Annotated in this window: 99 protein-coding genes and 1 tRNA gene; 49 read left to right on the forward strand and 51 right to left on the reverse strand. The window is 60.0% G+C overall.

The window, feature by feature from the left end:
- The first annotated feature begins 281 nt into the window (after positions 1-281).
- From AO065_RS00720 to gcvH, 4 genes are all read left to right on the forward strand, one after another.
- Positions 282-1,283, forward strand: coding sequence for an extracellular solute-binding protein (locus tag AO065_RS00720; RefSeq protein WP_004880608.1), 1,002 nt, complete (start codon positions 282-284; stop codon positions 1,281-1,283).
- Positions 1,284-1,437: 154 nt separating this feature from the next.
- A complete protein-coding gene (locus AO065_RS00725; protein WP_004880606.1) occupies positions 1,438-3,054 on the forward strand; it encodes an ABC transporter permease in 1,617 nt (538 codons plus the stop codon).
- Between the two features lie 154 nt (positions 3,055-3,208).
- Positions 3,209-4,291, forward strand: coding sequence for a glycine cleavage system aminomethyltransferase GcvT (gene gcvT / locus AO065_RS00730; RefSeq protein WP_004880604.1), 1,083 nt, complete (start codon positions 3,209-3,211; stop codon positions 4,289-4,291).
- A 47-nt stretch (positions 4,292-4,338) separates the two neighbouring features.
- On the forward strand, positions 4,339-4,725 hold the full coding sequence (gene gcvH / locus AO065_RS00735) for a glycine cleavage system protein GcvH (RefSeq protein ID WP_004880602.1): 387 nt from the start codon (positions 4,339-4,341) through the stop codon (positions 4,723-4,725).
- Between the two features lie 51 nt (positions 4,726-4,776).
- Here gcvH and AO065_RS00740 read toward each other — a convergent pair whose 3' ends face one another.
- The 3 genes from AO065_RS00740 to AO065_RS00750 form a co-directional block, all read right to left on the reverse strand.
- Entirely contained in the window at positions 4,777-5,097 is a 321-nt protein-coding gene (locus AO065_RS00740; protein WP_004880598.1) for a DUF2388 domain-containing protein, read from the reverse strand.
- Positions 5,098-5,239: 142 nt separating this feature from the next.
- Positions 5,240-7,024: a type IV pilus assembly ATPase TfpB gene (tfpB, locus tag AO065_RS00745; protein ID WP_004880596.1), complete on the reverse strand. Its 1,785-nt coding sequence runs from the start codon at positions 7,022-7,024 to the stop codon at positions 5,240-5,242.
- Positions 7,025-7,134: 110 nt separating this feature from the next.
- The gene (locus tag AO065_RS00750; protein ID WP_004880594.1) at positions 7,135-7,482 is read right to left on the reverse strand and encodes a hypothetical protein; all 348 of its coding nucleotides are present in this window, start codon (positions 7,480-7,482) and stop codon (positions 7,135-7,137) included.
- A 127-nt stretch (positions 7,483-7,609) separates the two neighbouring features.
- On the opposite strand from AO065_RS00750, the gene AO065_RS00755 reads away from it, so the two are divergent.
- Entirely contained in the window at positions 7,610-8,077 is a 468-nt protein-coding gene (locus AO065_RS00755) for an Lrp/AsnC family transcriptional regulator (RefSeq protein WP_004880592.1), read from the forward strand.
- Positions 8,078-8,325: 248 nt separating this feature from the next.
- Here AO065_RS00755 and AO065_RS00760 read toward each other — a convergent pair whose 3' ends face one another.
- Positions 8,326-9,693 (reverse strand): CYTH domain-containing protein, encoded by a 1,368-nt coding sequence (locus tag AO065_RS00760; RefSeq protein ID WP_004880590.1) that lies wholly within the window; start codon positions 9,691-9,693, stop codon positions 8,326-8,328.
- Positions 9,694-9,855: 162 nt separating this feature from the next.
- Between AO065_RS00760 and argE (AO065_RS00765) the strand changes: the two genes are divergently transcribed.
- Positions 9,856-11,004, forward strand: coding sequence for an acetylornithine deacetylase (gene argE, locus AO065_RS00765; RefSeq protein WP_004880588.1), 1,149 nt, complete (start codon positions 9,856-9,858; stop codon positions 11,002-11,004).
- A 121-nt stretch (positions 11,005-11,125) separates the two neighbouring features.
- A complete protein-coding gene (gene argA, locus AO065_RS00770; protein WP_004880587.1) occupies positions 11,126-12,424 on the forward strand; it encodes an amino-acid N-acetyltransferase in 1,299 nt (432 codons plus the stop codon).
- Between the two features lie 346 nt (positions 12,425-12,770).
- Here the strand turns inward: argA and gshA are convergent, their stop codons facing one another.
- The 3 genes from gshA to AO065_RS00785 all read right to left on the reverse strand — a co-directional run bounded on the left by gshA (position 12,771) and on the right by AO065_RS00785 (position 17,310).
- Entirely contained in the window at positions 12,771-14,360 is a 1,590-nt protein-coding gene (gene gshA, locus AO065_RS00775) for a glutamate--cysteine ligase (RefSeq protein ID WP_004880579.1), read from the reverse strand.
- Between the two features lie 245 nt (positions 14,361-14,605).
- A complete protein-coding gene (locus AO065_RS00780; protein WP_004880578.1) occupies positions 14,606-14,989 on the reverse strand; it encodes a PaaI family thioesterase in 384 nt (127 codons plus the stop codon).
- Positions 14,989-17,310 carry a Tex family protein gene (locus AO065_RS00785; RefSeq protein WP_004880575.1) on the reverse strand — a complete coding sequence of 774 codons (2,322 nt, stop codon included), beginning with the start codon at positions 17,308-17,310 and terminating at the stop codon, positions 14,989-14,991. The genes AO065_RS00780 and AO065_RS00785 overlap by 1 nt, the downstream gene beginning before the upstream one ends.
- A gap of 299 nt (positions 17,311-17,609) precedes the next feature.
- On the opposite strand from AO065_RS00785, the gene ompR reads away from it, so the two are divergent.
- Both ompR and AO065_RS00795 read left to right on the forward strand, forming a co-directional pair.
- On the forward strand, positions 17,610-18,350 hold the full coding sequence (ompR, locus tag AO065_RS00790; RefSeq protein ID WP_004880573.1) for an osmolarity response regulator transcription factor OmpR: 741 nt from the start codon (positions 17,610-17,612) through the stop codon (positions 18,348-18,350).
- 163 nt (positions 18,351-18,513) lie between these two features.
- Positions 18,514-19,824 carry an ATP-binding protein gene (locus AO065_RS00795; protein WP_004880571.1) on the forward strand — a complete coding sequence of 437 codons (1,311 nt, stop codon included), beginning with the start codon at positions 18,514-18,516 and terminating at the stop codon, positions 19,822-19,824.
- 58 nt (positions 19,825-19,882) lie between these two features.
- Here the strand turns inward: AO065_RS00795 and rimK are convergent, their stop codons facing one another.
- The 3 genes from rimK to rimA are packed head-to-tail and all read right to left on the reverse strand — an operon-like array spanning position 19,883 to position 22,060.
- Positions 19,883-20,788 carry a 30S ribosomal protein S6--L-glutamate ligase gene (gene rimK / locus AO065_RS00800; RefSeq protein WP_003318100.1) on the reverse strand — a complete coding sequence of 302 codons (906 nt, stop codon included), beginning with the start codon at positions 20,786-20,788 and terminating at the stop codon, positions 19,883-19,885.
- The gene (rimB, locus tag AO065_RS00805; RefSeq protein ID WP_004880568.1) at positions 20,785-21,261 is read right to left on the reverse strand and encodes a retropepsin-like aspartic endopeptidase RimB; all 477 of its coding nucleotides are present in this window, start codon (positions 21,259-21,261) and stop codon (positions 20,785-20,787) included. The genes rimK and rimB overlap by 4 nt, the downstream gene beginning before the upstream one ends.
- A gap of 16 nt (positions 21,262-21,277) precedes the next feature.
- Entirely contained in the window at positions 21,278-22,060 is a 783-nt protein-coding gene (gene rimA, locus AO065_RS00810) for a S6 modification regulatory phosphodiesterase RimA (RefSeq protein WP_004880566.1), read from the reverse strand.
- Positions 22,061-22,239: 179 nt separating this feature from the next.
- On the opposite strand from rimA, the gene AO065_RS00815 reads away from it, so the two are divergent.
- From AO065_RS00815 to AO065_RS00830, 4 genes are all read left to right on the forward strand, one after another.
- A complete protein-coding gene (locus tag AO065_RS00815) occupies positions 22,240-22,647 on the forward strand; it encodes an RNA-binding S4 domain-containing protein (RefSeq protein ID WP_004880564.1) in 408 nt (135 codons plus the stop codon).
- Positions 22,648-22,820: 173 nt separating this feature from the next.
- Positions 22,821-23,723: an Hsp33 family molecular chaperone HslO gene (hslO, locus tag AO065_RS00820; RefSeq protein ID WP_004880562.1), complete on the forward strand. Its 903-nt coding sequence runs from the start codon at positions 22,821-22,823 to the stop codon at positions 23,721-23,723.
- 179 nt (positions 23,724-23,902) lie between these two features.
- Positions 23,903-25,444, forward strand: a complete 1,542-nt coding sequence (locus AO065_RS00825; protein WP_004880560.1) for a phosphoenolpyruvate carboxykinase — start codon at positions 23,903-23,905, stop codon at positions 25,442-25,444.
- A gap of 129 nt (positions 25,445-25,573) precedes the next feature.
- Positions 25,574-26,074 carry a GNAT family N-acetyltransferase gene (locus AO065_RS00830; RefSeq protein WP_004880558.1) on the forward strand — a complete coding sequence of 167 codons (501 nt, stop codon included), beginning with the start codon at positions 25,574-25,576 and terminating at the stop codon, positions 26,072-26,074.
- On the opposite strand, the gene AO065_RS00835 is transcribed toward AO065_RS00830, so the two are convergent.
- From AO065_RS00835 to AO065_RS00855, 4 genes are all read right to left on the reverse strand, one after another.
- Positions 26,050-26,775, reverse strand: a complete 726-nt coding sequence (locus tag AO065_RS00835; protein ID WP_004880557.1) for a hypothetical protein — start codon at positions 26,773-26,775, stop codon at positions 26,050-26,052. The two genes, AO065_RS00830 and AO065_RS00835, sit on opposite strands and share 25 nt — an antisense overlap.
- Positions 26,776-26,899: 124 nt before the next feature.
- Positions 26,900-27,349: a hypothetical protein gene (locus tag AO065_RS00840; protein ID WP_004880555.1), complete on the reverse strand. Its 450-nt coding sequence runs from the start codon at positions 27,347-27,349 to the stop codon at positions 26,900-26,902.
- 365 nt (positions 27,350-27,714) lie between these two features.
- Entirely contained in the window at positions 27,715-28,428 is a 714-nt protein-coding gene (locus AO065_RS00845; RefSeq protein ID WP_004880554.1) for a cupin domain-containing protein, read from the reverse strand.
- A 252-nt stretch (positions 28,429-28,680) separates the two neighbouring features.
- Positions 28,681-29,538: a GNAT family N-acetyltransferase gene (locus AO065_RS00855; RefSeq protein WP_004880549.1), complete on the reverse strand. Its 858-nt coding sequence runs from the start codon at positions 29,536-29,538 to the stop codon at positions 28,681-28,683.
- Positions 29,539-30,096: 558 nt separating this feature from the next.
- Here AO065_RS00855 and AO065_RS00860 point away from each other — a divergent pair.
- The 11 genes from AO065_RS00860 (at position 30,097) to AO065_RS00910 (ending at position 43,105) form a co-directional block, all read left to right on the forward strand.
- Complete coding sequence (locus AO065_RS00860) at positions 30,097-30,765, forward strand: haloacid dehalogenase type II (RefSeq protein WP_004880547.1); 669 nt, start codon at positions 30,097-30,099, stop codon at positions 30,763-30,765.
- A gap of 63 nt (positions 30,766-30,828) precedes the next feature.
- The gene (locus AO065_RS00865) at positions 30,829-32,103 is read left to right on the forward strand and encodes an NAD(P)/FAD-dependent oxidoreductase (RefSeq protein WP_004880545.1); all 1,275 of its coding nucleotides are present in this window, start codon (positions 30,829-30,831) and stop codon (positions 32,101-32,103) included.
- Positions 32,104-32,197: 94 nt separating this feature from the next.
- Entirely contained in the window at positions 32,198-33,835 is a 1,638-nt protein-coding gene (locus AO065_RS00870; protein WP_004880543.1) for an ABC transporter substrate-binding protein, read from the forward strand.
- Between the two features lie 31 nt (positions 33,836-33,866).
- Positions 33,867-34,823, forward strand: a complete 957-nt coding sequence (locus tag AO065_RS00875; RefSeq protein WP_004880541.1) for an ABC transporter permease — start codon at positions 33,867-33,869, stop codon at positions 34,821-34,823.
- Complete coding sequence (locus tag AO065_RS00880; protein WP_004880539.1) at positions 34,820-35,683, forward strand: ABC transporter permease; 864 nt, start codon at positions 34,820-34,822, stop codon at positions 35,681-35,683. The genes AO065_RS00875 and AO065_RS00880 overlap by 4 nt, the downstream gene beginning before the upstream one ends.
- Before the next feature lies 1 nt (position 35,684).
- Entirely contained in the window at positions 35,685-37,526 is a 1,842-nt protein-coding gene (locus tag AO065_RS00885; protein ID WP_004880537.1) for an ABC transporter ATP-binding protein, read from the forward strand.
- Entirely contained in the window at positions 37,523-37,834 is a 312-nt protein-coding gene (locus AO065_RS00890) for a (2Fe-2S)-binding protein (protein ID WP_004880535.1), read from the forward strand. Before AO065_RS00885 ends, AO065_RS00890 begins: the two co-directional genes overlap by 4 nt.
- The gene (locus AO065_RS00895; RefSeq protein WP_004880533.1) at positions 37,813-39,222 is read left to right on the forward strand and encodes an FAD/NAD(P)-dependent oxidoreductase; all 1,410 of its coding nucleotides are present in this window, start codon (positions 37,813-37,815) and stop codon (positions 39,220-39,222) included. The genes AO065_RS00890 and AO065_RS00895 overlap by 22 nt, the downstream gene beginning before the upstream one ends.
- Entirely contained in the window at positions 39,219-40,373 is a 1,155-nt protein-coding gene (locus AO065_RS00900; RefSeq protein ID WP_004880531.1) for an NAD(P)/FAD-dependent oxidoreductase, read from the forward strand. The genes AO065_RS00895 and AO065_RS00900 overlap by 4 nt, the downstream gene beginning before the upstream one ends.
- The gene (argE, locus tag AO065_RS00905; protein ID WP_004880529.1) at positions 40,370-41,527 is read left to right on the forward strand and encodes an acetylornithine deacetylase; all 1,158 of its coding nucleotides are present in this window, start codon (positions 40,370-40,372) and stop codon (positions 41,525-41,527) included. The genes AO065_RS00900 and argE (AO065_RS00905) overlap by 4 nt, the downstream gene beginning before the upstream one ends.
- A gap of 120 nt (positions 41,528-41,647) precedes the next feature.
- Entirely contained in the window at positions 41,648-43,105 is a 1,458-nt protein-coding gene (locus tag AO065_RS00910; RefSeq protein ID WP_004880527.1) for an NAD-dependent succinate-semialdehyde dehydrogenase, read from the forward strand.
- Between the two features lie 85 nt (positions 43,106-43,190).
- On the opposite strand, the gene AO065_RS00915 is transcribed toward AO065_RS00910, so the two are convergent.
- Positions 43,191-44,567 (reverse strand): glutamine synthetase family protein, encoded by a 1,377-nt coding sequence (locus AO065_RS00915; protein ID WP_029243588.1) that lies wholly within the window; start codon positions 44,565-44,567, stop codon positions 43,191-43,193.
- A 593-nt stretch (positions 44,568-45,160) separates the two neighbouring features.
- Here AO065_RS00915 and AO065_RS00925 point away from each other — a divergent pair.
- The 7 genes from AO065_RS00925 to AO065_RS00955 all read left to right on the forward strand — a co-directional run bounded on the left by AO065_RS00925 (position 45,161) and on the right by AO065_RS00955 (position 53,579).
- A complete protein-coding gene (locus AO065_RS00925) occupies positions 45,161-46,519 on the forward strand; it encodes a glutamine synthetase family protein (RefSeq protein ID WP_004880514.1) in 1,359 nt (452 codons plus the stop codon).
- A gap of 69 nt (positions 46,520-46,588) precedes the next feature.
- Positions 46,589-47,956 (forward strand): aspartate aminotransferase family protein, encoded by a 1,368-nt coding sequence (locus AO065_RS00930; RefSeq protein WP_004880511.1) that lies wholly within the window; start codon positions 46,589-46,591, stop codon positions 47,954-47,956.
- 265 nt (positions 47,957-48,221) lie between these two features.
- Positions 48,222-49,319, forward strand: coding sequence for a polyamine ABC transporter substrate-binding protein (locus AO065_RS00935; protein WP_004880509.1), 1,098 nt, complete (start codon positions 48,222-48,224; stop codon positions 49,317-49,319).
- Positions 49,320-49,490: 171 nt separating this feature from the next.
- A complete protein-coding gene (locus AO065_RS00940; protein ID WP_004880507.1) occupies positions 49,491-50,585 on the forward strand; it encodes a polyamine ABC transporter substrate-binding protein in 1,095 nt (364 codons plus the stop codon).
- 56 nt (positions 50,586-50,641) lie between these two features.
- Positions 50,642-51,784 (forward strand): polyamine ABC transporter ATP-binding protein, encoded by a 1,143-nt coding sequence (potA, locus tag AO065_RS00945; RefSeq protein ID WP_004880506.1) that lies wholly within the window; start codon positions 50,642-50,644, stop codon positions 51,782-51,784.
- A gap of 35 nt (positions 51,785-51,819) precedes the next feature.
- Positions 51,820-52,701: an ABC transporter permease subunit gene (locus tag AO065_RS00950; protein ID WP_162234369.1), complete on the forward strand. Its 882-nt coding sequence runs from the start codon at positions 51,820-51,822 to the stop codon at positions 52,699-52,701.
- Positions 52,698-53,579, forward strand: a complete 882-nt coding sequence (locus tag AO065_RS00955) for an ABC transporter permease subunit (protein WP_004880501.1) — start codon at positions 52,698-52,700, stop codon at positions 53,577-53,579. Before AO065_RS00950 ends, AO065_RS00955 begins: the two co-directional genes overlap by 4 nt.
- A 316-nt stretch (positions 53,580-53,895) precedes the next feature.
- Here the strand turns inward: AO065_RS00955 and AO065_RS00960 are convergent, their stop codons facing one another.
- The gene (locus AO065_RS00960; protein ID WP_004880490.1) at positions 53,896-56,283 is read right to left on the reverse strand and encodes a penicillin acylase family protein; all 2,388 of its coding nucleotides are present in this window, start codon (positions 56,281-56,283) and stop codon (positions 53,896-53,898) included.
- A 204-nt stretch (positions 56,284-56,487) separates the two neighbouring features.
- Here AO065_RS00960 and bipL point away from each other — a divergent pair, with 204 nt between their 5' ends.
- Positions 56,488-57,429 (forward strand): phospholipase BipL, encoded by a 942-nt coding sequence (gene bipL / locus AO065_RS00965; RefSeq protein ID WP_004880489.1) that lies wholly within the window; start codon positions 56,488-56,490, stop codon positions 57,427-57,429.
- On the opposite strand, the gene AO065_RS00970 is transcribed toward bipL, so the two are convergent.
- Both AO065_RS00970 and AO065_RS00975 read right to left on the reverse strand, forming a co-directional pair.
- On the reverse strand, positions 57,426-57,617 hold the full coding sequence (locus tag AO065_RS00970) for a hypothetical protein (protein WP_004880487.1): 192 nt from the start codon (positions 57,615-57,617) through the stop codon (positions 57,426-57,428). The two genes, bipL and AO065_RS00970, sit on opposite strands and share 4 nt — an antisense overlap.
- Positions 57,618-57,645: 28 nt before the next feature.
- A complete protein-coding gene (locus AO065_RS00975; RefSeq protein WP_004880485.1) occupies positions 57,646-58,404 on the reverse strand; it encodes a DUF2059 domain-containing protein in 759 nt (252 codons plus the stop codon).
- A 141-nt stretch (positions 58,405-58,545) separates the two neighbouring features.
- Here AO065_RS00975 and AO065_RS00980 point away from each other — a divergent pair, with 141 nt between their 5' ends.
- Together AO065_RS00980 and AO065_RS00985 are read left to right on the forward strand one after the other, a co-directional pair.
- Positions 58,546-59,181: a 2OG-Fe(II) oxygenase gene (locus tag AO065_RS00980; RefSeq protein ID WP_032650564.1), complete on the forward strand. Its 636-nt coding sequence runs from the start codon at positions 58,546-58,548 to the stop codon at positions 59,179-59,181.
- A 125-nt stretch (positions 59,182-59,306) separates the two neighbouring features.
- Positions 59,307-59,744, forward strand: coding sequence for a DUF4399 domain-containing protein (locus AO065_RS00985; protein ID WP_004880482.1), 438 nt, complete (start codon positions 59,307-59,309; stop codon positions 59,742-59,744).
- Positions 59,745-59,952: 208 nt separating this feature from the next.
- On the opposite strand, the gene AO065_RS00990 is transcribed toward AO065_RS00985, so the two are convergent.
- From AO065_RS00990 to AO065_RS01025, 8 genes are all read right to left on the reverse strand, one after another.
- Positions 59,953-61,536: an ABC transporter ATP-binding protein gene (locus AO065_RS00990; protein ID WP_004880481.1), complete on the reverse strand. Its 1,584-nt coding sequence runs from the start codon at positions 61,534-61,536 to the stop codon at positions 59,953-59,955.
- A gap of 1 nt (position 61,537) precedes the next feature.
- Entirely contained in the window at positions 61,538-62,560 is a 1,023-nt protein-coding gene (locus AO065_RS00995) for an ABC transporter permease (RefSeq protein ID WP_004880478.1), read from the reverse strand.
- Positions 62,560-63,627 (reverse strand): microcin C ABC transporter permease YejB, encoded by a 1,068-nt coding sequence (locus AO065_RS01000; protein WP_004880477.1) that lies wholly within the window; start codon positions 63,625-63,627, stop codon positions 62,560-62,562. The genes AO065_RS00995 and AO065_RS01000 overlap by 1 nt, the downstream gene beginning before the upstream one ends.
- 1 nt (position 63,628) lies before the next feature.
- Positions 63,629-65,515 carry an extracellular solute-binding protein gene (locus tag AO065_RS01005; protein ID WP_004880476.1) on the reverse strand — a complete coding sequence of 629 codons (1,887 nt, stop codon included), beginning with the start codon at positions 65,513-65,515 and terminating at the stop codon, positions 63,629-63,631.
- Between the two features lie 146 nt (positions 65,516-65,661).
- Positions 65,662-68,379 (reverse strand): TonB-dependent receptor, encoded by a 2,718-nt coding sequence (locus tag AO065_RS01010; protein ID WP_004880473.1) that lies wholly within the window; start codon positions 68,377-68,379, stop codon positions 65,662-65,664.
- Between the two features lie 192 nt (positions 68,380-68,571).
- Positions 68,572-68,973: an ExbD/TolR family protein gene (locus AO065_RS01015; RefSeq protein ID WP_004880470.1), complete on the reverse strand. Its 402-nt coding sequence runs from the start codon at positions 68,971-68,973 to the stop codon at positions 68,572-68,574.
- Entirely contained in the window at positions 68,973-69,680 is a 708-nt protein-coding gene (locus tag AO065_RS01020; RefSeq protein ID WP_004880467.1) for a MotA/TolQ/ExbB proton channel family protein, read from the reverse strand. Before AO065_RS01020 ends, AO065_RS01015 begins: the two co-directional genes overlap by 1 nt.
- Positions 69,681-69,730: 50 nt before the next feature.
- Positions 69,731-70,561, reverse strand: a complete 831-nt coding sequence (locus AO065_RS01025) for an energy transducer TonB (protein WP_080597885.1) — start codon at positions 70,559-70,561, stop codon at positions 69,731-69,733.
- Positions 70,562-71,725: 1,164 nt separating this feature from the next.
- On the opposite strand from AO065_RS01025, the gene AO065_RS01030 reads away from it, so the two are divergent.
- Entirely contained in the window at positions 71,726-71,980 is a 255-nt protein-coding gene (locus AO065_RS01030) for a hypothetical protein (RefSeq protein ID WP_004880465.1), read from the forward strand.
- Positions 71,981-72,045: 65 nt separating this feature from the next.
- On the opposite strand, the gene AO065_RS01035 is transcribed toward AO065_RS01030, so the two are convergent.
- The gene (locus AO065_RS01035) at positions 72,046-73,200 is read right to left on the reverse strand and encodes a cysteine desulfurase family protein (protein WP_004880462.1); all 1,155 of its coding nucleotides are present in this window, start codon (positions 73,198-73,200) and stop codon (positions 72,046-72,048) included.
- 333 nt (positions 73,201-73,533) lie between these two features.
- On the opposite strand from AO065_RS01035, the gene AO065_RS01040 reads away from it, so the two are divergent.
- From AO065_RS01040 to AO065_RS01055, 4 genes are all read left to right on the forward strand, one after another.
- On the forward strand, positions 73,534-74,004 hold the full coding sequence (locus tag AO065_RS01040; protein ID WP_004880460.1) for an Lrp/AsnC family transcriptional regulator: 471 nt from the start codon (positions 73,534-73,536) through the stop codon (positions 74,002-74,004).
- A gap of 269 nt (positions 74,005-74,273) precedes the next feature.
- The gene (locus AO065_RS01045) at positions 74,274-74,948 is read left to right on the forward strand and encodes an HAD family hydrolase (RefSeq protein WP_004880459.1); all 675 of its coding nucleotides are present in this window, start codon (positions 74,274-74,276) and stop codon (positions 74,946-74,948) included.
- Positions 74,949-75,112: 164 nt separating this feature from the next.
- The gene (locus AO065_RS01050) at positions 75,113-75,406 is read left to right on the forward strand and encodes a hypothetical protein (RefSeq protein WP_004880456.1); all 294 of its coding nucleotides are present in this window, start codon (positions 75,113-75,115) and stop codon (positions 75,404-75,406) included.
- A gap of 473 nt (positions 75,407-75,879) precedes the next feature.
- Positions 75,880-76,647 carry a C1 family peptidase gene (locus AO065_RS01055; protein WP_004880445.1) on the forward strand — a complete coding sequence of 256 codons (768 nt, stop codon included), beginning with the start codon at positions 75,880-75,882 and terminating at the stop codon, positions 76,645-76,647.
- A 49-nt stretch (positions 76,648-76,696) separates the two neighbouring features.
- Here the strand turns inward: AO065_RS01055 and AO065_RS27625 are convergent, their stop codons facing one another.
- From AO065_RS27625 to AO065_RS01070, 3 genes are all read right to left on the reverse strand, one after another.
- On the reverse strand, positions 76,697-77,140 hold the full coding sequence (locus AO065_RS27625) for a DUF805 domain-containing protein (RefSeq protein WP_004880441.1): 444 nt from the start codon (positions 77,138-77,140) through the stop codon (positions 76,697-76,699).
- Between the two features lie 626 nt (positions 77,141-77,766).
- Positions 77,767-78,189 (reverse strand): hypothetical protein, encoded by a 423-nt coding sequence (locus AO065_RS27350; protein ID WP_004880439.1) that lies wholly within the window; start codon positions 78,187-78,189, stop codon positions 77,767-77,769.
- 406 nt (positions 78,190-78,595) lie between these two features.
- Positions 78,596-78,907 carry a cupin domain-containing protein gene (locus tag AO065_RS01070; protein WP_004880438.1) on the reverse strand — a complete coding sequence of 104 codons (312 nt, stop codon included), beginning with the start codon at positions 78,905-78,907 and terminating at the stop codon, positions 78,596-78,598.
- A gap of 141 nt (positions 78,908-79,048) precedes the next feature.
- Here AO065_RS01070 and AO065_RS01075 point away from each other — a divergent pair, with 141 nt between their 5' ends.
- Complete coding sequence (locus AO065_RS01075; protein ID WP_004880437.1) at positions 79,049-79,819, forward strand: SDR family NAD(P)-dependent oxidoreductase; 771 nt, start codon at positions 79,049-79,051, stop codon at positions 79,817-79,819.
- Between the two features lie 295 nt (positions 79,820-80,114).
- Positions 80,115-80,867, forward strand: coding sequence for a methyltransferase domain-containing protein (locus AO065_RS01080; protein WP_004880436.1), 753 nt, complete (start codon positions 80,115-80,117; stop codon positions 80,865-80,867).
- Positions 80,868-81,170: 303 nt separating this feature from the next.
- On the opposite strand, the gene AO065_RS01085 is transcribed toward AO065_RS01080, so the two are convergent.
- From AO065_RS01085 to AO065_RS01100, 4 genes are all read right to left on the reverse strand, one after another.
- Positions 81,171-82,274: a tetratricopeptide repeat protein gene (locus tag AO065_RS01085; RefSeq protein ID WP_004880435.1), complete on the reverse strand. Its 1,104-nt coding sequence runs from the start codon at positions 82,272-82,274 to the stop codon at positions 81,171-81,173.
- A gap of 294 nt (positions 82,275-82,568) precedes the next feature.
- Positions 82,569-83,174, reverse strand: a complete 606-nt coding sequence (locus tag AO065_RS01090) for a hypothetical protein (RefSeq protein WP_004880434.1) — start codon at positions 83,172-83,174, stop codon at positions 82,569-82,571.
- A gap of 200 nt (positions 83,175-83,374) precedes the next feature.
- The gene (locus tag AO065_RS01095; protein ID WP_004880432.1) at positions 83,375-83,557 is read right to left on the reverse strand and encodes a DUF6630 family protein; all 183 of its coding nucleotides are present in this window, start codon (positions 83,555-83,557) and stop codon (positions 83,375-83,377) included.
- A 65-nt stretch (positions 83,558-83,622) separates the two neighbouring features.
- Positions 83,623-84,561: a LysR family transcriptional regulator gene (locus AO065_RS01100; RefSeq protein ID WP_004880430.1), complete on the reverse strand. Its 939-nt coding sequence runs from the start codon at positions 84,559-84,561 to the stop codon at positions 83,623-83,625.
- A 73-nt stretch (positions 84,562-84,634) separates the two neighbouring features.
- Between AO065_RS01100 and AO065_RS01105 the strand changes: the two genes are divergently transcribed.
- Positions 84,635-85,375, forward strand: coding sequence for an SDR family NAD(P)-dependent oxidoreductase (locus tag AO065_RS01105; RefSeq protein WP_004880429.1), 741 nt, complete (start codon positions 84,635-84,637; stop codon positions 85,373-85,375).
- Between the two features lie 513 nt (positions 85,376-85,888).
- Positions 85,889-86,974, forward strand: a complete 1,086-nt coding sequence (locus AO065_RS01110; protein WP_004880427.1) for a type I restriction endonuclease — start codon at positions 85,889-85,891, stop codon at positions 86,972-86,974.
- A 400-nt stretch (positions 86,975-87,374) separates the two neighbouring features.
- Here AO065_RS01110 and AO065_RS01115 read toward each other — a convergent pair.
- A tRNA-Arg gene (locus AO065_RS01115) sits at positions 87,375-87,451 on the reverse strand.
- 343 nt (positions 87,452-87,794) lie between these two features.
- On the opposite strand from AO065_RS01115, the gene gabD reads away from it, so the two are divergent.
- From gabD to AO065_RS01135, 4 genes are all read left to right on the forward strand, one after another.
- Positions 87,795-89,237 (forward strand): NADP-dependent succinate-semialdehyde dehydrogenase, encoded by a 1,443-nt coding sequence (gabD, locus tag AO065_RS01120; protein ID WP_004880425.1) that lies wholly within the window; start codon positions 87,795-87,797, stop codon positions 89,235-89,237.
- Positions 89,238-89,426: 189 nt separating this feature from the next.
- Complete coding sequence (gene gabT / locus AO065_RS01125; protein WP_004880423.1) at positions 89,427-90,707, forward strand: 4-aminobutyrate--2-oxoglutarate transaminase; 1,281 nt, start codon at positions 89,427-89,429, stop codon at positions 90,705-90,707.
- A gap of 160 nt (positions 90,708-90,867) precedes the next feature.
- On the forward strand, positions 90,868-92,256 hold the full coding sequence (locus tag AO065_RS01130) for an HDOD domain-containing protein (RefSeq protein ID WP_032650531.1): 1,389 nt from the start codon (positions 90,868-90,870) through the stop codon (positions 92,254-92,256).
- Positions 92,257-92,691: 435 nt separating this feature from the next.
- A complete protein-coding gene (locus tag AO065_RS01135; protein WP_004880417.1) occupies positions 92,692-93,249 on the forward strand; it encodes an HD domain-containing protein in 558 nt (185 codons plus the stop codon).
- A gap of 28 nt (positions 93,250-93,277) precedes the next feature.
- Here AO065_RS01135 and cadR read toward each other — a convergent pair whose 3' ends face one another.
- Entirely contained in the window at positions 93,278-93,724 is a 447-nt protein-coding gene (gene cadR / locus AO065_RS01140; RefSeq protein WP_004880416.1) for a Cd(II)/Pb(II)-responsive transcriptional regulator, read from the reverse strand.
- An 84-nt stretch (positions 93,725-93,808) separates the two neighbouring features.
- Between cadR and AO065_RS01145 the strand changes: the two genes are divergently transcribed.
- Positions 93,809-96,046: a heavy metal translocating P-type ATPase gene (locus tag AO065_RS01145; protein ID WP_004880413.1), complete on the forward strand. Its 2,238-nt coding sequence runs from the start codon at positions 93,809-93,811 to the stop codon at positions 96,044-96,046.
- A 56-nt stretch (positions 96,047-96,102) separates the two neighbouring features.
- Here AO065_RS01145 and hutG read toward each other — a convergent pair whose 3' ends face one another.
- From hutG to hutC, 15 genes are all read right to left on the reverse strand, one after another.
- The gene (gene hutG / locus AO065_RS01150) at positions 96,103-96,906 is read right to left on the reverse strand and encodes an N-formylglutamate deformylase (RefSeq protein WP_004880411.1); all 804 of its coding nucleotides are present in this window, start codon (positions 96,904-96,906) and stop codon (positions 96,103-96,105) included.
- 11 nt (positions 96,907-96,917) lie between these two features.
- Positions 96,918-98,123 carry an imidazolonepropionase gene (gene hutI / locus AO065_RS01155; protein WP_004880410.1) on the reverse strand — a complete coding sequence of 402 codons (1,206 nt, stop codon included), beginning with the start codon at positions 98,121-98,123 and terminating at the stop codon, positions 96,918-96,920.
- A gap of 16 nt (positions 98,124-98,139) precedes the next feature.
- Positions 98,140-99,516 (reverse strand): amino acid permease, encoded by a 1,377-nt coding sequence (locus AO065_RS01160; protein WP_004880408.1) that lies wholly within the window; start codon positions 99,514-99,516, stop codon positions 98,140-98,142.
- 103 nt (positions 99,517-99,619) lie between these two features.
- Positions 99,620-101,167 (reverse strand): histidine ammonia-lyase, encoded by a 1,548-nt coding sequence (gene hutH / locus AO065_RS01165; RefSeq protein WP_004880407.1) that lies wholly within the window; start codon positions 101,165-101,167, stop codon positions 99,620-99,622.
- 94 nt (positions 101,168-101,261) lie between these two features.
- On the reverse strand, positions 101,262-102,803 hold the full coding sequence (locus tag AO065_RS01170) for an HAL/PAL/TAL family ammonia-lyase (protein WP_004880404.1): 1,542 nt from the start codon (positions 102,801-102,803) through the stop codon (positions 101,262-101,264).
- Positions 102,804-102,815: 12 nt separating this feature from the next.
- On the reverse strand, positions 102,816-103,646 hold the full coding sequence (locus AO065_RS01175) for a quaternary amine ABC transporter ATP-binding protein (protein ID WP_004880403.1): 831 nt from the start codon (positions 103,644-103,646) through the stop codon (positions 102,816-102,818).
- Positions 103,643-104,494: an ABC transporter permease gene (locus AO065_RS01180; RefSeq protein ID WP_004880400.1), complete on the reverse strand. Its 852-nt coding sequence runs from the start codon at positions 104,492-104,494 to the stop codon at positions 103,643-103,645. The genes AO065_RS01175 and AO065_RS01180 overlap by 4 nt, the downstream gene beginning before the upstream one ends.
- A gap of 78 nt (positions 104,495-104,572) precedes the next feature.
- On the reverse strand, positions 104,573-105,541 hold the full coding sequence (locus AO065_RS01185) for an ABC transporter substrate-binding protein (RefSeq protein ID WP_004880399.1): 969 nt from the start codon (positions 105,539-105,541) through the stop codon (positions 104,573-104,575).
- Positions 105,542-105,653: 112 nt separating this feature from the next.
- Positions 105,654-107,384, reverse strand: coding sequence for a urocanate hydratase (gene hutU / locus AO065_RS01190; protein WP_004880396.1), 1,731 nt, complete (start codon positions 107,382-107,384; stop codon positions 105,654-105,656).
- A 331-nt stretch (positions 107,385-107,715) separates the two neighbouring features.
- Positions 107,716-108,420, reverse strand: coding sequence for an anti-sigma factor (locus AO065_RS01195; protein ID WP_004880395.1), 705 nt, complete (start codon positions 108,418-108,420; stop codon positions 107,716-107,718).
- The gene (locus tag AO065_RS01200; RefSeq protein ID WP_004880394.1) at positions 108,417-108,983 is read right to left on the reverse strand and encodes a sigma-70 family RNA polymerase sigma factor; all 567 of its coding nucleotides are present in this window, start codon (positions 108,981-108,983) and stop codon (positions 108,417-108,419) included. The genes AO065_RS01195 and AO065_RS01200 overlap by 4 nt, the downstream gene beginning before the upstream one ends.
- Before the next feature lie 99 nt (positions 108,984-109,082).
- Positions 109,083-109,616, reverse strand: coding sequence for a DUF3455 domain-containing protein (locus tag AO065_RS01205; protein ID WP_004880392.1), 534 nt, complete (start codon positions 109,614-109,616; stop codon positions 109,083-109,085).
- Positions 109,617-109,722: 106 nt separating this feature from the next.
- Complete coding sequence (gene nhaA, locus AO065_RS01210; RefSeq protein WP_004880391.1) at positions 109,723-110,898, reverse strand: Na+/H+ antiporter NhaA; 1,176 nt, start codon at positions 110,896-110,898, stop codon at positions 109,723-109,725.
- Positions 110,899-110,925: 27 nt separating this feature from the next.
- Complete coding sequence (locus AO065_RS01215) at positions 110,926-111,543, reverse strand: HutD/Ves family protein (RefSeq protein ID WP_004880390.1); 618 nt, start codon at positions 111,541-111,543, stop codon at positions 110,926-110,928.
- Positions 111,540-112,250: a histidine utilization repressor gene (hutC, locus tag AO065_RS01220; RefSeq protein ID WP_170969020.1), complete on the reverse strand. Its 711-nt coding sequence runs from the start codon at positions 112,248-112,250 to the stop codon at positions 111,540-111,542. Before hutC ends, AO065_RS01215 begins: the two co-directional genes overlap by 4 nt.
- Positions 112,251-112,429: 179 nt before the next feature.
- Here hutC and AO065_RS01225 point away from each other — a divergent pair, with 179 nt between their 5' ends.
- The gene (locus AO065_RS01225) at positions 112,430-113,794 is read left to right on the forward strand and encodes a formimidoylglutamate deiminase (RefSeq protein ID WP_004880387.1); all 1,365 of its coding nucleotides are present in this window, start codon (positions 112,430-112,432) and stop codon (positions 113,792-113,794) included.
- The last annotated feature ends 144 nt before the right edge of the window (positions 113,795-113,938 follow it).

A 113,938-nucleotide genomic window follows, 5' to 3' on the forward strand; every position in this document is an offset into this window, starting at 1 on the left:
TCAACTTTACGATGAACCAGTTTGATGCGCGACAGCGCTACGTCGAAGACGTGGTGGCGCCTCCCACAGGGTATGCATTCAGTCAGACACTTTCGTCTTGGCCCCCCGTTTTGCGCGTCTTCCGGACTTGTGTATAAGTACGAGCACTGAACATGGGCACGATCAGTCTTCCAAACGCGTTCTGGCTGCAACATCCAGTAACGCCTCCAGCGCCTCTTCGATTGAGATAGCAAATGGGATTCACTACCATTTCGCCTCATTTGCGAACGCGAGATACCTTCATGCAGGCAAGCAAGCGTCTTCTGGCTGCTCTGACACTGACTCTGCTGGGCGGCACCGCTCAGGCAGCCGACGAAGTGGTGGTGTATTCCTCCCGCATCGACGAGCTGATCAAGCCGGTGTTCGATGCCTACACCGCCAAGACCGGCGTGAAGATCAAATTCATCACCGACAAGGAAGCGCCGCTCATGCAGCGCATCAAGGCCGAGGGTGAGAACGCGACCGCCGACCTGCTGCTGACCGTCGACGCAGGCAACCTCTGGCAGGCCGAGCAGATGGGTATCCTCCAGCCGTTCACCTCGCCGGTCATCGAAGCCAACATTCCACCGCAATATCGTTCGTCCACCCATGGATGGACGGGCTTGAGTCTGCGGGCGCGGACCATTGCCTACTCGACGGACCGTGTGAAGCCCGCTGAACTGACGACCTACGAAGCGCTTGCCGACAAGAACTGGGAAGGCCGCCTGTGCCTGCGCACGGCCAAGAAGGTCTACAACCAGTCGCTGACCGCCACGCTGATCGAGACCCACGGTGCCGAAGCGTCCGAGAAAATTCTCAAGGGCTGGGTCAACAACCTTTCCACCGATGTGTTCTCCGACGACATCGCCGTGCTGGAGGCAATCAACGCCGGGCAGTGCGACGTGGGTATCGTCAACACCTACTACTACGGCCGTCTGCATAAGCAGAACCCGGATCTGGCAGTGAAGCTGTTCTGGCCGAACCAGGCCGACCGTGGCGTGCACGTCAACCTGTCGGGTATTGGTCTGACCAAATACGCGCCACACCCGGACGCCGCCAAGGCGCTGGTTGAATGGATGACCGGCCCTGAGGCGCAGAAGATCTTCTCCAGCGTGAACCAGGAATTCCCGGCCAACCCTAAGGTGGCGCCTTCCGATGAAGTGGCGAGCTGGGGCGAGTTCAAGGCCGATACCATTCCTGTCGAGGTGGCGGGCAAGCGTCAGGCAGAAGCCATTCGCATGATGGATCGCGCGGGCTGGAATTGATTTAATACGCGACCTCTGCTCGTTCCCACGCTCCGCGTGGTAACGCCGCTCAGGACGCTCTGCGTCCGCTCTCGAATGTGACGCGGAGCGTCACGGGCTGCATGCCCACGCGGAGCGTAGGCACGATCATTCCTTTACCGACTTCGAGAACCTCTTGGCCCATCCTGCCCAACGCCGCTGGTATCCACTGGTCTTTGCCATCGCCGCGCTGGTGCTGTTGCCGCTGAGCGTACTGCTGCTTTCCTGGCAAAGCATCGATCAGCAGATCTGGTCGCACCTGCTCGACACCCAGATGACGCGTCTGCTGGGCAACACCTTGATTCTGGTCGTTGGCGTCGGCGTGGGTGTGACACTGCTGGGTGTGAGCCTGGCGTGGCTGACCAGTCTGTGCGAGTTTCCGGGACGGCGCTGGCTCGACTGGGCGTTGATGCTGCCTTTTGCGATTCCGGCCTATGTGCTCGCCTTCGTCTTCGTCGGTCTGCTGGATTTTTCCGGCCCGGTGCAAACGCTGATGCGCGAATGGTTTGGCAGCGGCCTGCGGTTGCCCCGGGTGCGCTCCACGGGCGGGGTGATCATCGTTCTGGTGCTGGTGTTCTATCCCTACGTCTACCTGCTGGCACGCACGGCGTTTCTGGCTCAGGGCAAGGGCCTGATGGAGGCGGCACGTGTGCTCGGGCAATCGCCGTTGCAGGCCTTCTGGCGCGTGGCTTTGCCGATGGCACGCCCGGCCATTGGTGCGGGTGTGGCGCTCGCGTTGATGGAAACACTGGCGGATTTCGGAGCCGTGTCGGTGTTCAACTTCGACACCTTCACCACCGCCATCTACAAGACCTGGTACGGGTTCTTCAGCCTCTCCAGCGCGGCGCAACTGGCCAGCCTGCTGTTGTTGGCGGTGCTGATCCTGCTGTATGGCGAACGTCGTGCGAGAGGCGCGAGCCGTGCGACCAACGAGCGCCCGCGAGGTAAGGCGCTTTATCACCTGCGCGGGCTCAAGGCACTGGCTGCGACGTTCTGGTGTGGGCTGGTGTTTCTCTGCGCGTTTGTCGTGCCCGTGCTGCAACTGGTGGTCTGGGTCTGGCAGCGGGGCCGCTTCGATCTGGACGAGCGGTACACCGGTCTGATCCTGCACACCCTGTATCTTGGCGGCATGGCGGCGTTGATTACGGTCAGCGCCGCGCTGGTGCTGGCTTTCGCACGGCGCATGGCGCCCACACCTGCGATCCGTTCGGGCGTGAGCCTGGCCAATCTGGGCTATGCGTTGCCGGGATCGGTGCTGGCGGTGTCGATCATGCTGGCGTTCAGTTACCTGGACCGCGAACTGGTCATCCCCTTGTCGGGCTGGCTCGGTGGAGCGGGCAAGCCACTGCTGCTGGGCAGTCTGTCTGCGTTGCTGCTGGCGTATCTGGTGCGTTTCATCGCCGTGGCCTTCGGTCCGCTGGAAAACAGTCTCTCGCGTATCCGTCCGTCGCTGCCTGAAGCAGCACGCAGTCTGGGCGTCAGCGGACCGAAGTTGTTTCTCAACGTGTATTTGCCGTTGCTGGTTCCAGGCGCTCTGAGTGCCGCGCTGCTGGTGTTCGTTGACGTGCTCAAGGAAATGCCTGCAACCCTCCTGATGCGCCCATTTGGCTGGGATACGCTGGCCGTGCGTATTTTCGAGATGACCAGTGAAGGCGAGTGGGCGCGCGCTGCATTGCCCGCCCTGACGCTGGTGCTGGTCGGCCTGTTGCCCGTCATCGGGCTGATTCGCCGCTCTGCCCGTCAGATTAGCTAGGTGCGGGGCCATCACCTTGCGGCTACAATGCGCCGCAATTGGTGCGGTCTGTCAGACAATTCGACACGCTTTATTGGTTGCAAACCCCGACTCAGCGGGGGGCTTGCCGTGATGTGTCTGCCCGCACCTTCGCCACGCCCGGAAGGAGAAACCCATGGGACAGCGTACCCCACTCTTTGACCTGCACCTCGCGCTCGGCGCGAAGATGGTCGATTTTGGTGGCTGGGACATGCCGTTGCATTACGGATCGCAGGTCGAGGAACACCATCAGGTGCGTCGCGACTGTGGGGTCTTCGATGTCTCGCATATGAATGTGATCGATGTGCGCGGCAGTCAGGCCAAGGCCTGGCTGCGTTACCTGCTGGCCAATGACGTCGACAGGCTCAAGACGCCGGGTCGGGCCCTTTACAGCGCCATGCTCGACAATCATGGCGGCATCATCGATGACATGATTGTCTACCTCACGACCAGCGGTTATCGGCTGGTCGTCAATGCGGCGACCGGCGCCAAGGACTTCGCCTGGATGCAGTCCCGGCTGGAAGGGTTCGACGTGCAACTGGTCGAGCGCAGCGAGATGGCCATGCTGGCCATTCAGGGTCCGCAGGCCAGAAGCAGAATCGCCGAGTTGGTCACCAGCGCCCGTGCCGATCTGATTCGTCAGCTCAAACCTTTCGAAGGCCATGACAACGCCGATTGGTTCATCGCCCGCACCGGCTACACCGGCGAAGACGGGCTGGAAATCATGTTGCCCGCCGAACAGGCCCCGGGCTTCTTCAATGATCTGGTCGGTGCCGGTATTTCCCCGATTGGCCTGGGCGCGCGCGACACCCTTCGCCTCGAAGCTGGCATGAACCTGTACGGTCAGGATATCGACGAAAACGCTTCGCCGCTGGTGTCGAACATGGCGTGGAGCATTGCGTGGGAGCCTGCCGAGCGTGAGTTCATCGGACGTCGGGCGCTTGAGGCCGAGCGAGCCGCAGGGATCGCCTCCAAGCTGGTGGGACTGGTGCTTGAAGAGCGCGGTGTGTTGCGCGCCAGACAGGTGGTACGCATCGCAGAAATTGGCGAAGGTGAGATAACCAGTGGTAGTTTCTCTCCTACGCTAAGCAAGTCGATTGCTCTGGCACGCGTTCCGATGGCCACCGCTGACCGCGCCGAGGTCGAAATCCGCGGCAAATGGTACCCGGTGAGGGTCGTGCAGCCAGCGTTTGTGCGTCATGGCAAAGCCCTGATCTAACCTAATCTGGCGGGTTTTCCGCTGACCCCGATGTTGAGGATGACTAAATGAGCAATATTCCCGCCGAACTGCGTTTCGCCGAAAGCCATGAATGGGCGCGTCTGGAAGCTGATGGCACCGTAACAGTCGGTATCTCGGATCACGCACAGGACGCGTTGGGCGATGTCGTTTTCGTCGAGCTGCCGGAAATCGGCAAAACCTTCGCAGCGGGTGATGCTGCAAGCGTTGTCGAGTCGGTCAAGGCCGCTTCGGACATTTACGCGCCGGTTGCAGGCGAAGTGATAGCTGTGAATGAAGACCTGCAAGGTACGCCAGAAGGGCTCAACAACGACCCTTATGCTTCCTGGATATTCAAACTCAAGCCGGTCGACGCGACAGGTGATCTGGCAAAACTGCTGGATGCTGCGGGTTACAAAAGCGCCATCGGCGAGTAAACGCCGGACAAAAAAATGCCGCTCAATCGAGCGGCATTTTTTTGAGGACAATTACTGGTTTTCGGCAACCAGATTCTTGTCCAGGATCGCGTTGGCCAGTTCCATGTCGGTAGCCTTCAGGCCTGGGTTGTCCTGACGAACCTGCTGGATGGCAGCTTCCAGGAACGGGCCACGGATACCGCCGTCGCTGGCAACGAAGCTGCCTGCGTCGTCCTGAGCGGCAACGATCAGCTTGTGATCCTTGAAGGTCAGGTAAGTCGAGCCGGTGGTGGCACCCGAGGAAATCACGTTACGCCAAAAGGTGTCAGCCATCGCTGAACCCATCGGGATGGAAAGCAAGGCAACGGTGGCGACAGCAAACTTGAGACGCATGATGAGGTACTCCAACTGTGGTTGTTCTGACGGGTTGGATAGCCAAAGTCACGTACTAGTTCAATCAATGTGTACCAGCTTGTTCACTTTAGCTGCCGCGTGGCCCTGTCAGTTCAGCCTCAGGCATTGCGGCTTCACGCTTTCAGCGCTGTTCGCTTTGTGGCGTTACGCGCAGCACCTCTTCAATAGTAGTCAAACCGGCAGACACTTTCTGGGCACCGGACAGACGCAGACTGCGTGTGCCTTCCTTGAAGGCCTGTCTGCGCATGGCAGTCAGGTCCAGATCCGCGCTGATCAGTGACTTCACCGCATCCGACATCACCATGATCTCGTACACCCCCGCACGCCCCCTGTAGCCTGTTTCCCGGCATTCCACGCAACCTACGGCCTGATGCGCGCCGGATGGCACAGGCGCCTGCCAGGGGCGTGTCAGGGTCTGCCAGTCGGTTTCGTTCAGGTTGATCGGCGCCTTGCAGTGCGGGCAGAGCGTGCGCACCAGACGCTGGGCCATGACACCCAGTATCGTGGCCTTGAGCAGATAGTGCGGCACGCCGAGCTCCAGCATCCGGCTGATGGCGCTGGGCGCGTCATTGGTGTGCAGGGTCGACAGCACCAGGTGACCGGTCAGCGCCGCCTGAATCGCCATTTCAGCCGTTTCCAGGTCGCGAATCTCGCCGATCATGATGATATCCGGGTCCTGTCGCATCAGCGCGCGCACGCCGCTGGCGAAATTCAGGTCAATGTTGTGCTGGACTTGCATCTGATTGAACGCCGGCTCCACCATCTCGATCGGGTCTTCGATGGTGCAGAGGTTGACCTCCGAGGTCGCCAGCTTCTTGAGCGTGGTGTACAGCGTCGTGGTCTTGCCGGAGCCGGTAGGACCGGTGACCAGAATGATGCCGTTCGGCTGGCGGGTCATTTCCTGCCAGCGCCGCAGGTCATCGCTCGAGAAACCCAACTGGTCGAAGTCCTTGAGCAGCACCTCGGGGTCGAAGATCCGCATCACCATCTTTTCGCCGAACGCCGTGGGCAGCGTCGACAGGCGCAACTCCACCTCGCCACCCTCCGGGGTCGTAGTCTTCACCCGGCCGTCCTGCGGCTTGCGTTTTTCGGCAACGTTCATCCGTCCCAGGCTCTTCAGGCGGCTGACAATCGCCATGACCACTTGCGGCGGAAACTGGTAGACGTTGTGCAGCACCCCGTCGATGCGAAAGCGTACCGTGCCCTGTTCGCGCCGGGGTTCGATGTGGATATCGCTGGCGCGCTGCTGGAATGCGTACTGGAACAGCCAGTCGACGATGTTGACGATGTGCGCGTCGTTGGCATCGGGTTCCTGATCGCTGGCGCCGAGCTTGAGCAACTGTTCGAAGTTGCCCATGTTGCTGACTTTCTGTTCGGTGGCGCTGGCGCCGCTGACCGATTTTGCCAGCCTGAAGAACTCCACCCCGACGCGCTGGATGTCTATCGGGTTGGCGACCACGCGTTTGATCTGCAGCTTCAGCACGTGCTCCAGATCGGCTTCCCAGGCGCGCACATAAGGCTGCGAACTGGCGATGGTGACCGATTCGCGATCAACGGCCACGGCCAGGATCTTGTGGCGCTGGGCGAAGGCGTAAGACATTAGCGGCGTAACGGCCGCCACGTTGATTTTCAGCGGGTCGATGCGCATGTAGGGCTGGCCACAGGCATTCGCCAGCCAGGCGGTCAGCGTTTCGAGGTCGAGCTTCTTGCCGGGACGTTTCAGGTCATCGAACTGCTGGCTGGCAAGAAAGGCGAGCGGGTGCAGTTGAATGTTGGCGGCGCTGCGCCGCTGGGTGACCGCTGTTTCAGCGTCGTCCTGACTGAGCAAGCCTTGGGCGACCAGATCACGGAGTACATCGTTCAGATCGAGCCAGCGATCCTGTGAAGACGGGGCCAGGGATGCCATGCACGCTCCTTGAGGCAGTTCATCATCGGAAGATGAACAAGACTAGCTGCCAAGCGTGCCAGTGTTGGGCCTTCTATGCGACCGGGAATTTCCAAAAGGCCTTTCTGGATTCAGCCGGCAGCCAGCGCGACGAAGGTTTCTGCGGGCTGCAGCGATTCGCTGTGCGTCAGCTCGACCGAGCACACATCGATCAGATTGCGCATTTTTTCACCAATGACGCCCGCCCGGTGCCAGCTCAATCCGTCGACCTGCACGTCGATGGCCAGCAGTCCGTTCTCTCGCGTTACCTCGATGTGGCAGGGCGTCAGGTACTGCATCGCGAACAGGTTCAGCACCTGGCACAACAGCGCAGGTTCTGCCTCGGCGAGGATCTGATAGCGCACACAGCAGGTGTGGCTGGCGGACGACCAACTGTCGGGGCGATGTGCAGGGGTGAGAACGGTTTCGAGCGTGGGCATGCCGGTTTCTCCTGTGCGATTAAGAGAAATTCTTGCACGCGTAAAAAGAAATATCTGGTCCATGATGGAATGAATTACGCTTGTTTCGACTTGTTAATGCGTGATTGATGCTTCTGGAGAATTGTTTATGTCTGTCGATCTGGATGCCTATGATCGCAGGATTCTTGCCCTGCTCCAGGAGGATGCATCGCTGTCCAGCGCGCAGATCGCCGAGCAGGTCGGATTGTCGCAGTCGCCTTGCTGGCGACGCATTCAGCGGCTCAAGGATGAAGGTGTGATCCGGCGACAGGTCGCTTTGCTGGATCGCAAGAAGATCGGTCTGAATACGCAGATATTCGCCGAGGTGAAACTCAATGCGCACGGGCGCTCCAACTTCACCGAATTCACCGACTCGATTCGCGGGTTTCCTGAGGTGCTGGAGTGCTATGTGCTAATGGGGTCAGTGGATTTTCTGCTGCGCATCGTGACGCCCGACATTGAGGCGTACGAGCGGTTTTTCTTCGAGAAACTGTCGCTGGTGCCGGGGATTCAAGAGGTGAATTCGACCGTGGCATTGTCGGAAATCAAGTCTACGACGAGCTTGCCGTTGCGGTGAGAAACGACATACGTGAAACGCCTCGGATCGGACGCGGAGCGTCCTGAGAGGCATGCCCACGCGGAGCGATGGGCACGATCAGTGTTGAGGCAGACTTGTCTATAACGATGAGCGCAGAGCGTGCGGAACGATCCGTGTGGTGGAGATTTATGATCGTTACCACGCTCCAGCGTGGTAACGCCTCTCAGGACGCTCCGCGTCCGGCCGTGAGGTGACGCTTTGCGTCACAGTCCGCAGCGTGCGCGCTGTTACAAACGCAACAAGGTCTTCCAGGCGCGGCCCTGGAACACGGTCAGTGCCTGATGCACGCGAGCGTCCAGCACTTCGTCGCTGATGTCCTGATGAGCCAGTTCTTCCAGTTTCCTCAGCTCGCCATACAGACGATCAAGGTCCGGCAGGTCCAGCGCACCGCGCGCCCAGTGCAGCCAGGACTGGATGCGTTCGATGCGTGGCAGCTGTTCGGCCAGATCTTCCGGCTGCTGCTGATAACGACCCAATTGCAGCGAGGTGGCTTCGTCGGCCAGCAAGCGTGGCAGCCAGCTGGCCAGCAGCGCGGCGCCCTGACGGTTGCCACGGTTGTTGCGCTCCGTGGTCCAGCTGCGTTCCAGCAACCAGCGCGAGGTGTTCAGCGAGAACTCGCCCCAACGGGTGTCCTGCAACTCTTCAAGGAACTGCTCGTGAGCGGCAGCGCGCACGTCACCGTCTTCCTGACCGGCCAGTACCAGTGGACGCCAGTCTTCCAGCAAAGCGTCCAGCGCCGCACGCAGTTGAGCGGTCGAGGCGCGTGGTGCGGCTTGGCCAAGGCTGCTGGTCAGTGCACGCAGTTCGGCGAGCAGTTCGACCCAGTCCTGCAGCAAACGCCAGTGGCCGTTGAAGCGGTACTGCTCGGCCAGACGCTGGCTGCTGCCCAGCAGATGCCAGGCCAGTGCCGAGTAAGCGTCGTCCAGCGGCGTTTCTGCCGTCAGTTCAGGTGCCGCGAGGCTCAGCGAGTAGCTGCTGGCGTCGAGCAGGCGGTAGCCGCGCTCGGCCTTGCTGATGTCGCAGGGCATCAAGGGCAGGGTTGCGGCCAGTTCGGCGGCCAGTTCCAGCAGCGCGGCAGGCTCGCCTTCGCGCAGCTCGAGTTCCAGCTCGCAGATTTCTTCCTTTTGCTTGCCTGCCACCACTTGACCGAGGTCCAGTGCGGCTTCGATCACGACCTTGGCCTTGCCACGGCCCCAGGCAATCTCGGCCTTCTCGCGCACGAAATCGGTGGTGAACAGCGGCTTGATGGTTTTCTTGTCCAGCTCGGCCAGTTGCTCGGGCCAGCAATCGCCTTCCAGCTTCTTGAGGTCCAGCTTGGCCTTGGGCAGGTCCCAGTTGTACTCATTGCGCTCGGACAGACCGGCCACGCTCTGACCACGGGTCTTCATGGTCTGAATGATCTGATCACCGTCGCGGCGGATGCGCAGGGCAACCTTGGCGTGGGCCAGCTCACGTTCGGGCGTATCGAAGTACTGGTTCGACAGCTCGAGGCGCTCCCAGCCACTTTTGTTGCGCTTCTTGAGCAACGGGTGTTCACGCAGTGCAGCGAGGGTCTCGCGGCTGACGCGGAGTTTGATTTCTGTTTCTTTTTGCATGGCCGGGGGAATCCAAACGCTTGAGCTGATATCGGGAGCGCAGCCCGTGACTGAATGGCTGCTGAGGGCGGCAGTGTACAGGACATGGCCCTTAACGGTTTATTCCTGGGTCGTTATGACCCTATGATGGGGCGTGTTTCGACCCGATTACAGGAAGCGCTCATGCCCTTGCCGTCCATGAAAGACCAGTTTGCAGCCCTGATCGCTGCGCCGTCGGTAAGCTGCACCCAGCCTTCCCTGGACCAGTCCAATCGTCCTGTCATCGACCTGCTGGCCGGATGGCTCGGCGATCTGGGGTTCGCCTGCGATATTCAACAAGTGTCGCCCGGCAAGTTCAATCTGCTGGCGACCTTCGGCACAGGCCCCGGCGGTCTGGTACTGGCCGGGCACAGCGACACCGTGCCGTTCGACGAGGCCTTGTGGAAAACCGATCCCTTGAAGCTCACCGAAGTGGACGGGCGCTGGGTCGGTCTGGGCAGTTGCGACATGAAAGGGTTTTTCGCGCTGGTGATCGAAGCCGTGCGCGGCCTGCTGGATCAGCCGTTCAAGCAACCGCTGCTGATCCTCGCCACCTGCGACGAAGAAAGCTCGATGGCCGGCGCGCGGGCGCTGGCTGACGCAGGTCGCCCGCTGGGTCGTGCCGCAGTGATCGGCGAGCCGACCGGGCTCAAGCCGATTCGCATGCACAAAGGCGTGATGATGGAGCGCATCGATATTCTCGGGCGCAGCGGCCACTCGTCCGACCCGAGTCTGGGCCATAGCGCGCTGGAGGCCATGCATGACGCCATCAGCGAGCTTAAGGGGTTGCGCAAGCAATGGCAGCTCGAATACCGCAACCCCCAGTTCACCGTGCCGCAGCCGACGCTGAACCTGGGCTGCATCCATGGCGGCGACAACCCTAACCGGATCTGCGGCCAGTGCTCGCTGGAATTCGACCTGCGTCCGCTGCCGGGCATGGACCCGGATGTGCTGCGCGCGGCGATCCGGCAGAAGCTGCAACCGCTCGCCGAAATGCATCAGGTGAAGATCGATTACGCCCCGCTGTTCCCGGAGTGCGCCCCGTTTGAACAGGTGGCCGATGCCGAACTGGTGCGTGTAGCTGAACGACTGACCGGTCATACGGCGGCTGCGGTAGCATTTGGCACCGAAGCGCCTTATCTTCAGCGCCTTGGCTGCGAGACACTGGTGCTGGGGCCGGGCGACATTGCCTGTGCGCATCAGCCGGGGGAATACCTCGAAATGTCACGCCTGACGCCTACAGTGCATCTGTTACGCCAGTTGATCGAACATTATTGCCTGACCCCGCAGTGAGGCGGGTCGGATAACCTTGAAAAGGAGAGTGCGCGTGTTGCCAAGCCTGTTCCGACGATAACCGCCCAGCGTTGTGCGTGTTTCTGCCCTTCGTCCATTTTTTCTACAGGCTCTTGCTGTCATGCCCGAATACGTTAACTGGCTTCGCCATGCGTCTCCCTATATCAATGCCCACCGCGACTGCACCTTCGTCGTCATGCTGCCCGGTGACGGCGTCGCGCATCCGAACTTCGGCAACATCGTCCACGACCTAGTGCTGCTGCACAGCCTGGGTGTGCGGCTGGTGCTGGTTCACGGCTCGCGTCCGCAGATCGAAAGCCGTCTGGCGCAGCGCGGCATCACCCCGCGCTTTCATCGCGACATGCGTATTACCGATACCGAAACCCTTGAATGCGTGATCGATGCTGTCGGCCAGCTGCGCATTGCCATTGAGGCGCGCCTGTCGATGGACATGGCCGCCTCGCCGATGCAGGGCTCACGTCTGCGCGTGACCAGCGGCAACGTGGTGACAGCGCGTCCGATCGGCGTGCTGGAAGGTGTCGATTACCAGCACACCGGCGAAGTGCGCCGGGTCGACCGCAAGGGCATCAATCGCTTGCTGGACGAACGCCATATCGTCTTGCTGTCGCCGCTGGGCTATTCGCCAACCGGTGAGATTTTCAACCTGGCCTGTGAAGACGTGGCGACTCGCGCGGCCATCGATCTGGCGGCCGACAAGCTGCTGCTGTTCGGTGCTGAAACAGGCTTGCTGGACGAGCAGGGCCGTCTGGTGCGCGAATTGCGTCCGCAGCAGGTGCCTGCGCATTTGCAGCGTCTGGGCAGCAACTATCAGGCGGAACTGCTCGATGCAGCGGCCGAGGCCTGTCGTGGCGGCGTGGGTCGCAGCCATATTGTCAGCTACGCCGAAAACGGCTCGCTGCTGACCGAACTGTTCACCCGGGACGGTGGCGGTACGCTGGTGGCCCAGGAGCAGTTCGAACTGGTGCGCGAGGCGGCGATCGAAGACGTGGGCGGCTTGATGGACCTGATCACGCCGCTGGAAGAGCAGGGCATTCTGGTGCGTCGTTCACGCGAAGTGCTGGAGCGCGAGATCACCCAGTTCAGCGTGGTCGAGCGCGAAGGGCTGATCATCGCCTGTGCGGCGCTGTATCCGATTGCCGACTCTCAGGCGGGCGAACTGGCGTGTCTGGCGGTCAACCCCGAGTACCGTCATGGCGGCCGTGGTGACGAGCTGCTCGAACGCATCGAAAACCGCGCCCGCGCACTGGGGCTCACGACGTTGTTCGTCCTTACGACCCGTACCGCGCACTGGTTCCGCGAGCGTGGTTTCGAGCCAAGCAGCGTCGACCGCCTGCCTAGCGCGCGTGCGTCGTTATATAACTACCAGCGTAATTCGAAGATATTCGAGAAGGCGATTTGAGTCGCTGGCAAGCGTAATGATCGCTGAAGTGCTGACCGGACGCGGAGCACTCATTGTTATAAACACTGATCGTGCCCATCGCTCCGCGTGGGCATGCCTCCCGTGACGCTCCGCGTCACAAATGGCGCAGATTGCGGATCAAGTGAGCCCAGCGCATGACGTGAATAGCGCTGGAGCTCGGCCACGCATCTGCGCCGTATTCGAGAGCGGACGCGGAGCGTCCTGGGCGGCGTTACCACGCAGAGCGTGGGAACGATCATCACAAGTCCGATCCCATCAAGTTTGCTGCGCGATAGCGCCAGGTTGAAGACTGGGTGGCGCCCCCACCGAGGCTGTATTCCAGCCCTCAGTTACTGATCGCCAGAATACTCGCCTGATACGATCCGACGAAGGTGTCGAAATCCACCACTTCTTCGGTCGCTTCCAGTTCGGCCTGTTCGGCTATCGAGGTTTTCGCCAGTTCTTCGAAGTGCGCCTGCTCTTCGGCTGTCAGCGGGTGATTGCGGAAGTATTCGGCATGAAGCTGGCTCTGGCGCAACGAGAACCCGGTGAAGCCTTCGTTGTGCGCCCTCATACTTTCCAGCACCTGCGCCGACGGCGTCAGTGATGCATCAGCTACTTTCGCATGCTGCACCGCCATCGATTTCAGATGCTCGTCAGTGCCCTGAGCCTCGTCGAGCAACTGCGCAATCGGCGTGATCTTCTGCAGCAGTTCGTTGGCCCAGTCTTTCAGTTTGATCGGGTCGTTGTTGCGTAGCAGTTCCAGATCAGGGCGACGTCCTTCCTTGACCACGGTCAGGAAGTTGGAGCCTGCGTTCGAGCACTCGTGGTTGGCCAGTTGCGGGCTTTCCTCAAGGGCGCAATACAGCACGAAGGCGTCGATGAAGCGCGACTGCTCCAGGCTGATGCCGGTCGGCAGGAACGGGTTGATGTCCAGACAGCGGACTTCGACGTACTGCACGCCACGCGACATCAGCGCCTGAATCGGACGCTCGCCCGTGTAGGTCACACGCTTGGGACGGATGTTGGAGTAGTACTCGTTCTCGATCTGCAGCACGTTGGTGTTGAGCTGCACCCATTCGCCGTTGGCGTCGTGAGTGCCGGTTTCGACATAAGGCGCATAGGGCGTGGCAACGGCCTTGCGCAGGCTGTCGGTGTAGCTGACCAGATCGTTGTAGCACGGCGTCAGATCGGCCTGAGCGTTGCTCTGGTAGCCCAGATCGCTCATGCGCAGGCTGGTCGCGTACGGCAGATACAGCGTGTCGCCGTCGAACTGTTCGAGCATGTGCGGTTGCCCGCGCAGGAAGCCTGCATCCAGCGCCGGCGAGGCACCGAACAGGTACATCAGCAGCCAGCTGTAGCGGCGGAAGTTACGAATCAGCGCAATGTAGGAGTGCGACTGGTAGTCACGCGCGTCACCGGCAAAATCTTCGGTCTGCTTCAACAACGCCCAGGCGTCTTCAGGCAGCGAGAAATTGTAATGAATGCCGGCGATGCACTGCATGGTCTTGCCATAACGCAGGGCCAGGCCCTTGCGGTACACATATTTGAGCTTGCCGATGTTCGAGGTGCCGTAATAGGCAATCGGTATATGTTCTTCGTCCGGCAGCGGGCAGGGCATGGACGGGCTCCACAGCAGCTCGCGGTCCAGCTTGCTGTAGGCGAAGCGATGGATCCTGTCGAGGCTGTCGAGTGTCTGCACCGGGTCTTTGAGCGCCGGTGTGATGAACTCCAGCAGCGACTCTGAATAGTCGGTGGTGATCAGTCCATTGGTCAAAGCCGCGCCCAGAGCGGTCGGATGAGGCGTCTGCGCCAGGTGTGCCTGTTCGGTCACACGCAGGCATTCGCGCTCGATACCGTGCAGGCACTGCTCCAGCAGAGAGAGGTTGTTGCGCTCGCCGAGCAAAGCCAGACGACGGTTTAAAAGTTCGCTCAAGGTGGAATCCTTCACGCATCGGTCGCCCCGATATGGGGGTGGACATGACGGTCTACAAGGGTGAAGAAAGGAACTGGCGTTTTCGCCTGGTTGGGGTCTTTTGACACCTGTTCGCAATCACGGCTCTTCGTCGTACCACCAAATGGACTCGGCGCCACGCTAATGGTGCCGAAATTAACCCAAATCGGTCGCCTACAGCTAGATTCCGTTCTCAGCGATCACGTTCGTCCCGTGTTCATTGAAGTCTAGATGACGGCGAACGTGCCTTGAGCCTTGGCCACCAGCTTGTCGCCCTGAACCACTTCTGCCTCCACAACCAGCGTGCGACGTCCGGCATGCAACACCTTGGCGATGCACAGCACCTCGCCTTCGGACACACCGCGCACGTAGTTGATCTTGCATTCTATGGTCACGCTGCGCTGATCGAAGCCGTGGGAGCTGGAACAGGCCAGCCCCATGCTGATGTCGACCAGGCTGAAGATTGCCCCGCCGTGCATCACATTGCCGCGATTGCGCAGGTGCGCCTCCAGCGGCAGTGCAACTTCGGCGACACCTTCATCCAGGCGCCGCAGCTCACAGCCCAGCATCTTGAAAAAGGCGCTGTGGGTCAGGTCTTCAGGAATATCCATCAGCGCTTCTTCAACTGCTTGGCGTTGGCGAACAGCGAGGCCATGGCGTTGTTGACGGGCGCAGCGGTGGTGGTTTCCTTGCGTGGCGCGCTGTTCTGCTGGCGCGGCGACGAGCCTGGACGTGCGCCACGGGCACCGTCGATTTTCTCGCCCGGCGTGTCGCTCATGCGCATAGACAGGCCGACGCGTTTGCGCGGGATGTCGACTTCCATGACCTTCACTTTCACCACGTCGCCGGCCTTGACCGCTTCACGCGGGTCCTTGATGAACTTCTCCGACAGCGCAGAGATGTGCACCAGACCGTCCTGATGCACGCCGATATCGACGAAGGCACCGAAGTTGGTGACGTTGGTGACCACGCCTTCGAGGATCATGCCCAGTTGCAGGTCCTTGAGGTCTTCGACGCCGTCTTGGAACTCGGCAGTCTTGAACTCTGGACGTGGGTCGCGACCCGGCTTTTCAAGTTCCTGCAGAATGTCGGTCACGGTCGGCAGACCGAAGGTTTCGTCGGTGAATTTTTTCGGGTCCAGACGCTTCAGGAAGCTGGCATCGCCGATCAGCGAACGGATATCACGGTCGGTTTCCGCCGCGATGCGCTGCACCAGCGGGTAGGCTTCCGGGTGAACGGCCGAGGAATCCAGCGGGTTGTCGCCGCTCATGACGCGCAGGAAGCCTGCGGCCTGTTCGAACGTCTTCTCGCCGAGACGGGCCACTTTCTTGAGCGCCGCGCGGGTTTTGAATGCGCCGTTTTCGTCGCGGTGAGCAACGATGTTCTGCGCCAGCGTCGTGTTCAGGCCGGAAATGCGCGCCAGCAGGGCGACGGAGGCGGTATTCACGTCCACGCCCACGGCGTTCACGCAGTCTTCCACCACCGCATCCAGGCCGCGTGCCAGTTTCAGCTGAGAAACGTCATGCTGGTACTGGCCGACGCCGATGGATTTCGGATCGATTTTCACCAGCTCAGCCAGCGGATCCTGCAGGCGACGGGCAATGGACACTGCGCCACGAATCGACACGTCCAGGTCCGGGAATTCCTTGGCCGCCAGCTCCGATGCCGAATAAACGGATGCACCGGCTTCGGAAACCATGACCTTGGTCATTTTCAGACCTGGGTATTTTTTGATCAGGTCGGCTGCCAGCTTGTCGGTTTCGCGGCTGGCAGTGCCGTTGCCGATGGCGATCAGATCGACCGAATGCTTGGCACACAGGGCTGCCAGCACGGCGATGGTCTGGTCCCACTGGTTCTTGGGCACATGCGGATAAACAGTGGCGTAGTCGAGCAGCTTGCCGGTGGCGTCTACCACCGCAACCTTGCAACCGGTCCGCAGGCCGGGATCGAGGCCCACCGTGGCGCGCTGACCGGCCGGTGCGGCCAGCAGCAGGTCGTGCAGGTTATGCGCGAACACGTTGATCGCTTCGGTCTCGGCGCCGTCGCGCAACTCGCCCAACAGGTCGGTTTCCAGGTGGCTGTAGAGCTTGACCTTCCAGGTCCAGCGCACCACCTCGGCCAGCCACTTGTCCGCAGGGCGGCTCTGGTTCTGGATGCCGAAACGTTCGCCAATCATCAGTTCGCACGGATGCATGGTGCCCGGCAGCTCTTCGCCGACTTTCAGTGCGGAACTGAGAAAGCCTTCGTTGCGGCCACGGAAAATCGCCAGGGCGCGGTGCGACGGCATGCTTTCGAGTGGCTCGTCGTGTTCGAAGTAGTCGCGGAACTTGGCGCCTTCCTCTTCCTTGCCCGGTACAACACGCGCGCTGATCACGGCTTCCTGTTTCAGGAAACCGCGCAGTTTATCGAGCAGGGACGCGTCTTCAGCGAAGCGCTCCATCAGGATGTATTTGGCACCTTCCAGCGCGGCCTTTACGTCGGCTACGCCTTTTTCGGCGTCGACGAAGCGGGCGGCTTCGGTCTCGGGTGTCAGGCTCGGGTCGTTGAACAGGCCGTCGGCCAGCTCGCCCAGACCGGCTTCGAGGGCGATCTGGCCCTTGGTGCGGCGTTTCTGCTTGTACGGCAGGTACAAGTCTTCAAGACGGGTCTTGGTGTCGGCCAGCTTGATGTCGCGGGCCAGTTCCGGGGTCAGTTTGCCCTGCTCTTCGATGCTTGCAAGGATGCTGACACGCCGGTCGTCCAGCTCGCGCAAATAGCGCAGGCGCTCTTCAAGATGACGCAGTTGCGTGTCATCGAGGCTGCCGGTCACTTCCTTGCGGTAGCGGGAAATGAAGGGCACTGTCGAGCCTTCATCCAGTAGTGCTACGGCCGCTGCGACCTGTTGCGGGCGTACGCCGAGTTCTTCGGCGATGCGGCTGTTGATGCTGTCCATAAGACCACCTGGAATTGTGAGCAAAAAACTGGGCTTTTACGGTTTGCCTTGCCAGCGTCTGGCGCGTCGAGGTTTATTTATACGACTGGCGAACGGCCGTAAGTCCGATGTTGCCTGACTTTGAGGGCGGCGCATTATACCCGGCGAAGCCGGATTAGGGGATCGGCCGACGAGCGCGACCTTTTTGCCTCCGGTTAAGAACGCTTCAGTGTGGCCCCCAGTAAAATCTGCTAACAATGCACACGGTGCGCATCACCGCAGCTACGCCATAATGCGCCCCGAGATCAAAGGAGCATCCGATGAGCAGCACCGCACAAAATGCTGAAGGCGAAAAAATCCTGATCGTCGATGACGATCCCGGGCTGAGCAGCCTCCTGGAACGTTTCTTCACCAGCAAGGGCTATCGTGCCCGCGCTGTGGCGAACGTGGAGCAAATGGACCGACTGTTGTCCCGCGAGGTCTTCAACCTCGTGGTTCTGGACTTGATGCTGCCTGGGGAAGATGGCCTTTCCGCTTGCCGTCGTTTGCGTGCAGCGAACAATCAGGTGCCGATCATCATGCTCACCGCCAAGGGCGATGAGTTGAGCCGTATCAAGGGCCTCGAACTGGGCGCCGACGATTATCTGGCCAAGCCGTTCAACCCGGACGAGCTGATGGCCCGTGTCAAGGCTGTCCTGCGCCGTCAGGCTGCACCGGTGCCAGGCGCCCCCGGCAGTGAAGACGAGTCGGTCAGCTTCGGTGACTATGTACTGTCGCTGGCGACCCGCGAGCTCAAGCGCGGTGATGAAGTGCACATGCTGACGACCGGCGAGTTCGCGGTCCTCAAGGCGCTGGTCATGCACGCTCGCGAGCCATTGACCCGTGACAAGCTGATGAATCTGGCCCGTGGCCGGGAATGGGATGCACTGGAACGCTCCATCGACGTACAGATTTCCCGTCTGCGTCGCCTGATCGAACCGGATCCTTCCAAACCCCGTTATATCCAGACGGTCTGGGGCGTAGGCTATGTATTCGTTCCAGATGGTGCCGGAAATCGCTGACAGCTCGTTTGTCAGAACAGAACACCGAAGATCCTGCCAGCCACGTCGATAATCCTGCACGGATTATCGGCCTGCTGGTTTTTTGCGTTCGTACCTCGGGTCTGTCCCGCGTCCGGCAAACTTGCGAGCCCAGGCTCGCCCTGCAAAGTGTGTAGCTGCAGTTATGAAGACTCCACTCTGGTTCCCGCAAAGCTTTTTCTCCCGCACCCTGTGGCTGGTGCTCATCGTCGTGCTGTTTTCCAAGGCGCTGACGCTGGTCTATCTGCTGATGAACGAGGACGTGCTGGTCGACAGGCAGTACAGCCACGGTGTCGCCCTGACCCTGCGTGCCTACTGGGCGGCCGATGAAAACGACCGGGAAGCGATTGCCGAAGCGGCCGGTCTGATTCGTGTGGTGGGCGGCGGAGTGCCGGAAGGCGAGCAGCACTGGCCGTACAGCGAGATCTACCAGCGGCAGATGCAGGCTGAGCTGGGTGCCGACACTGAAGTGCGCTTGCGTGTGCACGCGCCGCCCGCGCTGTGGGTGCGAGCGCCGAGCCTGGGTGACGGCTGGCTGAAGGTGCCGCTGTATCCGCATCCGTTGCGTGGCCAGAAGATCTGGAGCGTGCTGGGCTGGTTCCTCGCCATTGGTCTGCTGTCGACGGCGTCGGCGTGGATCTTCGTGCGTCAGCTCAATCAGCCGCTCAAACGTCTGGTCTTTGCGGCTCGACAACTGGGGCAGGGGCGCAGCGTGCGGCTGCCGATCAGTGATACGCCGAGTGAAATGGCCGAGGTATATCGAGCCTTCAACCAGATGGCCGAGGATGTCGAGCAGGCGGGGCAGGAGCGCGAACTGATGCTGGCCGGTGTGTCCCACGACCTGCGTACACCGCTGACCCGGCTGCGGCTGTCGCTGGAATTGATGAGCGACAACGAATTCACCGATGGCATGGTGCGCGACATCGAGGACATGGACGCGATTCTCGACCAGTTCCTGGCCTTCATTCGCGACGGTCGTGACGAGCAAATCGAGGAAGTCGACCTGGGTGATCTGGTGCGTGAGGTAGTTGAGCCGTTCAATAGCGCCGAAGACACCATCCGCCTGTGTCTGGAACCGATTCCGCCATTCCCGCTGCGTCGCGTCTCCATGAAGCGTCTGCTCACTAATTTGATCGGCAATGCCAGGCACCATGCGGGCAACGGCGTCGAAGTGGCCGCCTATGTCTCGGGCGACCGGAATGCGCCATACGTGGTGCTGAGCGTGCTTGACCGTGGCGCCGGTATCGATCCGTCTGAACTGGACACCATCTTCAATCCCTTCATCCGCGGCGACCGGGCGCGCAGCGGCAAAGGTACGGGGCTTGGGCTGGCCATCGTCAAGCGCATCGCGGCCATGCATGGCGGCAATGTGGAATTGAGAAATCGTTCGGGAGGCGGCCTGGAAGCACGGGTGCGTCTGCCGCTGGGACTGATGCTGCCGAGGGATGCGGTTTAAAGCGTCATGTTGATCGTGCCAACGCGAAGCATTGGCACGATCCTATCCTGTTGAAGACTTAGCCTTTCCCTTTGGTCCGCGTCATGTGCGGGCCGCTGTTCTTTTCCAGGTACTCGATGATCATCCCGGCGACGTCCTTGCTGGTGGTCACCTCGATCCCTTCAAGACCCGGTGACGAGTTCACTTCCATCACCAGCGGGCCGTGATTGGAACGCAGGATATCCACACCCGCCACGCTCAGGCCCATGACCTTGGCCGCACGTAGGGCCGTCATGCGTTCTTCCGGCGTGATCTTGATCAGGCTGGCGCTGCCGCCACGGTGCAGGTTGGAGCGGAACTCACCCGGCTTGGCCTGGCGCTTCATCGAGGCAATGACCTTGTCGCCGACCACGAAGCAGCGAATATCGGCACCACCTGCCTCCTTGATGTATTCCTGAACCATGATGTCCTGCTTGAGGCCCATGAATGCCTCGATCACCGACTCGGCAGCGGTCGCCGTTTCACACAGCACCACGCCGATGCCCTGAGTGCCTTCCAGCACCTTGATCACCAGCGGAGCGCCATTGACCATCTGGATCAGGTCGGGAATATCGTCAGGGGAGTGAGCGAAACCGGTGACCGGCAGGCCGATCCCGCGACGCGAGAGCAGTTGCAGCGAGCGCAGCTTGTCGCGTGAGCGGGCAATGGCCACGGATTCATTGAGCGGAAACACACCCATCATTTCAAACTGGCGCAACACCGCGCAGCCATAAAACGTCACGGACGCACCGATGCGCGGGATCACCGCATCGAAGCCTTCCAGTGGTTTGCCGCGGTAATGGATCTGCGGCTTATGACTGGCGATGTTCATATAGGCGCGCAGGGTATCGATCACCACCATCTCGTGGCCACGCTCAATACCAGCTTCGACCAGACGACGGGTGGAATACAGACGCGGGTTACGCGAAAGCACAGCGATCTTCATGCAGCACCTGAGGAAGTAGAGGCCGGGAACACCGGCTTGTCTTGTACATAAGTAATGCCCGGATTGACGACCAGTTGGCCGTCGATCAAGGCGTTGGAGCCCAGCAGCAGCCGATAACGCATCGACTTGCGGCATGCCAGGGTGAATTCCACTGGCCAGATGCGATCACCGAGGGCCAGCGTGGTGCGAATGACGTAACGCACCTGTGCCTGACCGTTGGAGCTTTTGATGGTTTTCATGGCAACCAGCAGTGCCTCGCAGCGGCGATGCCGCAACTGAACCACGGTGCCCAGATGCGCGTTGAAACGAACCCACTTCTGGCCATCGCGTTCGAAGGGTTCTATTTCAGTCGCATGCAGGCTCGATGTGCTGGCCCCTGTATCGATCTTTGCCCGAAGGCCCGCCACCCCCAAATCGGGAAGCGCCACCCACTCGCGCAGGCCGATGACTGTCAGATGGTCGAATGTTTTCAATGCGATTCCGTAGGTATCAAGACTTCTGCCAGGCGTCGGGGCTGATCCGCGCCAGGGCTTTGAACGCAGGTTTGGCGAACCAGTAACCCTGCATCAGGAAAATGCCGCAATCCGCGAGGAAATCCCGCTCCTCCACACTCTCTATTCCCTCGGCGATCACTTTAATCCCCAACTCCGAACACATTGTGACAACCCCACGAACAATAGCCTGACGCGCGCGATCGCGGTGGATATCGCGGATCAGATTCATGTCGAGTTTTATCAGGTCGGGTTGAAAATCGGCGAGCAGCGACAGGCCGGAATGGCCAGCGCCGAAATCGTCGATGGCGGTCATGAAACCGAACTCACGGTACTCGCGCAGAATATTGCTCAAGTGACCCTGATCATCCACGTGCTCGGTTTCGATTGTCTCGAAAATCAGGCGGTCGATGGGGAAATTGTGTGCCTTGGCGGCTTCCAGCGTGCTGCGGATGCACAGCTCGGGACGATACACGGCATTGGGCAGAAAGTTGATCGAAAGTCGTTCGGTCATTCCCAGTCGTGCAGCACCTGCAATGGCTGTGGTGCGGCATGCCTGGTCGAAGCGATAGCGGTTCTGATCCGTGACCTGGCTGAGCACCGAATGCGCACCTTCGCCATTGGGGCCACGCACCAGCGCCTCATGAGCAAAGGTGGAATGGTCGCGCAGATCTACAATGGGCTGATAGGCATAGTCGAACGAAAAATTCAGTTCCGGACTGTTTGTACAGCCTTCGCACCCCTTCCTGGGGGCAGTCAATGAAGCTGGAAAGTCGGTCACGTCGCACTCCCTACGGGGTAAAGGCTGTGAAATTGAAGCAGTCTGTTTTTGACAGGCAAGGATCGGTTACTTCATGTTCGTGTCGATATGAGGTCTTGCACACGCAAACGCCCTTGGGGCCGTCGCTGATTGCAAAACGCCTGTAAACGTTCTGACTGTTATAAGGATGAGGAATTCATATGGCACAAAAGCCAGAAGAAGACGACAAGGTTCGTTTGGACAAATGGCTGTGGGCAGCGCGTTTCTTCAAGACCCGCGCCCTGGCCAAGGCCGCCATCGAAAGTGGCAAGGTGCACTGTCGCGGCGAACGCTGCAAGCCCGGCAAGGAGCCCCGCGTGGGCGACGAGTTTCAGATCCGCATGGGTTTCGATGAGCGGACGGTCGTGGTCGAAGCACTGTCCGTCGTACGTCGTGGCGCTCCCGAAGCCCAGACACTCTACCGTGAAACACCGGAAAGCATCACCCGGCGCGAGCATGCGGCCGCGCAACGCAAGGCGGGCAACCTGGGCGTCACGACTGAGGGGCGACCGACCAAGAAACAGCGCCGTCAGATTTTCGATTTTCGTGGCGTCCAGCGCGACGTTTGAGTCCTGCTACTGAGCGGCCAATCGGTCGCCCTGAAATGCCGTTCGGCTTGGAAGACGGCCCTATAGCTCCTAAAATACCTGTCATACGGCACGATGCGGTGTGTCTTTGGACACACTGCGGCGCTTTCACGTCGACTGCCACCACCGATATTCACGTCAGATACCTTCTTTTTATGAACGATACCCCGGACATCGATTTCACCCAGCGCTTCATTTTCGAGGAAAGCGACGTTCGTGGAGAACTGGTCGCCCTCGAACGCAGCTACGCCGAAGTGCTCGCCAAACACCCGTACCCCGAACCGGTCGCAGAATTGCTTGGCGAGCTGATGGCCGCTGCTGCCTTGCTGGTGGGCACGCTCAAGTTCGACGGTCTGCTGATTCTGCAGGCGCGCTCCAGTGGCGCTGTACCTCTGTTGATGGTCGAGTGCTCGAGCGAGCGCGAACTGCGTGGCATCGCCCGCTACGACGAAGCATTGATCACGCCGGGCGCCGGGCTGCAGGACCTGATGCCTGATGGTTCGCTGACGCTGACCATCGACCCTCGCAAGGGCAAGCGTTATCAGGGCATCGTTGCGCTGGACGGCGTGGACCTCTCCGAGAGCCTCTCCAGCTATTTCGTGATGTCCGAGCAGTTGGGCACGCGTTTCTGGCTCAAGGCCGACGGCCATCGCGCTCGCGGCCTGTTGTTGCAACAGTTGCCGGTGGCACAGATCCCCGATCCTGAAGAGCGGGACGCCAGCTGGGAGCACGTCATTACGCTGGCCAGCACCCTGACCGCCGAGGAAATGCTGAGCCTGGACAACGCGACCATCCTGCATCGCCTCTACCACGAAGACCCGCTGCGCCTGTTCGACATCCAGCCTATCTGCTTCCGCTGCAGCTGTTCGCGCGAGCGTTCTGCCAACGCGCTGGTCAGCCTGGGGCTCGAGGACGCACAGCAGCTGGTTCAGGAGCACAACGGCACCATCGAGATCGACTGCCAGTTCTGCAACGAGCGCTATCTGTTCGATGCCACTGACGTCGCCCAGCTGTTCGCTGGCGGCGGTGTCGATTCGCCATCTGACACGCGTCATTAACCAGACCGCAAACAGCCCCCAGAATACGACGTGGGCCCTGTAATCCAGTTCTGACAGGAGGGTTCTACCATTCCTGAGCTTTTCTGGCATAATCCGGCCCACTTTTACGCTGTAGTAGTGGTAGTTTTTTTACTACAAAACCGTTTGGAGCACTCGGCCACTGGCCGACGGGGAACCTCATGACGCAAACCAACACCGCTGTGTACACCGATCTGAGCACCGACGAACTGGTCAAGGAAGCCCTTGCCCGCAACGAAGGCGAACTTTCCGACACTGGCGCACTGGTTGTGCAGACAGGCCATCGTACCGGCCGCTCGCCGGTTGATCGTTTTATCGTCGAAGAGCCGAGCACACAGGATGCAATCGCCTGGGGCCCGATCAACCGCAAGTTCCCGGCCGAGAAATTCGACGCCCTGTGGAATCGCGTAGGTGCTTATCTGGCTGAACGCGAGCGCTTCGTTTCCCACGTTCATGTAGGTTCAGATCCTGCGCACTACCTGCCTGTCAAGATGACCACCGAGACGGCCTGGCACAACCTGTTCGGCCGTTGCCTGTTCATCAATCCTGAACAGTACAACCCGGCCGGCAAGGACGAGTGGGAAATCCAGAACGCGCCATGGTTCGTCTGCGACCCTGAGCGCGACGGCACCAACTCCGACGGTACTGTCATCATCAACTTCGCAGCCCGCAAGGTGCTGATCGCGGGCATGCGTTATGCCGGCGAAATGAAGAAAGCCATGTTCTCCGTGCAGAACTTCCTGCTGCCGGCGTCCGATGTACTGCCGATGCACTGCGCAGCGAACATGGGTGAAGACGGCGACGTGACCCTGTTCTTCGGTCTGTCCGGTACCGGCAAGACCACCCTCTCGGCTGACGAAAGCCGTTACCTGATCGGTGACGACGAACACGGCTGGGGCGAAGGCGTGGTGTTCAACATCGAAGGCGGTTGCTATGCCAAGTGCATCGACCTGTCCGAGAAAAACGAGCCTGTCATCTGGAAAGCCATTCAGCACGGCGCTGTTCTTGAAAACGTCATCCTCGACGCCAACAAGAAAGCCGACTATGCCGACAGCAGCCTGACCCAGAACAGCCGTGCGGCCTACCCGCGCGAACTGATCGAAAAGCGCGCACCGAAAAACCTCGGTGGCGAGCCAAACGCCGTGATCTTCCTGACCTGCGACCTGACCGGCGTACTGCCGCCTGTGTCGATCCTCAGCGAAGAGCAGGCTGCCTACCACTTCCTGTCGGGCTACACCGCACTGGTCGGTTCGACTGAAATGGGTTCGGGTTCGGGCATCAAGTCCACCTTCTCCACCTGCTTCGGCGCACCGTTCTTCCCGCGTCCGGCCGGCGAATACGCAGAGCTGCTGATCAAGCGTATCCGCGGCTTCGGCTCCAAGGTCTATCTGGTCAACACCGGCTGGACCGGCGGTGGCTACGGCGTTGGCAAACGCTTCAACATCCCGACCACCCGTGGCGTGATTGCAGCGATCCAGAGCGGCGCGCTGATCGGCGCTGAAACCGAGCACTTGGACACCATCAACCTCGACGTACCGAAGTCGGTTCCGGGCGTGGACACCAACCTGCTCAACCCACGCAACACCTGGGCTGACAAGGCTGCCTACGACGAAGCCGCCAAGGCACTTGCTGGCCTGTTCGTGGAGAACTTCAAGAAGTTCGACGTGAGCGACGCCATCAAGGCTGCCGGTCCGAAGTTGTAATTAAACATTCTCGACGCCGCGCTTCAGCGCGGCGTTCGGAAATGCTCAAGCAAACGCCTCGACTTGTCGGGGCGTTTGCTTGTCCGGGATACTGCTCTGGTGTTGCACATCATGACAAGGAGCTGCGTTTTGACCCCGACCGATATCCTGATTCAACGTTTCGAGCCGCATCACCAGCAGGGCGTGTTCGATGTGATCCTGCCCATCCAGCGCGAAGAGTTCGGCATCGCCATCACCGCCGAAGAGCAGCCTGACCTCAAGGCCATTCCTGATTTCTATCAAAGCGGCACTGGAGACTTCTGGGTCGCCACGCACGATGAGCAGGTCATCGGCACCATCGGGCTCAAGGACATCGGTGCGAGGCAGGCGGCGTTACGCAAGATGTTCGTCGCCGCACCGTTTCGCGGACGGGAATTCTCGGTGGCTGCCAAACTGTTGGACCGACTGATCGAAGACGCCAGGCTTAAAAGCGTCAGCGAAATATTCCTCGGCACCACCGACAAATTCCTCGCTGCACACCGCTTCTATGAGAGACACGGGTTCAGCGAGGTCGCGAAGGCAGACCTGCCTGAAAGCTTTCCGCTCATGGCAGTGGACAGCAAATTTTACGTCCTGGCGTTGGGAAGCTGATCGTCTGAAGGCTCGTTCTTCAGGCTGTTGAGCATGTCCAGTGCCGAACTGTCGCCCGAGATCAGGTTATCCACATAGTTGGCCGGATATTGCGCCTTTTCTATGGGCGGCAGGGCGTTGTAATGCTCAAGCAGCATGAACAGCGTCTGGGTGCTCTTGCCGGTTTCGTTGTATTCGTCGACGTAGCGTTGGTTGATGGCTCGCTTCCAGATTTGATCTTGCGAATACTCTTCATCGAACGCGGCGCTTCTTTCGTTGATCGTGAAGCTGCCGCTTTCGTCGTACATGATCAACCTCAGTTGATCCGGGGGCAGGCCCGCGAACGGATTTTTTCCTGATCCACGCTCGAACAGCATGGCTTGTCGGGCTCTTTCGAGCAGCGCAGGGTCGTCTGTATCAGGTACTTCAGCGTCGTGCAGTTCACGATTGGCGTAAAAACCACTGCCTGCGATCTTGTCAATAATGTTTTTAGCCAGCGTACCTAAGTCTTTAAAGCTGAGAGTCTGATCGCGTGACTGTGCGCGTACTGCGCTTTCACTTAGTTGTCTGGATAGCGCGGAGAGCGTGCTTTGGTCTGAGCCGATTGTCAGTTTGTCGGGCTCTTTCAGGCCTGTTTTCCCAGACGTCGTGTTTGCGATGTTGGAAGGCGATTTGATCGTATTGTGTGCAGCGATAGCTGGGATGGACAGGGTTTCTATCATGCTCGCGTCCTCGCGTTAATAGCCAATCCATGGCGTTGTGTGCGTCACCTGTATCGGCCTGCGCTGAGCGGTCTTTAGTTTTCGTAAAGGTGTGCGCGCCGAAATCGGCGCGCGCACCTCGGTTTTACTTCATCGTAAACTCTGCTGTCCAAGCATGACTGGCGAGGCTGGTGACACGAGATGTGGCAGTGCAAACCGCACCGCCTGCAGGCGTTGCAGTCCGGTTCCACTTGGGCACTCTGGCGCCACCTGCTCCCGGAGCTTTTATGAATGTGGTTGAGAACACGCAGGACTTAGAGCCCATAACGTACCTGACGCTGGCATAGTTTGTGTCTGGCGAAAGGGTGCTCTGCACGTTATAGGCATCGGATTGCCCTGGCTTGACCACAGCCTTGATAGGGCTTTTTGCATTGATCTTGGTAGAGTTTTCATTGCGTGTCACAACGGTGTACTCGGCTTGCTCCGTCCCCAGATTCTTGAACGTCACCGTAACCGGCGGCCCGGCCTGTGCTGTAACGGTTGCGCCCAGTGTAGTCAGAGCAAGAAAGCTGAGTGCGATGTAGTTGCGTTTCATGGGTATGTCCTTAAGTTAAACGATTAACGTCATGTTATTTTCGGTTTTTCAACGGCAGACAATCGGCGGCAACAGTTGCCCGAGGCCGAGTGGGATCGTCCGGTTGATAACGGATGTTGAGCGTTGGGGTTCAGGCGAGGTGTAAAGTCGCTGTTGTCCACTGCCAGAACTTTTAATCAGTTCTGGAGAGGGAAAGCAACAGGTTGTGATGGGTGTCTAAAATAAGTAGCGAAGTAGCATTTTTATTCTTGTGCTGCGTATATTTTGGCTATTAACTGCGCTGGCGAAAGTTGCTCTAGTAAAATTTTTCGAGTGCTTAAACGTTATAGCCGCGCCCTTCATAGTCGAAAGGCGCGGCCCGGCAATCACGTCACCGCGTAGAACTTGCGTACATACCCTGTGCTGGTCCACTTGCACGGCGCGCCTTGGGCGACGAAGACGGTATCGCCGGTTTTCACTACAACCGCTTCCCCGCCCTCGATGCCCAGCGTCACGCTGCCTTCGATGAGGTTCATCAGTTCGTGGATTCTGTGCGGACGCGAGATGCGCTCGTAAGGGGTGGAATCCCAGACGCCGATGCGCAGGGTGCTGGCGGTGTCTTCGAAGAGGTTGTTGCTGCGGCACTGCGGCAGCGCGCTGATCATGATGGCGGGATCCGGCGGAGACGATGGTGTGAGCATCGCGAGACGATCCAGGTGCGTGACGCCGGGCTTGTCCGGCCCGGTGGCCTGTGTGGATGCGCAGAATGCCCAGAGGCTATCGGGTTGTGCTTCGATGCGCACTTGCGTGCCACGACCGATGACGGCGCTTTCGCCGGTACTGATCGTGATGCTGTCGGCGCCTGAGTTCAGGGTGACGACACCACGATGCACGACCAGCATTTCGGTGTAGGGATAAGCGTCGACCGACACTGAGGTGCTGGAGTGAACGACACCGGCGGCGATGCCTGCCTCATCGACGAAGGCCGTGCGGCGTTCGTTGGCGAAGGGATCGCTGGCGTCGAGAGGCCCCGGTGTGAATTCGGTATCGACAGGGCTGTGATCGGCGCGGGCCAGCAGCAGTACGGTGGGTTCAGGCATGGTTCTGGTCTCGAGAATGTTGTGTGGACTGTTCGCTGGGAGGTGGGATGCATCACCACGTCTTCGATATAGCGCTGTCGCGCAGCAAACACCGGACTGTGGGAGGCGGCTTGCCGGCGATGAAGTCTGACGCGATTTTCCTGATATACCGCGTCATCGTTCATCGCGGGCAAGCCCCCTCCCACAAAAAAATCGCTTTCCTTCAGTGGGTTATGCCTTGCTTGATAACCTTTGGCGTCAACGCCACTGCGCTCAACCAATCGCCTGGGTAATCAACGTAAACTGGCGCACGCCCTGGCTGGGCTGCGGCACCGCGCCCATGCTCATGCAGGTCACGGCATCGACGCGTTTGAGGCCTGCTTCTTCAAGCCAGTCCGCCAGCCCGCCATCAGAGGGAATGTCGATGCGCACGAAGGCGTACGGCACCTTGGCCAGCAACTGTTCGATCATGTGTTTGGCCTGATCCACGTCCTCGGCAACCACAGGACCGATGCACAGGCCACGACCGAACGGACGCATCAGGGCGAAGGCTTTCAGCTGGCTGTCGCGCTCGATGCACACTGCGTGTTCGAGGTTATCAAGTACGTCGTTCATAACCGTCGAGCGATCCATGCCCGTGCCCGCATTGGCCAGCTCAATAACGCGCGCATGATCGGTCTCGCTCAGGGCGCGGCAGTGTTCCCCAGCCTTGAGAGCGGTTGCCGGGGGCAGCTGTGCCTGGCCCTGACGCTGCTGAACTTCACCGAAGCTGACGAAGCCCATCTTCGCGTAGAGCGGCGCACCGTCGAGCGTGGCGTTGAGTACGGCTATGCGGGGCGCGACGCTGCCGACGGCCATTTCCATCAGCTTGCGACCGATGCCCTTGCCTTGATAATCGTCGCTGACAATCACCAGGCCAATGGTAGAGAACTCACCCTGATGGCAGGCGAAGGCGCTGCCGATCAGTCGGCCGTTGTGCAGCGCAACAAAGCCCTCTGCCACGCGTTGCAGCATGGCCCAGTCTTCCAGGCGATGAGGCCATTTCAGGGCGATGGACAGTTCATGGGCGTTGACCACATCGGCGGCAGTCATCGGGCGGTATTCAAGTTCGAGGCGTTGCTGGGCGAGCATGATGTGTCTCCCATCCAGAAGGATGCACAGGCGATAAAAAGGATGCGGCAGGATTGCTGTATCCCACCTGCGCGACGGGGTGACAAGAGGGGCTTGAACATTCGGTAGATTTCACGATTGGCCGCTCGCCTGACCACAGTTACTGCTTAAAACGGCCAAGACTCCGGCAGCAAATGCTTGAGGTTTTCCAGCGCATTCCTGCCTTATATAGCTGCGGGAATCGACTCGTTCCGGACGCAGTACATTGTGCTGAGCAACAAGGGATGCAAAGGCGCAGTATCTGCGGTGCAAAGCCGCGTGTTTGAGCCCGGCCGCCCTGAAAAGGGTCAAAAAAGCACCAAAAACCGGGGTTTGCCCAAGGCTGGAGCGCCCCGCAAAGTCTGCTGAGCGCGCACCTCAAAACGGTGCTTTATATCAAGCAGCCAGCACTTTTAACGCCATCTGCTGATTTCACGGTGTTGTAATGAGGGTGTGCTGCAACGTGCAACGCGGTCCTTGCATCAGGGCCGGAACTGCTCGTCATGCCATGACCCCAACGAACTTTCAGGACCGCACACAATGAGCTTTCTTCGACCAAAATTCATTACGTTCGACTGCTACGGCACGTTGACCAACTTTCACATGGGCACCATGACGCGCGAACTCTTCGCCGACCGTGTTCCGGCCGAGCAGATGGATCAGTTCGTGAAGGATTTCTCGGCGTATCGCCTGGATCAGGTCATGGGTGACTGGATGCCTTACGACGAGATCCTGAAAGTCTCCCTGTCACGTGTCTGCAAGCGCTGGAATGTCGAGTACCGTGGCGAAGGTCAGCTGTATTACGACGCTGTTCCTACTTGGGGTCCGCACGCCGATGTGCCGGCCGGTCTGGCGAAGATCGCCGACAAGATTCCGCTGGTGATCTTCTCCAACGCCAGCGACAGCCAGATCATGTCCAACGTCGAAAAGCTCGGTGCGCCTTTCTACAAGGTGTTCACGGCCGATCAGGCCAAGGTCTACAAGCCGCGTCTGGCGGCATTCGAATACATGCTCGACAACCTCGGCTGCGGCCCGGAAGACGTGCTGCACGTTTCTTCCAGCTTCCGCTACGACCTGTTCTCGGCCAACGACATGAAGATCAAGAACAAGGCCTTTGTGGCTCGCGGTCACGAACAGCCTGCTCACAGCTCCTTCGAGTATCACCAGATTCCGGACATCGGCGGTCTGGCGGGTCTGGTCGGTCTGTAAGCAGGACGACCCGCGACACGGCATTTTTCAAGGTGCTCTTCCATGAGTGACAAGGGGAACAAGATGCGCAGTGAGTCCTACTGGCTCGATACGGCTCCAGATTTCACCGGCGCGCAAGCTGGCGCGGTGGAGGGGCAGGCTGACGTGGTGGTGGTCGGTGGCGGGTTCACCGGGCTCTCGGCAGCGCGTGCATTGGCCTTGAAAGGTGCCAGCGTCGTGGTGGTGGATGCGGGCCGGGTGATCGGCGAAGCGTCCGGCCGCAACGGCGGGCAGTGCAACACGGGCGTGGCGCAGGATTACGCCTCGTTGAGCGCGACACTGGGCGCAGCTCAGGCCCGTGAGTTCTACAAGGCGTATGAAAGCGCAGTGCAAAGTGTTGTCGGCGTGATCGAGCAGGAAAACATTGCCTGCGACATCAAGCGCAACGGCAAATTGAAGCTGGCCGCCAAGCCGGGCCATTACGAAGGGCTGGCGCGCACCTGCGAGCTGATCCGTCGTGAGGTCGATGCCGACGTCGAGCTGCTGTCGGCGCAGGACATTCGTACCGAAATCGGTTCGGACGAGTTTCACGGTGGGCTTCTGCAGCGTAATGGCGTGCAGATTCACGTGGGACGCTTTGGCCTGGGTCTGGCCGATGCGGCAGTGCGTCACGGTGCGCGGATTTATCAGGACACAACGGTCAAGGACTGGAAAGCCAACCGCAACGGCTTTGTGGTCAGCACCTCGAAAGGCTCGATTCAGGCGAAGCAGGTGTTTCTGGCAACAGGCGCCTGTCAGCACGGCGGACTGGGCTGGTATCGCCGCCGCATCGTGCCGGTCGGCAGCTTTGTGATTGCCACCGAAGTGCTGCCGCAAGCCTTGATCGATCAGTTGTTTCCCCACCAGCGTGCGTACGTGACCAGTCGTTTGATCGGCAACTATTTCCGCCTCACCCCGGATAACCGTTTGCTGTTCGGCGGACGGGCCCGCTTCGCCATGTCCAACAGCAGTTCCGACGCCAAGAGCGGCAAGTTGCTGCAGGCGGCCATGATCCAGATGTTTCCGCAGCTGGCGCAGGTGAAGGTCGATTACTGCTGGGGCGGACTGGTGGACATGACGTCCGATCGTTTGCCGCGTGCAGGCGAGCACGACGGCGTTTTCTACTCGATGGGCTACAGCGGGCACGGCGTGCAGATGTCAGTGCATATGGGCCAGGTCATGGCCGATGTCATGGAAGGCAAGGCGCAGGCCAATCCCTGGAAAGACCTGAACTGGCCGGCCATTCCCGGGCACTTTGGCAAACCGTGGTTTCTGCCCTTGGTCGGCGCGTACTACCGCTATCAGGACAGTCGTCACTGAGTGTTTTGTTTCACCGTCGTCGTGTGTGTTTGAAGGACGCTCCGGTCAACCGTGAGCAACTCGGAATTTCCCTTTTTCGACAGGTAGAACTGATATGGCTGACAAGAAAAACGATTCCCCGCTGATCACAGGTGAAGACAGCCTGCGTGTTTTCGAGGGTCTCAATCGCGGCCTTTCGCGTCGTGATGCACTGCGTATGCTGGGCGTTGCCGGTGTGGTTGCGGCAGGTTCCACCAGCCTGTTCGGCGCCGCCGGCAAGGTCTTCGCCGATGACGACGCGGCGCCTGTCAAAGGCAAACCGGGCGGTCGTATTCGTGTGGCGGGCATGTCCAGCTCCACGGCTGACACGCTCGATCCTGCGAAGGGCGCACTGTCCACCGACTACGTGCGTCACTACATGTTCTACAACGGCCTGACCCGATTCGACAGCCACCTGGTTCCGCACATGGAGCTGGCCGAGAAGATCGACAACAAGGACGCGACCGTCTGGACCATCACCCTGCGCAAGGACGTGACGTTCCACGATGGCAAGTCGCTGACCGCAGGCGACGTGGTGTTCTCGCTGTCACGCCACAAAGACCCGGCCACCGGTTCCAAAGTGATGCCGCTGATGGCGCAGTTTTCCGAGATCAAGGCCACCGGCCCGCTCGAAGTGCAGATCACCCTCAGTTCGCCGAACGCCGAGCTGCCATCGATCCTCGCCGTTTCCCACCTGCTGATCGTGCCTGAAGGCACCACCGATTTCAGCAAGGGCATCGGCACCGGTCCGTTCAAGGTCAAGGAGTTCAACCCTGGCGTGCGTTCGGTCAGCGTACGTAACCCCAACTACTGGAAGCCGGGCCTGCCCTACCTGGACGAGATCGAATTCATCGCCATTGCCGACGAGCCATCAAGGGTCAACGCGCTGCTCTCGGGCGATGTGCACATGATCAACGAGGTCAACCCGCGCTCCACCAGCCGCATCGCCGCCAGCGCCAAACACCGCGTGGTCGATGCGCCGTCCGGCAACTACACCGACCTGATCATTCGTCAGGATCAGATGCCCGGCAAGAGCCCCGAATTCACCGAAGCCATGAAGTACCTGCTGGACCGTGAACAGGTCAAGTCAGCGGTGTTCCGAGGTTATGCCCGCGTCGGCAACGACCATCCGATTGCACCCGGCTCGCGCTACTTCAACGCCGACCTGCCGCAACGCGCCTACGATCCCGAGAAGGCGAAGTTCCTGCTCAAAAAAGCCGGCATGGAAAAGATCACCATGGCCGTTGCTGCCTCACCTGCGGCCACCGGTTCCGTCGACATCGCCGTGCTGTTGCAGCAATCGGCGAAACAGGCCGGCCTGACGCTCAACGTCAACCGCCTGCCAAGCGACGGCTACTGGTCCAATCACTGGATGAAGCACCCGCTGAGCTTCGGCAACATCAACCCGCGCCCGAACGCCGACGTGATCTTCTCGCAGTTCTTCCAGTCCTCGGCACCCTGGAACGAATCGGGCTGGAAGAACGATCAGTTCGACCAGTTGCTGATGTTGGCCCGTGGTGAAACCGACGACGACAAGCGCGCCAAAATGTATGGCGACATGCAGACCCTGGTCAGTCAGAACTGCGGCATCGGCATCCCGGTGTTCATCAGCAACATCGACGGCGTGGACAAGCGTATCCAGGGCTATTCCAGCAATCCGCTGGGCGGTTTCATGGGCTACATGTTCAGTGAGCAGGTCTGGCTGGACGCGTGAAAGCGGCTGTGAATCGAGCGGGAGGATGCAGATGAATAGCAACACACTCGGGTTGATCCTGCAGCGCTTCGGCGCTGCGATCGTCACGCTGCTGATCGTGTCCATGGTGGTCTTCGCCATTACGGCGGTGCTGCCAGGGGACGCGGCGCAACAGGCTCTGGGGCAGTTCGCGACACCTGAACAGGTCGCGGCATTGCGTACAAAACTGGGGCTCGATCAACCGGGTGTGGTGCGTTACCTGCAATGGTTGATGAACCTGCTGGGCGGCAACTTCGGTGAGTCGGTATCCAACGCGATGCCGGTTTCCGATCTGATTGCCGGACGTTTCCCCAACACCCTGATGCTCGCCGCAACCACTGCACTGGTGTCGGTGCCGGTCGCCCTGATGCTGGGCATCGGCGCGGCCATGGGCCGAGGCGGACGAATCGACAGCGCCCTGAATTTCGTCACCCTGTCGCTGGTGGCCGTGCCGGAGTTTCTGGTCGCCACGCTGGCAGTGCTGATCTTCGCCGTGAAACTGGGCTGGCTGTCGGCGCTGTCCTATGGCGGTGACGCCAGTACGCCACTGCAATTTATCCGTACCTACGCGTTGCCGGTCATGACACTGTGCTGCGTGATCGTCGCCCAGATGGCGCGCATGACTCGCGCCGCTGTCATCGATCAGCTCGACAGCCCTTACGTCGAAATGGCCCGGCTCAAAGGCGTGAGCCCAGTGCGTATCGTGCTGCGACACGCCTTGCCCAACGCCATCGGGCCTATCGTCAACGCCGTGGCGTTGAGCCTTTCCTATCTGCTGGGCGGTGTGGTCATCGTCGAGACGATCTTCAACTACCCGGGCATTGCCAGCCTGATGGTCGATGCCGTGACCAACCGCGACATGGCGTTGGTTCAGGGCTGCACCATGCTGTTCTGCGCGGCTTACCTTGGGTTGGTGCTGCTGGCCGACCTGTGTGCAATTCTTTCCAACCCGAGGCTGAGAAACCAATGAATCCGATCATTGAGACATCTACGCCCGCCGTTCAAGTGCGTGCGCCTCGCAAGATCGCCTGGCTGGGTCTGGTGGGCGCTTCGGTCTGCTTCTTCTGGCTCATGATTGCGTTGTTCGGCCCTTGGCTTGCGCCGCATCCGGTGGGTGAGGTGGTGTCCGACAACGTCTTCGAAAACATCAGCGCGGCGTTCCCGTTCGGCACCGATTACCTGGGCCGCGACATGCTCAGCCGCGTGCTGATCGGCGCGCGCTTCACGGTCGGTCTGGCGCTGATCTCCGCCGTACTGGCCAGCGGTATCGGCACCATGTGTGCGCTGCTGTCGGTGGTTGCGCCCAAGTGGCTGGACGAGATCATCAGCCGCCTGATGGACGCGTTCATTTCGATTCCGAGCAAGATGCTTGCGCTGATCATGGTCTCTGCGTTTGGCTCGTCCGAAGTCCTGCTGGTCTGTACGGCCGTGCTGAGTTACACGCCGGGCGCGTTTCGCATCGCCCGTAGTATGGCGGTGAACATCGAAGCGCTTGAGTACGTACAGGTGGCGCGCACTCGTGGTGAGGGCCGTCTGTACATCGCCTGCCGCGAAATTCTGCCGAACATGCTCAACCCGGTGTTGACGGATCTGGGCCTGCGTTTCGGCTTCATTGTGCTGTTGCTCAGCGGCATGAGCTTTCTCGGTCTGGGCGTGCAACCGCCTGACGCCGACCTCGGCTCGCTGGTGCGCGAAAACATCGGCGGGCTCAATCAGGGCGCGCCGGCCATCGTGATCCCTGCGCTGGCCATCGGCTCGCTGACCATCGGCGTAAATCTGTTTATCGACCGCTTGTCATCACGGCGCAGCCGACGCTCGGGAGGGCACTGAGATGAGTCAATTGATTCGGGTGCAAGACTTGCGTGTGGTGGCCGACACCGACAAGGGTGAGCTGGAAATCGTCAAGGGCGTGAGCTTCGCGCTGGAGAAAGGCGAAGTACTGGCGCTGATCGGCGAGTCCGGTTCCGGCAAGACCACCATTGCCCTGGCGCTGCTGGGCTATGCCCGACGTGGCTGCAAGCTCGCCGGTGGCGTGGTTCAGGTCGGTGAGCACGACATGCTCAGCCTGCCAGAAAGCCAGTTGCAAGGCTTGCGCGGCAATCGGGTTTCCTACGTCGCACAAAGCGCGGCGGCGGCCTTCAATCCGGCGAAAAAGCTGATCGATCAAGTGATCGAAGGCGCGCTGATTCATGGTCTGGGCAGTCGTTCGGACCTGCAGCGAAAAGCCGTCGACCTGTTTCGCGATCTCGCGTTACCCAACCCCGAAACCATCGGCCAGCGCTATCCGCATCAGGTCTCGGGCGGTCAGTTGCAGCGGGTCATGGCGGCGATGGCACTGATCAGCGATCCCCTGCTGGTGATCCTCGACGAGCCAACCACTGCGCTGGACGTGACCACACAGATCGACGTGCTGCGGGCTTTCAAGCGCGTGGTGCGGGATCGTGGCGCGACGGCCGTGTATGTCTCCCACGACCTGGCGGTCGTGGCGCAGATGGCCGATCAGATTGTCGTGCTCAATGGCGGAAAAATCATCGAGCAGGGCAGCACGGCTGCATTGCTCAAGGGGCCGGAAGACGAATACACGCGCAGCCTGCTCGCCGCCGCCCGGCCCGACGCGAAACTGACGCCGGCCAGCGACATGGTCAAGGACAGCACGCTGCTGACCATCAAGGGCCTGACCGCAGGCTACGGCAAGAAGAACCTGCAAGGCATGCCGATGATCCGCGTGCTGGAAGACATCGATCTGACCATTCGCCGGGGTCAGGCCATCGGCGTGATTGGTGAATCCGGTTCGGGCAAATCGACCCTGGCCCGCGTGGTCGCCGGTCTGCTGGATCCTGCACAAGGCAGCCTGACGTTCGACGGTGCGCCGTTGTCCGGCGATTTGGCCGGGCGAACGAAAGAACAGTTCCGCCGCATCCAGATGGTGTTTCAGAACGCCGACACCGCGCTCAACCCGATGCACAACGTCAGCGCGATTCTGGCCCGCCCGCTGAAAATGTATTTCAACCTCAAGGGCAAGGCACTGCGTGATCGCATCCACGAGTTGATGGACCTGGTGCGTCTGCCGCGCGAACTGGCCGACCGGCGTCCCAACGAACTGTCGGGCGGCCAGAAGCAGCGCGTCAACCTGGCCCGTGCGCTTGCAGCCAAGCCGGACCTGATCCTGTGCGACGAAGTGACCTCGGCGCTGGATACCGTGGTCGGTGCCTGCATTCTCGAACTGCTTGGCGATCTGCGGCGCAAGCTGGGGGTTTCCTATCTGTTCATCAGCCATGACATCTCCACCGTGCGCGCGCTATGCGATGACATCGTGGTGATGTACAGCGGCCACAAGGTCGAAGAGGGCAGCCGTGACGCCTTCAGCCAGACGCCTTTTCATCCCTACACCGACCTGCTGGTGCATTCGGTGCCCGAGCTGCGCCAGGGCTGGCTGGAAGGCTGCGGCGTGACCAGCGGCAAGCTGCCGCCGATCAGCGCGCCATCGAATACGCCGGAGCTGTGCACTTTCCTCAATCGCTGCCCCGTGCGCATCGAAGGACTGTGCAACAAGACGGCACCGGGTCGTCGCGTCATCGCAGGCGGCAGCGAAATCCTCTGTCATCGCGACGGCGGTGAGTTGCAGGAACGTCAGAACGATCTGGACCCCGTCACCGTAGGAGCCTACGCATGAGTGGCCGTTTTGTAAGACTGGGCGAGCGTGATCGGCCGGTCGTCAAACTGATCGTCGACGGCGCACCTGTCGAAGCCTTGCAGGGCGACACCTTGATGGTGGCGCTGCTGACCGGGGGTACTGCCTTGCGCCAGTCCGAGTTCGACTCGGGACGTCGGGCCGGTTTCTGTCTGATGGGCGCCTGTCAGGATTGCTGGGTCTGGACCCGCAGCGGCGAGCGCCTGCGCGCCTGTTCCAACGAAGTCCGCGACGGGCTCGATATCGTCACCACCCAACCGGAGGCGAAATGGCCACTTCTCCACGGCTGATTGTCAGTCACACCGCCAGCCCGCGTGTGGTCATCGTCGGCGCCGGTCCTGCGGGCACCCGTTGCGCCGAAACATTGTTGGCCGCTGGCATCAAACCGATTCTGATCGATGAAAACCGGCGTGATGGCGGACAGATCTACCGCCGCCAGCCCGAAGGCTTCAAGCGCGACTACTCGGCGCTGTACGGCACCGAAGCGGCCAAGGCGCGCGACCTGCACGAAAGCTTCGACCGTCTGCGCAGCCAGATCGATTACCGCCCCGACACCCTGGCCTGGAACCTCACCGCAGGCAAGCTCTGCTGCGTCAGCAAGGGTGTGCACACGGTCGTGGAGTACGACGCGTTGATTCTTTGCGCGGGCGCCACCGACCGACTGATGCCGATCAAAGGTTGGCAACTTGCAGGAACGTACAGCTTGGGCGGCTCGCAGATCGCGCTCAAGTCTCAGTCCGTTTCCATCGGCAGCCGTGTAGTGTTCATGGGCAGCGGTCCGCTGCTGTATCTGGTCGCCAGCCAATACGTCAAAGCCGGTGCCGACGTGGCGGCCGTGCTCGACACCTCACCGTTCAGCAAACGCATCGGCGCGATGCCCAAATTGCTGGCGCGTCCAGGTTTGTTGTTCAACGGCATGAAGCTGCTGGCTCAGTTGTACAGCGCCGGGGTTCCGGTGCATCTGGGCATCAAGCCTGAAGAAATTCTGGGTGACGAGAAGGATGGCGTGACCGGCGTGCGCGTGAGGCTCGCCAACGGCAACGCCCTGACAGTCGACTGCGATGCGCTGGCGCTGGGTTACCACCTGCGACCTGAAACTCAGTTGGCTGATCTGGCCGGTTGTGGCCTGCGTTTCGACGAAGCGTCCGGGCAATGGGTGCTGGCCGTGGACGACGACGGCCGCACCTCAGTCGCGGGCGTCTACGCCGCAGGCGATGGCGCGAAAATCCGCGGTGCCGATGCGGCCGAACAGGCAGGGAGTCTGGCTGCGCTGACCTTGCTGAGTGACCTGGGCAAGCCTGTGGATAACCAGCGTGTGGATAACCTGCGGCAGAATCTTGAGGTCATGGATCGCTTCCGTGTCGGGCTGATGGAAGCCTTTCCCTGGCCGTCTGCGCAGGCGAAGGCGCTGCCTGATGAAGCCATTATTTGTCGCTGCGAAATGATCAGCGCGGGCGAACTGCGCGGTGTGGTGCGTGAAAAAGGCGCCTGTGAAGTCAACCGCGCCAAGGCTTTCAGCCGGGTTGGCATGGGTCGCTGCCAGGGGCGTTATTGCTCGCAGGCCGGAGCCGAAGTGATCGCTGCCGAATCCGGCGTACCGGTCGAACAGGTCGGCCGCCAGCGCGGGCAGGCACCGGTCAAACCATTGTCGATGATGACAGACGAGGTGGTGTCATGAAGCAGCCCAAGGTCGATGTACTGATTGTCGGCGGCGGCGTGATGGGCGCGGCGTCTTCGTTCTTTCTGCGTCAGCGCGGCAAGTCGGTGACGCTGCTGGAGCGCGACGTGGTCGGCCAGTACGCCAGCGGCGTCAACTTCGGCAACGTGCGCCGTCAGGGTCGTCATCTGGATCAACTGGAGCTGGCCAACCGTTCCTTTGCGCTGTGGAAGCGCCTGCCGCAGCTGATCGGTGAAGACCTGGAATTTCTGCCAAGTGGCCACATGCGCGTCTGCTACCGCGAAGACGAAATTCCTGAGCTCGAAGCCTACGCGGCTGCCCCCGAAGCGCGTGAGCTGGACCTGCAAGTACTTCAGGGCAAAGCGCTGCACGAGCGTTTTCCGTTTCTGGGGCCGGACGTAAAAGGCGGCTCCTACGCGCCACACGACGGCCACGCCAACCCGCGTCTCGCCGCACCTGCCTGGGCGCGTGCTGCGATACGTGCCGGCGCTCGGATCGAAGAGCGCACTGAAGTGCTGCACGTCGAAAAGGTCGGCAAGGAATTTCAGGTCACGACCACCGATGGCCGAATCTTCACCGCTGATCAATTATTGATCACCGCCGGTGCATGGGGCGAAAAGCTCTCGTCGCAGTTCGGCGAGCCGGTGCCGCTGGAAACCTTTGGCCCGCAAATGTCGGTCACCGAGCCTGTGCCGTACGCGCTGCCGACGGTGATTGGCGTGTTCACCAAGATCCCCCACGAAGTGGTGTATTTCCGCCAGATCGCGCGCGGCAACATCGTCATTGGTGGTGGCGTACGCACCAGGCCTGACATGGTCAACCGTCGCGCGTATTTCGACCCCAACAGCCTCATCAATCACATGCAACAGATGCGTCGCCTGCTGCCTGGCGTCGGCAACCTGAACATCATCCGCGTGTGGAGCGGCATCGAAAGCTATACGCCGGACTCATTGCCGATCATGGGCCCCAGCGGCAAGGTCGACGGCCTGTATTACGCGTTCGGCTTCTGCGGCCATGGCTTCCAGCTCGGCCCGGGCGTGGGCGATGTCATGGCCGAACTGATCAGCACCGGCACCACCAGCACGCTGATCAGTCCGTTCGATATCCGCCGGTTTGCCGCCTTCTCAGAACTTGCGAGTAAAGCCTCATGACACCGCGTGCGCTGGATATCTTCAAACGCCTGATTGCCTTCGAAACCGTGTCGTCGGAGCCGAACATGGCGCTGATCGACTACGTTCGCGACCTGCTGGCGACCAAGGGCATCGAGTCGCTTATCGTCAAGGACGAGACCGGCAAGAAAGCCAATTTGTTCGCCAGTACCGGCCCGCGCGAGCAGCCCGGTGTGTTGCTCTCCGGGCACACAGACGTCGTGCCCGCCGCAGGGCAGGCGTGGACGATGCCGCCGTTTCAGGCCACGCTGCGTGACGGGCGCATCTATGGGCGCGGCACCTGCGACATGAAAGGCTTCATCGCGCTGGCCATCGACGCCATGCTCGATGCCGCCGACATGACCCTGACGCGACCGCTGCAACTGGCCCTGTCCCACGACGAAGAAATCGGCTGTGTCGGCGTGCGGCGCCTGCTGGACGTGCTTCATCTGGCACCTGTGCGCCCGTTTCTGTGTGTGGTGGGCGAGCCGACGCTGATGCAGTTCGCGGTCGGTCACAAGGGCAAGAGTTCGTACCGGACTTACTGCCGGGGTCAGGAAGCGCATTCCTCGCTGGCACCGCGTGCGGTCAACGCCATTCACCTGGCCAGCGACTTCATTGCCGAACTGCGCAAGAGCCAGAAACAGGTCGAGCAGCAGGGCGTGCGTGACGACGGCTACGACATTCCGTACAGCACCGTCCACATCGGCCGTATCGATGGCGGCAAGGCGTTGAACATCGTGCCCAACCTCTGCACCCTTGAGTTCGAATACCGCAACCTGCCGGGCGACGATCCTGACCAATTGCTGGAGCAGTTACGTGAGCGTGCCGAAGTGCTGGTGCGTGAAGCCAGGCAGCTGTCCGGCGTGGCAGCCATCGACATCGAAATCATGAACGAATACCCGGCGCTGGAAACCCACCCCAGCGTTGAAGCCGTGCGCATGCTGCACGCCTTCGCCGAGCCCGGCACGCAGCACATCAAGGTTTCCTATGGCACCGAAGGCGGCCTGTTCGCCGGTCGCCTCAACGTGCCAGTGGTGGTCTGCGGGCCGGGCTCCATCGAGCAGGCGCACAAGCCTGACGAGTTCATCGAAGAGAGTCAGATGAATGCAGGCGAGCGTTTTCTGCAAAGTCTGCTGGGCTCGCTGAAGCAGTAGAGGCTGCCGTGCGGGCGCGAAATTCAGCAGCGTTTGCCGCCCGCATTCCCTGCTTTCAGCATCCTGGACTGTGATGGCTGCTTAGACTGGCAGTCATCCCGGAACAGGACTCGACCGACCATGCTCAAGCACCCTTTGAAAGACCCCAGCCTGCTGGTAGAACGCGCCTACGTCGATGGGCAGTGGATCGTGGCCGACGATGGCGCGACCCTGGACATTACCGACCCGGCCACCGGCGACGTCATCGCACAGGTTCCGGCGCTGCAAGGCGCTGAAACCCGCCGTGCCATCGAAGCTGCTGACCGCGCATGGCCGGCCTGGCGTGCCCGCCCGGCCGCCGAGCGTGCAGCGTTGCTGGAGCGCTGGCATCAGGCGATGCTGGAAAACGTCGAAGACCTGGCGCTGATCATGACCCTTGAGCAGGGCAAGCCGCTTAACGAGTCCCGTGGAGAAATCCGCTACGGCGCCAGCTTCGTCAAATGGTTCGCCGAAGAAGCACGTCGCTCGTATGGTGAAACCATTCCTGCGCCGAGCGCTGATCGCCGTCTGATGACGCTCAAGCAGCCAGTCGGCGTTTGCGCGGCCATTACACCGTGGAACTTCCCCAACGCAATGATCACCCGCAAGTGCGCCCCAGCCCTCGCGGCAGGCTGCCCGATCATCGTCAAACCCTCGGACCTCACGGCGCTGTCGGCCTTGGCACTGGCGGTACTGGCCGAGCGTGTCGGCATTCCGGCAGGCGTATTCAACGTCATCACCGGGATGCCAGCCGGCATCGGTGAAGAACTGACCGGCAACCCGGTGGTGCGCAAGATTTCCTTCACCGGCTCTACCGCTGTGGGCCGTCTGCTGATGCGTCAGAGCGCCGAGCACATCAAGCGTCTGAGTCTTGAGCTGGGCGGCAATGCGCCGTTCATTGTGTTCGACGATGCCGATCTGGAGCAGGCCGTCACCGGCATCATGCTCAGCAAGTTTCGCAACGCCGGGCAGACCTGCGTGTGCGCCAACCGCATTCTGGTGCAGGACGGCATCTACGACCGTTTCGCCGCGCGCTTGGTCGAAGAAGTCGCCAAACTCAAGGTGGGCAACGGTCTGGAAGACGGCGTCACCATCGGCCCGCTGATCAACCCGGCGGCCGTCAGCAAGGTTGCCCGGCACATCGACGATGCCCTGAGCCAGGGTGCGAAACTGCTGTACGGCGGCATGCCGGACGGCGATAGCCAGTTCGTCCAGCCGACGGTGCTGGGCGATACCCACGCAGGCATGCTGCTGGCCAACGAAGAAACCTTCGGCCCCGTCGCCCCGCTGATGCGCTTCACCGACGAAGCCCAGGCGCTGGCACTGGCCAATGCCACGCCTTACGGCCTGGGCGCGTATTACTTCACTCAGGACCTGCGTCGTTCATGGCGCTTCGGCGAGGCGCTGGAGTTCGGCATGGTCGGCCTCAACACCGGCATCATCTCGATGGAAGTCGCGCCGTTTGGCGGGGTCAAGCAGTCGGGCCTGGGCCGTGAAGGCTCAAGCTACGGATTGGATGAGTATCTGGAAGTGAAGGCGTTTCACGTCGGCGGGCTTTGAAGCGCGTCTGAATAAGTAGCCCGGCACAACGAAAAACGCCGCAGAGCTCAAAGAGCCTGCGGCGTTTTTTATTGCTCAGCCTTAATCAGACTGTATGCAGGTACCAGTTGTACTCGAGGTCGGAGATGGAGTGTTCGAACTCTTCCAGCTCGCTCTCTTTACAGGCCACGAAGATATCGATGTATTTCGGGTCGATGTACTTGGCCATGACCGCACTGTCGTCCAGCTCGCGCAGGGCATCACGCAGGTTGTTCGGCAGGCTTTGCTCATGCTGCTCGTAGGAGTTGCCTTCCACCGGCGCGCCTGGCTCGATCTTGTTGACGAGGCCGTGGTGCACGCCTGCCAGCACGGAAGCCATGAGCAGATACGGGTTGGCATCGGCACCGGCCACGCGGTGTTCGATACGCACGGCATCGGCGGTGCCGGTCGGAACCCGGATGGCAACCGTACGGTTGTCCAGGCCCCAGGTCGGCGAGTTGGGCACGTAGAACTGGGCACCGAACCGGCGGTACGAGTTGACGTTCGGGCACAGGAACGCCATCTGCGCCGGCAGGGTCTCGAGCACACCGCCGATCGCATGACGTAATGCGGCGTTCTGCTCGGGATCCTCGCTGGTGAAGATATTCTTGCCATCGCGATCCAGGATCGAGATGTGGACGTGCAGACCATTACCTGCCTGACCCGGATAGGGCTTGGCCATGAAGGTCGTGTCCATTTCGTGGTCGTAGGCGATGTTCTTGATCAGACGCTTGAGCAGTACGGCGTAGTCGCACGCCTTGATGGCGTCGGCCACGTGGTGCAGGTTGACTTCGAACTGGGCCGGGGCGCTTTCCTTGACGATTGCGTCAGCCGGAATGCCTTGCTCTTTCGCACCTTCCAGAATGTCCTGGAGGCAGTCGACGTATTCGTCGAGGTCGTCGATCAGGTAAACCTGGGTCGAATGAGGGCGTTTGCCGGAGATCGGCGAGCGCGGCGGTTGTGGACGGCCGTTCACGTTCTCCTGGTCGATCAGGTAGAACTCCAGCTCGAATGCGGCGCAGATGGTCAGGCCCATTTCGTCGAACTTGGCGACGACCTGGCGCAGCACTTCACGCGGGTCGGCGAAGAACGGGTCGCCTTCGAGTTCGTGCATGGTCATCAGCAATTGCGCGGTAGGGCGCTTTTGCCATGGCTCGTTGCACAGGGTATCGGGGATTGGATAGCAGATTCGGTCAGCATCGCCGATGTCCAGGCCCAGGCCGGTGCTTTCCACCGTGGAGCCATTGATATCCAGAGCAAATAAAGAGGCTGGCAGGTTGATGCCTTTCTCGTAAACCTTATGGAGGCTGGTGCGTTCGATGCGTTTACCACGCACCACACCATTCATATCTGCAATCAGAAGGTCAACGTACAGAACCTCAGGATGTTCCTTAAGGAACGCGTTCGCTTCATTAAGCTGAACGGCACGCGGGGGTACCGACATGATGCAACACCTTTGTTGTTAAAAATATCAATCATCAATGATTACGGGTCTCAGTCAATCCGAAAGCCATGATGAAGTCAATAGAGCCTTTATGTGCCCTAAAACTGCTCCAAAAAGCCTTTTTTGCTGCTATTTGGGGCGTTTTTTTGGGCCTTCGGCTGTCCTGGAATATGCGCCAGAGCGGCCTGTCTTCTATTTTTAACGGATTGTTGTATAAAAAAATGAACAAGGCTAAGCTCGATCGCAACCCATAAAGCAATAATACCGGGGGTTCAATGCTGCGCCTTCCCTTGACCGGCATGACCAGGTCCAATCCGCAGAACGGTCATCATGCCTGTGATATCAGTGCTCATGGTGCGCCATCGCTGATGATGAGGGCACCCGGACTGCCATTGGGCGTTACCCGTTTCATTCTCAATGCTGGACACTACCACTATAGCGGCCTCGTCAGTGTGACGGCGGCTGTGTGGAATTGTGCCTGCGCAGGTGTCACCTTACGCCTTCTTGGCTCCTTAAACGAGTTGTACACCATGACGCCGATGCGTCGAAAAAACGCCTGATCGCGATCAGGACACCAAAACCCTGAGGTATTTATGAGTACCAACCTCGACCAGCTCACCGATTGGTTGAAAGAACACAAGATTACCGAAGTCGAATGCATGATGTCCGACCTCACCGGGATCACTCGCGGCAAGATCTCCCCGACCAACAAATTCATCGCTGAAAAAGGCATGCGTCTGCCTGAAAGCGTGTTGTTGCAGACGGTGACCGGCGACTACGTAGAAGACGATATCTACTACGAGCTGCTGGACCCGGCCGACATCGACATGATCTGCCGCCCCGACCAGAACGCGGTGTATCTGGTGCCCTGGGCCATCGAGCCCACTGCGCAGGTGATTCACGACACCTACGACAAGCAGGGCAACCCCATTGAGCTGTCCCCGCGCAACGTCCTCAAGAAAGTCCTCAAACTTTACGCCGACCAAGGCTGGCAGCCGATCGTGGCGCCGGAGATGGAGTTCTATCTGACCAAGCGTAGCGACGACCCGGACTATCCGCTGCAGCCTCCGGTCGGCCGCTCGGGACGCCCGGAAACCGGCCGCCAGTCGTTCTCTATCGAGGCGGCCAACGAATTCGATCCGCTGTTCGAGGACGTCTACGACTGGTGTGAACTGCAGAATCTGGATCTGGACACGCTGATCCACGAAGACGGCACGGCCCAGATGGAGATCAACTTCCGTCACGGTGACGCGCTGTCGCTGGCTGACCAGATTCTGGTGTTCAAGCGCACCATGCGCGAGGCGGCGCTCAAGCATGACGTGGCGGCAACCTTCATGGCCAAGCCCATGACCGGCGAGCCCGGCAGCGCCATGCACCTGCACCAGAGCATCATCGACATCGAGACCGGCCAGAACATCTTCTCCAACGAAGACGGGACGATGAGCGAGCTGTTCCTCAACCACGTCGGCGGTCTGCAGAAATTCATTCCCGAGCTGCTGCCGCTGTTCGCGCCCAACGTGAACTCGTTCCGGCGCTTTCTACCGGACACTTCCGCGCCGGTGAACGTGGAATGGGGCGAAGAGAACCGCACCGTTGGCTTGCGTGTGCCGGATGCCGGGCCGCAGAACCGCCGGGTGGAAAACCGCCTGCCGGGCGCCGACGCCAACCCGTACCTGGCCATTGCCGCAAGCCTGCTGTGTGGCTTCATCGGCATGGTTGAAGGCATCAACCCGAGCGCGCCGGTGGTGGGTCGTGGCTATGAGCGCCGCAACCTGCGCCTGCCGCTGACCATCGAGGATGCGCTGGAGCGGATGGAAAACAGCAAGACCATCGAAAAGTACTTGGGCAAGAAATTCATCATGGGTTACGTCGCGGTCAAGCGCGCCGAGCATGAGAATTTCAAGCGCGTGATCAGCTCCTGGGAACGCGAGTTCCTGCTGTTCGCCGTCTGACCCGGCAGGGCGTCGCTGCAGTTAGACGGCGACGTCCCGCTTACTGGCCTGATTAAAAGGAAGTGCTGCATGAGTGCCAACCACAACCCGCAAACCCTCGAATGGCAAGCCTTGAGCAGCGAGCATCACCTGGCACCGTTCAGCGACTACAAACAACTGAAAGAGAAAGGCCCGCGCATCATTACTCGCGCCGACGGCGTTTATCTGTGGGACAGCGAAGGCAATCGCATTCTGGACGGCATGTCCGGCCTGTGGTGCGTGGCCATCGGCTACGGCCGCGAAGAGCTGGCCGATGCCGCCAGCAAGCAGATGCGCGAGCTGCCTTATTACAACCTGTTTTTCCAGACCGCCCATCCACCGGTGCTGGAGCTGGCCAAGGCGATTTCCGAGATCGCGCCTGAGGGCATGAACCACGTGTTCTTCACCGGCTCCGGTTCCGAAGGCAACGACACCATGCTGCGTATGGTCCGTCATTACTGGGCGCTCAAGGGCCAGCCGAACAAGAAGACCATCATCAGCCGCATCAACGGCTATCACGGCTCCACCGTCGCGGGCGCGAGCCTGGGCGGCATGACCTACATGCACGAGCAGGGCGATCTGCCGATTCCGGGCATTGCGCACATCCCGCAGCCTTACTGGTTTGGCGAGGGCGGCGACATGACGCCGGATGAGTTCGGCGTGTGGGCAGCCGAGCACCTGGAACAGAAGATTCTCGAACTGGGCGTCGACAATGTCGGCGCGTTCATCGCCGAGCCGATTCAGGGCGCGGGTGGCGTCATCGTGCCGCCTGACACCTACTGGCCGAAGATCAAGGAGATCCTTTCGCGCTACGACATCCTGTTCGTCGCCGATGAAGTGATCTGTGGTTTCGGGCGCACCAGTGAGTGGTTCGGTAGCGATTTCTACGGCCTCAAGCCGGACATGATGACCATCGCCAAAGGCCTGACCTCAGGCTACGTGCCCATGGGCGGTCTGGTGGTGCGCAACGAAATCGTGGCCGTGCTCAATGAAGGCGGCGATTTCAACCATGGTTTCACCTATTCGGGTCATCCGGTGGCCGCCGCCGTGGCGCTGGAGAACATTCGTATCCTGCGCGAAGAAAAGATCGTCGAACGGGTCAAGTCTGAAACGGCACCATATTTGCAAAAGCGTCTGCGTGAGTTGAGTGATCATCCACTGGTGGGCGAGGTCCGTGGCGTGGGGCTGCTGGGCGCCATTGAGCTGGTCAGGAACAAGGCAACCCGCGAGCGTTACACCGACAGGGGCGCGGGCATGATCTGCCGAACCTTCTGCTTCGATAATGGCCTGATCATGCGGGCCGTGGGCGATACCATGATCATCGCGCCGCCGCTGGTGATCACGTTCGAGCAGATTGATGAACTGGTCGAGAAGGCTCGCAAGTGTCTGGACCTGACCCTGGCGGCATTGGAAGGGTAAGAGATTGTTATCCGGTGTAGCGTTTGCACTGAGCACACCGGATTGTGGGAGGCGGCTTGCCGGCGAAGCGTCCGTTCAGACAATGATATGGCGTCTGGAAGAACGCTTCGCCGACAAGCCGCCTCCCACAGGAAAAAGCGTTTCTTCAGCGGGATAAGGGCTGTTCGACAGGTGTCGGCTTGAAAGCCTGCCCATGAACTTGCCAGACTAATGGCTACAAGCCGCTAATCTAATCGGTCAGTGATAAAAAACATTGGAGCTACGCATGAAAAAATTTGGCAAGACCCTTCTCGCCCTGTCCATGATGGGCGTCGTGGCCACCGCTGCGCAGGCCGATGACAAAGTGCTGCACGTCTATAACTGGTCCGATTACATCGCGCCGGACACCGTTGCCAAGTTCGAGAAGGAATCGGGCATCAAGGTCGTCTACGACGTGTTCGACAGCAACGAGACGCTCGAAGCCAAATTGCTGGCCGGCAAGTCCGGTTACGACATCGTGGTGCCGTCCAACAACTTCCTCGCCAAGCAGATCAAGGCTGGCGTGTATCAGGAACTGGACAAGTCCAAGCTGCCTGACTGGAAGAACCTGAACGAATCGCTGCTCAAGGCGGTGTCGGTCAGCGACCCGGGCAACAAGCACGCCTTCCCGTACATGTGGGGCTCGATCGGTATCGGTATCAATCCGGAGAAGGTCAAGGCTGCGCTGGGTGCCGATGCACCGGTCAATTCCTGGGACCTGCTGTTCAAGCCCGAGAACGCGGCCAAGCTGAAGTCGTGCGGCATCAGCTTCCTCGATTCGCCGACCGAAATGCTGCCGATTGCCCTGCATTACCTGGGTTACCCGACCGATTCGCAGGACAAGAAGCAACTGGCTGAAGCCGAAGCGCTGTTCATGAAGATCCGTCCTTCGATTGGCTACTTCCACTCGTCCAAGTACATCTCGGACCTGGCCAACGGCAACATCTGCGTCGCAGTGGGCTACTCGGGTGATATCTACCAGGCCAAATCCCGTGCTGAAGAAGCAGGCGGCAAGGTCAAGGTTGCCTACAACATTCCGAAGGAAGGTGCTGGCAGCTTCTACGACATGGTCGCCATTCCCAAGGATGCCGAAAACGTCGAAGGCGCCTACAAGTTCATGACCTTCCTGATGAAGCCGGAAATCATGGCCGAGATCACCAACGCGGTGCGCTTCCCGAACGGCAACGCAGCGGCCACGCCTCTGGTCGACAAGGCAATCACCAGCGATCCGGGCGTCTACCCGCCTGCTGACGTACAGGCCAAACTGTATGCCATCGCGGATCTGCCTGCCGCGACTCAGCGGATCATGACCCGCAGCTGGACCAAGATCAAATCAGGTAAATAAGCCTGTCATGAAACCTGTGGAAGCTGCGTAGCCCTCGGCGCGCAGCTTCCAACAGACAGGAAAATTGCCGAAAACTTTGCTGGTTGGACTCATAGACGGTAAGTTGCGCGCCGGTTTTGTCGTCCGGATGCCATCCGGCTTTCAGGCCTCTCTGTTAAAAGGATTCATGTTGTGTCTATTTCTAATCTTTCCAAAGCCTTGCTGGTGACTGCCGGGCTGACACTGGCAGCCAGTGCTCAGGCCGAATCCACCGTGCATATTTATAACTGGTCCGATTACATCGGCAAGACCACGCTGGCCGACTTCGAAGCCGCGACGGGCATCAAGCCGATGTACGACGTGTTCGATTCCAACGAAACCCTGGAAGCCAAGCTGCTGGCCGGTCGCACCGGCTATGACGTAGTCGTGCCGTCCAACCATTTCCTCGGCAAGCAGATCAAGGCGGGCGCGTTCCAGAAGCTCGACAAGTCGCTGCTGCCCAACTACAAGAACCTCGACCCGGCGCTGCTCAAGCGTCTGGAGAAGAACGATCCCGGTAATCAGTACGCCGTGCCTTACCTGTGGGGCACCAACGGCATCGGTTACAACGTCGAGAAGGTCAAGGCGGCGCTGGGCGTCGACAAGATCGATTCCTGGTCGGTGCTGTTCGAGCCGGAAAACATCAAGAAGCTGTCCAGCTGTGGCGTAGCCTTCCTCGACTCTGCGGACGAGATGCTGCCGGCCATGCTCAACTACCTCGGGCTTGATCCCAACAGCACCAAGGAAGCCGATTACAAGAAGGCCGAAGCCAAGCTCATGGCGATTCGTCCTTACGTGACCTACTTCCATTCCTCCAAATACATCACGGACCTGGCCAACGGCGACATCTGCGTCGCGGCCGGTTTCTCGGGCGATGTGTTCCAGGCCAAGGCCCGCGCCGAAGAAGCAGGCAAAGGCGTGAAGCTTGCGTACAGCATCCCGAAAGAGGGCGGCAACCTGTGGTTCGACATGCTGGCGATTCCGGCTGACTCGAAAAACGTCAAGGCCGCCAGCGCGTTCATCAACTACCTGCTCGATCCCAAGGTGATTGCTCAGGTCAGCGATGAAGTCGGCTACGCCAACCCCAACCCGGCCTCGGGTGAGTTCATGGATCAGGCGATCCGCACCGACGAAGCGGTCTACCCGCCGCAGGAAGTGCTGGACCGGTTGTTCGTGAACAGCGAGTTGCCACCCAAGGTGCAACGTCTGATGACCCGCAGCTGGACCAAGGTCAAGTCGGGCAAATAACAATCCAGCGCCCGGCCGTTTTGGCCGGGCTGCCTATCATGTTGGGAGTTTCACCCATGGCAGTTGCCTCCGGCGCCTACAAGAAAGCCCTCGAAGGCGGTCAGCAACCCAAACAGGTGCTGGTCAAGATCGATCGCGTCACGAAAAAATTCGACGAGACGATTGCTGTGGACGACGTGTCCCTGCAAATCAACAAGGGTGAGATCTTCGCCCTGCTCGGCGGATCGGGCTCCGGCAAGTCCACACTGCTGCGCATGCTGGCAGGCTTCGAGCGTCCGACCGAGGGTCGCATCTACCTCGACGGCGTCGACATCACCGACATGCCGCCGTACGAACGTCCGATCAACATGATGTTCCAGTCCTACGCTCTGTTCCCGCACATGACCGTGGCCGACAACATCGCTTTCGGTCTCAAGCAGGACAGGCTGGCCAAGTCGGAAATCGACGCCCGCGTGGCCGAAATGCTCAAGCTGGTGCAGATGACCCAGTACGCCAAGCGCAAGCCGCATCAGCTTTCGGGCGGGCAGCGTCAGCGTGTCGCCCTGGCCCGCTCGCTGGCCAAGAAGCCCAAACTGCTGCTGCTCGATGAGCCCATGGGCGCGCTGGACAAGAAGCTGCGTTCGCAGATGCAGCTGGAGCTGGTGGAAATCATCGAGCGCGTGGGTGTGACCTGCGTGATGGTGACTCACGATCAGGAAGAGGCCATGACCATGGCCGAGCGCATCGCGATCATGCACCTGGGCTGGATCGCCCAGATCGGCAGCCCGATCGACATCTACGAAACCCCGACCAGCCGTCTGGTGTGTGAGTTCATCGGCAGCGTCAACCTGTTCGAAGGCGAAGTGATCGAGGACATGGAAGGCCATGCGCTGATCCGCAGCCCCGAGCTTGAGCGCAATATTTATGTCGGCCACGGCGTGAGTACGTCCGTGGAAGACAAGAGCATCACCTACGCGCTACGTCCGGAAAAACTGCTGATCACCACCGAGCAGCCGGGCTTTGAATACAACTGGTCGCGCGGCAAGGTCCATGACATTGCCTACCTGGGCGGTCATTCGGTGTTCTACGTCGAACTGCCTGGCGGCAAGCTGGTGCAGTCCTTCGTGGCCAACGCCGAGCGTCAGGGCGCGCGTCCGACCTGGGGCGATGAAGTCTACGTGTGGTGGGAAGACGACAGCGGCGTGGTACTGCGCTCATGAAAATCCGCAAGATCAAGCGCGCCTTCGGGCGCATCATGCCCAACGGTCGGCAGATGGTCATTGGCGTGCCGTTCCTCTGGCTGTTTCTGTTCTTTGCGCTGCCGTTCCTGATCGTCATCAAGATCAGCTTCGCCGAGGCTGACGTCGCCATCCCGCCGTATACGGAAATCTTCAGCTACGCCGAAGAGAAACTGCAGTTGGTGCTCAACCTCGCCAACTACACCTTGCTGACGGGCGATGACCTGTACGTTTCGGCGTACCTGGGTTCGCTGAAAATGGCCTTCATCAGCACGCTGCTGTGCCTGCTGATCGGCTACCCGATGGCCTACGCCATCGCCAATGCGCGCAAGGACATCCAGACGGTTCTGTTGCTGCTGATCATGATGCCGACCTGGACCGCGATCCTGATTCGCGTCTACGCCTGGATGGGCATTCTCAGCAACAACGGGCTGCTCAATGCATTTCTGATGTGGCTGGGCCTGATCAACGAGCCGTTGCAGATCCTCAACACCAATCTGGCGGTGTACATCGGCGTGGTCTATTCCTACCTGCCGTTCATGATCCTGCCGCTGTACGCCAACCTCGTGAAGCACGACACCAGCCTGCTGGAAGCCGCGTCCGATCTGGGGTCGAGCACCTTCAACAGTTTCTGGAAGATCACCGTGCCGCTGTCCAAGAACGGCGTGATCGCCGGCTGCATGCTGGTGTTCATCCCGGTCGTCGGCGAGTTCGTGATCCCCGAGCTGCTGGGCGGGCCGGAAACCCTGATGATCGGCCGCGTGCTGTGGCAGGAATTCTTCAACAACCGTGACTGGCCCGTGGCTTCGGCGCTGGCGGTCATCATGCTGCTGGTGCTCATTGTGCCGATCATCCTGTTCAACCGCAGTCAGGCCAAAGAACTGGAGGGCAAGGCATGAAGACCTTTCGATTCTCGAACCTGATGCTGGTCCTCGGTCTGCTGTTCATCTATGCGCCGATGGTCATTCTGGTCATCTACTCGTTCAACGCCTCGCAACTGGTGACGGTCTGGGGCGGCTGGTCGGTGAAGTGGTACGTGGGCCTGCTGGACAACTCGCAACTGATGGGCTCGGTGATGCGCTCGCTGGAAATCGCCTGCTACACCGCCATCGCGGCGGTGGCGCTGGGGACAATGGCGGCGTTCGTGCTGACCCGCATCACACGCTTCAAGGGCCGGACCTTCTTCGGCGGGCTGGTCACGGCACCGCTGGTGATGCCGGAAGTGATCACCGGTCTGTCGTTATTGCTGCTGTTCGTGGCGATGGCGCAGCTGATCGGCTGGCCACAGGAACGCGGCATCGTGACCATCTGGATCGCGCACACGACGTTCTGTGCGGCTTATGTGGCGGTCGTGGTGTCGGCGCGCCTGCGTGAGCTGGACCTGTCGATTGAAGAGGCGGCGATGGACCTGGGGGCGCGTCCGTGGAAGGTGTTCTTCCTGATCACCATCCCGATGATCGCGCCATCGCTGGCGGCGGGCGGCATGATGTCCTTCGCACTGTCGCTGGACGACCTGGTCCTGGCCAGCTTCGTCTCCGGGCCGGGTTCGACGACCTTGCCGATGGAAGTGTTCTCGGCCGTGCGTCTGGGCGTGAAGCCTGAGATCAACGCGGTGGCGAGCCTGATTCTGCTGGCCGTCTCGCTGGCCACCTTTCTGGTCTGGTTCTTCACCCGCCGTGCGGAAAACAACCGCAAACGCGCGATCCAGCAAGCCATCGAGGAAAGCGCCGCCGACTCCTGGAAACAACCCGACCCACGCCGCGCCCCGGCTGCGTGACGCTGATCGTTCCTACGCTGCGCTCATCGTTTGATCGTTCCCACGCTCTGCGTGGGAATGCCTCCCAGGACGCTCCGCGTCCGCTCTCGAAGGTGGCGCAGATGCACGTCCAAGCTCCAGCGTTATCCACGTCATGCGCTCGGCTCACTGAATCCTCAGTCTGTGCCATTTGTGACGCAAAGCGTCACGGGCTGCATGCCCACGCGGAGCATTGGCACGATCAATATCGCGCAATGATCGTTCCTCACGCTCCGATGGGCACGATCAGTGTTGAGGCAGACTTGTGTATAACGATGGGCACGATCAGTGTCCTCGCTCACTGCCCCGGCACGAACCTCAACACCCCTTCGGTGTGCTCGACCACGTCCTGTTCGCTGAAGTGCTGTTTCATGTACTCGCCATTGATGTAGGCCTTGGCCTGATCCGAGTAGTGCTTGTCGAACGGTACGCCGCTCTGGCCGACGGGGTTGATGCCCAGGCTGTTGGCGGGGTCGGCGAAGTCGATGATGCGGCGGGTCGAGGGGCCGTAGTTCACGGGCCACGGCGCAGGGCGAATGCTGGCTGACAGGTTGTTCGGCACTTCATGCGTACCCGGCGCCGGGTAGGGGCCGACGTTCAGCACTTTATCCAATGGCTTCTGTGAGCCCAGCGGATGTCCATGGGTCAATGTGTGCGCTCTGCCCCAGACCCATTCGTCCGGGTTGTTGCCGTACAGGGATTTGAGATGCGAAACGCTGGCACGCCACGCAACCTTGACGGTATTGGCGCGGCTTTCTTCGTGAGGTGAGTTGCGGTTGTTCCACCAGGGAGAGTCGGCATCAGCGGCCAGACGCGGCAGCGCCATGTCCAGCGAGCGTGTCGTCAGGAGCGTCTGGAACAGGTCATCGCCCAGTTCATCGTGGAAAGTTTCTTCAGTGATGTCGAACAGGAACTGGTTGAACAGCGTCGCACCCACCGAGTCCAGCGAATACTCGCCGTTCCAACTGGCCATCCGCTCCACCAGCGCCAGTTCCTCAGGGTCGCTGACCACGCTGCGCAGCACTGGAATCAGCGGCCGGAGGATGCTCGGCGCGTAATCAGTCCGTGTGCCCAGTTGCAGCTTCTTGTTGGCCTCCACATCCCACTTGACCGAGGCGTCACTCAGCTGACGGTCAAGCTGTTGGCCACGCTCAGGCGGGTTGTAGTAACCCGGAATCTGCATCCCGGTGGGCGAGAGCGGCTGGAAGTTGGCCGACACGATGTAGCCTCGTGCCGGATTCTCTTCCTGCGGGTTGGCGCTGAAAGGGTAGAAACCCAGTTTGTCGGCCTGCGCCGTGCTGCCATCGAGGATGTAGGTCGGGTTGACGCCTTCCGGCCGGATCGGCAATTGCGCCGTTGCCCACCAGCCGATGTCACCCTTGGCGTTGGCCCAGACGATGTTCAGGCCGGGCGCCTGGATCTTCTCGGCCGCGCTGCGCATCTTCTCTCGCGTGTCGGCGCGGTTGGCCTCATAGAAACCGTCCAGCACCGGGTTGTCCGACACCAGGAATGACCACCACATCGCGATGGGCACCTGTCCTGCATTCTTGCCCATCGCATCGTTGACGACAGGGCCATGCGGCGACTCCAGAAGGCTCAGCGTGACAGGCGCTTGGCCCTTGACCGCAATCTGCTGTTCGGTGCGGGTCATCTCGACCCACTGACCGTGATACCAGACCTGATTGGGGTTTTCAGGATTGGTCTTCTCGGCGATCAGGTCCATGTCGTCGTTCTGGAACATGGTCAGGCTCCAGCCGAAGTCCATGTTGTGGCCCAGAAACGCAAACGGATTCAGCGGCTGAAAATGCCCGTACAGTTCGAAGCCCGGTGCCGACAGCTGCGCCTCGTACCAGGCCGCAGGCACCGAGAAGCGGATGTGCGGGTCGCCCGCCAGAATGGGTTTGCCGCTTTGCGTGCGGCTGCCGGAAATCGCCCAGGCATTGCTGCCTTCGAATTGCGGCAGGCCAGCCTGTTCAAATGCTTCATTGCTCAGTTTCGCCAGCGCGCCAAGGCCTTTCCAGTCCGCACCAGTCAGCGCGGGCTTCTGGTCCAGCACGCCGTTCGGGTGCCAATCCAGATCAAAAACCTTAAGGTACTGCGGGCCCAACTGGTCGCGCACATAGGTCATCAAGGGTTCGGTACGCAATGCCGAAGCAAAACTGTAGGCCAGATAGCCACCGATGCTGAGCGTGTCTTCAGCGCTGAACGGCCGCTTGGGGATGCCCAGTGCGTCGGACTCCATCGGCCTTGCGTGGGTGTCCTGATACTGGTTGATGCCATCGAGATAGGCTTCAAGGGCCTTCCACATCGGCGTGTTCTTGTCCTGACGCGCCACATAGGCCGCCGCGTGATCACGGATGCGCAGGCTGCGGAACAGCTTGTCGGTCTCGATCAGATTCGGACCCAGGATTTCGGCCAGTTCGCCACGCGCCAGACGCCTTATCATTTCCATCTGGAACAGCCGGTCCTGAGCCTGGACATAGCCCAGGGTGCGGTACAGGTCCGCTTCGTTTTCGGCACGTATATGCGGCACACCGCGTTCGTCGTAGCGCACGCTGACCGGCCCCTGCAGACGGCTCATGGCAATCTCGCCCTCGCGCACCGGCTGTTTGCTGTGGACGTACCAGCCTGCGCCACTGGCAACGATGGCGATGATGAGGGCAAGGGCGATCAGGCTGCGTTTCATCCGGTTCCTCTATGAGTGGCGTATTGCGGGGATGAAGGCTACCGTTTTGGCTCAGGGCTGGGTAGTGAAGATACCGGGCAGATACAATGCGCACGTTGTGTAAAAAACGTTTTAACTGTGTCGGTCTGGCTTGTCATGTCCAGGCAGACAGAAGACTATCCCTGCATCATCTGCTCGCGGCGCTTGCCCGAATCTGGAAGGCCCATGTCCGTAACGTTCGACCCCGATAATCTGCGTGCCAGCCTGTTGCCGCTGGGCATCATCGATCCGCTTTCGCCGGATGGACAGGCGTACCAGCGCTTCTATGGACTGGGCGGTCTGGGCGGTGAGAACGTGATTCGCAGCTGGCTCGGGCGGCTGGATGTGGCGGGGTACGAGATCGTCGGGCAGGTGTGGATTCCCGAGAATGCCGTCGCAACGCTGTTTCTGTTCCACGGCTTCTATGACCACATGGGCCTGTACCGGCACGTGATCGAATGGGCGCTGGGGCAGGGCTTTGCGGTGATTTCCTGCGACCTGCCGGGCCACGGGCTTTCCAGCGGCAGCCGCGCAAGCATCAACGACTTCGCGGAATATCAGGCCGTGCTGCAGCAACTGCTGCTGGAAGCGCAGGCCCTCAGACTGCCGCAGCCCTGGCATCTGTGTGGCCAGAGCACCGGCGGTGCCATCGTGATCGATCATTTGCTCAATCAGGGTGCCGACAGCCCAGCGCAAGGACAGGTGATTCTGCTGTCGCCACTGGTGCGCCCGCGTGCCTGGGGCTGGTCGCGGCTCAGTTACTACCTGCTCAAGCCCTTCGTGACCGGCATCGCCCGACGTTTCACCGAAAACTCCAACGCCCCGGCCTTCCTGCCGTTCCTGCTGGCCGACCCGTTGCAGCCCAATCGACTGCCGACCGCCTGGGTCGGTGCGCTGGCGCAATGGATCGTACGTATCGAAAGCGCGCCACGCAGCACACGCAGTCCGTTGATCATTCAGGGTGAGGCGGACATGACGGTGGACTGGCTGCACAACCTGAGCGTTCTGAAGGACAAATTCAGCGAACCGCAGATCCTGATGCTCGGCCCCGCTCGCCATCACCTGGCCAACGAACTGCCGGAGTTGCGCGCACGGTACTTCGATTTTCTGGCGGAGCGGTTGCGTTAAGGCTTCTGGAGAGTGCGGGCCGAAAACGCTTTGACCTGACGGCGCAGACGGAAGTTGTCGACGGCCAGCGTCACGGTCGTGATCAGACCCAGCACGGCAAACGCGTCCTGTCCCAGTTCCTTCCAGAACAGCGAGGCCAGAACGGCCATGGCGATTGCGGTGGCGAGCAATGCGATCGAGTCTTTCATAACGTCCTTTTTGATAACGACTGCCGGGTTACTGCGCGGGATTCAGACTCGACGTACTTTGCCCGACCGCAAGTCCTGCGCGGATCGCGGCGAGCGCAGCCTGATAGTACGCCTGACCTTCCGGCGATTCGGCGAAGGTCGAAAACTCTTCCAGCTCCGGGTCCGACAGCTCGCGATAGACGTAGAGCAGTGTGTTGTTCAGATCGGCACTGATCTGCGCCATCAGACGCTCGCGCTGGCCTTCGAGCATGCCCTGCGCCTGACCGCCGCCCAACAGGCCGGGAATCATCTGGCTCAGGCTGTCGGCAGCCACACCGGCGATGGCGAGGCTGACTTCGGCACCGGCCTGTTTGGCGGGCAGTGCTTGCGCCAGATGTCCGATCAACAGCTGGCGGGTCGCGTCGGCTTCAATGTGCGGCAGCCCGTCGGCATGCTTGGCCAGTTGATCGGCGCGGGTCGCGGTCAGTTCGGCGTTGACGATCTTGCGGCCCAGTGGCGACTGGAAGAATTGCAGCGAGGGGTTGGGGTCTTTCAGCGTTTCACGCAGGCGTCGTGCAGCACGCTGATCCATCGCCTGCGGTGCAAAACGCTGATTGCTGTTATTGACCAGCGCCTGAAAAACCGCAGGTGGCAGGTTGTCCCGGTAGCGCTGTTGCGCAGCTTTCAAGGCATCGTTGAAGTGCGCGCGCTGGTCCGGCCAGCCTGCAGCCTTGTACAACTGGTCATAGCTGTCTGCCCAGGCAGGCGCAGTGCACAACATCAACAACAAAACAAACAAACGGCGCATTAGGGACTCCTGTCGGCAGGTCGCTATTCTCCGGGTGTTACCGGGGACTTGTCGAGTTATCACTGCCCTTGCGCAGCGAAATCTACCGCATATGACGCGCCACATACGCGCCTCTGTCGGATTTCAGGGCTTATGGATATGATGCGCCGCATGCGCATACCCTCCGATCACCCGCTGCTGCTACGAATCGTCGACGACCTGGCCGCAAACGGCTGGTCGCAGCAGAATATTTTCCTGCCCGACAGTCTGACCCTCGAACTCGAACAAGAGTGCCGCAAGCGCGCTGCCGAAGGTGAACTGGAGCCTGCCGGTATAGGCCGGGGGCTTGCGCATGAAGTGCGCGAGGGGATTCGCGGTGACCGGATCCAGTGGCTGGAGGCAGGTCAGGCAGACTGCTGCGACCGTTATCTGGAACTGATGGACAGCCTGCGTCAGGCGCTTAACCGCGGTCTGTTCCTGGGCCTTGAGGATTACGAAAGCCATTTCGCCCAGTATCCGCCCGGCGCCTTCTATCTGCGCCACGTGGACCGCTTCCGCGATGACGACAAACGCATGGTGTCGGCGGTGCTGTACCTCAACAACGCCTGGCTCCCGGAACATGGCGGTCAGTTGCGCATGTACCTCAAGGACGAGGTGGCGTATGACGTGCAGCCTACGGGCGGTTGTCTGGTTGTGTTTCTCTCCGGCGAGATTCCCCATGAAGTGCTGCCCGCAACCCGGGACAGGCTGTCACTGACCGGCTGGTTCCGGCGTCGTGGCGACGAGGTTTTTCCTTAGGTCGCGTCTTGAATTCGGCTGCACAGATTCATGAAAACACTTTCATCAAGTCGTTCAGCTGTTTTTACGCGGCTCGGGCTATCGTTGCACGGCCCGACATTACGTCGATCACGTCTGGAGACATCATGAAGTCGCTATTTTCTGGAGTTGTCGTTGCAAGCGTTCTGCTGGGCGCTTCGATGCTGGTCAGCGCCGCTGACATCCCGCGCACCGCATCGGCGCCGGGTGCCGAGGTCTACATCATCTCGCCGAAGGATGGCGAGACCGTCACCTCGCCCTTCAAAGTGCAGTTTGGCTTGAAAGGCATGGGCGTTGCGCCTGCCGGTGTGGACGTCCCCGAGACCGGGCACCATCACCTCCTGATCGACGTGAAAGACCAGCCTGCGATGGATACGCCATTGCCGATGACTGACAACATCCGCCATTTCGGCAAGGGCCAGACCGAAACCGAAGTGAACCTGCCGCCGGGCCAGCACACCCTGCAACTGCTGGTGGGTGACAAGAGCCACATCCCGCTGAACCCGAGCGTCGAGTCGAAGAAGATCACCATCAACGTGAAGTGATGGGCGGCGTGCTGGCGATCTGCAGGGGACCGGCAGCCCATGATGATCGTTCCTACGCTCCGCGTGGGAATGCCGCCCAGGACGCTCCGCGTCCGCTCTTGAATGTGACGCAGAGCGTCACGGGTCGAGGCGGACAGATGCAGACTTCAGCGCTTCTTCTGACCTGACGCCATCGCCGGCAAGCCGCCTCCCACGGTTGCGATGCAGTTCAACCAAACACCAGCCCCGACGAGCGCAGCAGTTCCTGGGTGTAGGGCTGCTTTGGCGCGGCGAATATCTCCCTCGACGGGCCTTGCTCGACCACCTTGCCGTCCTTGATCACGATCAGGTCGTGCGCCAGCGCGTGTACCACCGCCAGGTCGTGGCTGATGAACAGGTACGTCAGGCCGTGACGAATCTGCAGGTCTCGCAGCAGTGCGACGATCTGTTTCTGCACGGTGCGGTCCAGCGCCGAGGTCGGTTCATCCAACAGGATCAGGTCCGGTTCCAGTACCAGTGCCCGGGCGATGGAAATGCGCTGGCGTTGGCCTCCGGAAAATTCATGCGGGTAACGATGCCGACTGGCCGGGTCCAGCCCGACTTCGCCCAGCACTCGGATCACGGTTTCCTCACGTTCTTTGGCTGTGCCAATACCATGCGTGACCAATCCCTCAGCGATAATCTGCGCCACGGTCATGCGCGGGCTCAGGCTGCCGAACGGGTCCTGAAACACCACCTGCAACTGGCGACGCAGCGGACGCATCAAGTGCTGGCTGTGCAGGCTCAGTTCCTTGGTGCCGAAACGGATACTGCCTTCGGAGTCGACCAGCCGCAGGATGGCCTGACCCAGCGTGGACTTGCCCGAACCCGATTCGCCAACGATGCCCAGCGTCTTGCCCTTGAGCAGTTCGAAACTCACGCCATCCACCGCCTTCACAAACTGCGGCTCGCGCTTGAACCAGGACTTCGCCAACGGAAACCAGACCTTCAGGTCCAGCACCGACAGCAGCGTGTTGGTATGTGTCGAGGGCACCGGCTCGCCATCGGGCTCGGCGTTGATCAGCAACTGGCTGTATGGATGTTGCGGGCTATTGAACAGCGTCTCGCAGTCAGCCTGTTCGACGATCTCGCCCTCGCGCATCACGCAGACCCGCTGTGCGATGCGACGCACCAGATTGAGGTCATGGCTGATCAGCAACAGCGACATGTTCAGCCGCTGTTGCAGGGACTTGAGCAGTTCGAGGATTTTCACCTGCACCGTCACGTCCAGCGCTGTGGTCGGTTCGTCGGCGATCAACAGGTCAGGCTCGTTGGCCAGCGCCATGGCGATCATGATGCGCTGGCGTTGCCCGCCGGACAGTTGATGCGGGTACGCGGTGAGGCGCGACAGAGGATCCCGGATGCCGACCAGTTCCAGCAGCTCAAGGGTCCGATTCAAGGCGGCTTTGCCTTTCAGGCCCTTGTGGGTGACGAGGATTTCGCCGATCTGTTTCTCGACCGTGTGCAGCGGGTTCAGCGAACTCATGGGCTCCTGAAAGATCATCGCCACCCGGTTGCCGCGCAGGCTGCGCAGTTGCTTGTCGCTGGCGCTGACCAGATCCAGCCCGTCATAACGAATCGAGCCCTGGGTGCTGACCGTCTTGCCCGGCAACAGACGCAGGATCGAATGCGCCGTCACCGATTTGCCCGAGCCGGATTCGCCCACCAGCGCCAGGCATTCGCCACGCCGGATGTCGAGACTGACGCCATGCACCACTTCGTGACCGTTGAAGGCAACGCGCAGATCACGTATTTCAATCAGGTTGTCGTGCATGTCAGCTCCGGGGATCGAACGCGTCACGGCAGGCTTCGCCGATGAACACCAACAGGGACAGAATCAGCGCCAGCGCGACGAAGGCGGTCAGGCCCAGCCACGGCGCCTGCAGATTGCGCTTGGCTTCGCCAATCAGCTCGCCCAGCGAGGCACTGCCTGCGGGCATGCCGAAGCCGAGAAAATCCAGCGCGGTGAGGGTGGCGATGGAGCCCGTCACGATGAACGGCAGGTAGGTGAGCGTGCTGGTCATGGCGTTGGGCAGGATGTGCCGCCACATCAGCGCGGCGTCGGTCAGACCCAGTGCGCGGGCCGCTTTGACGTATTCCAGATTGCGACCGCGCAGAAACTCGGCGCGCACCACGTCCACCAGCGACAGCCATGAAAACAGCGCCATGATCCCCAGCAGCCACCAGAAATTCGGCGACACGAAACCCGACAGAATGATCAGCAGGTACAGCACCGGCAGGCCCGACCAGATTTCCTGAATGCGCTGGCCGATCAGGTCGGTCATGCCGCCGTAATACCCCTGAATCGCCCCGGCACAGACTCCGATCACCGTGCTGATCGCCGTCAGCAGCAGCGCGAACAGAATCGAAATCCGCGCCCCGAACAGCACCCGCGCCAGCACATCGCGCGCCTGTTCGTCGGTGCCCAGCCAGTTATGGCCATCGGGCGGGCTGGGCGAGGGTGCTTCCAGGTCGTAGTTGATGGTGTCGTAGCTGAACGGGATCGGCGCGAACATCATCCAGCCGTTCTTAGCCGCGATCAGTTGGCGCACATAGTCGCTGGAATAATCCGGCTCAAAGGGCAGCTCGCCGCCGAAATCGGTTTCCATATAGGTATGAAACGCCGGGTAATACAGCTCGCCGTCATAGCTGAGCAGCAACGGCTTGTCATTGGCGATCAGCTCGCCGCACAGGCACACCAGCATCAGACCGACGAAGATCCACAACGACCACCAGCCGCGCCGGTTGGCCTTGAACAGCGCCATGCGTCGCTGGCTCTGGGGAGAGAACTCGAACATCAGGCGCTCCTCGCGGAAAAATCGATGCGCGGATCGACCAGCATGTAGCACAGGTCACCCACCAGTTTGATCAGCAGGCCGAACAGGGTGAACAGGAACAGCGTGCCGAACACCACGGGATAATCCCGCGACACCGCCGCCTCGTAGCTCATGCGCCCCAGCCCGTCGAGGCCGAAGATGGTTTCGATCAGCAGCGAACCGGCGAAGAACACCTCGATCAGCGCCTGCGGAATACCGGCAATGACCAGCAGCATGGCGTTGCGGAACACGTGGCCGTATAGCACGCGATGTTCCGTCAGGCCCTTGGCCCGCGCCGTGACCACGTACTGGCGGCTGATCTCGTTGAGAAAGCTGTTCTTGGTCAGGATGGTCAGTGTCGCGAAGCCGCCGATCACCAGCGACGTGACGGGCAGCACAAGGTGCCACAGGTAGTCCTTCACCTTGCCCCAGGTGCCGAGGCTGTCGAAGTTTTCCGAGAACAGGCCCTGCGCCGGAAACCAGCTCAGGTAGCTGCCACCGGCAAACACCACGATCAACAGAATCGCGAACAGAAACGCAGGCGTGGCATAGCCGATGATCACCAGCGTGCTGCTCCATACATCGAAGGCGCTGCCGTGCCGTACTGCCTTGCGAATGCCCAGCGGAATGGAGATCAGGTAGGTGATCAACGTCGCCCATAGCCCGAGCGACAGCGACACCGGCAGTTTCTGCGCGATCAGCTCGGTCACCGGCGCGCCGCGAAAGAAGCTGTTGCCGAAGTCCAGTTGTGCGTAGTTCTTGAGCATCAGCCACAGGCGTTCGTGCATCGGTTTGTCGAAACCGTAATGCTCCTTGATCGACTCGATCAGCGCCGGGTCCAGACCGCGCGTGCTGCGGCTGGCAGTACCGCTTGAGGCCACTTCGCCGCCGCCTCCACCGACGCCGTTGGGGCTGAAACCCTGAATCCGTGCGATGGCCTGCTCCACCGGCCCGCCGGGGGCAGCCTGCACGATCAGAAAATTCACAATCAGAATGGCCAGCAGCGTAGGAATGATCAGCAGCAGGCGTCGGATTACGTAAGCCAGCATCTCAATGCTCCTTCGCAGCGGTGGTCTTGCTGCCGAGCGCAGCAGCCTGGGCGTTGGTCAGCGCGGTCGGGCTGATCTGCCACCAGGTTTCCAGGCCGACGTCGTAGATGGGCGCGGTGTCGGGCCTGCCGAAACGGTTGGCGTACACCAGCGGCGTGCCCTTGGAGAAGTAGTTGGGGATCATGTAATAGCCCCACTGCAACACCCGATCCAGCGCACGGGCGTAATGCACCATGTCGTTGCGGCTGTTGGCGGCCACCAGCCCGTCGATCAGAGTGTCCACGGCCGGGTTGCGCAGCACCATGGCGTTGGAACTGCCGACTTCGGTGGCGCTCTGCGAGCCGTACAGGTTGTAAAGATCACGGCCCGGCGAGATCAGCGGATTGCCGCTTTTGGGGAAGGTGACCACGATCATGTCGTAGTCCCGGGCGTTAAGTCGGTTGATGTATTGCGCGGAGTCGATGCGCAGGAAATCCAGCGTGATCCCGATCTGCGCCAGCGTGCGCTTGAACGGCAGAATCAGGCGATCAAAACCGCCCTGGCCGTCGAGAAAGCTGAACACCATCGGCTCGCCTGCGGCATTGACCAGTTTGTTGTTTTTGGGGTGCCATCCGGCTTCGGCCAGCAGCTTGAGGGCCTGTACCTGTTTGTCGCGGATGTAGCCGTTGCCGTCGGTCTTGGGGGGCTGGTAGACCTGCGTGAACACCTCGTCGGGGATCTGGCTGCGCAGAGGCTCGAGAATTTTCAGTTCGGCTTCGTCCGGCAATTGGGTCGCGGACATTTCGCTTTTCGGAAAATAGCTCTGCTGGCGCACATAGAAATTGCGCATCACCCGGCGGTTGATCCAGTCGAAGTCCCACAGCATCGACAGCGCCTGCCGCACGCGGCGATCCTTGAAGATCGGGTTGTCCAGATTGAACACAAAACCCTGCGCGGCGACGGGGCGCTGAGTGGCCAGGATGTTTTTCTGCAAGCGCCCGTCGTCGATGGCCGGGCCGCTGTAGCCGACGGTAAAGCCCGCCGAGGAAAACTCCCGGTTGTAGTCGAACGCGCCAGCCTGCAGCAGCTGGCGGGCGATTTCCGTGTCGCCGTAGAAGTTCACGGTCAGGGTGTCGAAGTTGTACAGGCCGCGGCTGACCGGCAGGTCCTTACCCCACCAGTCCTTGACCCGTTCGAAGACCACGCTGCGTCCGGCGTCGACCTTGGCGACGCGGTACGGCCCGTTGCCCAGCGGTGGCTCGAAGCCGCCGCCGTTGGCGAAGTCCCGGTCTTTCCACCAGTGCTTCGGCAAGATGTGCAGGCTGGCGATGTCGAGGGCCAGCATGCGGTTGAGGTTGTTCTTGAAGTCGAAACGTATCTGCAGCGGCCCTTCGATGGTCACGTCCTTCACGTCGGCGAACATCGGGCGATAGCTGAAGCTGGCCTTGGTGGTCATCAGCTCGTAGGTGTAGCGCACGTCCTCGGCTGTGACCGGCTGGCCGTCGTCGAAGCGCGCCTTGGGGTTGAGGTAAAACCGCACCCACAGACCGTTCGGATCCACTTCCATCTTTTCGGCGATCAGCCCGTAGACGGTGTAAGGCTCGTCGAGCGAGCGATAGGCCAGCGGCGAATAGACCCACGTGTCGAGCTGTACGACACCGATGCCTTGATCGACGTAAGGATTGAGGTAATTGAACTGACCGATCTCTTCGGCTGACCGGGTCAGCGTTCCGCCCTTGGGGGCGTCCGGGTTGACGTAATCGAAGTGCTTGAAGCCGGCCGGGTACTTGGGTGCCTCGCCGTAGACAGTCAAGGCATGTGTCGGCGTGGCCAGCGCGACCTGCCAACAGGTGCACAACACCGCAACACCCAGCAGCAGGCGTCGCAGAAGACGGATTTGACGCGACATGATGGGGCTATCCTCGTACGCACGAATGACGCCGTGCGGCGAAAAAGGCCTCCGGCCGGGGAAGGTGGATGAAACCTGTGGCCGGAGGGGGCGAGCTCGCAAACAGGACGCGACCCACGGAGCGGGTATGGGTCGCGCCTTCACCCTCAGAAGTGATACGTCATGCGTGCGAACAGCGTGCGGCCCAACGGGTCGGCGTAGCGTGGGTCATAGCCGGACTGGAAGTTGTAGGCCTGATTGGAGAACGGCGGGTTGCGGTCAAACATGTTGCGCAGGCCCGCATCGACATCCAGCACCTTGTCGAAGGTATGACCGACCGACAGGTCCCACAGCGCATACGAGGCGACCCGCGCGTTGGTGGTGCGGTCGTAATCGTTGTAGCCCGAGGTAAAGCGGTTGGTGATGGACGCGCGGGTATTGCCCAGCGACCAGGTACCGGTCAGAACGTGTTTCCAGCGAGAGATCACGCCATCGCCCTGGAAGTCGCCGACCTTGTCGGTATACGGACCGTCAATGATGTTCTGGAAGTCATAACGGGTCACGTAAGTGCCGGTCATGCCCAGGCCGAACTGACCATAGGGCGTATTCGGGAAGCGATAGTCGAGGCTGACGTCCACACCGCTGGTCTTGACGATGCCCAGGTTGGCGTTGCCTGTCACGATGTTGGCGATGGAACCGTCAGCGGCGCGAACGAAGCGATCGGCATACGTGTTGGGGTCGTCGAACACGGTCGATTCAGGAAACGACTGGATCTGGTTGGAGATGTGAATCCACCAGAAGTCCAGACCCATCGACAGATTGTTGACCGGTTGATACACGAAGCCCAGCGTCATGTTACGGGCTTTTTCCGGCGCCAGTTCGGTGTTGCCGCCGCTGTTGTTGAGGAACTGCTGCGCACAGTCACGACCGGCATTGCCGCCGGGCTGCACGGTGCCGCCGGCACACAACACAGGGTCGTTGTAAAAACCCTGAGTGAACGTCGTGCTGCGCGGTGCATACAGCTCATAGAGCGATGGCGCGCGGAAGCCCTCGCTGTAGGCACCACGGACCACCAGTTGCTTGATCGGCTGATAGCGGAACGAGTACTTGGGGTTGGTGGTGCTGCCGAAGTCACTGTATTTGTCATGACGCACAGCGGCGGTCAGTTCCAGGCTGTCCAGCACCGGCACGTTCAACTCGGCGTATTCGGCTTTCACGCTGCGCTCACCCGATACGCTGCCCGCGGCATCCGCACCCAGGCTGCTGACGTCGTTGACGAACGCTTCGTACTGTTGATGCATCTTCTCTTTGCGGTACTCGCCGCCCAGTGCCAGACCGGCCGGGCCTGCGCCGAACCAGTCACCGATTTCCCGGCTGATACGTCCATCGATTCCTGCCACGCGGCCCACAGCGCTGGAGTATTGCCCGTGATATTGGTTGGCATCGATCAGCGCCTGACCCGCTGCGGTCTGCGGCCCGAACGGGTTGATCACGCCGTTGGCCAGGCCATTGATCATCTGCGCGTCACTGACGTAGCCGTCGGTGAGACTGGACAGCACCTTGTTCTGGTTGTACGAAGCGCCGACGTTGTAATCCCAGCCGCCGACCAGACCGTCGAAATTCAGCAGAAAGCGCTGGCTGGTGTTCTGGTCACTTGAACCGCGAGGTCCGGCGGCGGTTTCGCGCCATGCAGTGTCGACCGGTTGTGTGGGGTCGAGCGTAAAGTTGGTCGGTGCCGGGGTGATGCCATTGCCGGGATAGAACGGCGACGACGAATCCAGCGACAGGCCGGTGAGTGGGGCCGGCCCAATGTCGGTGTGGTTGTTGTTGCGTGCCCAGAAGTATTCAAGGCTGACGTTGTGGTCGTCGGCCAGCTTGCCGGTGGCCTTGCCGAAGAACGAGGTCTTTTCGGTCTGCGGGATCAGGTCGATGTACTCGCGGGTGCTGAACCGGCAGATGCCGTTGCGGGCGATCAGGCTAGGCCCGGAGCAATTGGCGCCCAGCGGGTTGGAAGAGTTGTCGCCCTGAAAATAGTTGCCAGGGTACGCGGTGCCGGAGGTCTGGTTGAGGCCGCGCCCTGGCTGGTAATCCTGAGTGAATGAACGGTCGTTGGCGTCCAGATTCTGCTGCTTGTTGTAGTTGAAGACGCCCATCACGTTGAAGCGGTCTTCTTCCAGATCACCAAAGCCCCAGCTGGCGCTCATGTCCTTGGTCGCGCCGCCGCCACTGTGGGTAGGTGTCTCGCCGCCCAAGGTCAGCGAACCGTCGGTCAGGGTCTTCTTGGTGATGAAGTTGATCACACCGCCAATGGCGTCGGTGCCGTACAAGGCCGATGCACCGTCACGCAGGACTTCAACCCGGTCGATGGCGGCGAACGGGATCATGTTCAGGTCGATGGCGCTGCCGTTCGGCGAACCGACACCCGAGATGGCGTTGTTGGCCAAGCGGCGTCCGTTGAGCAGCACCAGCGTCTTGTTGGGGCCAATGCCGCGCATGTCGGCGAAGGAAGCTCCCCCTGAACCTGTACCGACAGAGCCCGCGCTGTTGTTGATCGACTGACTGCCGGTAATGCGCTGGACCATTTCCTGAGTGGTGGTCACGCCCTGTTTCTTCAGGTCGTCGGCGCGCAGGATGGTGATCGGCACGGCGGTTTCGGCGTCGACCCGGCGAATCGCCGAACCGGTCACTTCAACGCGTTGCAGCTGGGTCGTGGCGGGCACGACGGCGGCAGCGGAGACGGATTCGCTGGCGGTGTCCGCTTCAACGGCCTCGGCCGCATGGGCACCGCTCATGCCCATGGCCAGGGCGCACAGCAGGGCGCGAGGGTGACGGCGGACCGCGAGGGCCAGTGGCTTGAGGGTGTATCCGGGAAGATTCATCAGCATGGTTATTTCCGACTTGGTCCAGACATTATTGAAATGGCCTTGTGAGCCCTCTATTCCTGCGCGGTTGTGCCGTGCGGGAGTTCCACTGCGTTGGTTTCCAGCAAGCCGCTCCCCTCCAGGGGCTTTTCAGCCCACGGACGATGGTGTTGGCGGGAGTCGGTTCAGCGGGTTTCGCGGGGCGAAACCCTCAGTTCATTTGGCCGTCATGACGGAAATCTTCGTGATGCCCGAGCGCTCGATGGACGCCATGGCCTTGGCCACCTGGCCATAGTTCACGTCGGTATCGGCCTGCAGCTGGACGCGGATGTCCGGATCCTTGGCCTTCTCGTCCTGCAGGCTTTTCTCCAGCAGCTCGGGAGCGATTTCCGATTTGGCGAGGAAGAACTTGCCGCTCTGGTCGACGCTGACCACCACCGGATCCTTCTTCTCGGCCGGGGCGACCGAGTCGGTCTTGGGCAGGTTGACCTTGATCGCGTTGGTCATCAGCGGCGTGGTGACGATGAATACCACCAGCAGCACGAGCATCACGTCCACCAGCGGCGTGACGTTCATTTCGCTGAGCACTTCATCGCTGTCTTGAGTGGAAAACGACATTAGCTTGCCTCCCGCACGGCGTGGCCTTGCTTGCTGGCGATGGGTTGACGGGATACGGCGAAGGCACTGCGCTGGGCGAGGGCGTCGAAGTCGTGGGCGAAGTCGTCCATGTCGGCCACAGCCAGCTTGAGGCGGCGCAGGAAGAAGTTGTAGATCAGGACCGCAGGCACCGCGACCGCGATGCCGACGCCGGTGGCGACCAGTGCATGACCGATGGGACCGGCGACCGCTTCAAGGCTGGCCGAGCCGGTCAGGCCGATGCTTTGCAGCGCTTCCATGATGCCCCAGACCGTTCCGAACAGGCCGATGAAGGGCGCGGTGCTGCCGATACTGGCGAGAATCGCCTGGCCGCTTTCCAGCGAGCGACGTTCCTTCTGGATCTGCTGGCGCAGGTTGCGCTCCAGGCGGTCCGAGCGGTTGATGGTGTGTGCCAGCTGCTGCGTGGTACGCGGTGATTCGTCCACCGCCATGGCTTCGAAACCACTGTTGGCGATGCGTGCCAGCGAGCCAGGATATTGCGATGCATGTTCGGCGGCGGTGAGCAGGTCCGGCGCGCCCCAGAAGGCTTTGGTGAAGTGTTTGTTCTGGGATTTCAGCTTGACGTATTGCGCGGACTTGATCAGCAACAAGGCCCAGCTCAGCACGGAAAACAGAATCAGCGCCCAGAGCACGGCGGGTACGATCATGGAAGAGAGCGATGCGTTCATGGTTTACACCTCACCAGCTTTAATAGAATTGTCAGTGGTCATACGCCGGATCATTCCGGCAGCTTGAAATCGATGGTCTGTGTCGCGAAGCCTTCAATCGGTGTGTCGCCACGCTTGGCCGGAATGAATTTCCAGTTGCGCACCGCTTCCACCGCGGCCTCGTCGAGAACCGGTTTGCCGCTGGATTTGGTCACCTCGACCGTGCCGGCACGGCCGTTGGGCAGCACCTTGATGCGCAGCACCACGCGGCCTTCCCAACTGCGTCGCAAGGCCAGGCCCGGATATTCGGGCGGCGGGTTGCCCAGGCTGGCGAGCCCGGAGACCGCTGCGCTTTCCTTCACGGGTGCTGCTGGCGCTGCCGGAGCAGGTGGCGCAGGCGTCGGCGTCGGTGGTGCTGCTGGCGCGGGGGCTGGGACCGGTTTTGGCGGTGCAGGCGGCGTCGGCTTTTTCACAGGCTCAGGTTTCTTGACCGGCTTGGGCTTCTCGACCTTCGGCTTTTCGATCGGCTTGGGCGGCGGCTCGACTGCGTCCGGGTCCTCGACCGGCTGTTCCGGCTCGGGCGGCGGTGGTGGTGGAGGCGGCGGAGGTGGTGGTTCAGGCGGCGGCGGTGGCTCCGGGGTTGGAGGCGTCGGGCTGGTCAGCTCGATGGTCATTTCCGGAACTTGTGGCGCAACTTCCGGCACTTCCGGTTTGGCAGTTTGCATGTACCACCACACGGCACCGTGAATAAGTACCGACGCTGCGATCAACACGAAAACGTGCGATTTTTTCAGGCCGCCAGGTCGCGAAGTATTGGCCTTGAAGGGAATGCTCTGCCACACCGTCGGACTTTCTTCCGGCGGCGGTACAGGGACCGCTTTCATTATTACCGCATCATTCATTAACGCTCCCTCGGGTAGTTGAAGGGCAATAAAAGTCCGTTCAAACATTGGCGAATGTTCGAATGATGGAGACCTGCACAGTCGTTGAAGCGCACGACGCCGTCGAGCCTGAAGAGGCACAGACTCAAGAGGGCAAAGCGCGATATTCAATCAGGGCGATAGCATTGCGAATCCTTGCTTATTAGTTATGTCCACTTCGAGCAAACGTGTTGCTTGATAACAGTCCTGCTTTGCAACCGCTGTGCCAGAAATGGTCAGTGGCACGCCTGTATGCAGCGTTCCAGAGCGGATGTCGCATTCCTGTACCTTTCTTGCGATTAAGCGCTGTTTCGGTAGGGATCACCTTCAAATGAATAGTGCCAATACCCATTCAGAGGCCGAAGTTCACCCCTCTGAGGCGTCAGACGAATTAAAAAATACATGACCGCTCGGTCATGAAATCACGTGCACCAATACTGTAAGGTTCGAATCAAGTTGGTGCGTTAGTTGGTCATGTATTCACGGCAAGTGGCTCCGGCTGTAAAAGATTGCAGGTCGAGTTAAATATAAAGCTCAGCCATGGAAAAAAGTGGTGGCTAAGTGATGTTAATCAAAATAAATTGTCGAACGATAAGTGTGTTGGTGCAAAGTTTTCCGTTGTTAGTTAGTAACGGGCACACAGCAGTACGCAAGTGCTTGCCGATAAGGCAAAACAAGGGTGTTCGGTTATTGATTCAAGGCTTGCGCCTTGTGTTTTGAATCAGTCGGAAGGGTATGTCGGTAAGGTCGAACATGAAGCCGTTACAGCGGGCAGGCCCGTTGCGGGCGCAGCCCTTTGAGCCCGTGAAAGGCATTGCAGTGGTCTGGCATGAACTGGATGTGGCATGGGTAGACTCCTTTCCTGGCAAGGCGCACGACTTGTGGTCTGGCATTGCACTGTTAATGGACGACTCTGCGTCCGAAAACTGCACTTTGGTGCGTGTGGGCACCTCCTGTGTGCAGCGCGTGCCAATGGTTCATGGCACGGCCGTTCCACTTGGAAGATCTGTGCCAATTGTGTCTTTTTGTATCATGAAGATTACAGACGGCAGCAAACGCGCCGTATAGACGCGCTCGTCACCTGAATCGAACCCTTGGCGTTCAGGCACGTCCACTTTCTTTGGCAAGACAAAAGAGGTGGCCGACATGACAACCGATTTCATCCTGACAAACGAAGTGCCTAAAGAAGATCCTGCCAGCCCGCAGCTGGGTCAGTACGACCGTGAGGCTGATCCTGTGCTTAACATGAACGCGAACAGGCCCGGAGCAGGCCCGGAGAAGGGCGACGAGGTGCTGGAGCGTACTGAGGAGGACGAGGCGTACGAGGATGACGAGCCTGAAGTGTATTCGGATGACCCGGATATCGTGGCGGATGAGGGCGGTGGTGTTTCGCCGGGCTGATAAAGACGAAACAGCTCAAGCGTCCCTGTTAAGAGACCTTGAGCGGTTTGCATTGAAAGCCGGAGTTACCAGAACGCAGCCGGCGCGGTGAGCGCCTTGCTGAATACCTCGATGGCGCGTTCGACATCGGTTTGCGTGGTGTAGCGACCGAGGCTGACGCGTACGCTGGCCAGTGCCTTATTGGTATCGAGCCCCATTGCGAGCAGCACGTGCGACGGTGCATTGCTCGCCGAGTTGCAGGCCGAGGTCGAGGACAGTGCCAGCGCGTGTGATAGCTGGGCGCTTGTGAACCCGCTGCGCGTGATGCACAGGTTCAGGGTGTGCGGAATACGTTGCTCAGGACAGCCGTTAAGTTGCACTTCCGGCAGTGCCAACAGCCCTTCGCGCAAATGACTGCTCAGCTCAGCGATACGACGATTTTCCGCATCAGCCTTGTTGACCGCCAGCGCAAAGGCTTCGCCCATGCCGACGATCTGATGCGTCGCCAGCGTGCCGGAACGAAAACCGCCTTCATGACCACCGCCATGAATCTGCGCCTGCAGCAACGCATGAGCACGCGGGCCTACGTACAGCGCACCAATACCTTTCGGGCCATACGCCTTATGAGCCGAGAACGACATCAGATCGACCGCCAGACTCGCCAGATCCACCTTCACTTTGCCGACCGCCTGCGCCGCATCGACGTGAAACAGCGCGCCATGTTCGCGCACCAGCGTGCCGATGCTGGCGATATCGGTGAGCGTGCCCAGCTCGTTATTCACCAGCATCAACGACACCAGCAACGTGTCTTCACGCAATGCCGCCTGCACGGCCTGCGGCTGGATCAGTCCATTGGCGTCCGGCTGCAACCAGGTCACGGGAAAGCCCTGGCGCTCCAGCGTTTTCACCGTGTCGATGACGGCTTTGTGCTCCAGCGCGCTGGTGATGATGTGGCGACGTTGCGCCGTGCTGTCATGGGCGATGCCCTTGATCGCCAGGTTGTTGGACTCGGTCGCGCCAGAGGTCCAGATCACCGTATCGGCAGGTGCACCCACCGCGTCGGCCACCTGACGTCGCGCCTGCTCCACCGCCTGCCGCGCCACCTGCCCGTAACCATGCCCGCTGGACGCCGGATTACCGAAATGCCCTTCGCGCCCCATACAGGCAACCATGGCTTCAATGACCTGCTCATCGACAGGCGTGGTAGCGGCGTAATCCAGGTAGAGGGCGTTGTTGGTCATGGGCAATTCGCTTGTTTATCGGGTCAAGGTTGATGGTGAAAAGATTACCGACGCCAACGCGAAAAATTTTTGATATTTGTGCGGATTGACTGGCTATGTGTGAAAAATAATTCTGCTTAAAGTGCTTTTGGGTGATAAAAATTTTACAGTTTGATTGGCGGGGGTTAGTTTTATGCCAATAGTTGCGTAAATACCGGTCGTACGGCGGCGCACATGTGACGCGGAGCGTCACGGGATGCATGCCCACGCGGAGCATGGGCACGATCAGAGTCGGAAAATCCCAGGACGCTCCGCGTCCGATACAGAGCCCGAACCACTAACACAGGAACCCACATGGACAAGTTCGACCGCGCCATCCTGGACAGCCTGCAAACCGACTGCACACGCTCGGTTGCAGACATCGCCGAGCGCATCGGCCTGGGCAGCACCGCCTGCTGGCGACGCATTCAGAAGCTGGAAGAAACCGGCATCATCGACCGCCGCGTCGCCCTGCTGAACCCGCAGCGCCTGAACGTCTCCGTCAGCGTCTTCGCCGCGATCCGTACCAACCAGCACAACGCCGCCTGGCTCGAACAGTTTCACAGCGCCGTCGGCGATTTACCCGAAGTGGTCGAGTGCTACCGCATGGCCGGTGACACCGACTACCTGCTGCGCATCGTCGTTGCCGACATCGCGGGCTACGACGCGGTGTACAAACAACTGATCAGCATCCCCGGCATTACCGACGTCAGCTCCAGCTTCGCCATGGAGCAGATCAAATTCACCACAGGCCTTCCCCTGCGGTATGCGTCGTTTGGTGGGTAAGCGCGCAGACAATGTCCGTTCGGGGCATGGCCACTGATATCAACCGAACCAACTCCATCGTGTTCCGTCACATCAAGAGTCGGTGCCGGGCAGCTGCAGCGTCGCGGCCCTGATGGCCGTGCGTGACGCACCTGTCGTTCGCACCTCACACCCCTCTCGAGCCTGACTCGACGGGTCAGCGTTTTCGTCGTCAAGGCATCAAGGGTCGGTCTCGCACCGCATGCCCCTGGTGCTCTACTCATGAGCATTTTTACCCAAAGGGAATTCCAATGCGCCCGCAGACCTCATTCATCTTCGACCTGGACGGGACGCTGACAGACAGCGTTTATCAAAACGTTGCGGCCTGGAAAGAAGCCCTCGACTCGGAAGACATCCCCCTCGCCATGTGGCGCATTCACCGGAAAATCGGCATGAGCGGTGGCCTCATGTTGAAATCCCTGTCTCGCGAAACCGGTCTGGACATCAGCGAAGAACAGGCCGAACGCCTCAGCGAAAAACATGCCCGCGCCTACGAGCGGTTGCAGGGGCAGATCATCGCGCTGCCCGGCGCAATCGAACTGCTTGAGACCCTCAGCCAAGAGAACCTGAAATGGTGCATCGCCACCAGCGGCGGCGTCGATACCGCCAACATCAACCTCAAGGCATTGGGGCTCGAGGCGGACAAGATCGACATCATCACACGTGACGACGTCCACTACGGCAAGCCCGACCCCGACCTGTTCCTGGCTGCCGCAAAACACATGAATGTGCCCATCGACGAATGTCTGGTGATCGGCGACGCCATCTGGGACATGCTCGCCGCCCGACGCTGCAAGGCCACAGGCATCGGGGTGCTCTCCGGCGGCTACGACATAGGCGAGCTGGAAAGGGCAGGGGCGTTGAGGGTGTATGAAGACGCTCTGGATTTGCTCGATCATCTGGACGAGATTGCCTCGCGGCCTTGACGGTTCGCGGCTGAAATCCGGGCAGTCGGGATTGAGCCGGGCCAGGAGTATTCATCAGAGGCGGGGTTTACCGCCATTGGTGTAGTCAAACCGTCGACACGGGGAACGACCCGCTGCGCTTGTACGTCAGACCTGTATCGACTCACTTGAAAAGGTACAGCTCAATGGACAAGACCATCACCGTGGACCAACTGGCGACCACCGACCTCTCGTCAATCAACGAGATCTGGCTCGGTGGGACGCACACCCAACTGTGCCTGTGGCGTGGCGAACAAATCGTCACCCACGACATGCTCAGCGAAGGCACCCACGATCAGAACGCCCGACGCCTGTGCCTGCAACTGGTCAACCCTGACGATCAGGCGGCGGTGGCCAGTGTCGAGGTGATCGTGCGTGAGCGGCTGGAAGGGAGAGAGGGCGAGTTTTATCCGGCTGAGGATGTGGATACATATCAGTGATTGTTTTGAGGCATGATCTCGACGGTAGCGTGAGTTCGCTCCTGCCTGATAAGCCCTGAGTCTGCTTCTGCCCGAAGGGCGTGGGAGCTCTCGGAGGTTACGACGGCAGCGATGGGCTGCGCAGCAGCCCTTGATCGTTTTGACCCTTGTGTTGAATCAGGCTCTGATATCACGAGGTTTAGAAATGTGCTGGAGAATTTAAAGTTTCTTGATTTTTGCAGTCGGCACTTACACATCAAATAGTTACCCATCTTATTGCAGTTGTAATGTGTCGTTTTGATATTGCATCTTGATGCCCATGAATAAACTCGCCTAAATAAATCTTCATCCCTCTCCATAAAAAACTGATGTCTGATTAATAAGCTGAATAGCAAGCCAATGGCTGCCTATAAATGATGGCCATTTCCAATAAGAGTGTTTTGCTGTGCCTGATGGCTAATTAAACAGCCTGTTTTCAAGTGGAGAAGTAAACGATGACGTATACCGTAAAACAGTACGGCTGGATTCGTGACGTACCGGATCATCGCGATCATCTGTACGCCGCGCCCGTCGAGCAGTTGGCCTCGCTTCCACGTCATGTGGATCTGCGTCCTCATTGCCCCAATGTCTACGATCAGGGCCAGTTGGGCAGTTGCACAGCGAATGGTATTGCAGCTGCCATTCAGTTTGATCGCATGAAACAGAAGCTTGTCCCCGCGTTCACGCCTTCCCGGTTGTTCATCTATTACAACGAGCGTGTCATCGAGCACACCGTGGAGTCGGACAGCGGTGCAATGATCCGTCACGGTATCAAAAGCGTTGCCGAACAAGGCGACTGCGATGAGGCTGAATGGCCGTACGACATTACCAAATTCACCGTCAAACCCACCAAATCCTGTTACGCCCATGCCAAGCGGTATAAGGCAGTCTCTTATCAGAAAGTCGCCCAGAACCTGAACCAGATGAAAGGGTGTCTGGCTGCTGGATATCCTTTCGTCATAGGTTTTGGCGTCTATGAAAGCCTCGAAAGCGATGAAGTCGCCAAGACAGGTATTGTCCCGATGCCAGCCCCTAACGAGAAATTGCTCGGCGGCCATTGTGTGCTCGCGGTGGGCTACGACGATGCGAAACAGGTCTTCATCATGCGCAACTCCTGGGGCGCCAAATGGGGCATGCATGGCTACTTCACCATGCCGTACAGCTACCTGATGGACCCGAATCTCGCATCGGATTTTTGGACGATCAGGATTGTCGCGGCGTAGTACCGAGGCAGAAGGTGTGGGCAGCGATCACACCTTCAGCAGGCGCTTTTTATTTGGGACTGGGGCCGAATCGATTGGCGTCGCGATGTCCCTCCAGGCAACTGAATATGATCGGGACTATCGGTACCAGCATCCACCAGCCACTGCGATCAGTGTCATGAAGCCTGCGAACGCCTACGGCAAGTCCGGGAAGGAAGACCGCGATGGAATAGAGGGTGGAGATCAACTGGTCAGTGCCCAAAAAACCATCGAGAAAACCGAGGACTATGGATATCAGGAGGTTTATCAAAAAAAACATCCAGAATTCTTGTCTGCGCGCTCTGCCTTCAAAGACGGCATATTTCCTCAAGACTTCAAAATACCAGAATGTCGATTCTGGAGCATTTGATGACACCGCGCCTGGTGTCCATATGATATCTCTCGATGCATTGCAGTGTGGGCAGGTATCCCCTTTTACAGTCAGTTCCTTTGCGCAGTTGTGACAAAACGCCATGTCATTCCTTATTGATTTGAATTGGTGTGTTTATATAAAACTCAGGTTGCTTGGGTGTGTCGATGAAAGGGCGAAGATCCTGAAGCAAAAAAACAGAACTGCCAAGCTTGAACTGCGTTCGTTAACAACTGTGTCGGTTTGGAAATAACTTGAAGCGCTGGCACGATGAGGTGGGATGTTTTTTAATTATGATGACTTGGTGAGTTGACTGGAAAATTAAGCTAATACTCTTTAGTCTTTTTGAAACATGATTTTATGAAATCCATAAATTCTACGGTTTGAACAGCAGGTGGATATGACCTGTACATCTGACTCGCCATGGACGGCGCGGTCCGTACTGTGATCGACTCACGAGTGTCAGAGCAGGGCGCGCTGCATCTGCATCGGGCCTGAGTTTGTTGATAGATAGTCGATGCCGGGTCTGAGGCCGCAAGCCAAGCGCTTTGGAGACGGCTTTGCGCTTGACCCTTGAGGCTGACGCACAAACGTAGTGCGGGCTCTTTGAATTCTTCTTGAACTACCCAGGACGCGTTGCTGTGCGTCCTGGGGCTGGACACTCAAACTTCTACAGGGATTCGCCGGCATGCACCTCCGGCGAGTAAGGAGAACCAGTCGGCAAAACCAACTCAGTGCTTCATGGCATTGCACTGGGCGCGCAAGTCATGATCACCAATGCTGCTGCATTCGCCGCCCTTCCGGGCATTGCAGAAGGCACGCTGGTCAAGGTCATTGATGCTGCTACAGGCATTACCTTCATTCTCTCCGCTGCAACGTGCTCGCATGTCACGATCATTGATGCTGTTGCAAGCGCCCTGGCCCTTTCTGGCATTGCAATAGGCACGCTGGTCATGATCATTGATGCTGTTGCAGTCACTCCCGTCTTTTTCTGAGTTGCACCGCGCGCGCAAGTCATGGTCATTGATGCTGCTGCAAGCGCTGCCTTCCTGTGTGGCAGCGCAGTAGGCGCGCTGGTCGAGGTCGTTGATGCTGCTGCAACTGGCGGCCGCGTAACCGCTGAACATCAACAACATCGCAAAAATCAATTTCATTTCACGCTTCCTTGGGTTTACCAGAAAAACAGCTTGGCGATGGCCTGTTCGATTTCGTCAGGCGCCTGATGGCATGTCAAATTGACATCATTTTTTGATGGAAGTTTCAGGGTCCGGAAGGTAACGCGGCGGCTAGCCCGGTGACGGGATTACCGTGGAGTTATCCAGGAAATCAGGAGTAAGCCGACGAAGCTTGACGCACAGGCCATTCTTGCCCAATTGCTACGCTTCGCAGGCTCTACTTTCGATGGGTACCAACATCTATCGTTGCGCCGACGGTATGGATGAAATCAATAACGGGCAGCTCAAAGCCTATAGCTGGCTCGATTCACCGCAAGCGCCATCAGTCTAGGGAAGGCAAATCCATAAGCCTGGATAGGCAATGACGAGCGATAGCCTGGTCAACTCAAACGCTGCCCTCACGTTCGATAACCAGAATCCGTGCTTCTCCGCGAGGATGCGCAACATGTTCACATCCAACCCCTGCAAAAAACACGTCGCCAACCACCAATGTCACGACGCGCTCGATGCCTGACTCGCGATAGTGCATATCCACCGTTCCGTCGAGGACGGCGAAAACTTCCTCACCATCGTTGACATGCCACTTATAGGGCTGGTCGGTCCAGTGCAGGCGGACGGTGGTTCCACCCATGTTAGCTATGTCGTCCGCCCCCCAGGCCCGAGTGGCGGTGAAGTCTTTGCTACGAATAACTCTCATTGATCGCCGTTCTCGGACAGGTATTTCAAACAATCTATCAGAATCCTTGACCCTCTACTGCTGGCCGCTATCGTCCACCTGAACGTCATGCCTCGTCCCGGAGTCATAAACCTACTTCAGCCATGCTCCCGAAGGTGCCTCATGAGTTTGATACCCGAACTGAACAGCGATGCCAACGTGCTGATATGCGGAGCCAGCCGGGGTATCGGCCTGGCACTGTGCGCGGCTTTGCTTGCTCGCGATGACGTGGCTCAGGTATGGGCAGTCGCGCGAGAAGCCAGCACCTCCACAGGGCTGGCAAAGCTTGCAGAGCAATATGGCCAGCGCCTCAAGCGAGTCGACTGCGACGCGCGCAATGAGCAAGCCCTCGAGGCGCTTGTGAGTGACACGCTTGAAGGCTGCGAGCATCTCCACTTGGTCATCAGCACGCTTGGCATTCTTCATCAGGACGGCGCAAAACCGGAAAAGGGCCTGGCACAACTGACACTTGCGAGCATGCAAGCGAGCTTCGCGACCAACACTTTTGCGCCAATCCTGCTGCTTAAACACCTGCTCCCTTTATTGCGCAAACAACCGGCAACCTTCGCGGCGCTTTCCGCGAGGGTTGGCTCTATTGGCGATAACCGATTGGGCGGCTGGTACAGCTACAGAGCCAGCAAAGCGGCACTCAACCAGTTGCTGCATACGGCCAGCATCGAATTGAAACGCCTGAACCAGGCCTCCACTGTTCTGGCCATACACCCGGGCACGACCGACACGGAGCTGTCTCAGCCATTTCAGGCGAACGTGCCTGAAGGACAACTCTTCGAACCGGCTTTCTCAGCGGAGCGCATTATTGAGGTGGTAGGAGCGCATGGAGCGGCTGACAGTGGGACTTTCTGGGATTGGGACGACAAGCCTATTGTGTGGTGACTTATTACACTCTCGAAAACAATGTTGTGACCCGCCAGGTTCGTCATGGATGATCGGCTGCGCGACGCATGGCGGGACATACGAGGCCCGGATTTTTTTGGCCATAAGCGAACCGCGATGCGTATAAACGTGCATTAGTGATGGATAAAGCGCTAATGGGCGTCACTGTCTGACACGAATTGAGCATGCCCAAGGCACCGTGGTCGCAAGCTGCCGACCACGACGGGTTCCTCCGATGTGAGTGATCATCCGACCGCACCTAACATTTCTTTTCAGAACTCAGAGAGACTGGATAATGTCGATCAACCGATTCGAATTCACTACACGTTTGCTGATCGACGCGGGCGTCCAACAAGGGATGCGGATCCTGGACGTGGGCTGTGGTTCGGGTGATGTATCTTTTCTGTTGTGTGATTTGGTGGGAAGAAGCGGAGAGATCATCGGTGTTGATCATGACGCCGGTTCTGTTGCCATTGCACGCCAGCGCGCCGCAGCACATGACCAACCTTCGCTTAGTTTTTGTGAGGGCGAACTCCAGGAGCTGCAAGAGTCTATCGGTACTTTTGACGCGATAGTCGGGAGGCGCGTCCTGATGTATCAACGGGATGCGGTGGCGACCATCCGAGCATTATCGAAGTGCCTGCGCCCCGGTGGCGTCATGATCTTTCAAGAACACGATACAACGTTGGCGCCTGCCAGCCTTGATCCATTCCCTTTGCATAAAAGAGCGCAACGCTGGATACAAGAGATGATTGCGCGCGAAGGGGCGGATCTACACATGGGTTTCAATTTGCACAGAATTTTTACCGAGGCAGGCATGACCGTTGAAAGCGTGCGGGCGGAATGCCTGGTACAGACGCCTGATGCACCCTACAGCCTTGGTGCCATTGTTCAAGCATGCTTGCCGCGCATCATTGCACTGGGAGTGGCCAAGGCAGAAGAGATCGAAATCGAAACGTTGCAAGAGCGTCTGGATCAGGAGCGTTCAGCTTCTCCAGGCATCTACATCGGCGATGTGATGTTCGGAAGCTGGGCGCGGAAAGTTTGACGATTTCAAAAGGGTAGGGCGGATATGCGTGAATGAATGTCTGCAAATGGCCGATATGTGAGGCTCACGAAAGACGGCTTTCGGGCAGAGGTGGACAGTCGCTTCGCCAACTTGGTCACTGGCACCACAATAGCGTCCGGCAGTTGCTTCAACGATGTTCCGGCCATGTTCCAGAACTGAGTGGCCGTGGCGCGGAGATACTTCCAGTTGAAATTCAAGATGCAGCCGTTGGGCTGAACGCCGCCGGGGCAGGCGGCGTGTGAATGGTTTAAAACGCGATACCGGGCTGGTCAACCTTGCAGCTTATTGTTCGCTTGTCAGATCAGCTTGTAGTCCTCTGAGACCCGCGGGGCTTGAATAGAGGTTTTCCAGAGTCGCTATCTCAGCCAGTTGTTGCGGAGAAAGCGTTTTCTCCTCCTTCTCAAGCTGCACGCGCATCGGGCCTGCAATGTCGCTCGGTAGCGTCTGTTTGAGTGCCACGCGCAATAACCCGCAAGCTTTGAGCTTGTTACGCTGAATGCCCTGCCCATTATCGAGATGAGCGGCGAGGGTAACTTGCGCCACGGCGTTTCCTTGAATAGCCGCCTGCAATAGCCAGTGATTCGCCAGCGGATAGTTCACCGGCACATCGCCGCCATTACTGTAGAGGTAGCCAAGGACATACTGAGCGTTGCCCCGGCCCTGCTCGGCAGCACGTGTATACCAACGCAATGCGGTGGGTACGTCTTTAGGGATACCCGTGCCATGTAAATTAGCCGCGCCCAACATTTCGAACGCAAGGCCGTCGCCAGCATTGGCCGCTTGGGTGAGCAATTTCACGGCGTTTTGAGGATTTGCTGGAGTCCCTTTACCACGGAAATTGAGAGTGCCCAATAGCGTCAAAGCCTCGGCATCACCTTGAGCACCTGCCTTGCTGGCCCAGATGAAAGCCTGTTGGTCGTTCGCCTCAACGCCGTTACCTTTGTAATAAAGGATAGCGAGTTGTCGTTGAGCCTTGGCATGACCTTGTTCTGCTGCTTTGCTGAACCATTGCGCAGCTTGGGCAAAGTCATTCGGCAAATCCAAGCCCGCGATACTTGCAACCCCCATGAAATATTGTGCGTCTGCGTTTCCGTGAACGGCCGATTCCGTTATCCACTGAAGACCCTTCGGTCGATCAGCGCCGATACCTCGACCGTAGTATTGAGTGATGCCGAGCTTGTACTGCGCTACAGGGTCGCCTTTTTCTGCAGCGCTTAAATACCACTCTGCGGCTTTGCCAGGATCGCGGCTAACGATCAGTCCTTCCTCATAAGCTGAAGCGATCAGAACAGTGAGGCTGTAAGGGCTTCGCCATAGCGTGACAACGAAGGAAAGCAGAAGAAATGCCATGAGGCTGAGGAATAGAGCAAACAAAAACTTGCGCAATGTCGAGTCCGTTCATGAATAGTGAGCAGGAAGTGTATTGATGCGCCTATATGCTGCCTAAGAGTGCCATTTCTGGCCAGTTCCTGCCTGTACTGACCTGCAGCTATGGGCCGTCAGGGGACGAAATCGAACGTCTGCTTTGGCTTTTCACATACTCTGGGCCACAAGCGGTCATAGAAAGGTTCGTTGCAGGCACCTCACATCGGAGGGCGAACGGTCCCGAGACGGCCAAGGTGGCTATTCCACATAAGGTCGTTTTGGGATTTCTCCAGCGCGAGCCATCCGTTCGGCTGGTCAGAACCCTTGGCTGACGCTGATGCCGCGCATAATCGAGAAACGTGGGTCGATCAGTTTCAGCGCCTGTTCGCCCTTCACCTTGCCCACGGTTACGTTGTAGGTCTTGGGTGCGTCGGAGAGGACTTCCGGGTTGCGTGCCAGTTTTTCGATGGCAGGGGTTTTGGCCCAGGCGGCGATGGGTTGCTGACGGATGTCTACGGTCACCACCCAGGATTTTTCCACGGCGGGGCCCATCTGCTGGGTGTTGGCGGTGGTGTTCTGGATCTTGGCGATCTCATAACCCTGGGCGTAGCAGAAGCCGGACGCCTGCGGTACATAAGCGGTGCGGCCAGGTTCGGTGAGGGTGTAGGTGGCGTCGCTTTTGGCCAGCAGACCGGCCTCCACTAACGCATCGAAGGCGGGCGCGTTGCCTTTGGATACGCCGCTGGAAAAGCTGTCGCTCAAGGTCACCGGGAAGCTTTTGAACATCGGTGCGGTGACGCATGAGGCGCCTTCCAGGCGGGGCTGCAGCGCTGCTTGAATATTCTCATCCGAGGGGCTTTCGCTGCAGGCAGTCAGCAGCAAGGCACTGAGGGCGGCGAGGGCTATAGGCTGGATTCGCATCGTTTTATCCTTGACGATTGGAGCGAGTGGGAAGGAAGTGTATAGAAATACCGTCGCCACACCACACGTCTATCCCATCTCGGTCTGCACCAGTGTTTCTATGTCCCATCCCGTTCGTACGACTCATGAAACGATAAGCCTATCTAGACGTCAACAGTGCCCGACAGCAGCGCACGCGATCAGTGATTACCGTCGCGGATTCAAAAAGCATCAAGCCCTGTTTTGATCCCTGCCTGCTGCGCCATTGCAATCATGCTTTCGACATCATCGGCCTCAACGATGCAGCCCACGTACTCATCGCCTCCCGTGTTCACATGCAAGTAGCGTTTACCAAAGCCGGTCAGCCAGAGATCGAAATCCGTTAGCACCTGCTCAAGCGTCATTCATGATCGTTCCGGTAGGCATACGGTTGTCTCCTCTTCGAATGATCTCTGTAGTGACATTGCACCTAAAAGTGCCTGGCGTTTTCGAAGCGCGCTCTCATGAAGTCAATAAAGACCCGCAGCTTGCGCGGCACATTAACCCGGCTCGAATAGTAAAGATAAAATCCCGAAAACTCAGGCCACCACGGCTCAAGCAACGGCACCAGATTTCCACGTTCGATATCTTCCTGAAACTGCACCTCGAATGAACAACCGATCCCGGCGCCCGCTCGTATGGCGTGGATCAGCGTGTCGGCGTCATTGGTGATCAGAGGGCCTTGTGGCTGGTAGGTGACGATCCGGCCGTCGTAACTGAACTCCCAGCGATACAGGCCGCTGGGCAGACGCACATTGACGCAGCGATGGTCGGTCAGATCCTCCGGATGACGCGGAACGGTGCGGCCCTTCAGGTAACCCGGCGCGGCAACCGTGGCAATCCGATGCGCGTCACCCAGCGGTACCGCTACCACATCCTGTGCAAGGTTCTCGCCTACTCGAATACCCGCATCGAAGCCGCCCGCGACGATGTCCAGCAGCGAGTTATCACAATTGATCTCTACGGTGATGTCAGGATACGCATCCATGAACGCCACCAGATGCGGCATCAACAGAATGTCGACCGCCGTGCGGGACAGATTGAGGCGCAGCAGACCTGCAGGCTTGTCGCGCGCCTCGTTCACATCTTCCAGCGCGCTGGTCAGCGCAGTCAGCCCAGGCTGTGCCTGATCAAGAAAACGTCGGCCTATTTCAGTAACCGCCACCCGCCGCGTCGAGCGCTCCAGCAGCCTCACCCCCAAGCGTGCTTCAAACGTCCGAATGGTCTGCGACAACGCAGACGGCGATATTCCCATCTGCGCTGCGGCCTTGGTGAAACTCCCGTGCTGAGCCACCTGGGCAAAGGCCGCGATCCCCGGCAGCAGCTCCGGGGGCAGAACACCATTGTGAAGCAGTGCTTCATGCTGCATGCGGTTAACCCGGCTTATTCAGAGATATCGCGCAGCCTACCATGCCTGCTCACCGTCTATGGAGCAGTCACTCATGAGTAACCTTTCCGGAAAAGTTGCCATCGTCACAGGGGCCTCGAAAGGCATCGGCGCAGGTATCGCCGAGCGTCTGGCCGCCGATGGCGCAAAAGTCGTGATCAACTATTCACGCAGCGCTGAAGACGCAGACAAAGTGGTCTCGCGCATCATTGCAGCCGGAGGCCAGGCCCTCGCCTGCAAAGCCGACATCTCCGACCCTGCGCAAATCGCCCCTCTGATCGACGCCGCAGTTCAGGCATTCGGACGTCTCGACATCCTGATCAACAACGCCGGCATCTATCACCCCGACACCCTAGAAGACCTGACCGCCCAAAGCTTCGACGAGCACTTCAACCTCAACGTCCGTGGCCTGCTGCTCACCACCCAGGCCGCTGCCCGCGTCATGCAGGCGGGTGCCGCCATCATCAACATCAGCTCAGGGCTCGCACACAGCCCGTACCCCAGCGTGCACGTCTACAGCGCCACCAAAGGCGCGGTCAACACCCTGACCCGCTCACTGGCGATGGAGCTGGGACCGCGCGCAATCCGCGTCATCGGCATCGCGCCCGGGTTTATTCACACCGAAGGCAACGCCGAGTCGGCCAAGGGAATGGACGAGTTCTTCATCGCCAAGACCCCGATGGGACGCGTGGGCAAGCCGAAGGACATTGCGGCGGCAGTGGCGTTTGCGGTGTCTGAGGATGCTGGGTGGGTGACGGGCAGTACGATCGATGTGGCTGGGGGGATGGTGTTTTAAGAGGGGCGATTGCTGAGTGCTGCGTGCATGATCGGCAGGGAGTTCAACCTTGATGGAGGTCCGGCAGCGATCGCGTATTTTTCTGTCATGAAAACCGCTTCCGACCTTTTCAACAGAATCGGTCGATTGCTGCCGGTCGCAGCAATGGACGTTGGCCTGTTCAGCCCAAGCACCTGTTGGTGATTAATCGGGAGCAGAGGCAAGTCGGATCGGAAGTTGAATTCCTGAATAACTGGTTGCAGGAAGATACCTTAAGTCTGTAAATCAATGGTTTAAATATTTTTCTATTACACCCAAATTTTGCTACGGTCCCGCTCAGTCGCGGGTGATAGTTCCTTTGTTACATGACGAAAACCGCCTCGAAATACTCCAAATGACGCTGATGCTGCTCGCCGAGTCTTGCCTTTCTCCTCAACGCCAAGTGTGCCCAGTGGCTTTCCCCAAGCTGCCGTAGTAGCGTTAGGCTCTCACCGATTGGATTAGGGCTTGCGAGCCCAGCACGGAGCGTCAAAAATGGATTTTCTTGAGTCACTCAATTCTCTGTCTGCGAAAGTTCGGCAGCAAGCTGCCTCGATTCAGACAGAGGAGGCAACCAAAACAGCTCTAGTCATGCCGTTCATTCATACGGTGCTTGGCTACGATGTGTTCGACCCTTCTGAAGTCGTCCCCGAATACACCTGCGATGTAGGAACGAAGAAAGGTGAGAAGATTGACTATGCCATCGTAAAAGATGGAAATATTCAAATTCTAATTGAGACAAAAAAGGTCGGCGAACCTCTTAACATAAATCATGCCAGTCAGCTGTTTCGATACTTTCATGTAACGACTGCAAGAATTTCAATATTGACAAATGGTAGGGTTTATAGGTTTTTCACAGACCTTGATGCGCCTAACAAGATGGACGAAAAACCATTCTTAGAATTGGACCTTCTTGCAATTGATGATCATGCGATCCCTGAGCTTCAAAAGCTGACAAAATCATCTTTCGATGTTGATTCAATTCTAAATGCAGCAGGCGAGCTGAAATACGTCGGTCAAATAAAGCGCATGATTGCTGCTCAGTTCAGTCAGCCTGATGACGACTTCGTCAGGTATTTCGCGTCCCGTATCTATGAGGGTGCTATCACTCAAAAAGTGCGCGAGCAGTTCACCGTGTTGACAAGGAAAGCCACCTCACAATTTCTGAACGACCAAATCAATGATCGATTGAAGTCTGCTATGAGCGGGGTGAACGTGCCTACCGCCGCTGAGCAACTGATAGAGGCCAATACAAGTCCCGAGAAAGATGTTCCAGCGGAGGATCGAATAGTTACTACTGTGGAAGAGATGGAAGGTTTTCACATCGTCAAGTCCATCATACGTACGGTGGTGGATGCTAAGCGGATTAACCATCGCGATACCCAAAGTTACTTTGGTATTCTCTTGGATGACAACAACAGGAAGCCTATTACGCGGTTACATTTCAATCGTGCTCAAAAGTACATCGGCATATTTGAGAAAGACAAAGGTGAAACCAGGCATCCGATAGCAACTCTCGATGACATCTACAGTTTTAGTGAGATGCTAAAAGAAACTGCCTTGCAATACGAAGCGATTTGAATTTCACGTTTAATTGAAAATTAATAGGACTTCGACCGCAGCAATTTTTCTGGCGCATTGTCTTTGGTGTTTCTATAACGCGTCCTATGTTCAGCGAGCCCCACAGAAAGCCCGCTCCGGTGGGCTTTTTGCGACCAATGGACGCGCCAGAATAACGGGGCGTGGCTTACACCTCCGAGTACTGGACCATGGTCAGCCTACGGTGTCCTCGACTTCAATCAGCCCCCTGAGCTTCCGCAGCTAGTCGCTACAGCTATAGGCTGGCCTATTTCCAGCGTTGGCATGTGGCGGGAGTTTTTTTCCAATGGGGGCATAAGAAGCCCAAAAACAAAAAAGCCCGCACATGGCGGGCTCTTCAAAATTCTTCTCGGACTGTTCAAAAAACACCCAGATAACAATATGGTGCACCAGACGGGATTCGAACCCATGACCCCTGCCTTCGGAGGGCAGTACTCTATCCAGCTGAGCTACTGGTGCAACGCGGGCGCCATGATACTCATCTGATGGGCGGGCGTCCATGCTGGCGAGCGGCTGTTGTCGATTTCGCACGCTTTACCTATCCCGCGCCTGCAAACCAGACAAAACCTCCATTCCCACCTCAACACCCCGTTCTTTTTTTCGAACAGGCTATTGTCCTTTAACCCCGCAGTCCCTAGGATTCGTTTGAGATTTCAAACGCTCTTGTTCGGTCTTCGCGCTTTCTATACGCCGCGCATCGCTCAGGCCGATGGAATGTTTTCCCGGCGATGACTTCCAATTGGGGTGCATCGATATTCATTTGTTCGCTCCGCCCTTGTGCGGTGCTGTTTAGGAGGCCGACATGCAGCTCAAAGATTCCAAACTGTTCCGCCAGCAAGCCTACATCAACGGCCAGTGGCTGGATGCGGACGGTGGTCAGTCGATCAAGGTCAATAACCCTGCAACCAACGAGATTCTCGGGACTGTGCCGAAGATGGGCGCGGCCGAGACGCGTCGTGCGATTGAGGCGGCTGACAAGGCGCTGCCGGCCTGGCGTGCGTTGACCGCCAAGGAGCGGGGCAACAAGTTGCGTCGCTGGTTCGAGCTGATGATCGAGAACCAGGACGACCTGGGTCTGTTGATGACGCTGGAGCAGGGCAAGCCGCTGGCCGAGGCCAAGGGCGAGATTGCGTATGCCGCTTCCTTTATTGAGTGGTTCGCGGAAGAGGCCAAGCGCGTCTACGGCGATGTGATTCCCGGTCACCAGCCGGACAAGCGTCTGATCGTGCTCAAGCAGCCGATTGGTGTGACGGCTGCGATTACGCCGTGGAACTTCCCGGCCGCGATGATCACCCGTAAAGCCGGTCCTGCGCTGGCGGCGGGTTGCACCATGGTGCTCAAGCCTGCTTCGCAGACGCCTTACTCGGCACTGGCGCTGGCTGAACTGGCCGAGCGTGCGGGTATCCCGGCGGGCGTGTTCAGTGTGGTGACGGGCAGCGCGGGCGATATCGGCAGCGAGCTGACCGGCAACCCGATCGTGCGCAAGCTGTCCTTCACGGGTTCGACCGACATTGGTCGTCAACTGATGGCCGAATGCGCCAAGGACATCAAGAAAGTCTCGCTGGAGCTGGGCGGCAATGCGCCGTTCATCGTGTTCGACGATGCCGACCTGGATAAGGCGGTTGAAGGCGCGATGATCTCCAAGTACCGCAACAACGGTCAGACCTGCGTCTGCGCCAACCGCATCTATGTGCAGGATGCGGTGTACGACGCGTTCGCCGAGAAGCTCAAGGTTGCCGTGGGCAAGCTCAAGATCGGTAACGGTCTGGAAGAGGGCATCACCACCGGTCCGCTGATCGACGACAAGGCTGTGGCCAAGGTCAAGGAACACATTGCCGATGCCGTGAGCAAGGGCGCCAAGGTCCTGTCCGGTGGCAACAGCATGGAAGGCTCGTTCTTCGAACCGACTATTCTGGTCAACGTATCGAAAGATGCCGCCGTCGCGAAGGAAGAAACCTTCGGCCCGCTGGCACCGCTGTTCCGCTTCAAGGATGAAGCCGAAGTGATCGAGATGGCCAACGACACCGAGTTCGGTCTGGCGTCGTACTTCTATGCTCAGAACATGAGCCGCGTGTTCCGTGTGGCCGAGGCGCTGGAGTACGGCATGGTGGGTATCAACACCGGCCTGATCTCCAACGAGCTGGCACCGTTCGGCGGCATCAAGTCCTCGGGCTTGGGCCGTGAAGGCTCCAAGTACGGCATCGAAGATTATCTGGAAATCAAATACCTCTGCCTGTCGGTCTGATCCAGACTGCCCAACCAGAGTTATTGCAGCCGATGGCGCGCGAGAGCGACGTGTCATCGGCTTTTGCTGCACCCGAAACTTATTGGTGGCCTGAAGGCTGCGACAGTCGATCATCGTATGCTGTTGCAACTGATCCAGCCCGCTTGATCCTTGAGCTACGCCGACCGATGAGCGGCGAATGAGGAATACATGAGCAAGACAAACGACTCCCTGATGCAACGCCGCCATGCTGCCGTCCCGCGCGGCGTGGGTCAGATTCACCCGATCTTCGCTGCTTCGGCGAAGAACGCCACCGTCACCGACGTTGAAGGTCGTGAGTTCATCGACTTCGCGGGCGGTATTGCGGTGCTGAACACCGGTCACCTGCACCCGAAAATCGTTGCGGCTGTGCAGGAACAGCTGACCAAGCTGACGCACACCTGCTTCCAGGTGCTGGCTTACGAGCCGTATGTCGAGCTGTGCGAGAAGATCAACGCCAAGGTGCCGGGTGATTTCGAGAAGAAAACCCTGCTGGTCACCACCGGTTCCGAAGCGGTCGAAAACGCTGTAAAGATTGCCCGCGCTGCCACGGGCCGTGCTGGCGTGATCGCGTTCACCGGCGCTTACCACGGCCGCACCATGATGACCCTGGGTCTGACTGGCAAGGTCGTGCCGTACTCGGCCGGCATGGGCCTGATGCCCGGCGGTATCTTCCGCGCGCTGTACCCGTGCGAGCTGCATGGCGTGAGCGTTGACGATTCCATCGCCAGCATCGAGCGCATCTTCAAGAACGACGCCGAGCCGAAGGACATTGCCGCCATCATCATCGAGCCTGTGCAGGGCGAAGGTGGTTTCTACGTGGCGCCGAAAGCTTTCATGCTGCGTCTGCGCGAGCTGTGCGACAAGCACGGCATTCTGCTGATCGCTGACGAAGTGCAGACGGGCGCTGGCCGTACCGGCACTTTCTTCGCCATGGAACAGATGGGCGTTGCGGCCGACCTGACCACTTTCGCCAAGTCCATTGCAGGCGGCTTCCCGCTGGCGGGCGTGTGCGGCAAGGCCGAATACATGGATGCCATCGCGCCGGGCGGTCTGGGCGGCACCTACGCCGGTAGCCCGGTCGCCTGTGCGGCGGCGCTGGCGGTGCTGGATATCTTCGAAGAAGAGAACCTGCTGGAGCGTTGCAAGTCGGTCGGCGAGCGCTTGGTCACTGGTCTGAAAGCCATCCAGGCCAAGCACCCGGTCATCGGCGAAGTCCGTGCGCTGGGCGCAATGATCGCGCTGGAGCTGTTCGAAGACGGCGACTCGCACAAGCCGAACGCGGCGGCCGTGGCTCAGGTTGTGGCCAAGGCGCGTGACAAGGGCCTGATCCTGCTGTCGTGCGGCACCTATGGCAACGTGCTGCGCGTGCTGGTGCCGCTGACTGCCGAGGACGAACTGCTGACCAAAGGTCTGGCTATTCTCGAAGAGTGTTTCGCTGAAATTGCCTGATCTACTGTGCGGTCACGGATTGGTTGATTTGTGACCAAACAGACAAAAAAAGCCCGTTTCGACGGGTTTTTTTTGGTCTGAACGAAGGTATTTCACTGTTTTGGCTATATCCGGGCGAAGGCTTTGGCTAAGGTGAACGCATCGATGTCGGAGAGTCCTGATGACTGCTGTAGTTTTACCCGCGGTACCTCGCGTATTGATTGCTGAGTCTGATCCGTGGGTTCGCGAAACACTCAGCGAGCTGGTGCTGAGTGTGCGTGGCGATATCGAACTGGAGATGTGCACCGACGGCAGGCAAGCCATCGAATGGATGAAGAAACACCTGCCGGATCTGGTCATCGCTGCGCGTGAACTGCCCGCCATCGATGGACTGAGCCTTTTGCGCGGCATTCGTAACCTGCGTCGTCAGCCGCCGATCCCGTTCATTCTGATCAGCAACCGCAGTGATGCGGCCAGCGTGCGTGAAGTCCTGCCGCTCGCGCCGACGGCTTACCTGACCAAACCCATCGATACCGTGGGCTTGAAGCAGCGTCTGGAAGGGCTGTTGCTGGGACGTCGTGCGGCTGCACCGGGCGACATGCCTGCGCTGACGCCGGGCCTGACGTTGATGAAGTTTCTGGAAAAGCGTCGCGATGTAGCCGATGGCGCGCCGCTGTTTGTTGACGTGCCCAATGCGATTCAGCTGAGCCAGGGGGCGAGCGGTCTTGATGCGACGTTGCTGGAGCAGGAGTTGCGCAACGATCCGCACATTACGGCGGTGCTCATCGCGGCCGCGAATACGGCGGCTCAGCATTTGGGAAAGCCTGTGCAGACCCTGGGCGGCGCAATGGCGGTACTCGGCGCGCCGCAGACGGCGGCTATCGCCTCGGGTCTGGCCAAAAAGCGCATGGCGGTGCTGACCAGCGATGCGCTGTTGGCCAAGGCCAGTCAGTTCTGGACACTGTCGCAACGCACGGCGGATTACGCCCGCATTCTGGGCGGCATGCTGGAGCTGGATGTCGAGCGCTGCTTCTGCGCCGGGATGCTGCAATCGCTGGGCGATCTGGCGGTGCTGGGCTGTCTGCAGGAGTGGCTGCTGGCAGGCGGTGAGCTGAATGAACAGGCCATCGATCAGGCGCTGGAGCAGTATTCGGCCTCCTTTGGTTCTGCACTGCGCACCCGCTGGCGTCTGCCGCTGGAACTGCGCGAGCTGATCGCGGCGGTTTATCAGTACAACACCGGCATCTACAAGCGCGAGGTGCTGGCAATGAACCTCGCAGGGCAGATGGCGCAGTTGGGCGAGGAAGAAAGCGTCACCCAGTTGCTCAAGACCAAGTCGGCCAAGCTGTTGAAGCTGAGCGTCGGGGATCTGCAGCGTCTGCGCAAGAAACTGACGGGCGTGACCGATCCGAGTCTGCTGGCACCTTTGGTGGTGGAGCCTGAGGAGGGTGAGGAAGAAGGTGTTGAGGACGATGGGCCTGATCTTTTGGACCTGACCCCTGAACCTCCTGCGGCTGAAGAGCCGGAGGCTGAGTCCGAGCCGACGATCGAGGATGTGCCGAAGGGCTAGTGCGCGTGGCGTGTGCTCTGTTTCCAGACAGCAGGTCTTGCCGAGTGAACGCGTTTTTGCACGAGGTTCCACCACGTCTTCGACGTAGCGCTGTCGCGCAGAAAACACCGGACTGTGGGAGGCGGCATGCCGGCGATCTGCCGGGAACCGGTAGCAAAGCCTGCACCTGCGGTGTGTCAGATGCAACCTGGGGCCGCTACGCAGCCCATCGCTGCCGTCGTAACCTCCGAGAGCTCCCACGCCCTCCGGGCAGAAGCAGGTTTCAGCAAATTACAAAGTGTTTGATACAGAGGCGGCTTGTCCACAATTCGGTTTCCCGCGCTACCCATGAGTGGCTGACCTGACGCCATCGCCGGCAAGCCGCCTCCCACAGTCCCTATCAACTCGAAGATTCAAGCTGTTGTCAGCCAGACCCGTCAGCAAAGGAACCATCTGATGCCTACCTTCGACCTGCAACATCTCTACAACAAAGCCTGGCTGTTCGCCTCCCACGCTCATGTCGGGCAGACGATGACCAGCTCGGATCTTCCTTACACCACCCACGTGGCGATGGTGGCCAATGAGCTGATCTTCGCCCATCGCGAGGAACCCGTCGGTGCATTCGAGATTGCCCTGCCTGCCGCGCTGTTGCATGACGTGGTGGAAGACACCGATGTGACGACAGCGCAGTTGGCGGAAGCGTTTGGTGCAGAGGTTGCATCAACGGTTGCGTGCCTGAGCAAGAACCTGATCGTGCCGTTTTCCGAGGAGCGTTATTTTCAGGGTATCGCCGAACACTCCCGTGAAGCGGCGGCGGTCAAGCTGTGCGACCGCATCACCAATCTGCAGTCAGCGCCTGCCAAGTGGACACACGCCAAGCGGGCGTCCTACCTGGTCGAGTCCGAGCAGATTCTGAAGGCGCTGGGTCATGCAAACGGCTACCTCAGGCAGCGGCTCAGCGACACCATGGTGCGTTATCAGGCCCTGTATATGGATGGCTTTGAGGCTGTGTGACAGCCAGGATCAGATCACGCATGCAGCCTCAATGACTGTGACTGCGCCCCACATGCGAGGGCTCGCCTTCGGGTGACGCGACGGCGCCGGTCACTTCCAGTCTTTCCAGAATCGCGCAGTGATCAGCCTCGCCGCTGCCGCAACGCTGGCGAAGGTCGAGCAGTTGTTGCTGCAGTGCCTGAAGGCTGGCGACGCGGGCGTTGACGTGTTCGATGTGCTCGTCGATCAGCGCGTTCACGCTTTCGCATTGATCCTGTGGGCTGTCACGCAGACTCAGCAAACTGCGAATCTCTTCCAGCGTCATGTCCAGGCTGCGGCAGTTGCGGATGAACGACAGCCGCTCCACATGGGCCTGGGTGTACAGCCGGTAGTTGCCATCGCTGCGCGCAGGCGCGGGCAGCAGGCCTTCGCGCTCGTAATAACGGACCGTTTCGACCTGCGTATCCGTCAACTTTGCCAGTTCACCGATCTTCATGGGCTGCCTCTCGTTTTAGCGCTTGACCCTATAGTGGCTACAGGGTGTTCACTTGGCAACAAGCAGAATCCAGGAGCGCGCCAAATGGGCCCGATCAGCAAAGTTACCCCGACACACGGTCATGACGAGCACGAAGAGGTGCACGCAGAGCATGCGCATTCGTGCTGCTCCAGCAAGGCAGCGCCTGCCGTTGTGACGCTCGATAATGCCTCGTCAGCCGATGCACGGTTGAGCAGTTTTCGTATCGAAGCGATGGACTGCCCGACCGAGCAGACCCTGATCCAGAACAAGCTGGGCAAGCTGGCCGGTGTGCAGAAACTGGAGTTCAACCTGATCAATCGCATCCTCGGCGTCTGGCATGACCTGCCGTCGACCGATCCGATCCGCGAGGCCATCGGTTCGCTGGGCATGCAGGCCGATCTGATCGAAGAGGGCGCTGATTCTGACGTCGCCGCTGCACCTGCGCCGAAGAAACACTGGTGGCCGCTGGCGCTGTCCGGCGTCGCTGCGCTGGCTGCCGAAGTGGTGCACTTTGCTTCGCTGGGCCCGACCTGGGTCGTGGCGCTGCTGGCGCTGGTGTCGATCTTCAGTTGTGGCCTCACGACCTACAAGAAAGGCTGGATCGCGCTCAAGAACTTCAACCTGAACATCAATGCGTTGATGAGCATCGCCGTGACCGGCGCTGTGCTGATCGGCCAATGGCCTGAGGCGGCGATGGTGATGTTCCTGTTCACCGTGGCCGAGCTCATTGAAGCCAAGTCGCTGGACCGTGCGCGTAACGCGATCAGTGGTTTGATGCAGTTGACGCCGGAGCTGGCAACGGTTCGTCAGGCGGACGGAAGCTGGCTGGAAGTGGATGCCAAAAAGGTCGAACTGGAAGCCATCGTGCGGGTAAAACCGGGCGAGCGTATCGCGCTGGACGGTGAAGTCGTGTCCGGGCAATCGACCATTGATCAGGCTTCGATTACCGGAGAGAGCCTGCCGGTCGAGAAGGCAGTAGGCGACAAGGTGTTTGCGGGCACCATCAATCAGGCGGGCTCGCTGGAGTACCGCGTGACGGCCGCGGCGAACAACTCGACGCTGGCGCGGATCATCCATGCAGTCGAAGCCGCTCAGGGTTCGCGTGCGCCGACCCAGCGCTTCGTCGACAGCTTTTCGCGCATCTACACGCCCGTGGTGTTTGTGGTGGCTCTGGCGGTTGCGCTGGTGGCGCCGCTGTTTTTTGGCGGCGCATGGTTCGACTGGATCTACCGCGCGCTGGTGCTGCTGGTCGTTGCGTGTCCGTGTGCGCTGGTGATCTCTACGCCTGTGACCATTGTCAGCGGTCTGGCGGCTGCGGCGCGCAAGGGTATTTTGATCAAGGGCGGCGTGTACCTGGAAATGGGCGAGAAGCTGGATTACCTGGCGCTCGACAAGACCGGCACCCTGACGCATGGCAAGCCGGTGCAGACCGACTACGCGGCGTTGCAGGCTGATGCAGCCGACACCGCGCCTGCCATCGCCGCAAGCCTTGCGGGTCGCTCGGATCACCCGGTTTCCCAGGCCATTGCCAAGGCGGCCGAAGCGGGCGCTGCCGTGCATGAGGTGGTGAATTTCGAAGCGCTGGGCGGGCGCGGTGTGAAGGGCGAGATCAATGGTCGCCTGTACCACTTGGGCAATCATCGTCTGGTGGAAGAACTGGGGCTGTGCTCGCCTGAGCTGGAAGCACGTCTGGACGCACTGGAAATGCAGGGCAAGAGCGTGGTGCTGCTGCTCGACTCAACCGGTCCACTGGCGCTGTTTGCGGTTGCCGATACGGTCAAGGAAACCAGTCGTCAGGCCATCGCCGAGTTGCATGAGTTGGGCATCAAGACGCTGATGCTGACCGGCGACAACCCGCATACCGCCAAGGCGATTGCCGATCAGGTGGGGATCGATCAGGCGCTGGGCAACCTGCTCCCTGCGGACAAGCTGGCGGCGATTGAGGGGCTGTATGCGCAAAAACACCGCGTCGGGATGGTCGGCGACGGCATCAACGATGCGCCTGCACTGGCACGTTCCGAGATTGGTTTCGCGATGGCGGCGGCGGGGACTGATACGGCGATCGAGACGGCGGATGTTGCGCTGATGGACGACGATCTGCGCAAGATTCCGGCGTTCATCCGCCTGTCGCGCAGGACCTCGGCAGTGCTCAAGCAAAACATCGTGCTGGCGATTGTCACCAAGGTGTTGTTCATCGGCATCACCTTCGCCGGACTGGCGACCATGTGGATGGCCGTGTTTGCCGACATGGGCGTGAGTTTGCTGGTGGTGTTCAACGGGTTGCGGTTGCTCAAGAAGTGAGCAACTTCCGAACCTGATCATGCCCATGCTCTGCGTCACACCGCGGAGCGAGTGTGCTACCGACCAAACCGCTCCTGTCCCCAGGCGATGAGTGTTTCGAGCAGTGGCCTGAGGACGTTGCGGGTCGGTTCGGCCAGGTCCGGGCGGTAGTGGAAGGGGGCGAATTCTTCCATGTAGGTGCTTTGCGCCAGTTCCAACTGCACGGCGTGGATGTTGTTCGCCGGGTCGCCGTAATGGCGGGTGATGTGGCCACCCTTGAAGCGACCGTTCAGCACGTGGCTGTAATCCTTGGCAGATGCACAGACCTGTTCCAGCCTGCTGGCCAGTTCCGCGTCGCAGCTGGCGCCGTTGAAGGTGCCGAGGTTGAAGTCTGGCAGACGGCCATCGAACAGGTGCGGGACGTGGCCGCGAATCGAGTGCGCATCGAACAGCAGCGCGTAGCCGAACTCGTCGCGCAACCGTTGCAGTTCCTGCTCCAGCGTCTGGTGATATGGCGCCCAGATCTGCTCCAGATACTTCGCCCGCTCTTCAGGCGCCGGCGTTTGTCCTTCCTTGAACAGCGGCACGCCGTCGAACAGGATCGATGGAAACAGCCCCGTGGTCGCACCGGCATACATCGGTTTGTCGTCAGACGGACGATTGAGGTCGATGACGAATCGCGAATACTCGGCCGCCAGGGTGCTGGCGCCCAGTTCGGCGGCGAAGTCGTACAGACGCGGAATGTGCCAGTCGGTGTCGGGCAGGCTCAGCGCCTCGTCCACCAGCCCGGCTTCCACCGCAGGCGTGAGCTTGAGGCCCGCGTGGGGCATGCTGATCAGCAGCGGAAGTCGGCCGCGAGTGAATGTCAGAACGTTGTCCACAATCTTCTCCTTTAAACCAGTGATTCGACGCCATGACGCACGACGCGTTTGTCCAGATCGCCGCCCAGCCAATACGCCAGATCAGCCGGTCGCTCGATGTCCCAGGCGACGAAATCCGCCGTCTTGCCGACTTCCAGCGAACCGTGTGTATCGCCCATGCCCAGCGCTTTGGCTGCGTTGAGTGTGACGCCTGCCAGTGCTTCTTCTGGCGTCATGCGGAACAGCGTGCAGGCCATGTTGAGCATCAAGCGCAGCGACAGGCCGGGGGAGGTGCCGGGGTTCATGTCGGTGGAAATCGCAATGGGCACGCCATGTTTGCGCAGCGCATCCATCGGCGGCAGTTGCGTCTCGCGCAGGAAGTAGTAGGCGCCCGGCAGCAGCACGGCGACCGTGCCCGACGCGGCCATGGCGATGACGTCCTCTTCGGTCATGAACTCCAGATGGTCCGCCGACAGGGCCTTGTAGCGCGCCGCCAGACTTGAACCGCCCAGCGACGAGAGCTGTTCGGCGTGCAGCTTCACCGGCAGGCCGAGCTGGCCGGCGGTGATGAACACCTGCTCGACCTGCGCCGGGGAAAACGCCAGGTACTCACAGAACGCGTCCACGGCATCCACCAGCCCTTCGGCGGCCAGCGCCGGGAGCATTTCGTTGCAGATGTGGTGGATGTAGTCGTCGGCGCGGTTGGCGTATTCAGGCGGCAGCGCGTGGGCGGCCAGGCAGGTGCTGCGCACGGTCACAGGTTGGGTATTGCCGAGACGACGGATCACGCGCAGCAACTTGCGTTCGTTCTCCAGATCCAGCCCGTAGCCGGACTTCATCTCGACAGTGGTCACGCCATCCTTGAACAGATGCCGCAAGCGACGTTCTGCGCTGATGTACAGCTCGTCTTCGGTCGCGGCACGGGTGGCTCGTACGGTGCTGGCGATGCCGCCGCCTGCGGCTGCGATGTCGGCGTAGCTCACGCCTTGCAACCGCTGCTCGAATTCGCCGCTGCGGTTGCCGCCGAACACGGTGTGGGTGTGACAGTCGATCAGACCGGGCGTGACCCATGCTCCGCCCAGATCGGTACAGTTTTCATAGTCCGTTTCCGCCACCTGATCCTGAGGCCCGATCCATTCGATGTACGCTCCGGAAGTCACGATGGCGGCATCCTCGATGATCGAGTATTTGCCGTGTGCCATGGTTGCGATGTGACAGTTCTTCCAGAGCGTTTTCATCCAGGGCCTCCTCAGGCTAGGGGACAGGTTTCAGCGATTTGGGTTTCACCCATAGACGGTAGGCGATGACCAGCAGCACGATCCAGATCGCGCCGACTATCAGCGCGGCGCGGTTGTCCGGGAAGTACCCCAGCACGCCGAAGATAAACAGCATGAAGACAATGGCGGCTGCTGGCGCATACGGCCAGAACGGCACCGGGAATTTCAGCTCGGCGACTTCTTCGGCGCTCATGGCGCGGCGCATCGCGACCTGGGTCAGCAGGATCATCAGCCAGACCCAGACGGTGGCGAAGGTGGCCAGCGAGGCGATCAGCAGGAACACGTCCTTGGGGATCAGGTAGTTGAGCACCACGCCGCCCAGCAGCGTCACGCCCATCACCACCACGGTCATCCACGGCACGCCTTGCCGCGAAAGGTGGGCAAAGCTGGCCGGTGCCTGACCATCGCGCGCCAGCCCGTACATCATGCGGCCTGCGCCGAAGATGTCGCTGTTGATCGCCGACACGGCGGCGGAAATCACCACGATGTTGAGAATGGTGGCGGCCGACGCGATGCCCAGATTGTCGAAAATCTGCACGAACGGGCTGCCCTGCGTGCCGATCTGTGGCCATGGATAAATGGACATCAGCACGAACAGTGTCAGTACGTAGAACAGCAGAATGCGCAGCGGTACGGCATTGATCGCACTCGGCAGCGAGCGTTGCGGGTCCTTGGCTTCACCGGCGGTAATCCCGATGACCTCGATGCCGCCGAAGGCAAACATCACCACGGCAAACGATGCGATCAGACCCGCGACGCCGTTGGGCATGAAACCGCCATGCGCCCACAGGTTGGCGATGCCGATCTCCGTGCCTGTGGTTGAGCTGCCAATGCCGAACAGCATGATGCCGAACCCCGCCAGAATCATCGCGATGATCGCGCCGACCTTGAGCAGCGACAGCCAGAATTCGGTTTCGCCAAAGACTTTCACGTTGCACAGGTTCAGCGCGGCGATCAGGAACACGATGCCCAGCACCCAGATCCAGCGCGGCACTTCCGGGAACCAGAAGCCCATGTAGATCCCGAACGCGGTGACGTCGGCGAGGCAGACGATGATCATCTCGAACGCGTAGGTCCAGCCCAGGACGAAGCCTGCCAGCGGGCCCAGATAGCGCGTGGCGTAGTGGCTGAACGAACCGGCCACCGGATGGTGCACGGCCATTTCGCCCAGCGCACGCATGACCATGAACACCGCCGCGCCGCCGATCAGGTAGGCCAGCAATACTGCAGGGCCTGCCTGTTGAATCGCCGAGGCGGAGCCGTAGAACAACCCTGTGCCGATGGCAGAGCCCAGGGCCATGAAGCGAATGTGGCGGGCGGATAACCCGCGTTTCAAACCATCTCGTGACGTCATTTCAGGTCCATTTCATTACTGGTATGGCTATAGCTGCGAGAACGCCTGCATCCGGCTTCCCGCAGCGATTGACCATGGCGAGCCCTGCCAGGCTCGCGGTGCATCACAGACTCGGTAGCAGACGTGCAGGAACCAAAGGGTTCAGGCAAGTGGAGGACAACAGCTGGCTGGCAGCTTCGATGTCCGGTGCGAAAAAGCGGTCTTTGTCGTAGGACGGGACCTTGCTGCGCAGCAGGGCACGGGCCTGCTCCAGTTTCGGAGAGGTTTTCAGACCATTGCGCAGGTCCAGACCCTGACACGCAGCCAGCCATTCTACGGCAAGAATCCCGCGAACGTTTTCTGCCATTTCCCATAACCGCTTGCCGGCGGCTGGCGCCATCGACACATGGTCTTCCTGGTTGGCCGACGTCGGCAGGCTGTCGACGCTGTGCGGGTGGGCCAGCGCCTTGTTTTCACTGGCCAGCGCGGCGGCCGTGACCTGGGCGATCATGAAACCGGAATTGACCCCGCCGTTGGCCACCAGGAACGGCGGCAGTTGCGACATGTGCTTGTCCATCATCAGCGAAATGCGTCGCTCGCTGAGCGAGCCGATTTCGGCGATGGCCAGCGCCAGGTTGTCCGCCGCCATGGCGACCGGCTCGGCGTGGAAGTTGCCGCCGGAGATCACGTCGTTCTCGGCAGCGAACACCAACGGATTATCGGACACGGCGTTGGCTTCGATTTCCAGTACTTCGGCAGCCTGACGCAACTGAGTCAGGCAGGCGCCCATGACCTGGGGCTGGCAGCGCAGCGAGTAGGGGTCCTGAACCTTGTCGCAATTGCGGTGCGACTCGGACACTTCGCTGCTGTCACCCAGCAGGTCGCGGTAGCACGCGGCGGAATCGATCTGTCCGCGCTGGCCACGTGCGGCATGGATGCGTGCGTCGAACGGCGAGCGCGAACCCAGCACCGCTTCGACCGTGAGCGAGCCGCAGGTCAGGGCGGCGGCGAAAAGATCCTCGCCTTCGAACAGGCCGCGCAGCGCGTAAGCGGTCGAAACCTGCGTGCCGTTGAGCAGCGCCAGACCTTCCTTGGCGGCCAGGGTCAGCGGCGTCAGGCCGGCGACTTTCAGGGCCTCGACTGCATTGAGCCATTCGCCCTTGTAGCGCGCCTTGCCTTCACCCAGCAGCACCAGCGACATGTGCGCCAGCGGCGCGAGGTCACCAGAGGCACCCACCGAGCCCTTGAGCGGGATGTGCGGATAGACCTCGGCATTGATCAGCGCAATCAGCGCGTCGATGACCACCCGACGAATCCCCGAAAAGCCCCGGCTCAGGCTGTTGACCTTGAGCACCATGATCACCCGCACCAGTTCATCACTGATCGGCTGGCCGACACCGGCGGCGTGGGACAGCACCAGCGAACGCTGCAGATTCTCCAGGTCTTCGCTGGCGATGCGCGTCGAGGCCAGCAGGCCGAAACCGGTGTTTATGCCGTAAGCGGTGCGATTCTCGGCCAGGATGCGCTCGACGCACGCCACGCTGTCGTCGATCTGCTGGTCTGCGCTGGCATCGAGCGTCAGGGTCACAGGGCGCTGATAAATGGCGCGCAATTGCGCCAGGGTCAGTTGGCCGGGAATCAGGTTGAAGGTGTGGGCAGAGGGGGTGGTCACGATGCAGCTACTCCTTGATTGATGTCGGGCGTGCGCGCTTCTTGAACGCGCCGCCGTCGGCCCTGCGTGGGTAACGCCGGGCCTTGACCGCTTTTTATTGGGTTGCCGTGTGTTCGCGGCAGCGCTGGAAAATCCTTTCCAGCATCTGTTGTTCGTTGATCAGTGCTGCGCTGCTGGCGATGTCCGGCGCCAGCCAGCGGTCTTCGTCATAGGCGGGCACCCGCTCGCGCAATAGCTGCCAGGCGATGTTCGTCCCGACGCCGAAGCGCTGGGTCTTGAGGAATTCGAAGGCCTGCGCCGCGAGCAGGTATTCGATGGCGAGAATCTGCGTCGCGTTGCCCAGCACCTTGTGCAGCTTGAGTGCGGCGCTGGTGCCCAGGCTCAGGTGATCTTCCTGCAGGCCGGACGTGACGTAGTTATCCACAACCGCCGGTTGCGCCATCTGACGGTTTTCCGCGCACAGCGAGGCAGCAACGTACTGGACGATCATCATTCCCGAGTTGACGCCCGGCTGGCTGACCAGAAACGCGGGCAGGCCGCTGACCATCGGGTTGATCAGGCGGTCCAAACGACGCTCGGCAATCGAGCCCAGCTCGGCGACAGCCATGCACAAAAGGTCCGCCGCCATCGCCACGGATTGACCGTGCGGATTGGCCTGGGACACCACGCGATAGGCGTCGGGCGTGCCGAGCAGCAGCGGGTTGTCGGTGACCGAATTGAGTTCGGTCTCGATCTGGCGAATGGCATGTGCCAGTTGATCGCGGGTGGCGCCATGTACCTGCGGAATCGAACGGATGCTCAGCGCATCCTGAGTCCTAATACCCTGACTGCTGGCGAGCACTTCGCTGCCTGCCAGCAGGCTTCGCAGGTTGCTGCCGACTATCTGCATGCCGGGATGTGGCTTGAGGGCGAGGATGGTTTCATCGAAGGCGTCCAGCTGACCGCGCAGCGCTTCGAAGGTCATGGCACCGATCACGTCGGCCCACTGGGTCAGGCGTTCGGCATCGGCGATGGCCAGACAGCTCAGGCCGGTCATGCAGGGCGTGCCGTTGACCAGACACAAGCCGTCCTTCGCGCCCAGCGTCACGGGCTTGAGACCTTCCTCATCCAGCGCCTGCTGTGCCGACACGATCTGCCCGCGATAGCTGACCTGACCGACGCCCAGCAAGGCGACGCCGACGTGGGCCATGTGGGTCAGGTAACCGACCGAGCCCTGCGCCGGGACCTGTGGTGTGATGCCGCGATTGAGCAGGGCCAGCAGCGCTTCGACCACTTGCCGATGAATGCCGGATTTGCCCTGACTGTAATTGAGCAGTGCGGCGCAGATGATCGCGCGGGTCTGCTCGTCGGCCAGCGGTGCGCCAACGCCACAGGCATGGCTGAGCAAGGTGTTGCGCGACAGACGACTGAGCTGTTCGCCTTCCAGCGAGACATTGCACAGCGCGCCCAGGCCGGTGTTCACGCCATAGGCGCGCTCGCCGCTGGCGACGATCTGCCGGACGATGGCCTGGGCGTTGTCGATCCTCGCCCACGCGGCGTCGGACAGCACCAGTTGCGCGCCATGCCGGGCGACGGCCACCACATCCTGCCAGCGCGCCGGGGCGTCGCCGATGACGATCTGTTCTGCTCGCGACATCTGCAACGGTCCTTAAAGAGTGGCCACGCGGCGCTGAACGAAACGGTCCACGTAATCGTCAGCGGGCGAGTGAAGGATTTCTTTCGGCGTGCCGACCTGAATCAGCCGCCCGTCCTTGAGAATCGCGATCCGGTTGCCGATGCGCACCGCTTCGTCCAGGTCGTGGGTAATGAACACGATGGTCTTGTGCAGCTTGGCCTGCAGTTCGAGCAACTGGTCCTGCATTTCGGCGCGGATCAGTGGGTCGAGGGCACTGAACGCTTCGTCCATCAGGATGATGTCGGTGTCGGCCGCCAACGCGCGGGCCAGACCGACCCGCTGGCGCATGCCGCCGGAGAGCTGGTGCGGGTACTTGTTTTCGTAGCCGCTCAGGCCGACCGTGGTGATCCAGTGCCGGGCGCGCTCATCACACAGCGCCTTGGTCTCGCCGCGCACTTTCAAGCCGTAGGCCACGTTGGCCAGCACGGTCTTGTGCGGCAGCAGGCCGAAGCTCTGGAACACCATGCTGATCTTGTGTCGGCGAAACTGGCGCAGCGCTTCCATGTCGTAGCGCAGGATGTCCTCGCCATCGACCAGAATCTCACCGCTGGTAGGGTCGATCAGCCGATTGAAGTGTCGTACCAGCGTCGACTTACCGGAGCCTGACAGGCCCATGATCACGAAAATCTCTCCACTGGCAATCGACAGTGACAGATCGTTCACGCCGACGACGCAGCCGGTTTTGGCCAGCACCTGATCCTTGCTCTGATTTTGCTGGACCATCGCCAGCGCTTCCTTTTCGCGGCTGCCGAAAATCTTGAACACATTGCGTACGACGATCTTGTTCTGTTCCGCACTCATCATTTCTGCGCCTCATGCCGTGGGCGGCCGTAGGCCTGCGTGATGCGGTCGATCACGACCGCCAGAATGACGATGGCCAGTCCCGCTTCCAGTCCACGTCCAACGTTCAGCGTCTGAATGCCGACGAGTACGTCTTCGCCCAGACCGCGAGCGCCGATCATCGAGGCAATCACTACCATCGACAGCGCCATCATGGTGGTCTGGTTGATCCCGGCCATGATGCTGGGCATTGCTAGTGGCAGTTGCACGCCGAACAGTTGCTGCCAGCGGTTGGCACCGAACGCGTTGATGGCTTCCATGACTTCGCCATCGACCTGACGAATGCCCAGGTCGGTCAGGCGGATCAGCGGTGGAGCGGCGTAGATCACGGTGGCGAAGATCGCCGGGACCTTGCCCAGACCGAACAGCATCAGCACCGGAATCAGGTAAACGAAGCTGGGCATGGTCTGCATGATGTCCAGCAGTGGCATCAGCACTGAGCGCAGACGGTTGCTGCGCGCCGAAAGAATCCCCAGCGGGATGCCGATCAGCACGGCGATGATCGTGGCGACCAGCATCAGCGCCAGGGTCTGCATCAGTTTGTCCCACAACCCGACCGCGCCAACCAGAAACAGCAGGCCGACGATCACGACGGTGGTGACGACCTTGCGCGTGGCGTGCCAGGCGATGCCGCCGACGATCAGCAGCATCAGCCACCACGGCGCCATGCGCAGCAGGCCTTCCAGATTGACGATGGCCCACAGCAGGGTGTCGGAGATGTGCCGGAACACATCGCCGTATTGGGTGACCAGCGAGTCGACGCCGTCATTGACCCAGTTGGCGATCGAGAAAGTGAAGCTTTCAGGGAACATAAGCGGCTCTCAAGTAAGGTGTATCGGACCCACGAACGGGCAACCGGACCGGCACTGTCAGCCCGGCTGCCCAGTCGTTTACAGCGAGGCGTCCACCTTTTTCGCGGCGTCTTCACTGACCCACTGGTGCCAGACTTCCGGGTGTTCTTTCAGGAAGATCCGGGCAAGCTTCGGCGATTCGATGCGGTCCTTGGCCATGCGTCCCAGGTTCTGGTTGAGCAGGTCGATCGGCAGATTGACCTTCTCCAGCATCGCAACCAGCTCAGGCGCCTGATCATGGAACACTTTGGACACGCCGACCTTGATATCGATCGTCTTGTTTACCCCGGCCTTCTCTTCCAGACGCACCAGATCCACCTGGCCCATCAGCGGCGTCGGCGACCAGTAATACGTCAGGATCGGCTCGCCACGCTTGTAGCTGGACAGGATAGCTGCGTCCAGCGCAGGGCCGGTACCCGGCCGGAAGTTGGTGTACTTGTTCTCCAGACCATAGCTCTTGAGCATCTCGCTGTTTTCCAGCTCGCAGGTCCAGCCGGCCGGGCAGTTGTAGAAACGGCCCTTGCCGGGTTCTTCCTGATCCTTGAACACCGCCGAGTATTGCGCCAGGTCACTGATGGACTTGAGGTTCGGCGCCTTGGCTTCCAGTTTGCGCTTGGCATCGCCTTCGATCACGTAACGCGGCACGTACCAGCCTTCGACTGCACCGACGATAGGCGCGCCGACACCGACCACTTTTCCGGCCGCCGCCGCCTTGTTCCACACCTCGCTGCGACCCACCCATTCTTCAGCGAAAATCTGAATGTCGTTGGTGCTCAGGGCGTTTTCCATGGCGATGGAGTTGCCGGGCAAGGCGTCCACGGTGCAGCCGTAACCCTTGTCCATCACAATCTGCAGGATGTCGGTCAGCAGCATGGCGCTTTCCCAGTTCAGGCCCGCAAATTTCACCGGCTTGCCCGATTCACACCAGCTGGCGGCCTGACTCGCTCCTGCGCTGGCAAGCAAGCCAGCGGATACCAGAGTGGTCAACAGGGCCTTTTTCATATTCATTGTCGATGCTCCTACGCCTGAAAGGGATGGTGGCAGCTTCAAAACAGGCATCCGGCCTTCGGGCGTTTTCACGCCCGGTCCCGAGGGCTGTCGGTGATGACCGACAGGTCCCTTAACGTCCGATCATCGGCAGGTTCAAGCCCTGCTCTTTGGCACATTCGATAGCAATGTCATATCCCGCGTCGGCATGGCGCATGACGCCAGTGGCCGGGTCGTTGTGCAGCACGCGGGCGATCCGTGCAGCGGCTTCGTCGGTGCCGTCGCAGACGATCACCATGCCCGAATGCTGCGAGAAACCCATGCCGACGCCGCCGCCGTGGTGCAGAGACACCCAGGTTGCGCCGCTGGCGGTGTTGAGCAGGGCGTTGAGCAACGGCCAGTCGGAGACTGCGTCGGAGCCGTCGCGCATGGCTTCGGTTTCGCGGTTGGGGCTGGCGACCGAACCGGAGTCCAGGTGGTCGCGGCCAATCACCACCGGTGCCGACAGCTCGCCGCTGCGCACCATCTCGTTGAACGCCAGACCCAGCTTGGCGCGCTGGCCCAGACCGACCCAGCAGATACGGGCGGGCAGACCCTGAAAGCTGATGCGCTCGCGGGCCATGTCCAGCCAGTTGTGCAGGTGTTCGTCGTCCGGGATCAGTTCCTTGACCTTGGCGTCGGTCTTGTAGATGTCCTGCGGGTCACCCGACAGCGCGGCCCAGCGGAACGGACCGATGCCACGGCAGAACAGTGGACGGATGTAGGCCGGAACAAAGCCTGGGAAATCGAAGGCGTCCTTGACGCCGACTTCCTTGGCCATCTGGCGGATGTTGTTGCCGTAGTCGAAGGTTGGAATACCGGCTTTCTGGAAGGCCAGCATGGCTTCGACGTGTTCGGCCATCGACTGCTTGGCGGCCTTGACCACATTGGCCGGCTCGCTTACCGAGCGGGCGCGGTACTCGTCCCAGCTCCAGCCTTTTGGCAGGTAGCCGTTGAGCGGGTCATGGGCGCTGGTCTGGTCGGTTACCATGTCCGGGCGCACGCCACGACGGACCATTTCCGGCAGGATTTCGGCCGCGTTGCCGCACAGGGCGATGGAGATGGCCTTGCCTTCGGCGGTGTATTTGGCGATGCGGGCCAGCGCGTCATCCAGATCGGCGGCCTGTTCGTCGACGTAGCGGGTCTTGATACGGAAATCGATACGGCTCTGCTGGCATTCGATGTTCAGCGAGCAGGCCCCGGCCAGTGTCGCGGCCAGAGGTTGCGCGCCGCCCATGCCGCCCAGGCCTGCGGTCAGCACCCAGCGGCCCTTGAGGTTGCCGTCGTAATGCTGGCGACCGGCTTCGACAAAGGTTTCGTAGGTGCCTTGCACGATGCCCTGGCTGCCGATGTAGATCCAGCTGCCGGCGGTCATCTGGCCATACATTGCCAGGCCCTTGGCATCCAGTTCGTTGAAGTGTTCCCAGCTCGCCCAGTGCGGCACCAGGTTGGAGTTGGCGATCAGCACGCGCGGGGCATTGCTGTGGGTCTTGAACACGCCAACCGGCTTGCCGGATTGCACCAGCAGCGTTTCGTCGTCATTCAGGTGGGTGAGGCTTTCGACGATCTGGTCGTAACACTCCCAGTTGCGCGCCGCCCGCCCGATGCCGCCGTACACCACCAGTTCATTGGGGTTCTCGGCGACTTCCGGGTCCAAGTTGTTCATCAACATGCGCAACGGCGCTTCGGTCAGCCAGCTTTTGGCCGTCAGTTTCGTACCGCGTGCAGCACGTACCTCGCCTTCGCGGTGGCGGGTCCAGTCCTGCTTCAGGTCTTGCTTCTCGGTCACACGTTTCTCGGTCACAAAAAAATCCTCAGCGATCATTCCAAACCAGCCCGCAAAGGGCGCTTCAATCAGTTCCGTAAAGCACCAGGTGATTAGCCTGTCTCTACTTGTACATACAAGCATATGCAATCCAAAGACCAACTTTTCGCCCAGTGATCAAGGCAGCTCGGAAAACAGCGGCGGGGCTTGTGTTTCGAGGGGGCGGAAGGGAGCGGCGGTGCCGACACGCAAAGCGGACAACAGGTCGCGATTGTTACTTGAAAGGTTTTTTGCCCGTTTTTGGGGCGGTGGGTAACACGTTGGTGCGGGTTCGTTCGATGGTCGTTCCCGCGCGTGGGGAACGATCAATGTGAGGCTGAGTTCAGGCGCTTCAAATGACCTTCACGGCCCGCCCTATGAATTGAATCGGCCCGGTTGGTTTGCCGATTGGCGAACCCGTGGACTTTTCCAGCGTCAGTTCAAATAACTGGTTGGGTTGCAGTGGCGGCAGTTTATCGAGCGCGATGTTCAGGCTTTGCCCTGGCTTGACCAGCCCCAGCGACACCGGTCCCTGCCAGTCGTCACCCTTGGTCCAGAACTCCAGCGCCTTGTCGGCCGGTACTTCGAACGCGCCCAGCGGGATGAGCTGGATTTCCTGTCGATTGCTGGCCTGCACGACCCAGCCGGGTGATTTGTCCTGAGGTCCGACGAGTACCACCAGATAGGAAGGTGGCGCCGGATCGCGGGTCAGCAACGTCAGGCCCAGCACCAGCGAGGCTGCGATGCCTGCACCGGCCAGCCCGCGCCAGATCGCCAGATGGTCCCACCAGCGCACGTGCTGTTCAGGCTGCGTGTGAGGCGTTGCCCGATCCATCAGGTTGCGTTCGATCCGCTCCCACAGGCCGGGTGATGGCTTGACCGGTTCCGCCAGCTCGTTCAACGGCAGCAGGCGCTGATCCCAGGCGTCTATTGCTGCCTGCAGATCCGGTTCGTGAGGCAGGCGACGTTGTACATCGAGCCTCTGTTCGGCCGACAGCGTGCCGAGCACATACTCGCCTGCCAGCTCGTGAATATTCTTGTCCGAAGGTTGGGTCATCCCATGCACTCCCGCAAAGCCGTCAGGCTGCGCTTGATCCAGGCTTTGACCGTACCCAGTGGCGCGCCGATTTTCTGCGCGATTTCCTGATGCGAATAACCGTCTACATACGCGTGAAACACGCAGTTGCGCCGTACCGGCTCAAGCTGCTCCAGGCACGCCGTGATGCGTCCCGGATTGACACGCCAATCGAAGGCATCGCCGGTTTCCTGCCAGCCTTCCAGCGTCGCCTGCTCATGATGATCTTCGCTGTCGTCATCCTCAACCCGGACTTCCCGCGCCGTATTGCGCAGGTTGTTGAGCGCCAGATGCCGGGTCACGCTGAATATCCAGCCGCGTGCCGAACCGCGTGATGCGTCGAAACTGGCCGCACGGGTCCAGATTTTCAGAAACGCGTCATGCACGATGTCCTCGGCCAGTTCCCGGTCGCGAACCAGTCGCACGACCACACCGAGCAGCCGCGCGCTTTCCTGTTCATAAAGACGCTGCAGGGCCTGCCGCTCACCGCGGGCGCAGGCTTGCAACGTGCCTTCGTAATCAAAGAGAGATTCGTGTGAGGACAAGGTAATCCGCCATCGATGGACTAATGCCTCGTTGATATCACGAGGACCCGCGCAGCAGCATAGCTCACTGACTGCGCGGTGCCCGATTGCCTGGCTGTATCAGTTGGCAGCCCAGAACAGGTAGTCAGCCTGGTACTTGACCACTTCCTTGGCGCCCTTGTTGCTGGCTGCGCACGCGGTGGTCGGTGCCACGCCGCCTTTCAGCGCGGTGCGCTGGATGTAGGCAACACCGGTCATGGCGCCTTTGCCTTCTGCCGGGTTGGCCTTGACCAACTGGTACGGCAGGTTGCCTGCGCTCGAAGGTGCAACAGCGACCTGAGTGCCGGTCACTTTCGAGCCGTCTTTGGCTTCCCAGGTGGCAGGCGGGCCGTAGTAGGTGCCGACCTGCTTGCCGCTCTTGTCATTGAGCACGGCCTTGGGACCGACGAACGCCCATTCCATCTCGTTGGGCATGTTGGCTTTTGCGCGGCACTCGTAGGTGATTTCGCCGACCCCGGTGGTTTGCATGCTGATCTTGTGGCCGGCCGGAACCCGAACGCTTTCGGGCAGATCGGTCTGGGCCAGGGCGACGGACGACAGGCAAGTGAAAGCCAGGGTACTACCTGCAAGGCAGAGCAAGCGTTTTGCGTTCATGCAGAAATCTCCAGATTATTTAACCGCGCTCAGCAACTCGAAGTGGCTGCTGTATGTACTACCCGCGAAGAAACAATCTGGATGCAGTGATTTGAAAATATTTTTTTCAGGGCCGGCTGAAGCGGCTGCGCAACACGATAATGCCGGCAATTGCCGCAATGCCCGAACCGATCAGCACGCCGACTTTCACCTCGTCGATCAGGTGCTGCTGACCGGGGAATGCCAGGTTGCCGATGAACAGACTCATGGTGAAACCGATGCCGCACAGGATCGCCACGCCATACAGCTGCATCCAGTTACTGCCCTCCGGCAACACCGCGAGCCCTGAACGAATCGCCAGCACGGCGGCGAGGAACACGCCGATCTGCTTGCCCACGAACAGCCCCAGCGCAACACCGAGCGGCACCGGATCAACGAGGTTTTCCACCGTGATACCGGCCAGCGAAACACCCGCGTTGGCAAAGCCGAAGATCGGCACCACGGCGAACGCGACCCAGTAATGCATCTTCTCTTCAAGGAACAGCAGCGGCGAGCGCGCCTCTTCCTCAGGCTTGCCCATCGGGATGCACAACGCCAGCGCGACGCCTGCCAGCGTGGCGTGAACGCCAGACTGCAGCACGAAGAACCACAACAGTGCGCCCAGCAGCAGATAAGGCAGCAGGCGACGAACGTTGAGTCTGTTCATCACGATCAACACCGCCAGCGTGGCGAAGGCGGCGCCCAGCATCGGCAGGTTCAGGCCGGAACTGTAGAAGAACGCAATGATGGTGACCGCGCCCAGGTCATCGAGAATCGCCAGTGCGGCGAGAAACACCTTCAGCGAGGTCGGCACCCGATTGCCCAGCAGCGATAGCACGCCCAGAGCAAAGGCGATGTCAGTGGCCGCAGGAATCGCCCAGCCGCTCATCGTCTGCGGGTTGCCCCAGTTAATGGCGATGTAGATCAGCGCCGGGATCAGCATTCCGCCTGCTGCTGCAAAGCCGGGCAGGGCGCGCTGACCCCAGGTCGAGAGCCCGCCAGCCAGCACTTCGCGTTTGATTTCCAGGCCGACCATCAGGAAGAAGATTGCCATCAGACCATCGTTGATCCACAACTCGACCGACAGACCCAGCCATACGCTGTGCAGAATCGAAAAATAACCGGCGGAAAGTGGCGAGTTGGCAACGATCAAAGCGGCCAGTGCTGCGAGCATCAAAACGATGCCGCCTGCCGATTCGGAGGCGAGGAAGCTGGCGAGGATGGCGACGGCTCTGGGTGTTTCCTTGACAGGGAATTGAGTCATGGTCGTCCTTGAACGAGAAGCTGATTTTTAGGGGGCGTCCAGCATACCGTCATTGCCAATGGCGTTCAGCTCAATCAGGCAGCAACGACTGGCGCCTGAGGATTGCAGCTCGATTTCCGTGAGTCCGCCCGTAGTGTCCACTTGAGCGCAGTCGTGTTTGCCGAGGATTTCCCAGGGCTGGCCACTGACGCTCAGCGCAATCTGCTCGGCCATGCTGAACAGCACGAAGGTGCTGGCCGAACTGAACAGCCTTTGCGGCTGGCGCACGTCGATCCACTGCAAGCGGGCGTGGTACCGATGTGCAGCGTAGATCAGGTTGAAATCCCGGATCGGTCCGTCGAGCAACGTGCACTCGACCTGACTGTCGCCGCTGAACGCGAACGGGTCGGATGGCAGCAGCGGGCGGCTGTCGATGCCGTCAACGGACAGCGTCATGCCCGCGCCCTGCAGCACGGTGATAATCCGCTGATAACCGGCAAACACCGAAAAGCCGCCCGAGTGCTCGATGTCGGCAATCGACAGGCGCCAGCCGAAACCGTCCAGATCCTGACCCGCATCGCGGGCGATTTCTTCGGTGCTGCCACCGCCGTTCTTCCACGGCATGCGCGGGTAATCGACGGCGCGCAGAATTCGGGTCTGGGTCATTTGGTGAAACGTCCTTCAAGGCGATGACGGGAGCCGGGGTGGATCAGACGTGCGGCGGTCACCGGCTGGCGGCCTGACCAGGTGCGACGACGAATCAGCAGGCAGGGTTCGCCTGCGTCGATCTGCAACAGTTTGCACTCGTCAGCTTCGGCCAGAATCGCCTCGACCACGTGTTCACCCTCGGTCAGCGGTGCGACCTGCGACAGGTAGGCGTAAGGCGTCTGTTGAGTGAAATCCTGCTTGAGGTAATCCGGTGCGACCAGGGCGTTCACGAAGCGGTCTTCGATCTGCACGGCAATGTCGTTTTCGTAGTGCACGATCAACGAGTGGAACACCCGCTGACCCTCGCGCATGTCCAGCGCCAACGCACGCTCGGAGCCTGCCGCTTCTTCCTTGAGGACGATGACCTTGCAGGAATGACGATGGCCTCGTGCCGCGATCTCGTCAGCGATATTGTGGACTTCGAACAGCGCCGACTGGCTCTTGGGTTCGGCCACGAACGTGCCGACACCCTGCATGCGCACCAGCAGGCCTTCGGCCGTCAGTTCGCGAAGGGCGCGGTTGATGGTCATGCGGCTGAAACCCAGCTGCGTCACCAGCTCGCTTTCCGACGGCACACGATGATGCGGCGGCCACGTGCCGTTCTGGATCTGCAGGGCGATCATGTGTTTGACGCGGGCGTACAAGGGTGCGGGACTTTCGCCCATCTGGGCTGCCAGTGAGGAAGAGGCGGGCGGCGTCGGCACGTGTGTGTCCTTGTTATCGAGATGATTCAGGCGCTCAAGCTAACCATTAAGCGGTGGCACGGCAAGTTTGCCGACGGTTTACCGGATCGCCAAACGTCTGTATATGTATATACAAATTACAGTGATGGGGTATGAAGTCAATGTCAGCCTTCTTTGCCGAGCGTGCGTTACTCCCTGACGGCTGGGCCAGCGATGTGCGTCTGGAGGTCAGCCCCGAGGGAATGTTGACGCGGATTCAGGTCAATGCCGATCGGCAGGGCGCGGAAGTGGTCAGCGGTCCGTTGCTGCCCGGCATGCCGAACCTGCACTCGCACGCTTTCCAGCGCGCCATGGCCGGGCTCGCGGAAGTGGCGGGCAACCCGAATGACAGCTTCTGGACCTGGCGCGACCTCATGTACCGTCTGGTCGGGCGTATCACGCCTCAGCAACTGGGTGTCATTGCCCGCCAGCTGTACATCGAGATGCTCAAGGGCGGCTATACCTCGGTCGCTGAGTTTCATTACGTGCATCAGGACCTGACCGGCAAGCCTTACGCCGATCCCGCCGAGCTGGCGGTACAGATCAGCCAGGCGGCGAGTTCGGTCGGTATCGGTCTGACGCTGTTGCCGGTGCTCTACAGCCATTCAGGTTTTGGCGGGCAGGCACCTAACGAAGGCCAGCGCCGATTTATCCACAGCACCGAGAGTTATCTGGACCTGCAGGCACGTCTGCAGCCGATTCTGGCAAATCAGTCGGCGCAACGACTGGGCCTGTGCTTTCACTCGTTACGCGCCGTCACGCCGGAGCAGATCAGCGCAGTGCTGGCCGCCAGTGACCCGCATTGCCCGGTGCATATCCACATTGCCGAGCAGCAGAAGGAAGTCGCCGACTGCCTGAGCTGGAGCGGTCGGCGACCCTTGCAGTGGTTGTATGAAAACACGCCTGTGGATAACCGCTGGTGTCTGGTGCATGCGACCCACGCCGAGCCTGATGAAGTGGCGCTCATGGCGAACAGCGGTGCGGTGGCCGGTTTGTGCCTGACCACCGAGGCGAATCTGGGCGACGGCATTTTCCCCGCTGTGGATTACATCGCTCAGGGCGGGCGCTGGGGCATCGGCTCGGACAGCCATGTGTCGCTCAGCGTGGTCGAAGAACTGCGCTGGCTGGAGTACGGTCAGCGACTGCGTGATCAGCGCCGCAACCGGTTGTATCGCAGCGATCAGCCGATGGTCGGTCGAACCCTGATGGACGCCGCGCTCGCGGGCGGTGCGCAGGCGCTGGGTCAGGAGATCGGTGCGCTTGAAGTTGGCAAACGTGCCGACTGGCTGGTGCTGAACGGTAAAGACCCGTACATCGCGACCGCGACTAGCGACGCCATTCTGAACCGCTGGTTATTCGCGGGCGGTGATCGTCAGATTCGCGACGTGGCCGTCGCCGGACGCTGGGTGATTCGTGAGGGCCGGCATGCTGATGAAGAGCAGAGCGCGCGGGAGTTTGCGCAGGTATTGAAAGCGTTGCTGGGCTAACCAATGAAGCCTTTAATCGACGCAAGTCTCGTGGGAGGCCCCACCACGTCTTCGACGTGACGCTGTCGCGCATCAAACACCGGACCGTGGGAGGCGGCTTGCCGGCGATGAACGATGACGCGATTTTCCTGACATACCGCGTCG

It is taken from the genome of Pseudomonas viridiflava, from assembly GCF_001642795.1.
GTDB classification, from domain to species: Bacteria; Pseudomonadota; Gammaproteobacteria; order Pseudomonadales; family Pseudomonadaceae; genus Aquipseudomonas; species Aquipseudomonas viridiflava.

What these genes read in the sequence shown, in the direction of transcription:
- hutC (WP_170969020.1), bottom strand. Translation starts at nt 112,250, where the DNA reads ATGGGCGAAAGTCCCGCACCCTTGTACGCCCGCGTCAAACACATGATC.
- gcvT (WP_004880604.1), top strand. Translation starts at nt 3,209, where the DNA reads ATGGGACAGCGTACCCCACTCTTTGACCTGCACCTCGCGCTCGGCGCG.
- AO065_RS01145 (WP_004880413.1), top strand. Translation starts at nt 93,809, where the DNA reads ATGGGCCCGATCAGCAAAGTTACCCCGACACACGGTCATGACGAGCAC.
- AO065_RS01105 (WP_004880429.1), top strand. Translation starts at nt 84,635, where the DNA reads ATGAGTAACCTTTCCGGAAAAGTTGCCATCGTCACAGGGGCCTCGAAA.
- AO065_RS01160 (WP_004880408.1), bottom strand. Translation starts at nt 99,516, where the DNA reads ATGACGTCACGAGATGGTTTGAAACGCGGGTTATCCGCCCGCCACATT.
- AO065_RS01135 (WP_004880417.1), top strand. Translation starts at nt 92,692, where the DNA reads ATGCCTACCTTCGACCTGCAACATCTCTACAACAAAGCCTGGCTGTTC.
- AO065_RS01040 (WP_004880460.1), top strand. Translation starts at nt 73,534, where the DNA reads ATGGACAAGTTCGACCGCGCCATCCTGGACAGCCTGCAAACCGACTGC.
- AO065_RS01045 (WP_004880459.1), top strand. Translation starts at nt 74,274, where the DNA reads ATGCGCCCGCAGACCTCATTCATCTTCGACCTGGACGGGACGCTGACA.
- cadR (WP_004880416.1), bottom strand. Translation starts at nt 93,724, where the DNA reads ATGAAGATCGGTGAACTGGCAAAGTTGACGGATACGCAGGTCGAAACG.
- AO065_RS00895 (WP_004880533.1), top strand. Translation starts at nt 37,813, where the DNA reads ATGGCCACTTCTCCACGGCTGATTGTCAGTCACACCGCCAGCCCGCGT.
- AO065_RS00815 (WP_004880564.1), top strand. Translation starts at nt 22,240, where the DNA reads ATGGCACAAAAGCCAGAAGAAGACGACAAGGTTCGTTTGGACAAATGG.
- AO065_RS01110 (WP_004880427.1), top strand. Translation starts at nt 85,889, where the DNA reads ATGGATTTTCTTGAGTCACTCAATTCTCTGTCTGCGAAAGTTCGGCAG.
- AO065_RS00795 (WP_004880571.1), top strand. Translation starts at nt 18,514, where the DNA reads ATGAAGACTCCACTCTGGTTCCCGCAAAGCTTTTTCTCCCGCACCCTG.
- AO065_RS00750 (WP_004880594.1), bottom strand. Translation starts at nt 7,482, where the DNA reads ATGCCCACGCTCGAAACCGTTCTCACCCCTGCACATCGCCCCGACAGT.
- ompR (WP_004880573.1), top strand. Translation starts at nt 17,610, where the DNA reads ATGAGCAGCACCGCACAAAATGCTGAAGGCGAAAAAATCCTGATCGTC.
- AO065_RS01075 (WP_004880437.1), top strand. Translation starts at nt 79,049, where the DNA reads ATGAGTTTGATACCCGAACTGAACAGCGATGCCAACGTGCTGATATGC.
- argE (WP_004880529.1), top strand. Translation starts at nt 40,370, where the DNA reads ATGACACCGCGTGCGCTGGATATCTTCAAACGCCTGATTGCCTTCGAA.
- argE (WP_004880588.1), top strand. Translation starts at nt 9,856, where the DNA reads ATGCCCTTGCCGTCCATGAAAGACCAGTTTGCAGCCCTGATCGCTGCG.
- AO065_RS00880 (WP_004880539.1), top strand. Translation starts at nt 34,820, where the DNA reads ATGAATCCGATCATTGAGACATCTACGCCCGCCGTTCAAGTGCGTGCG.
- AO065_RS00925 (WP_004880514.1), top strand. Translation starts at nt 45,161, where the DNA reads ATGAGTACCAACCTCGACCAGCTCACCGATTGGTTGAAAGAACACAAG.
- AO065_RS00840 (WP_004880555.1), bottom strand. Translation starts at nt 27,349, where the DNA reads ATGAAACGCAACTACATCGCACTCAGCTTTCTTGCTCTGACTACACTG.
- gabD (WP_004880425.1), top strand. Translation starts at nt 87,795, where the DNA reads ATGCAGCTCAAAGATTCCAAACTGTTCCGCCAGCAAGCCTACATCAAC.
- AO065_RS01020 (WP_004880467.1), bottom strand. Translation starts at nt 69,680, where the DNA reads ATGAACGCATCGCTCTCTTCCATGATCGTACCCGCCGTGCTCTGGGCG.
- AO065_RS00930 (WP_004880511.1), top strand. Translation starts at nt 46,589, where the DNA reads ATGAGTGCCAACCACAACCCGCAAACCCTCGAATGGCAAGCCTTGAGC.
- gcvH (WP_004880602.1), top strand. Translation starts at nt 4,339, where the DNA reads ATGAGCAATATTCCCGCCGAACTGCGTTTCGCCGAAAGCCATGAATGG.
- AO065_RS00785 (WP_004880575.1), bottom strand. Translation starts at nt 17,310, where the DNA reads ATGGACAGCATCAACAGCCGCATCGCCGAAGAACTCGGCGTACGCCCG.
- AO065_RS01205 (WP_004880392.1), bottom strand. Translation starts at nt 109,616, where the DNA reads ATGAACGCAAAACGCTTGCTCTGCCTTGCAGGTAGTACCCTGGCTTTC.
- AO065_RS00885 (WP_004880537.1), top strand. Translation starts at nt 35,685, where the DNA reads ATGAGTCAATTGATTCGGGTGCAAGACTTGCGTGTGGTGGCCGACACC.
- AO065_RS01030 (WP_004880465.1), top strand. Translation starts at nt 71,726, where the DNA reads ATGACAACCGATTTCATCCTGACAAACGAAGTGCCTAAAGAAGATCCT.
- AO065_RS00990 (WP_004880481.1), bottom strand. Translation starts at nt 61,536, where the DNA reads ATGCACGACAACCTGATTGAAATACGTGATCTGCGCGTTGCCTTCAAC.
- AO065_RS00755 (WP_004880592.1), top strand. Translation starts at nt 7,610, where the DNA reads ATGTCTGTCGATCTGGATGCCTATGATCGCAGGATTCTTGCCCTGCTC.
- AO065_RS01095 (WP_004880432.1), bottom strand. Translation starts at nt 83,557, where the DNA reads ATGACGCTTGAGCAGGTGCTAACGGATTTCGATCTCTGGCTGACCGGC.
- hutI (WP_004880410.1), bottom strand. Translation starts at nt 98,123, where the DNA reads ATGAAAACGCTCTGGAAGAACTGTCACATCGCAACCATGGCACACGGC.
- AO065_RS00720 (WP_004880608.1), top strand. Translation starts at nt 282, where the DNA reads ATGCAGGCAAGCAAGCGTCTTCTGGCTGCTCTGACACTGACTCTGCTG.
- AO065_RS01215 (WP_004880390.1), bottom strand. Translation starts at nt 111,543, where the DNA reads ATGACCCAGACCCGAATTCTGCGCGCCGTCGATTACCCGCGCATGCCG.
- tfpB (WP_004880596.1), bottom strand. Translation starts at nt 7,024, where the DNA reads ATGGCATCCCTGGCCCCGTCTTCACAGGATCGCTGGCTCGATCTGAAC.
- hutU (WP_004880396.1), bottom strand. Translation starts at nt 107,384, where the DNA reads ATGATCGCTGAGGATTTTTTTGTGACCGAGAAACGTGTGACCGAGAAG.
- AO065_RS00960 (WP_004880490.1), bottom strand. Translation starts at nt 56,283, where the DNA reads ATGAAACGCAGCCTGATCGCCCTTGCCCTCATCATCGCCATCGTTGCC.
- AO065_RS00855 (WP_004880549.1), bottom strand. Translation starts at nt 29,538, where the DNA reads ATGCTCGCCCAGCAACGCCTCGAACTTGAATACCGCCCGATGACTGCC.
- nhaA (WP_004880391.1), bottom strand. Translation starts at nt 110,898, where the DNA reads ATGACTCAATTCCCTGTCAAGGAAACACCCAGAGCCGTCGCCATCCTC.
- AO065_RS00890 (WP_004880535.1), top strand. Translation starts at nt 37,523, where the DNA reads ATGAGTGGCCGTTTTGTAAGACTGGGCGAGCGTGATCGGCCGGTCGTC.
- AO065_RS27350 (WP_004880439.1), bottom strand. Translation starts at nt 78,189, where the DNA reads ATGAAATTGATTTTTGCGATGTTGTTGATGTTCAGCGGTTACGCGGCC.
- rimK (WP_003318100.1), bottom strand. Translation starts at nt 20,788, where the DNA reads ATGAAGATCGCTGTGCTTTCGCGTAACCCGCGTCTGTATTCCACCCGT.
- AO065_RS00875 (WP_004880541.1), top strand. Translation starts at nt 33,867, where the DNA reads ATGAATAGCAACACACTCGGGTTGATCCTGCAGCGCTTCGGCGCTGCG.
- AO065_RS00860 (WP_004880547.1), top strand. Translation starts at nt 30,097, where the DNA reads ATGAGCTTTCTTCGACCAAAATTCATTACGTTCGACTGCTACGGCACG.
- AO065_RS00910 (WP_004880527.1), top strand. Translation starts at nt 41,648, where the DNA reads ATGCTCAAGCACCCTTTGAAAGACCCCAGCCTGCTGGTAGAACGCGCC.
- AO065_RS01225 (WP_004880387.1), top strand. Translation starts at nt 112,430, where the DNA reads ATGTCAGCCTTCTTTGCCGAGCGTGCGTTACTCCCTGACGGCTGGGCC.
- AO065_RS01080 (WP_004880436.1), top strand. Translation starts at nt 80,115, where the DNA reads ATGTCGATCAACCGATTCGAATTCACTACACGTTTGCTGATCGACGCG.
- AO065_RS00900 (WP_004880531.1), top strand. Translation starts at nt 39,219, where the DNA reads ATGAAGCAGCCCAAGGTCGATGTACTGATTGTCGGCGGCGGCGTGATG.
- bipL (WP_004880489.1), top strand. Translation starts at nt 56,488, where the DNA reads ATGTCCGTAACGTTCGACCCCGATAATCTGCGTGCCAGCCTGTTGCCG.
- AO065_RS00915 (WP_029243588.1), bottom strand. Translation starts at nt 44,567, where the DNA reads ATGTCGGTACCCCCGCGTGCCGTTCAGCTTAATGAAGCGAACGCGTTC.
- potA (WP_004880506.1), top strand. Translation starts at nt 50,642, where the DNA reads ATGGCAGTTGCCTCCGGCGCCTACAAGAAAGCCCTCGAAGGCGGTCAG.
- AO065_RS01175 (WP_004880403.1), bottom strand. Translation starts at nt 103,646, where the DNA reads ATGATGAGTGCGGAACAGAACAAGATCGTCGTACGCAATGTGTTCAAG.
- AO065_RS00845 (WP_004880554.1), bottom strand. Translation starts at nt 28,428, where the DNA reads ATGCCTGAACCCACCGTACTGCTGCTGGCCCGCGCCGATCACAGCCCT.
- AO065_RS01170 (WP_004880404.1), bottom strand. Translation starts at nt 102,803, where the DNA reads ATGTCGCGAGCAGAACAGATCGTCATCGGCGACGCCCCGGCGCGCTGG.
- AO065_RS01100 (WP_004880430.1), bottom strand. Translation starts at nt 84,561, where the DNA reads ATGCAGCATGAAGCACTGCTTCACAATGGTGTTCTGCCCCCGGAGCTG.
- AO065_RS00985 (WP_004880482.1), top strand. Translation starts at nt 59,307, where the DNA reads ATGAAGTCGCTATTTTCTGGAGTTGTCGTTGCAAGCGTTCTGCTGGGC.
- AO065_RS00760 (WP_004880590.1), bottom strand. Translation starts at nt 9,693, where the DNA reads ATGCAAAAAGAAACAGAAATCAAACTCCGCGTCAGCCGCGAGACCCTC.
- AO065_RS01005 (WP_004880476.1), bottom strand. Translation starts at nt 65,515, where the DNA reads ATGTCGCGTCAAATCCGTCTTCTGCGACGCCTGCTGCTGGGTGTTGCG.
- hslO (WP_004880562.1), top strand. Translation starts at nt 22,821, where the DNA reads ATGAACGATACCCCGGACATCGATTTCACCCAGCGCTTCATTTTCGAG.
- AO065_RS01015 (WP_004880470.1), bottom strand. Translation starts at nt 68,973, where the DNA reads ATGTCGTTTTCCACTCAAGACAGCGATGAAGTGCTCAGCGAAATGAAC.
- AO065_RS01090 (WP_004880434.1), bottom strand. Translation starts at nt 83,174, where the DNA reads ATGCGAATCCAGCCTATAGCCCTCGCCGCCCTCAGTGCCTTGCTGCTG.
- AO065_RS00935 (WP_004880509.1), top strand. Translation starts at nt 48,222, where the DNA reads ATGAAAAAATTTGGCAAGACCCTTCTCGCCCTGTCCATGATGGGCGTC.
- AO065_RS01010 (WP_004880473.1), bottom strand. Translation starts at nt 68,379, where the DNA reads ATGCTGATGAATCTTCCCGGATACACCCTCAAGCCACTGGCCCTCGCG.
- AO065_RS01180 (WP_004880400.1), bottom strand. Translation starts at nt 104,494, where the DNA reads ATGTTCCCTGAAAGCTTCACTTTCTCGATCGCCAACTGGGTCAATGAC.
- gabT (WP_004880423.1), top strand. Translation starts at nt 89,427, where the DNA reads ATGAGCAAGACAAACGACTCCCTGATGCAACGCCGCCATGCTGCCGTC.
- AO065_RS27625 (WP_004880441.1), bottom strand. Translation starts at nt 77,140, where the DNA reads ATGGCGTTTTGTCACAACTGCGCAAAGGAACTGACTGTAAAAGGGGAT.
- AO065_RS00995 (WP_004880478.1), bottom strand. Translation starts at nt 62,560, where the DNA reads ATGTTCGAGTTCTCTCCCCAGAGCCAGCGACGCATGGCGCTGTTCAAG.
- AO065_RS00740 (WP_004880598.1), bottom strand. Translation starts at nt 5,097, where the DNA reads ATGCGTCTCAAGTTTGCTGTCGCCACCGTTGCCTTGCTTTCCATCCCG.
- AO065_RS01195 (WP_004880395.1), bottom strand. Translation starts at nt 108,420, where the DNA reads ATGACCCAACCTTCGGACAAGAATATTCACGAGCTGGCAGGCGAGTAT.
- AO065_RS01050 (WP_004880456.1), top strand. Translation starts at nt 75,113, where the DNA reads ATGGACAAGACCATCACCGTGGACCAACTGGCGACCACCGACCTCTCG.
- AO065_RS00780 (WP_004880578.1), bottom strand. Translation starts at nt 14,989, where the DNA reads ATGGATATTCCTGAAGACCTGACCCACAGCGCCTTTTTCAAGATGCTG.
- argA (WP_004880587.1), top strand. Translation starts at nt 11,126, where the DNA reads ATGCCCGAATACGTTAACTGGCTTCGCCATGCGTCTCCCTATATCAAT.
- AO065_RS00950 (WP_162234369.1), top strand. Translation starts at nt 51,820, where the DNA reads ATGCCCAACGGTCGGCAGATGGTCATTGGCGTGCCGTTCCTCTGGCTG.
- AO065_RS00955 (WP_004880501.1), top strand. Translation starts at nt 52,698, where the DNA reads ATGAAGACCTTTCGATTCTCGAACCTGATGCTGGTCCTCGGTCTGCTG.
- AO065_RS01070 (WP_004880438.1), bottom strand. Translation starts at nt 78,907, where the DNA reads ATGAGAGTTATTCGTAGCAAAGACTTCACCGCCACTCGGGCCTGGGGG.
- AO065_RS00975 (WP_004880485.1), bottom strand. Translation starts at nt 58,404, where the DNA reads ATGCGCCGTTTGTTTGTTTTGTTGTTGATGTTGTGCACTGCGCCTGCC.
- AO065_RS01000 (WP_004880477.1), bottom strand. Translation starts at nt 63,627, where the DNA reads ATGCTGGCTTACGTAATCCGACGCCTGCTGCTGATCATTCCTACGCTG.
- AO065_RS00825 (WP_004880560.1), top strand. Translation starts at nt 23,903, where the DNA reads ATGACGCAAACCAACACCGCTGTGTACACCGATCTGAGCACCGACGAA.
- AO065_RS00980 (WP_032650564.1), top strand. Translation starts at nt 58,546, where the DNA reads ATGCGCCGCATGCGCATACCCTCCGATCACCCGCTGCTGCTACGAATC.
- AO065_RS00870 (WP_004880543.1), top strand. Translation starts at nt 32,198, where the DNA reads ATGGCTGACAAGAAAAACGATTCCCCGCTGATCACAGGTGAAGACAGC.
- AO065_RS01130 (WP_032650531.1), top strand. Translation starts at nt 90,868, where the DNA reads ATGACTGCTGTAGTTTTACCCGCGGTACCTCGCGTATTGATTGCTGAG.
- AO065_RS00865 (WP_004880545.1), top strand. Translation starts at nt 30,829, where the DNA reads ATGCGCAGTGAGTCCTACTGGCTCGATACGGCTCCAGATTTCACCGGC.
- AO065_RS01035 (WP_004880462.1), bottom strand. Translation starts at nt 73,200, where the DNA reads ATGACCAACAACGCCCTCTACCTGGATTACGCCGCTACCACGCCTGTC.
- AO065_RS01055 (WP_004880445.1), top strand. Translation starts at nt 75,880, where the DNA reads ATGACGTATACCGTAAAACAGTACGGCTGGATTCGTGACGTACCGGAT.
- AO065_RS00835 (WP_004880557.1), bottom strand. Translation starts at nt 26,775, where the DNA reads ATGATAGAAACCCTGTCCATCCCAGCTATCGCTGCACACAATACGATC.
- AO065_RS01185 (WP_004880399.1), bottom strand. Translation starts at nt 105,541, where the DNA reads ATGAATATGAAAAAGGCCCTGTTGACCACTCTGGTATCCGCTGGCTTG.
- AO065_RS00970 (WP_004880487.1), bottom strand. Translation starts at nt 57,617, where the DNA reads ATGAAAGACTCGATCGCATTGCTCGCCACCGCAATCGCCATGGCCGTT.
- AO065_RS01025 (WP_080597885.1), bottom strand. Translation starts at nt 70,561, where the DNA reads ATGAATGATGCGGTAATAATGAAAGCGGTCCCTGTACCGCCGCCGGAA.